The sequence below is a fragment of the Streptomyces sp. XM4193 genome (genome assembly GCF_023072595.1).
Classification (GTDB): Bacteria; Actinomycetota; Actinomycetes; order Streptomycetales; family Streptomycetaceae; genus Streptomyces.
This window is the reverse complement of sequence record NZ_JALLGK010000001.1, coordinates 461372-576714: the sequence shown is the minus strand read 5'-3', so window position 1 is coordinate 576714 and position 115343 is coordinate 461372. Positions and strand designations below refer to the sequence as shown.

At 72.2% G+C, this 115343-nt stretch carries 92 protein-coding genes, 2 tRNA genes and 2 pseudogenes (2 of these 96 running past the window's edge); 52 read left to right on the top strand and 44 right to left on the bottom strand.

All coding sequences use genetic code 11. The features are described from left to right. A protein-coding gene (locus MTQ01_RS02395; RefSeq protein ID WP_247486614.1) for a helix-turn-helix transcriptional regulator crosses the window boundary here: on the top strand, positions 1–567 show its 3' portion. The gene continues 387 nt to the left of window position 1, outside the view; the window shows 567 of its 954 coding nt (coding positions 388–954); its start codon lies beyond the left edge, outside the window; the stop codon is at positions 565–567. A gap of 164 nt (positions 568–731) precedes the next feature. After that, positions 732–929: a DUF397 domain-containing protein gene (locus tag MTQ01_RS02390; RefSeq protein ID WP_247486613.1), complete on the top strand. Its 198-nt coding sequence runs from the start codon at positions 732–734 to the stop codon at positions 927–929. Positions 930–1077: 148 nt separating this feature from the next. Here the strand turns inward: MTQ01_RS02390 and MTQ01_RS02385 are convergent, their stop codons facing one another. After that, positions 1078–1797 carry an alpha/beta fold hydrolase gene (locus MTQ01_RS02385; protein WP_247486612.1) on the bottom strand — a complete coding sequence of 240 codons (720 nt, stop codon included), beginning with the start codon at positions 1795–1797 and terminating at the stop codon, positions 1078–1080. A 259-nt stretch (positions 1798–2056) separates the two neighbouring features. Here MTQ01_RS02385 and MTQ01_RS02380 point away from each other — a divergent pair, with 259 nt between their 5' ends. Further along, a complete protein-coding gene (locus tag MTQ01_RS02380; RefSeq protein WP_247486611.1) occupies positions 2057–2563 on the top strand; it encodes a GNAT family N-acetyltransferase in 507 nt (168 codons plus the stop codon). 137 nt (positions 2564–2700) lie between these two features. Here MTQ01_RS02380 and MTQ01_RS02375 read toward each other — a convergent pair whose 3' ends face one another. The 10 genes from MTQ01_RS02375 to MTQ01_RS02335 all read right to left on the bottom strand — a co-directional run bounded on the left by MTQ01_RS02375 (position 2701) and on the right by MTQ01_RS02335 (position 14073). After that, complete coding sequence (locus MTQ01_RS02375; protein WP_247486610.1) at positions 2701–3177, bottom strand: DoxX family protein; 477 nt, start codon at positions 3175–3177, stop codon at positions 2701–2703. A gap of 376 nt (positions 3178–3553) precedes the next feature. After that, entirely contained in the window at positions 3554–4561 is a 1008-nt protein-coding gene (locus MTQ01_RS02370; protein WP_247486609.1) for a metallopeptidase TldD-related protein, read from the bottom strand. A 3-nt stretch (positions 4562–4564) separates the two neighbouring features. After that, positions 4565–5446 (bottom strand): cupin domain-containing protein, encoded by an 882-nt coding sequence (locus MTQ01_RS02365; protein WP_247486608.1) that lies wholly within the window; start codon positions 5444–5446, stop codon positions 4565–4567. Next, positions 5443–6393 carry a hypothetical protein gene (locus MTQ01_RS02360; protein ID WP_247486607.1) on the bottom strand — a complete coding sequence of 317 codons (951 nt, stop codon included), beginning with the start codon at positions 6391–6393 and terminating at the stop codon, positions 5443–5445. Before MTQ01_RS02360 ends, MTQ01_RS02365 begins: the two co-directional genes overlap by 4 nt. Then, the gene (locus MTQ01_RS02355; protein WP_247486606.1) at positions 6380–7318 is read right to left on the bottom strand and encodes a DUF692 family multinuclear iron-containing protein; all 939 of its coding nucleotides are present in this window, start codon (positions 7316–7318) and stop codon (positions 6380–6382) included. The genes MTQ01_RS02360 and MTQ01_RS02355 overlap by 14 nt, the downstream gene beginning before the upstream one ends. Next, the gene (locus MTQ01_RS02350; RefSeq protein ID WP_247486605.1) at positions 7318–9345 is read right to left on the bottom strand and encodes a radical SAM protein; all 2028 of its coding nucleotides are present in this window, start codon (positions 9343–9345) and stop codon (positions 7318–7320) included. The genes MTQ01_RS02355 and MTQ01_RS02350 overlap by 1 nt, the downstream gene beginning before the upstream one ends. Continuing rightward, entirely contained in the window at positions 9342–10727 is a 1386-nt protein-coding gene (locus MTQ01_RS02345; protein ID WP_247486604.1) for a hypothetical protein, read from the bottom strand. Before MTQ01_RS02345 ends, MTQ01_RS02350 begins: the two co-directional genes overlap by 4 nt. Further along, a complete protein-coding gene (locus MTQ01_RS02340) occupies positions 10711–12297 on the bottom strand; it encodes an MFS transporter (protein WP_247486603.1) in 1587 nt (528 codons plus the stop codon). Before MTQ01_RS02340 ends, MTQ01_RS02345 begins: the two co-directional genes overlap by 17 nt. 245 nt (positions 12298–12542) lie before the next feature. Further along, positions 12543–12674, bottom strand: coding sequence for a hypothetical protein (locus tag MTQ01_RS24815; protein WP_282613124.1), 132 nt, complete (start codon positions 12672–12674; stop codon positions 12543–12545). Between the two features lie 544 nt (positions 12675–13218). Then, positions 13219–14073 carry a carbon-nitrogen family hydrolase gene (locus MTQ01_RS02335; protein ID WP_247487670.1) on the bottom strand — a complete coding sequence of 285 codons (855 nt, stop codon included), beginning with the start codon at positions 14071–14073 and terminating at the stop codon, positions 13219–13221. 155 nt (positions 14074–14228) lie between these two features. On the opposite strand from MTQ01_RS02335, the gene MTQ01_RS02330 reads away from it, so the two are divergent. After that, a complete protein-coding gene (locus MTQ01_RS02330; protein WP_247486602.1) occupies positions 14229–15059 on the top strand; it encodes a maleylpyruvate isomerase family mycothiol-dependent enzyme in 831 nt (276 codons plus the stop codon). A 200-nt stretch (positions 15060–15259) separates the two neighbouring features. Here the strand turns inward: MTQ01_RS02330 and MTQ01_RS02325 are convergent, their stop codons facing one another. From MTQ01_RS02325 to MTQ01_RS02315, 3 genes are all read right to left on the bottom strand, one after another. Then, positions 15260–16570: a nitrate/nitrite transporter gene (locus MTQ01_RS02325; protein ID WP_247486601.1), complete on the bottom strand. Its 1311-nt coding sequence runs from the start codon at positions 16568–16570 to the stop codon at positions 15260–15262. Further along, positions 16567–17337 (bottom strand): GntR family transcriptional regulator, encoded by a 771-nt coding sequence (locus MTQ01_RS02320; protein ID WP_247486600.1) that lies wholly within the window; start codon positions 17335–17337, stop codon positions 16567–16569. The genes MTQ01_RS02325 and MTQ01_RS02320 overlap by 4 nt, the downstream gene beginning before the upstream one ends. Positions 17338–17672: 335 nt before the next feature. Further along, positions 17673–19370, bottom strand: coding sequence for a Stk1 family PASTA domain-containing Ser/Thr kinase (locus MTQ01_RS02315; RefSeq protein WP_247486599.1), 1698 nt, complete (start codon positions 19368–19370; stop codon positions 17673–17675). Positions 19371–19676: 306 nt separating this feature from the next. On the opposite strand from MTQ01_RS02315, the gene MTQ01_RS02310 reads away from it, so the two are divergent. The 4 genes from MTQ01_RS02310 to MTQ01_RS02295 all read left to right on the top strand — a co-directional run bounded on the left by MTQ01_RS02310 (position 19677) and on the right by MTQ01_RS02295 (position 25751). Further along, positions 19677–21260 (top strand): protein kinase, encoded by a 1584-nt coding sequence (locus tag MTQ01_RS02310; RefSeq protein ID WP_247486598.1) that lies wholly within the window; start codon positions 19677–19679, stop codon positions 21258–21260. 566 nt (positions 21261–21826) lie between these two features. Beyond that, positions 21827–23203, top strand: a complete 1377-nt coding sequence (gene pdhA, locus MTQ01_RS02305) for a pyruvate dehydrogenase (acetyl-transferring) E1 component subunit alpha (protein WP_247486597.1) — start codon at positions 21827–21829, stop codon at positions 23201–23203. Between the two features lie 2 nt (positions 23204–23205). Continuing rightward, positions 23206–24195, top strand: a complete 990-nt coding sequence (locus tag MTQ01_RS02300; RefSeq protein WP_247486596.1) for an alpha-ketoacid dehydrogenase subunit beta — start codon at positions 23206–23208, stop codon at positions 24193–24195. A gap of 71 nt (positions 24196–24266) precedes the next feature. Continuing rightward, the gene (locus MTQ01_RS02295) at positions 24267–25751 is read left to right on the top strand and encodes a dihydrolipoamide acetyltransferase family protein (RefSeq protein ID WP_247487667.1); all 1485 of its coding nucleotides are present in this window, start codon (positions 24267–24269) and stop codon (positions 25749–25751) included. Between the two features lie 160 nt (positions 25752–25911). Here the strand turns inward: MTQ01_RS02295 and MTQ01_RS02290 are convergent, their stop codons facing one another. The 3 genes from MTQ01_RS02290 to MTQ01_RS02280 form a co-directional block, all read right to left on the bottom strand. Further along, on the bottom strand, positions 25912–26475 hold the full coding sequence (locus MTQ01_RS02290) for a bacterial proteasome activator family protein (RefSeq protein WP_247486595.1): 564 nt from the start codon (positions 26473–26475) through the stop codon (positions 25912–25914). 123 nt (positions 26476–26598) lie between these two features. After that, on the bottom strand, positions 26599–27204 hold the full coding sequence (locus MTQ01_RS02285; protein WP_247486594.1) for a hypothetical protein: 606 nt from the start codon (positions 27202–27204) through the stop codon (positions 26599–26601). Positions 27205–27597: 393 nt separating this feature from the next. Further along, entirely contained in the window at positions 27598–28575 is a 978-nt protein-coding gene (locus MTQ01_RS02280; protein ID WP_247486593.1) for an NAD(P)H-quinone oxidoreductase, read from the bottom strand. A gap of 750 nt (positions 28576–29325) precedes the next feature. On the opposite strand from MTQ01_RS02280, the gene MTQ01_RS02275 reads away from it, so the two are divergent. Next, the gene (locus tag MTQ01_RS02275; protein ID WP_247486592.1) at positions 29326–30519 is read left to right on the top strand and encodes a glycoside hydrolase family 64 protein; all 1194 of its coding nucleotides are present in this window, start codon (positions 29326–29328) and stop codon (positions 30517–30519) included. Between the two features lie 285 nt (positions 30520–30804). On the opposite strand, the gene MTQ01_RS02270 is transcribed toward MTQ01_RS02275, so the two are convergent. Beyond that, entirely contained in the window at positions 30805–31578 is a 774-nt protein-coding gene (locus MTQ01_RS02270) for a glycosyltransferase family A protein (protein WP_247486591.1), read from the bottom strand. Positions 31579–31711: 133 nt separating this feature from the next. Between MTQ01_RS02270 and MTQ01_RS02265 the strand changes: the two genes are divergently transcribed. Next, positions 31712–32989, top strand: a complete 1278-nt coding sequence (locus MTQ01_RS02265; protein ID WP_247486590.1) for a hypothetical protein — start codon at positions 31712–31714, stop codon at positions 32987–32989. A 103-nt stretch (positions 32990–33092) separates the two neighbouring features. Here MTQ01_RS02265 and MTQ01_RS02260 read toward each other — a convergent pair whose 3' ends face one another. After that, positions 33093–33875, bottom strand: a complete 783-nt coding sequence (locus MTQ01_RS02260) for an AraC family transcriptional regulator (protein WP_247486589.1) — start codon at positions 33873–33875, stop codon at positions 33093–33095. 188 nt (positions 33876–34063) lie between these two features. On the opposite strand from MTQ01_RS02260, the gene MTQ01_RS02255 reads away from it, so the two are divergent. The 7 genes from MTQ01_RS02255 to MTQ01_RS02225 all read left to right on the top strand — a co-directional run bounded on the left by MTQ01_RS02255 (position 34064) and on the right by MTQ01_RS02225 (position 40165). After that, positions 34064–35074, top strand: coding sequence for an ABC transporter substrate-binding protein (locus tag MTQ01_RS02255; protein ID WP_247486588.1), 1011 nt, complete (start codon positions 34064–34066; stop codon positions 35072–35074). Positions 35075–35077: 3 nt separating this feature from the next. After that, on the top strand, positions 35078–35911 hold the full coding sequence (locus MTQ01_RS02250) for a siderophore-interacting protein (RefSeq protein ID WP_247486587.1): 834 nt from the start codon (positions 35078–35080) through the stop codon (positions 35909–35911). A gap of 112 nt (positions 35912–36023) precedes the next feature. Then, positions 36024–36983, top strand: coding sequence for an iron ABC transporter permease (locus tag MTQ01_RS02245; RefSeq protein WP_247487665.1), 960 nt, complete (start codon positions 36024–36026; stop codon positions 36981–36983). Then, complete coding sequence (locus tag MTQ01_RS02240) at positions 36980–38008, top strand: iron chelate uptake ABC transporter family permease subunit (RefSeq protein WP_247486586.1); 1029 nt, start codon at positions 36980–36982, stop codon at positions 38006–38008. The genes MTQ01_RS02245 and MTQ01_RS02240 overlap by 4 nt, the downstream gene beginning before the upstream one ends. After that, complete coding sequence (locus MTQ01_RS02235; protein ID WP_247486585.1) at positions 38005–38781, top strand: ABC transporter ATP-binding protein; 777 nt, start codon at positions 38005–38007, stop codon at positions 38779–38781. The genes MTQ01_RS02240 and MTQ01_RS02235 overlap by 4 nt, the downstream gene beginning before the upstream one ends. A gap of 261 nt (positions 38782–39042) precedes the next feature. Then, positions 39043–39720 carry a flavodoxin family protein gene (locus MTQ01_RS02230; protein WP_247487663.1) on the top strand — a complete coding sequence of 226 codons (678 nt, stop codon included), beginning with the start codon at positions 39043–39045 and terminating at the stop codon, positions 39718–39720. A gap of 88 nt (positions 39721–39808) precedes the next feature. Then, the gene (locus tag MTQ01_RS02225; RefSeq protein WP_247486584.1) at positions 39809–40165 is read left to right on the top strand and encodes a YrhK family protein; all 357 of its coding nucleotides are present in this window, start codon (positions 39809–39811) and stop codon (positions 40163–40165) included. 178 nt (positions 40166–40343) lie between these two features. On the opposite strand, the gene MTQ01_RS02220 is transcribed toward MTQ01_RS02225, so the two are convergent. Beyond that, positions 40344–41210 (bottom strand): lysozyme, encoded by an 867-nt coding sequence (locus tag MTQ01_RS02220; RefSeq protein ID WP_247486583.1) that lies wholly within the window; start codon positions 41208–41210, stop codon positions 40344–40346. A 358-nt stretch (positions 41211–41568) separates the two neighbouring features. After that, the gene (locus MTQ01_RS25080) at positions 41569–42501 is read right to left on the bottom strand and encodes a dienelactone hydrolase family protein (RefSeq protein WP_247486582.1); all 933 of its coding nucleotides are present in this window, start codon (positions 42499–42501) and stop codon (positions 41569–41571) included. A gap of 405 nt (positions 42502–42906) precedes the next feature. Here MTQ01_RS25080 and MTQ01_RS02210 point away from each other — a divergent pair, with 405 nt between their 5' ends. Genes MTQ01_RS02210 through MTQ01_RS02185 form a run of 6 tightly spaced genes read left to right on the top strand, consistent with a single transcriptional unit; the run spans position 42907 to position 48700 of the window. Then, positions 42907–44745: an ATP-binding protein gene (locus MTQ01_RS02210; RefSeq protein ID WP_247486581.1), complete on the top strand. Its 1839-nt coding sequence runs from the start codon at positions 42907–42909 to the stop codon at positions 44743–44745. Between the two features lie 3 nt (positions 44746–44748). Continuing rightward, positions 44749–45192: a roadblock/LC7 domain-containing protein gene (locus tag MTQ01_RS02205; RefSeq protein WP_247486580.1), complete on the top strand. Its 444-nt coding sequence runs from the start codon at positions 44749–44751 to the stop codon at positions 45190–45192. Continuing rightward, positions 45189–45542 carry a DUF742 domain-containing protein gene (locus MTQ01_RS02200; protein ID WP_211041818.1) on the top strand — a complete coding sequence of 118 codons (354 nt, stop codon included), beginning with the start codon at positions 45189–45191 and terminating at the stop codon, positions 45540–45542. Before MTQ01_RS02205 ends, MTQ01_RS02200 begins: the two co-directional genes overlap by 4 nt. Then, positions 45520–46122, top strand: coding sequence for an ATP/GTP-binding protein (locus tag MTQ01_RS02195; RefSeq protein ID WP_247486579.1), 603 nt, complete (start codon positions 45520–45522; stop codon positions 46120–46122). The genes MTQ01_RS02200 and MTQ01_RS02195 overlap by 23 nt, the downstream gene beginning before the upstream one ends. Further along, entirely contained in the window at positions 46119–47453 is a 1335-nt protein-coding gene (locus MTQ01_RS02190) for a cytochrome P450 (protein ID WP_247486578.1), read from the top strand. The genes MTQ01_RS02195 and MTQ01_RS02190 overlap by 4 nt, the downstream gene beginning before the upstream one ends. Beyond that, the gene (locus MTQ01_RS02185) at positions 47390–48700 is read left to right on the top strand and encodes a cytochrome P450 (protein ID WP_308294347.1); all 1311 of its coding nucleotides are present in this window, start codon (positions 47390–47392) and stop codon (positions 48698–48700) included. The genes MTQ01_RS02190 and MTQ01_RS02185 overlap by 64 nt, the downstream gene beginning before the upstream one ends. Before the next feature lie 206 nt (positions 48701–48906). Here MTQ01_RS02185 and MTQ01_RS02180 read toward each other — a convergent pair whose 3' ends face one another. The 5 genes from MTQ01_RS02180 to MTQ01_RS02160 form a co-directional block, all read right to left on the bottom strand. After that, positions 48907–49563 (bottom strand): VTT domain-containing protein, encoded by a 657-nt coding sequence (locus MTQ01_RS02180; RefSeq protein ID WP_247486577.1) that lies wholly within the window; start codon positions 49561–49563, stop codon positions 48907–48909. A gap of 365 nt (positions 49564–49928) precedes the next feature. Then, a complete protein-coding gene (locus tag MTQ01_RS02175; protein ID WP_247486576.1) occupies positions 49929–50534 on the bottom strand; it encodes an SRPBCC domain-containing protein in 606 nt (201 codons plus the stop codon). Beyond that, positions 50531–50875, bottom strand: a complete 345-nt coding sequence (locus tag MTQ01_RS02170; RefSeq protein WP_282613122.1) for a helix-turn-helix transcriptional regulator — start codon at positions 50873–50875, stop codon at positions 50531–50533. The genes MTQ01_RS02175 and MTQ01_RS02170 overlap by 4 nt, the downstream gene beginning before the upstream one ends. Before the next feature lie 98 nt (positions 50876–50973). Then, positions 50974–51699, bottom strand: coding sequence for a siderophore-interacting protein (locus MTQ01_RS25075; RefSeq protein ID WP_247486574.1), 726 nt, complete (start codon positions 51697–51699; stop codon positions 50974–50976). 1019 nt (positions 51700–52718) lie between these two features. Continuing rightward, a complete protein-coding gene (locus tag MTQ01_RS02160) occupies positions 52719–53795 on the bottom strand; it encodes a LuxR C-terminal-related transcriptional regulator (protein ID WP_247486573.1) in 1077 nt (358 codons plus the stop codon). 576 nt (positions 53796–54371) lie between these two features. On the opposite strand from MTQ01_RS02160, the gene MTQ01_RS02155 reads away from it, so the two are divergent. Next, the gene (locus MTQ01_RS02155) at positions 54372–55664 is read left to right on the top strand and encodes a cytochrome P450 (RefSeq protein ID WP_247486572.1); all 1293 of its coding nucleotides are present in this window, start codon (positions 54372–54374) and stop codon (positions 55662–55664) included. Beyond that, positions 55661–57007 (top strand): cytochrome P450, encoded by a 1347-nt coding sequence (locus tag MTQ01_RS02150; RefSeq protein ID WP_374207570.1) that lies wholly within the window; start codon positions 55661–55663, stop codon positions 57005–57007. The genes MTQ01_RS02155 and MTQ01_RS02150 overlap by 4 nt, the downstream gene beginning before the upstream one ends. Positions 57008–57244: 237 nt before the next feature. On the opposite strand, the gene MTQ01_RS02145 is transcribed toward MTQ01_RS02150, so the two are convergent. After that, on the bottom strand, positions 57245–59482 hold the full coding sequence (locus tag MTQ01_RS02145) for a glycosyl hydrolase (protein ID WP_247487657.1): 2238 nt from the start codon (positions 59480–59482) through the stop codon (positions 57245–57247). A 521-nt stretch (positions 59483–60003) separates the two neighbouring features. On the opposite strand from MTQ01_RS02145, the gene MTQ01_RS02140 reads away from it, so the two are divergent. The 7 genes and pseudogenes from MTQ01_RS02140 to MTQ01_RS02115 all read left to right on the top strand — a co-directional run. Beyond that, entirely contained in the window at positions 60004–60273 is a 270-nt protein-coding gene (locus tag MTQ01_RS02140; RefSeq protein ID WP_247486571.1) for a hypothetical protein, read from the top strand. Further along, positions 60270–60848, top strand: coding sequence for a sigma-70 family RNA polymerase sigma factor (locus MTQ01_RS02135; protein ID WP_247486570.1), 579 nt, complete (start codon positions 60270–60272; stop codon positions 60846–60848). The genes MTQ01_RS02140 and MTQ01_RS02135 overlap by 4 nt, the downstream gene beginning before the upstream one ends. After that, positions 60832–61599 carry a hypothetical protein gene (locus MTQ01_RS02130; protein ID WP_247486569.1) on the top strand — a complete coding sequence of 256 codons (768 nt, stop codon included), beginning with the start codon at positions 60832–60834 and terminating at the stop codon, positions 61597–61599. Before MTQ01_RS02135 ends, MTQ01_RS02130 begins: the two co-directional genes overlap by 17 nt. A 151-nt stretch (positions 61600–61750) precedes the next feature. Further along, positions 61751–62521: a hypothetical protein gene (locus MTQ01_RS02125; RefSeq protein ID WP_247486568.1), complete on the top strand. Its 771-nt coding sequence runs from the start codon at positions 61751–61753 to the stop codon at positions 62519–62521. A 573-nt stretch (positions 62522–63094) separates the two neighbouring features. Next, a pseudogene (locus tag MTQ01_RS25215) lies at positions 63095–63583 on the top strand (serine/threonine-protein kinase); the annotation flags it as partial. Between the two features lie 513 nt (positions 63584–64096). Beyond that, positions 64097–64387, top strand: a complete 291-nt coding sequence (locus MTQ01_RS25210) for a hypothetical protein (RefSeq protein WP_374207630.1) — start codon at positions 64097–64099, stop codon at positions 64385–64387. A gap of 22 nt (positions 64388–64409) precedes the next feature. After that, positions 64410–64610: pseudogene (locus MTQ01_RS02115) on the top strand (histidinol phosphatase); the annotation flags it as partial. Positions 64611–64971: 361 nt separating this feature from the next. On the opposite strand, the gene MTQ01_RS02110 reads toward MTQ01_RS02115, so the two are convergent. Next, complete coding sequence (locus tag MTQ01_RS02110) at positions 64972–65793, bottom strand: serine protease (RefSeq protein WP_247486566.1); 822 nt, start codon at positions 65791–65793, stop codon at positions 64972–64974. 941 nt (positions 65794–66734) lie between these two features. Between MTQ01_RS02110 and MTQ01_RS02105 the strand changes: the two genes are divergently transcribed. The 3 genes from MTQ01_RS02105 to MTQ01_RS02095 all read left to right on the top strand — a co-directional run bounded on the left by MTQ01_RS02105 (position 66735) and on the right by MTQ01_RS02095 (position 69386). After that, positions 66735–67541: a thioesterase family protein gene (locus tag MTQ01_RS02105; RefSeq protein ID WP_247486565.1), complete on the top strand. Its 807-nt coding sequence runs from the start codon at positions 66735–66737 to the stop codon at positions 67539–67541. Positions 67542–67819: 278 nt separating this feature from the next. Beyond that, positions 67820–68224: a YkvA family protein gene (locus MTQ01_RS02100; protein ID WP_308294346.1), complete on the top strand. Its 405-nt coding sequence runs from the start codon at positions 67820–67822 to the stop codon at positions 68222–68224. A 370-nt stretch (positions 68225–68594) separates the two neighbouring features. After that, on the top strand, positions 68595–69386 hold the full coding sequence (locus MTQ01_RS02095; RefSeq protein ID WP_247486564.1) for a hypothetical protein: 792 nt from the start codon (positions 68595–68597) through the stop codon (positions 69384–69386). A gap of 141 nt (positions 69387–69527) precedes the next feature. Here the strand turns inward: MTQ01_RS02095 and MTQ01_RS02090 are convergent, their stop codons facing one another. From MTQ01_RS02090 to MTQ01_RS02080, 3 genes are all read right to left on the bottom strand, one after another. Continuing rightward, positions 69528–69932 carry a VOC family protein gene (locus MTQ01_RS02090; protein ID WP_247486563.1) on the bottom strand — a complete coding sequence of 135 codons (405 nt, stop codon included), beginning with the start codon at positions 69930–69932 and terminating at the stop codon, positions 69528–69530. A gap of 378 nt (positions 69933–70310) precedes the next feature. After that, positions 70311–71138, bottom strand: a complete 828-nt coding sequence (locus MTQ01_RS02085; RefSeq protein WP_247486562.1) for an SGNH/GDSL hydrolase family protein — start codon at positions 71136–71138, stop codon at positions 70311–70313. A 348-nt stretch (positions 71139–71486) separates the two neighbouring features. Continuing rightward, the gene (locus tag MTQ01_RS02080) at positions 71487–72776 is read right to left on the bottom strand and encodes an MFS transporter (RefSeq protein WP_247486561.1); all 1290 of its coding nucleotides are present in this window, start codon (positions 72774–72776) and stop codon (positions 71487–71489) included. A gap of 657 nt (positions 72777–73433) precedes the next feature. On the opposite strand from MTQ01_RS02080, the gene MTQ01_RS02075 reads away from it, so the two are divergent. Together MTQ01_RS02075 and MTQ01_RS02070 are read left to right on the top strand one after the other, a co-directional pair. Then, positions 73434–73745 (top strand): hypothetical protein, encoded by a 312-nt coding sequence (locus tag MTQ01_RS02075; protein WP_247486560.1) that lies wholly within the window; start codon positions 73434–73436, stop codon positions 73743–73745. A gap of 34 nt (positions 73746–73779) precedes the next feature. Then, positions 73780–74091: a hypothetical protein gene (locus MTQ01_RS02070; RefSeq protein WP_247486559.1), complete on the top strand. Its 312-nt coding sequence runs from the start codon at positions 73780–73782 to the stop codon at positions 74089–74091. 168 nt (positions 74092–74259) lie between these two features. On the opposite strand, the gene MTQ01_RS25070 is transcribed toward MTQ01_RS02070, so the two are convergent. Next, positions 74260–74901, bottom strand: a complete 642-nt coding sequence (locus MTQ01_RS25070; protein WP_247486558.1) for a helix-turn-helix transcriptional regulator — start codon at positions 74899–74901, stop codon at positions 74260–74262. Between the two features lie 384 nt (positions 74902–75285). Between MTQ01_RS25070 and MTQ01_RS02060 the strand changes: the two genes are divergently transcribed. From MTQ01_RS02060 to MTQ01_RS02045, 4 genes are all read left to right on the top strand, one after another. Further along, positions 75286–76008, top strand: a complete 723-nt coding sequence (locus MTQ01_RS02060) for a hypothetical protein (protein WP_247486557.1) — start codon at positions 75286–75288, stop codon at positions 76006–76008. A gap of 1 nt (position 76009) precedes the next feature. Then, positions 76010–76624: an SdpA family antimicrobial peptide system protein gene (locus MTQ01_RS02055; RefSeq protein WP_247486556.1), complete on the top strand. Its 615-nt coding sequence runs from the start codon at positions 76010–76012 to the stop codon at positions 76622–76624. After that, positions 76621–77790 carry a sporulation-delaying protein SdpB family protein gene (locus tag MTQ01_RS02050; RefSeq protein ID WP_247486555.1) on the top strand — a complete coding sequence of 390 codons (1170 nt, stop codon included), beginning with the start codon at positions 76621–76623 and terminating at the stop codon, positions 77788–77790. The genes MTQ01_RS02055 and MTQ01_RS02050 overlap by 4 nt, the downstream gene beginning before the upstream one ends. Positions 77791–77882: 92 nt before the next feature. Beyond that, a complete protein-coding gene (locus MTQ01_RS02045; protein WP_247486554.1) occupies positions 77883–78476 on the top strand; it encodes an SdpI family protein in 594 nt (197 codons plus the stop codon). 49 nt (positions 78477–78525) lie between these two features. Here the strand turns inward: MTQ01_RS02045 and MTQ01_RS02040 are convergent, their stop codons facing one another. The 5 genes from MTQ01_RS02040 to MTQ01_RS02020 form a co-directional block, all read right to left on the bottom strand. Continuing rightward, positions 78526–79332: a hypothetical protein gene (locus MTQ01_RS02040; RefSeq protein WP_247486553.1), complete on the bottom strand. Its 807-nt coding sequence runs from the start codon at positions 79330–79332 to the stop codon at positions 78526–78528. Next, positions 79325–81202 carry a PrsW family glutamic-type intramembrane protease gene (locus MTQ01_RS24795; protein ID WP_308294345.1) on the bottom strand — a complete coding sequence of 626 codons (1878 nt, stop codon included), beginning with the start codon at positions 81200–81202 and terminating at the stop codon, positions 79325–79327. Before MTQ01_RS24795 ends, MTQ01_RS02040 begins: the two co-directional genes overlap by 8 nt. Positions 81203–81298: 96 nt before the next feature. Then, positions 81299–82030, bottom strand: a complete 732-nt coding sequence (trmB, locus tag MTQ01_RS02030) for a tRNA (guanosine(46)-N7)-methyltransferase TrmB (protein WP_247487652.1) — start codon at positions 82028–82030, stop codon at positions 81299–81301. 395 nt (positions 82031–82425) lie between these two features. After that, positions 82426–84702 (bottom strand): OmpL47-type beta-barrel domain-containing protein, encoded by a 2277-nt coding sequence (locus tag MTQ01_RS02025; RefSeq protein ID WP_374207568.1) that lies wholly within the window; start codon positions 84700–84702, stop codon positions 82426–82428. Further along, the gene (locus MTQ01_RS02020) at positions 84702–87158 is read right to left on the bottom strand and encodes a ThuA domain-containing protein (RefSeq protein WP_247486552.1); all 2457 of its coding nucleotides are present in this window, start codon (positions 87156–87158) and stop codon (positions 84702–84704) included. Before MTQ01_RS02020 ends, MTQ01_RS02025 begins: the two co-directional genes overlap by 1 nt. Before the next feature lie 355 nt (positions 87159–87513). Between MTQ01_RS02020 and MTQ01_RS02015 the strand changes: the two genes are divergently transcribed. Beyond that, complete coding sequence (locus tag MTQ01_RS02015; RefSeq protein WP_247486551.1) at positions 87514–88617, top strand: multicopper oxidase domain-containing protein; 1104 nt, start codon at positions 87514–87516, stop codon at positions 88615–88617. 455 nt (positions 88618–89072) lie between these two features. Here MTQ01_RS02015 and lhgO read toward each other — a convergent pair whose 3' ends face one another. Both lhgO and MTQ01_RS02005 read right to left on the bottom strand, forming a co-directional pair. Then, the gene (gene lhgO, locus MTQ01_RS02010) at positions 89073–90362 is read right to left on the bottom strand and encodes an L-2-hydroxyglutarate oxidase (protein WP_247486550.1); all 1290 of its coding nucleotides are present in this window, start codon (positions 90360–90362) and stop codon (positions 89073–89075) included. 163 nt (positions 90363–90525) lie between these two features. Further along, entirely contained in the window at positions 90526–92121 is a 1596-nt protein-coding gene (locus tag MTQ01_RS02005; protein ID WP_247486549.1) for a sporulation protein, read from the bottom strand. A 1370-nt stretch (positions 92122–93491) separates the two neighbouring features. On the opposite strand from MTQ01_RS02005, the gene MTQ01_RS02000 reads away from it, so the two are divergent. The 5 genes from MTQ01_RS02000 to MTQ01_RS01980 all read left to right on the top strand — a co-directional run bounded on the left by MTQ01_RS02000 (position 93492) and on the right by MTQ01_RS01980 (position 99900). After that, the gene (locus MTQ01_RS02000) at positions 93492–94520 is read left to right on the top strand and encodes a hypothetical protein (protein ID WP_247486548.1); all 1029 of its coding nucleotides are present in this window, start codon (positions 93492–93494) and stop codon (positions 94518–94520) included. 591 nt (positions 94521–95111) lie between these two features. Next, positions 95112–96290 (top strand): Cmx/CmrA family chloramphenicol efflux MFS transporter, encoded by a 1179-nt coding sequence (locus tag MTQ01_RS01995; protein WP_247486547.1) that lies wholly within the window; start codon positions 95112–95114, stop codon positions 96288–96290. Between the two features lie 264 nt (positions 96291–96554). Further along, positions 96555–96872: a hypothetical protein gene (locus MTQ01_RS01990; protein WP_247486546.1), complete on the top strand. Its 318-nt coding sequence runs from the start codon at positions 96555–96557 to the stop codon at positions 96870–96872. Between the two features lie 525 nt (positions 96873–97397). Beyond that, the gene (locus MTQ01_RS01985) at positions 97398–97967 is read left to right on the top strand and encodes a SigE family RNA polymerase sigma factor (protein ID WP_247486545.1); all 570 of its coding nucleotides are present in this window, start codon (positions 97398–97400) and stop codon (positions 97965–97967) included. 280 nt (positions 97968–98247) lie between these two features. Next, positions 98248–99900, top strand: a complete 1653-nt coding sequence (locus MTQ01_RS01980; protein ID WP_247486544.1) for a long-chain fatty acid--CoA ligase — start codon at positions 98248–98250, stop codon at positions 99898–99900. Positions 99901–100382: 482 nt separating this feature from the next. Here the strand turns inward: MTQ01_RS01980 and MTQ01_RS01975 are convergent, their stop codons facing one another. Beyond that, entirely contained in the window at positions 100383–104783 is a 4401-nt protein-coding gene (locus MTQ01_RS01975) for a PAS domain-containing protein (protein ID WP_247486543.1), read from the bottom strand. Positions 104784–105613: 830 nt separating this feature from the next. After that, the gene (locus MTQ01_RS01970) at positions 105614–106105 is read right to left on the bottom strand and encodes an SSI family serine proteinase inhibitor (RefSeq protein WP_247486542.1); all 492 of its coding nucleotides are present in this window, start codon (positions 106103–106105) and stop codon (positions 105614–105616) included. A 229-nt stretch (positions 106106–106334) separates the two neighbouring features. On the opposite strand from MTQ01_RS01970, the gene MTQ01_RS01965 reads away from it, so the two are divergent. Both MTQ01_RS01965 and MTQ01_RS01960 read left to right on the top strand, forming a co-directional pair. Next, positions 106335–106426, top strand: a tRNA-Ser gene (locus MTQ01_RS01965). Between the two features lie 264 nt (positions 106427–106690). After that, positions 106691–106763: transfer RNA gene (locus MTQ01_RS01960), tRNA-Arg, on the top strand. Positions 106764–107153: 390 nt separating this feature from the next. Here the strand turns inward: MTQ01_RS01960 and MTQ01_RS01955 are convergent. Together MTQ01_RS01955 and MTQ01_RS01950 are read right to left on the bottom strand one after the other, a co-directional pair. Next, positions 107154–107510, bottom strand: coding sequence for a hypothetical protein (locus MTQ01_RS01955; protein WP_247486541.1), 357 nt, complete (start codon positions 107508–107510; stop codon positions 107154–107156). A gap of 361 nt (positions 107511–107871) precedes the next feature. Continuing rightward, positions 107872–110256, bottom strand: a complete 2385-nt coding sequence (locus MTQ01_RS01950; protein WP_247486540.1) for a serine/threonine-protein kinase — start codon at positions 110254–110256, stop codon at positions 107872–107874. 681 nt (positions 110257–110937) lie between these two features. Between MTQ01_RS01950 and MTQ01_RS01945 the strand changes: the two genes are divergently transcribed. Beyond that, entirely contained in the window at positions 110938–112212 is a 1275-nt protein-coding gene (locus tag MTQ01_RS01945; protein ID WP_247486539.1) for a hypothetical protein, read from the top strand. A gap of 446 nt (positions 112213–112658) precedes the next feature. Further along, positions 112659–113645, top strand: coding sequence for a peptidoglycan DD-metalloendopeptidase family protein (locus MTQ01_RS01940; RefSeq protein WP_247486538.1), 987 nt, complete (start codon positions 112659–112661; stop codon positions 113643–113645). A 230-nt stretch (positions 113646–113875) separates the two neighbouring features. On the opposite strand, the gene MTQ01_RS01935 is transcribed toward MTQ01_RS01940, so the two are convergent. Beyond that, on the bottom strand, positions 113876–114691 hold the full coding sequence (locus tag MTQ01_RS01935) for a TetR/AcrR family transcriptional regulator (protein WP_247486537.1): 816 nt from the start codon (positions 114689–114691) through the stop codon (positions 113876–113878). A gap of 276 nt (positions 114692–114967) precedes the next feature. Here MTQ01_RS01935 and MTQ01_RS01930 point away from each other — a divergent pair, with 276 nt between their 5' ends. Next, positions 114968–115343, top strand: the 5' portion of a protein-coding gene (locus MTQ01_RS01930) for a Tat pathway signal sequence domain protein (protein ID WP_247486536.1). 284 nt of this gene lie beyond the right edge of the window; 376 of the gene's 660 nt are visible here — the first part of the coding sequence; it begins with the start codon at positions 114968–114970; its stop codon lies off the right edge, out of view.

Genomic DNA, 115343 nt, shown 5'->3' with positions numbered 1-115343 from the left:
CACCGGGGGCGGCTGGTGGAAGTGGCATCGGAGAGCGCGCAGTTCGCCGGATGGATGTACGCGCAGGTGGGTGCACACCGCGATGCAGATCTGTGGCTCGCTGACGCACTCGATCTCGCCGACGAGGCAGGCAACGGAACGCTCGCGGCACAGGCACTCAACTTCCATGGCTATGTGGCGCGGCAGCAGGGCCGCCCGCACGCGATTGCCCGATGGTTCGGGGCCGCAGCGGACACCCCGGGCGCGCACCCGGCGCAGCGCATCGGCGACTACCTGCAAGCTGCCGCAGGATTGGCGGAGTTGGGGCAACGCGATGCGGCACTGCGCACTGCTGCGCGCGCCGAGGCACTGACTGATGCCGCTGCGGCACTCCCACCGCCGGACACCGCCTACTGGCTCACGCCCGCGTTCAACCGCCTGAACATGGGGATCTTCGCCCTCGGCCTGGGGCAGCACGCCGATGCTGCGGACCACCTGCGCGCGGGACTTGACGGCCTGCCCGAAGATCTTCGCAGCGCACCGTGGACCGAAGAACATCGGGCAGCGCTGCAACGGGCGACGGCCTGAGCCCTGTGGCACTGACGCAGAAAGCGCCCCACCTCACCCCGGCAAGGGAGCTCGGCTACGGACGTGCGGAACGCGGAAGGTCTGTACGACAGGCTTCGCGCGGATGCGTTGTCACCCGAGGAGTCCCGGGCCGTCGTTGCCAGGATCATGAAGGAGTACGAACAGTGAGCGAAGCAACCACGTGGATCAAGTCCAGCTACAGCGGGGGCAACGGCGGGCAGTGTGTCGAGTTCAGCCGTGATCTTCTGCCCGCCGGAGTCGTGCCGGTGCGCGACAGCAAGGACACCGAGCGGGAGATGCTTCGCTTCGGGGCAGGCGCGTTCGAGGAATTCGTGAGCGCCGTCAAGGGCGGATCGCTGTAGGCCGTCTTAACGCAGACAGGCCCCGTTTCAGCGTGGATGCTGATACGGGGCCTCTGTGGCGCCGCAGGACGCAGAACCCCCTGAACCAGCGGTGAGGCTGGCGCGTGGACACTGTGGCTGGGCCGGTCGGCATCGTTCCGTCCGGGGCTCAGCTCTTGGCTGCTTCGAGCAGCACCTCCGCCAGCTCGGCGGGCTGTGAATACATCGGCCAGTGGCCGGTGTTGAGCTCGGCGAGTCTCCAGTCGGCGGCCTCCGCGAGGAGGTTGGCGACGGCCGGCATCGGGTCGGGGCCGTCCAGCAGGCACTTCACATAGGTGGCCGGCAGCTCTTCGAGCGGTCGCTCCAGAACCGCGGGCCCGGTGAGGGTGGCGCCGGGGTGCGGCACCGCGTCCGCCATCAGCCGCTCCAGCTGCTCTCCGGACAGGCCCTGGTCGCCGACCATGCCGTCCGGCGCGAAGTCCGCGGCAGAGGGCGGCGGCCAGCACCCGCCGTGGTCGGCGATCGCCGCCTCCACCATCGCCCGGCCGTCCGGCCACGCCGAGACGAAGGACTCGCCGTCCTCCGGAATGTTGGAGTCCACGAGGACGAGGCGCTTGAGCCGGTCACCGATCCGCACGGCGGCCTGACCGACCGGGATGCCCGAGTAGCTGTGACCGACGAGCACCACCTCGCGCAGGCCCAGCCGGTCGACCTCCTCCGTGACGTCCCGGACATGGGTGCGCTGATCGGCGGAGTCGGCCTGCTTCTCGCCCAGCCCGGAGAGCGAGAGCGGGTGCACCCCGTGGTCCTCGGCGCGCAGCCGCGGCACCACCTCGTCCCACGCCGACGCCCCGAGCCACGCCCCTGCGACAAGTACGAAATCCGTCATGGGAACACGCTAGACCTGGCCTCTGACAGTCGCCCTCGGAGTGCCGCAGCCGCAGCTCAGCGGGCCGGCGGTCCACCACCGGGGCGAGGCTCCGAGCCTCGGCTCACGCGCACCCGCGTGCCCGCGTGCCCGCGTGCCCGCGTCGAAGCCCAGCACTCCGGCTCCGGCTCACAGCCACCAGACACCAGGCACCAGGCACCCGAGCCCCGGCTCACAGCCACCAGCCACCAGCCACCAGCCACCAGCCAGAATGGCGCGCATGGTCACCACAGTGCGCACGCTCACCGTCGACGACTGGCCGGTCTGGCGCGAGCTGCGGCTCGCCGCCCTCGCGGAGGCGCCGTACGCCTTCGGTACGACACTCGCCCAGTGGCAGGGCGAGGGCGATCGGCCCGACCGCTGGCGCGCCCGTCTGGCGACGCCGGGCTCGCACCATGTCACCGCGGTCGCCGAGGACGGTGTCCGGGTCGGCATGGCCGCCGGGATGCCGACGGATTCGCCGGGCACGGTGGAGCTGATGTCGCTGTGGGTGGGGCCGCGCGCCCGGGGCACCGGTACCGGTGAACTGCTGATCGCCGAGATCGAACGCTGGTCGCGGCAGCAGGGCGCGCACACACTCAGGTTGGCGGTTCTTCCGGCCAACTCGGCCGCACTGGGCCTGTACCGGAGGGCCGGCTTCGCCAACTCCGGTGTGCGCACACGTCAGTTGGAGGACAGGACGATCGAAGAGCTGGTCATGTCCCGGCAGTTGCTCGGGGCCGACTGAGCGCCGCACGGCGTCTCCGCGCTTCGAGCCACCGCGTGCTCGCCTCACGGCGAAGGCCCGTGTGCCACGCGGATCGGCGTGGCACACGGGCCTTGCGACGTGGGGGCACGGGCCTTGCGGCGCGGTCCCGGCCGGAGTCAGCGGGCGGAACGTGCGCGTTGCAGCACGGAGGTGACCGTCCAGCGACCCGGGCCGAAGACGGCTATCAGGAAGAAGGCCCAGCAGTAGAGCGCGGACAGGTTGCCACCGTTCTCGATCGGGAACAGCCCCTCCGACTGGTGCTCGACGAAGTACGCGTAGGCCATCGAGCCGGAGCAGAGCAGCGCGGCAGGGCGGGTGAAGACACCGGCCAACACCAGGATTCCGCCGCCGAGTTGGATCGCCGCAGCCCACCAGCCCGGCCACTCCGCGACTGCGGGCCCCTGCCCCGAGGCGGGGCCGCCGAGCACGTCGAAGAGGGTGGCGGCACCGTGACAGGCGAAGAGCAGACCGACGACGACCCGGAAGGCGGAGAGCACGTGCGGCTGGAACGGGTCGAGCACACTCGCGATGCGGTCGCGCGACTCGTCGGGGGCTTCGGTGGTCCGCGGGGAGGAGCTGAGCGGTTGTCTCATCGGGGGATCTCCTGAGGATTCAGCGTGACGGGAGCACGCCAGGGACACGACCCTATGACCTGGCCTCGGCCGATGGAACTGAACATAAGAGCCCGTAAATTAAAAGTCTAGACCAATACCGGAAAGATGCCGTGCGCAGGGAATACGCGCCCTCGGAAACCTGCACGGTGAGAACGGGAATGCGCACGCGAGAGCTCATTCCCGCGACTCCGCCGGATGCTCCGACGCAATCAGATTTTCAACTCCCTTTAACATCACGGAAGTTCCACAGTCCACAACCAATGTCGGACTTGGCGCAGCACAACGGGGCACTCCACGCGGAGCACCGAGACCCGCTCAACTGCCACAGAGGGACTGTACTTGACGGAGCGTCAGTTCACAGCCCCGAGCGGCCGACCACTTCGGCCAGGTCCGCCAACGGGCGCAGGACCGCGCGGCGCAGCAGCATCGAGGGGGTGATCAGCGTGGAGCCCACCTCGTGGCCCGCCTTGACGCAGCGATACGGCGAGCTGTGCACCGTCGGATCGTTGCCGACGGCCACCAGCCCGGCGGCGAGCGCCCGTTTGCCCGCGCACACCACCGCGGGCCCGCGCACCTCCCCGGTCACCACCCCGGAACGCACTCGGCGCACCCACAGCAGCTCCACGATCAGCCGGCCCTCCACCGAGAAGCCGCCGATCGGAGTGCCCCACAGCCAGCCGTCACCCATCCAGCGCCGCAGCCCGGCGGGTGCGTACGGTCCGGGGGCGGCCTCCAGCACACTGCACCGGGGCGCGGTCGCCCCGCTGGGACCGCGGGCGTGGCCGGTGCTCGCGCCACCGCTCAGCCAGGCCGTGGAACGACCGGTCAGCAGGCCGGACCAGCGCCCCCGGTCGAGCAGCGTGACGGTACGGGCGCGGGTGCCCTCGTCGTCGCGGCGGTAGCTCCCGGCGAACCGGAGCAGCCCCGGACGGTCCCGTACGGTCAGCGGCGCGGGCGTGAGCCGGTCGCCGAGTCGGCCGGCGGAACGCGGCCGGGTCAGATAGTTGTCGGCCTCGCTGGTGTGGCCGAAGCACTCGTGCACCAGCACTCCCGCCGCCGCGGGCGTGAGGAGCGCCGGACCGTGCAGCGGAGCCTCCAGCGGACGCCGTACGGCCAGCAGCGCCCGGTCGCCGGCCAACCGCGCGGCGGCCAGCGGGACCTGGTCGAGCACATGGCGCGGATCGTGGGCGGCCACGCCCCACTGCGGGACGCGGCCGTGGTCCGGTTCGCCGAGCGAGAGATGGACCTCGTACAGCCCGTCCCGCAGTCGGGAGACGATTCGTGCGCCCTCGCCGAGGCGCGCCCGGGCCTCGGCGAGGGCCGCGTCCAGCTCCGCAGCCGCCTGCGACGTGGCCCTGTCCACCGGTCAGTCGGCGTCGGGTGCGGGCGGTGGGGGCGAGCTGTCCGGTCGGGCGGTCGGCACCGGCGCGCGGTCGCCGCCGTCCCGGTTCCCCGTCTGCCCGAGAACGTCCTCGAAGGCGCGGTGCAGTGCGGCGGACAGCCCGCCGCGGTCGGGGCCGTCCAGCGGAAGAGGCCCCCACCACTCCGGCTCCAGCGAGAGCCTGCGCATCAGCGGGCCCATCCAACTGCCCAGCGCACTGCGGGCGTTGTAGGAGAAGGAGACACTGATCGAGCCCTCCTCCGCCGCGCTCTCCACCCCCTCGTGCGGGGCGAAGAGCGGCAGATACAGCACGTCACCGGGCTCCAGCCGCACCCGGGGCGCCTCGGGCGGCAGCGTCCCCGAGGGCACGAACCCCTTGGCCTCCAGCATCCGGGCGCGCTGCCGGCGCGGGGCGGTGTCGGACGGCAGCCCGACCCGCCAGCTCTTGCTGCCCTGCTGCTGCACCACGAAGTTGTCGCTGTGGTCGAAGTGGCAGCCGATGCCGGCGCCCTGCTCCCTGGTGACCGAGAGGTCGGCGGTGCACTCCTCCCAGCCGAACTCCTCCGCCAACGCCACGCAGGCGGCGGCCAGTTCGGGCATCGCGTGCTGGGCCTGGTTCACGAACAGGACGGTCCGGTCGGGGCTCAGGCGCGCCTCGGCCGCGCCGAGTTCACGCACCGGCAGCCGTTCCACCTCGGCGACGCGCTCCCAGTCCAGGGACGGCGCGAGGAAGTCCGCGCCGCAGCCGCGCCAGACCATCGGACGCCTGCGCCAGACGTGCTCGTAGAAGGCGGCGATGTCCAGCCGCTCGCTCTCCGGCACCGGTGCGGACCAAGTGGCGGCGGACGCCCGGGAGTTGTCGCTCACCGCAGCCCCCAGTTCCGCAGCCGCCGCTCCAGCGCCTCCCGCACCCGCACCGGCAGGGACTCGGCCCTTCCGCCCAGGACCGCGACCAGGCCACCGTAGACCGCGGGGCTCACACCGCCCACCACGCAGCGGCTGTTCCCGGCCAGATATATCGTCGGCCGCAGCTTCCACACCGGCGGCGCGGACGCGTAGTCGCGGAAGATGCAGAGCGTGTCGCCGTGCCGGGCGGCGCCGGGCATCCCCACGTCGAAGGTGGCGTCGGCGCCGGTGGAGACCGTCCGTACGACCGCCTCGGCGGCCTCGTGGAACGCCAGCGGCTCCAGCGAGCCGTGCCTGGTGTGCCGGGGGTGGTCGGCCACCCAGCGGTGGAAGCACTCCGGGAGCGTACGGCCGCGTCCGCGCGGGGAGAACGGCACATCGCGGAACTCCTGGAACGACGGCGAGGCGATGAACTCCTCCGCCACCTCCTTCAGTCCGCCCCCGCCCCGCTCGCGCACCGCCCGCAGCGTGCGCGGGAAGGTGCGGGCCAGGCCCAGCCCCGTACCGGTTCCGCCGGAGGTGACGTCGCTGCGGATGTTGCGGCCGACCTGGACCAGCTCTCGGGTGTCGACGAGGTCGAAGGCGTCCAACAGGTCGGCCTCCAGGCCGAGTTCGGTGCTTCGCGGACCGCCGGTCACGAAGGTCTCCCGGAAGCGGGCGTCGTACAGCAGCCGGTCGAGCACGCGCAGGGTCCGCTCGTGCAGCCCCGCGACGGCCTCGGCCTGCGCACCGTCCGCCGCGGACGCGCTGCCCCCGCCGGCGGCGCCGTTCGGGCCGGCGGCGCCCTCCGCACCCGTCGCGCCGTTCGTGCCTGCCGCACTCTCCGCGCCCGTCGTGCCGTTCGGGCCGTCCGGCGGGCCCGGCTCTTCCGCGGGGTTGCCGGTGGTCGGATCGTCAACTGTGGTCACGGGCGGGCTCCTTCCACTGCCGGACGATCTGGAAGAGCCGCTCCGCGTTCGGGCGGGACTTGGGCACCAGCTCGCCGTCGGCGTCGAACTTGGGATCCTCGTAGGTCACCCCGGTCAGCCGCGGCATCCGGGGCAACAGGTGTTCCAGCAGGGCGAGTTGTTCGTCGAGCAGCACACCGTGGTGCAGATCGCGGAAGCGGCCACCCACGATCTGGCAGCCCGAGAGGTGCACCTCGTGGCAGCGCTCCAGCGGCAGCGCGTCCAGCCCGTCGAACATCCGGTCGCCGGTACGGCCCTTCAGCCACTGGTAGGCGAGGACGTGGCCCACGTCGATGGTGGCCAGCGCGCCGGTCTCGCGCACGACGGTGGCGTAGAACTCGAAGGCGTCCAGGGTGCCCACCAGGAAGCTGCCGCCCTCGGTGAACCCGGGGAACTCCACCGACAGCGGTGCGTCCAGCAACTCGACCCACTCGCCGACCGTGGCCACCGCGCGCCGCAGCCCCTCCTCGGTCAGCACCGGCGGCATCGGATAGGGCAGACTCCGGCCGGCCAGCGACCAGATGCCCAGATCCTCGATGATCCACCGGAACCCGTAGCGCTCGGTCAACGCGTTGGTGAAGTCGGCGACGACCTTCTTCTCGTAGCCCTCGGGGGTGCCGGTGTTGAGCATCGTCTGGTGGAACGCGCGCGGCCGGCCCTCGCCGAAGAGCTCGAAGACTCTGTCGTACGCCCGGTGGTAGCGGACGGGGTCGAGCGGTCCGTAGTCGATCGGCTGGAAGGCGACGAACATGTAGTCGTACTCCGGCGCGTACCGCTCCAGATGAGCGCGGACCCGGTCGGTCGGACGGCCCCCGCCCTCGCGCTCGAAGCCGATGCGTTCGCCCCAGACGAGGTCGAGCCCCAGTCCGAGCCCCAGTCTCTCCATCAGAAGACCTCCGCTTCCTTGCGATCCGTCACCAGCAGGCGTTTGTGGAGCATCCGGTGCAGCCAGTTGCGCTCTCGCCGGCCGACCGCCTCCAGCGCGCCGTCGTCGGTGCACACCACGGCCTGCGGTACGGCTGCCATCCGCGGCCAGGCGATATCGGCCAGTACGCGCCGTCTTCGCACCGTCTCCAGCGCCACCCCCGCCCGCGGCCAGGCCCGCAGCGGACCGTCGGAGTCCGCGGAGGCGGATCGGCCCGGCCCGCCCGCGGGCGATGCGGAGGAGGAAGCGGAGGCGGGCGCGAGGTCGGGCCGGGCGCGGCGCTCGGCGTCCGGCACCGCCTCGACGGTCATCCGCAGCAGCCGCTCCCTGGCCTCCTCCGCCTCGGCGGGGCTGCCGAGCGCGGCGCCGATCCGGCCGGCCGCGAAGGCCAACCCCTCGTTGGTCACCAGGAACTCGTCGTCCGGTGCGACCCAGCGGGAGGCCCACAGATGGCTGCCCGGCTCGGCGACCAGCAACTGCATGGTGTCCAGGCCCATGGTCGCGGCGTTGCGCCGGATGGTCCCCGAGGTGGCGTGGAAGCCCTCGGCCGCGGCGGGGTGGTCGTAGCCGTCCATGAAGGAGAGGTTGGTCGTGATGCCGGCGGCGGTGAGGTTGGCGACCGCCTGCTCGGCCGCGACCGGGTCCTGACCCTTGCGGACGAAGTCGAGCAACTCCCGGTGCGAGGACTCGAATCCGGTGGAGATCTGCACACAGCCGAGCTCGCGCAGCCTCCGGGCGAAGAGCGGATCGGCCAGGATCGGCTCCAGCCGCGCACGCACCCGGAAGGTGAGGTCGACACCGCGCAGTTCCACCTCCTCCATCACCCGGACCAGGTGCCGCAGCCCGGTGTTCTCGTCCGCGACGGCGACGTCCGTGATCCCCAACTCCCCCGCGATAGCGACGAGTTGGTCTGCCGCACGGCCCGGTGCCAGCTGCTGGAAGGCGCGGTCGTCGTGGTAACGGTTGCCGTACGAGCAGAAACTGCACTTGCCCCAGTAGCAGCCCAGAGTGAGCCGGTAGGGGAACTGCCACGCCTCGTTGGCGTACCTCAGCAGGTCGAACTGGCGGAATTCCGGAGCCTGTTGGTCGTTGATGCGGAAGCCGTCCGCGAGGCCGCCCGAAGCGGCGGGCACCTCCTCCACGGGACGGTCGGCGTCCGGCGGCATCACCCTGGCCAGGTACGCCTCGCCGTGCCCGGTGCACCAGTGGTCGACCGCCGCGGCGGCCGGCAGACGGGAGCGCAGCAGCTTGGCCCACATCTGCACCGTGGGCCCGCCGACCATCACCGGCACCGTGACGCCCTGCTCCTTGAGCCGGACGGCGAGCGAGAGCACCGGCACCACCTGGCTGAAGAACGGCACCGTGAACGCCAGCACCTTCGGCCGGTGCTCGTCGATCAGCTCCCGCAGCCGCTGCCCGCACCACCGGGCGGACCAGTGGTGCAGGCTCGCGCGCACCCGCTCCTCCAACTCCCCCAGCGGCAAAGGGTTTTTGACCAGCCAGCCGTCGGCGGCGGCACGCAGGGCCACGTACCGGCCGGTCGCGCGGATCGCCATGGCCTGCACCTCGGGCGCCGTACGGTCCCGGGAGCGGTCGAGCAGCCGCTCGCCGTGGTGGGACCGGTAGCGCTCGCTGACCTGCCGGTAGACGTCCCCCGCTGCCGGTGCCGCGCCGCCGTTCCGGGCAGCGGCGGGCTCGGCGGCACGGGGAGCGCCGTCGGCCTCGGCCGGGTGGGCGGGGACGGTGCCGGACTCGACGGGCCGGGCGGGGGCGGCGCCCGGTTCGGCGTCGGACAGCGCGGAGTCGGCGCCCGGTTCGGCGGGGTCGGCGTCCCTGCGGAGCACCGCCTCGCGGTACTCCAGGTTCAGATCGACGCACCGCACCGCGTACCCCTGGGCACGCCAGGCCGCCGTGAGCTGCGGCAGCGCCAGATAGGGGAACTGCACCGCCTCGCTCACCGGCGGCATCACCAGCAGCACATCCGTCATCGGTCCGACCTCTCCGCCGACTGCCTCGGCACACCGAGCCGCCGGATGCGCCGCAGCGCCTCCTCGGCCTCCTGCGTCAACTCCCGCTCGCCGCCCGCCTCCGCCAGCACCCGCACCGTGCGCCAGACCCCCGCGCGCAGCGGCAACTCCCGTGCCAGCGACGACAGTTCGGCCAGCGCGGGCCGCGGACCGTCGATCCGGGCGGTGGCGCGCGCGGCGAGGATGCGCGCGTGCATCGCCAGGGTGTCCGCCGGGTCGATCGCCACCGCGCGGCGCAGACGGGCGCGAGCGGGCCCGTGGTCGCCGGCCAGGTAGTGCGCGATGCCGGTTCGGTAGGCGAGCCAGCTGGAGCGGTAGCCGTGCGCCGCGGCCCGCTCGTACGCCTCGTGGGCCGCACCCGGATCGTGCGCGGCGGCGGCCAGCCCGCGCAGTGCGATCGCCACGCCCTCGGCGACCCGCTCCTGCGAATCGGTGGTGAACTCCGGCGGTACGACGCCCCGGTGCACGTTCAGCAGCACGTCCTCCGGCCAGGGGGTGGCGGGCAGATAGGAGGACTCCCGGGTGCGCAGCCCCAGCCGTCGGGCGACGTCCCTGCCGACCCGGCGGAACTCGGCGGGCAGAAAACCCGAACGGGTCGACCAGGTCATCGCGGACAGCTCGCCGCCGCACAGCGAGACCAGCTCGGCGAGGTCGTCCACCTCGTGGTCGAGCCGCCCGTGCTCGTCGACCAGCCAGTCCAGATCGATGTCCACCACGACATCGCCGCGCAGATGCCGCCGACGGTGCTCGGCGAGGAGATCGGGCGGGACGACGGTCAGCCGAACCCCGCACAGGGTGACCGACAGACAGCAGGCACGCGCACACGGCGCGGGGTCCACGACCTCCTGCGAGTCGTACGCCTCGTACGCCTCGCGCGGAGTCGCCTCGTACGCCTCGTACGGGTCGGACGGGTCGGACGGGTCGGACGGGTCGGACGGGTCGGACGGGCTGTACGGGGTGCGCGGGGGCGCGTCGGGCGGAGCCGCCGGGCGTACGGCGATCAGCGAGACGGCATCGGTCGCCGTCGACCACCAGCCCGGGTGGGATCGCCAACTGGGCACCCAGACAAGGGACTTCAGACCGCCCGCGATCGCCGCCGCGGTCCAGAAGTCGTCCAGGCCGAACGCTCCGGGCACTCCGCGGACCGGCAGCCGGCGCACCAGCGCGGCCGGGTCCTGCCCCGCCGAGGCCGCCGCCCGCAGCGCCTCGGCGCCACCGGGAGCGAGCGGCTTCAGATCGAGGTGGCGGTCGAAGCAGACGACCGTGCGGTCGTGGTAGATCCGCTGCGGCCACAGCGCCGCGACTTCACCGTGCTCCTCGAAGAGGTCAACCCCTGGCGGCATCCTCGCGCTCCTCCCGCAGTTCGGCGCCGACGGCTGCGTCCGTGCTCCCGGAGCCGCCCGCACCCCGCGCACCGGGCACGGGCTCGGCAGGCACGGCGGCCTCGGGCTCGGCAGCCTCGGGCTCGGCGGCTTCGGACTCGGCGGCTTCGGACTTGAGCGCTTCGGACTCGCCGGGCTTCCGATCGGCGGGCCTCGGGACGGCGTCGCGGGCCGGGTCCGGCGCGAGCGGGCCGGAGGCGAACCGGCGGGCGTCCGCGCCGGCCATCGCCGCGCAGCTCGTCACCACCACCAGGACGCCGGCCCAGAGCATGATGTTCTCGGCGCTGACAAACCTCAGCAGCAGCGCGCCGATCGCCTGGCCCAGCGGCAGCGAGGCGAAGGAGAAGAAGAAGTCGGCGGAGAACGCCCGACCGTGCAGGGATTCGGGGACGTCCCGGCGCAGACCGGCCATCTTCACCACGTCGAACGCCTGTTGACCGACGCCGCCGACCACGAAGGCGGCGATCACCAGGGGCAGGAAGTCGGTCAGGACCAGGGACATCGCGGTGAGCCCGAAGAGCGCCAGCAGCGCCAGCGAGTACAGCCCCCGGCGCGGACCGGTGATCCGGCCGCCGAGCAGTGCGCCCGCCACCGTGCCGGCGGCGAACGCGCCCAGCACCACGGCGTACACGGACGCGCTGTGCCCGCGTTCGATCACCAGCACCGGCAGCGCCACCATCCACGGGCCCACCGCCAGCAACACGTGCACCACGGCGAGGATCTGCATCTGCCGCAGCCAGCGCACCCGCCACAGCGCCGCCAAGCCCCCCACCGCCGTGCGCCACAGCGGCTCGTCCGCGTCGCCGGGTACGTCCCCGTCATCGGACGCCCGCTCGCCGGTGCTCTGCCCGTCGGACTTGCGGTCGCCGGGTCCGTCCGCGTCCGGGGCCGCCGCGTCCGTACGACGGCTCTGTGTCCAGCGGGCTCCGGCCCAGCGCGTCGCGACCGCGGAGACACCGAAGGCGATCGCCGCCGCGACCGCGCCCGCGGACGGGCTGAGCGCCGCCACCAGCCCGGCCGCGATCGACGGACCGGCGATACCGGCGATGTTGCGCATCCCCTCCAACAGGCCGTAGATCGCGGTGACTTCGACTTCCCTCGCGGCCGGATCCGCGCTCTCGTCCGCGACGGGACGCCCGACCGTACGCGGCGCGATCAGCAGCAGCGCCGGTTCGCTCACCGCCTCGCACAGGCCCACGAGCACGGCGACCACCAGCACCAGCGCATCCAGTCGGCCGCCCCAGAACAGGGCGAGCACGAGCAGCGCCACCACCCGCGAGGAGTCGGCCGCCACCGCCGCCGTGACGGGGTTCAGCCGGTCCAGCAGCGCACCGCTGAAGAGCACCACGCCACCGAGCGCGAGGAAGCGGGCGGCGAAGACCGCACCGATCGTCTCGGCGGGAGTGCCCGATTCCGCCGCTGCGACCACCACCAGGATGGGGAACAGCGCGTCCCCGACGAGGGAGACGGCCTGACCGAGACAGAGCGCGCCGAAGCGCCGACGACCGAGCAGTCGCAGATAGATCCTCACGGAATGAGGAGACCTTTCTCGCGGCGACCGCGGTCAACGCGGCACGCGTGGCGGGTGGTTGGCGGAGTGTGTGGAGTACGGAACGGGGCGGAAGGGGTCGGCCGTACGGACCGTCCCGACCGAAGCGGGTCGGTCCGTACGGGCGGCCGGGGCGGGCCGGACCGACGAGCGGCAGGCCGTCGGCCCGGCTCCCGGCATCCGCACGGGACGGGGAGCCGGGCCGACGGATTCGCGAACCGTCCGGCTCAGACGATGTTCTTGAAGCGGAACGCGTGGAATGCGACGCCCTCGTCCAGGTCGTCCGCCTCCAGCACCTCGAGGCTGTCGAGGCTGTCGAGCTCGTCGACGATGTTCTGCTCGTTCGTCGTCTTCTCCATGTTTCCTCCCTCATAAAGGTGGATCCGGTCGAAGAATTCCGGCCGGAATCGCATAGAACCACGCCCCGGACTCACGGAAAAAGAGCGGTCATCCGTTCGAGGAATCGCCGACCCCGGGCGCATTGACGCAGCATCCGCGCCGACAATTCGAACCGACGGCCGAAGAGGGCGGCGAGCTCTTTCCGCCACCGCACACCGGCCCACAGCCCCGCAACGGGCACCTGCAACGCCCGTACGGGAAAGCATCGTTCGACGTCGGGCACCCCTTGTCGCACCGTGCGCCACCGGAGCAACAAAAAACGGTCGGAACCCGACCGGGTCGATGAATTATCCCGTGCCCGACACTCACAATACCCGACACCAACGAAACGTTCGGGCAGAACCGGAAAGAGAAAGATTCACGCCAGTACACGCAGCCGAAAAGGGCGATCGGTACGGCTTTCAAGGAAATTCGTGATACCCGGAGACAGTGCGAGCAGGAGAAATACAGCAGAAGCGCGCGACAGTCGGGGGGCGTTCTCCGGCGGACGTGCGCGGGGGCGCGTCAGCGCAGTACGCGGTCCTTGAGCGCGGGGAACTCCTCGCGGGTACGGGCCAGCGCGGCGAGATCCAGCTCGGCCGTCACGACCTGCTCGCGCGCCCCACCGCCGCCACCCTCGCCGACCCGGCCACCGTCGCCGACCGAGCCGTCGCCCGAGCCGTCGCCGTCCAACTCCTCGGCGACGGCGAGGGTTTCGCCCCAGGGATCGACGATCGCGCTGCGGCCGGCCTGCGGGGCGCCGCCGTTGCTGCCGGCCGTGCCGCAACCCAGGACGTATGCCTGGTTCTCCACCGCGCGGGCGCGCAGCAGCAGCTCCCAGTGGGCCGCACGCTTGGCGGGCCAGCCGGCGGGCACGATCAGGATCTGCGCGCCCGCATCGGTCAGGGATCGGAACAGCTCGGGGAAGCGCAGGTCGTAACAGGTCGCGAGACCCAGCACCGCCCGGCCGGTGTCGACGGTGACCGGCTCGGCGCCGGCGCCCATCAGCGCCGCTTCACCGCGATCGAACCCGAACCGGTGAATCTTGCGGTAGCGACCGACCAACTCACCGGCGGGGCTGAAAACGAGAGAGGTGTTGTAGAGCGTGCCGTCCGCGTCCCGCTCCACCACGGAGCCCGCGTGCAGCCAGACCCCGGCCCGCTCGGCAGCCGCCCCCAGCAGCTCGGCGGTGGGGCCGTCGGCCGCGGACTCGGCCGCCTCGTCGAAGCGATCGAAGGCGAAAGCACCCACCGGCCAGAGTTCCGGAAGGACGACAAGGTCGGATTCGGACTGTTCTTCCACCAGCGAAACAGCCCGCAACCGCCGCGAATTGACCGATTCGTCCGGATTCACGGCGATCTGGAGGAGGGAGGCGCGCACGGTACCACCGTCCATGGTCGAAGGGGGGCGAACGCCTCGTAGGAATACGTCCTACGATCGTCACGCAAAAGCACTTCCGGGTGCCCGACCGCAGACTAACTTGAGAGCACCCACACCGCGAACGAATGATCCGTACCGCAGTCATGAGGGGCCCCGTGACCGAGCATCCGAGTCTTCAACCGTACGTTGACGCCTGGACTCACTCCATCGACGCGATAGCCGAGCTCGTCCAACCGCTCGTGCACAGCGAGTGGAACCGCCGTACCGAATGCCCGGGCTGGTCCGTGCGCGACGTGCTGTCGCACATCATCGGCGTCGAGACCGAGCTGCTGGGCGACCCGCGCCCGATCCACACCCTGCCGCGCGACCTCTACCACGTGACGGACGAGTCGACCCGTCACATGGAGGTCCAGGTCGACGTGCGGCGGCACCACACCGCCGCCGAGATGACCAGCGAGCTGGAGTACACCGTCATCCGCCGCAACCGCCAGCTGCGCAACGAGAAGCGCGCACCCGACGCCAAGGTGCGCTCGGTGCTGCCCGGCGGCGGCGAGATCACCCTGGAGACGCTGCTGCGGCTGCGCGCCTTCGACGTGTGGGTGCACGAGCAGGACATGCGCCGCGCGCTGCGCACCCCCGGCAACCTGGACTCGGCCGCCGCGTACATCGCCCGGGACATCCTGGTGCACGGGCTGCCCAAGGTCGTCGCCAAGCGGGCGGGTGCGCCCAACAACTGCGCGGTCGTCTTCGACGTGCACGGTCCGCTGGAGTTCATGCGCACCGTCCGGGTCGACGCCGAGGGGAACGCCTCGGTCAACAGCAGCCCCTCGCTCGGCCCCGCGGTCACCTTCACCCTGGACTGGGAAACCTATCTGCGGCTCGCCTGCGGCCGGGTGAAGCCGGAAGCGGTGCGGGACCGGGTCAAGATCGAGGGCGACGAGGAGCTGGCCCAGGCGATCCTCGCCAACTTCGCCGTCACCCCGTAGCCCGCCGGCGCGCAGCGCCTCCGCCCCGCAGCCCGTCGGCACGCACAGCCCGTCGGCACACGCAGTCCGTCGGCACGCGCAGCCCGTCGGCACGTGCAGTCCGCACGCACGCATGCCCGCACGCGGCGCGGCCCACCGCACACACGCGGCGCAGCCCGCCGGCCGTCGCCGCCGCGGCCGTCGCCCCGTACCGGCGCCGCTCACGCCGGTACGTGCACCGCCGACACCCGGCTGGCGACCAGCCGTTCGCGCTCGCGCAGCCGCGCGCTGCGCCGCAGCCGCAGTATCTGGCTCAGCCCCAGCGCCTGGAGCAGGAAGACCGAGGCGAAGGCGATCCGGAAGTTGTCCCCGGTCAGGTCGAGCAGCACGCCGACGGCGAGCAGCGTCGTCATGGAGGCGATGAAGCCGCCCATGTTGACGATGCCGGAGGCGGTGCCCTGCCGCTCGGCCGGGTTCGCGGGCCTGGAGTAGTCGAAACCGACCAGGGAGGCGGGCCCGCAGGCCCCCAGCACCAGGCAGAGCGTCACCAGCAGCCAGGTCGGCGCCTGCCCCGGCCAGGCCAGCACCGCTGCCCACAGCAGCGCCGTACTGCCGATCACACCGAGCACGATGGGCGTACGGGCCTCCTGGCGGCGGGCGATGGCCTGGCCGAAGACCAGTCCGATGCCCATGTTGGAGAGCACGATCAGCGTCAGCAGGGTGCCGGCCTCGGCCATCGTCCGGCCCTGCGCCTCGACCAGGAACGGCAGGCCCCACAGCAGCAGGAAGACCATCCCCGGGAACTGCGTGGTGAAGTGCACCCACATGCCCAGCCGGGTGCCCGGCTCCCGCCAGGCAGAGCTGATCTGCCGGCGCACATAGCCGCCGCTGTACGTCACCGGCGGCGGCGCGCAGCCCGGCGGGTGGTCCTTGAGGAAGAGCAGCACCAGCGCCAGCATCACGACTCCGGCCACCGCGCTGCCCGCGAAGGTCGGGGTCCAGCCCACCGCGCTCAGCGTCCTGGCGAGCACGAGGGTGGTCACCAGGTTGCCGGCCATGCCGAAGAGCGCGGCGATCTGCGCCACCAACGGGCCACGCCTGGCCGGGAACCAGCGGGAGCCGAGCCGCAGCACGCTGATGAACGTCATCGCGTCGCCGCAGCCGAGCAGCGCGCGCGAGGCGAGCGCCACCGCGTAGGAGTCGGCGAGCGCGAAGCCGAACTGGCCGACGGTGAACAGCACCACGCCGACCGCCAGCGTCTTCTTCGTCCCCCACCGGTCGACGAGCAGGCCGACGGGTATCTGCATGCCCGCGTAGACGAGCAGCTGGAGGATGGAGAAGGTGGAGAGCGCCGAGGCGTTGATCTCGAACCGCTCGGCGGCCTCGATACCGGCCACGCCCAGGCTGGTGCGGTAGGTGATCGCGACGAAGTAGACCGCGACGCCCAGGCCCCAGACCCAGACCGCCCGCGCGCCGCCGGGCGGGTCGCCGGGCAGCCGAAGCTCCTGGCGCACCGGGTCCTTGCGGCTCATCGCACGCCCTCGTCCCGCAGCAGCCGCTCCACGGAGCCGACATGGCCCTGCACGGCCGCGACCGCGGCCTCGGTGTCGCCGTCCCTGAGCGCCCGCAGGATCTCGGTGTGCTCGGCGATGTTCTTGGCGATGCGTTCGGGATGGGCGTGCATCACGGCCACCCCCATCCGCAACTGCCGGTCGCGCAGCTGGTCGTAGAGCCGGGCCAGGATCTCGTTGCCGGTGGCGCGCACCAGGGTCGCGTGGAAGCACCGGTCGGTGACCGCCACTTCGGCCAGGTCGCCCTCCTCGGCGAGGCGCCGCTGCCGCTCCAGCAGCTCCTCCAGCTCCGCCAGCACGCTCGGCGCCAGCGGTACGGCCCTGCGGGCCGCGTGCACCTCGACCAGCATCCGGGTCTCCACCACGTCGACGATCTCCCGGGCGGAGACCGGCAGTACGAGCGCGCCCTTCTTCGGGTAGAGCTTGAGCAGGCCCTCGACCTCGAGCCGCAGCAGCGCCTCCCGCACCGGGGTGCGGGAGACCCCGACCGCCTCGGCGAGCTCGCCCTCGGTCAGCAACTCCCCGCCCGCGTAACGGCGTTCCAGCACAGCCTGCTTGACGTGTGCGTAGACCCGCTCCGCGGCGGGCTGGGGGCGCGCCGGCGCCGGACGGGCTCCGTCACCGGCACGGGGCGGCTCGGAGGCACCTGCGGCGCCGCGGTCGGAGGAGGGCACGGGCGGGCTCACTGCCGCGGGCACGGCAGAGGTGTCGGACACTGCGGAAGGCATGCACACACCTTAGATACAAGAGCCATACACCCACCGCCGCTTCCAGTATCCGGACATCCGCTCCCGCGACTTCACGGCGGCGGAGGCGCGCCGTACGCCCGGACCCCGCACCCGTACGCCCGTTACGGCTGTTGTGCCTGTTGCGCCACGACGCCCCCGGCAGCCGGCCGTCCGCAGACCGCGGGCGGCACGCATCCGCCCACCCCGCCCCGCAACGCAGCGCCCCCACAACGCAACGCCCCACCGACCCGCCGACCCACCGACCCGCCGACACAACGACCGCGCGCCCGGAGGCCGAGGGGCTCCGGGCGCGCGGTGTCGCGGCGAATCGCGGGTCAGCTGCTGGGCTTGCCCGTGGAGATGGTGATCTTGATCTCGGTCTTCGGGTCGTACGGACCGTTCTTCCGCGGCGACTGGGACATCACGGTGCCCTTGCCGTAGGTGTTCTCGTCCATCTCGGAGTAGTCGGTGTCGAGCTTCCAACCCGCCGCCTCGATGCACGCCTTCACCGAGTCGATGTGCTTGATCTCGAAGTCCGGCATCGTCGGCCGCGGGTCTTCCTTGTCGCGGTCCGAGAAGTAGGGACGGGCGTCGGTGCACTTCTCCGACTCGATGGTCCGAGTCTTGTCCCCCTCCTTGAACTTGCCGGTGGGGTCGTCGTCGTCATCGTCGCCGCCGGAGTCGCCGGTGTCTCCGGTGTCGCCCGTGTCCGTGCCGGGGTCGGTGCCCGGGTCGAGGCCGGCCGAGGCGCTGGAGCCGCCGGAGTCGCCGCCGCTGCTGCCCGCGCTGTCGTCCTCACCGCCGCGGTTGAGCGCGATGATGATGCCGACCGCGGCCACCACGACTATCGCCGTCACCGCGGCGGCGACGATCATGCCCAGGTTCTTGGTCCCGCCGTTGTTCTGGTTGTAGGCGGGCTGGCTGCCGGAGTACGAGGTCACCTGGCCCATCGGCGCGGTGCCGGGCGGCGGCGTGCCGTAACCCTGCTGGCCGTAGGGCGAGGGGGTCGCGTAACCGCCGGGCGGCGGGGTGCTGCTGGGCGGCGGCGGGGTCGTCGCCGAGCCGACGGGCGGGAAGACCGACTGGGCGATGCCCGCGCCGCTCTGCGCCGGCCCGGTGCCGATGATCGTCGGCGTGAGGCCGGAGGCCGCGCCGGAGTGCCGGATGCGGTCGACCTCCTGCTGCATCGCCTCGGCGCTCGGGAAGCGCTCGTTGGGGTTCTTGCGCAGGGCGCGGGCGACCAGGGCGTCGACGGCCGGCGGGATGGAGGCGTTGATGGTCGAGGGCGCGACCGGCTCCTCCTGGACGTGCGCGTACGCGATCGCCAGCGGCGAGTCCGCGTCGAACGGCAGCCGCCCGGTGAGGAGTTCGAAGAGCATGATGCCGACCGTGTAGAGGTCGGAGCGGGCGTCCACGCCGCGGCCGAGCGCCTGCTCGGGCGAGAGGTACTGCGGGGTGCCGACGACCATGCCGGTCTGCGTCATCGAGGTCACGCCGGACTGCATGGCACGGGCGATGCCGAAGTCCATGACCTTCACCACGTTGCGGCGGTTGAGCATCACGTTGCCCGGCTTGATGTCCCGGTGGACCAGGCCCATCTCGTGGCTGGTGTCCAGCGCCGCCAGCACGTCCGAGGTGACCTTCAGCGCGGTGTCGGTCGGCATCGCGCCGAACTGGGCGACATCCTCGTCGAGCCGGCTGCGCAGCGGCGGGCCGTCGACGTACTCCATGACGATGTACGGCACCATCGCGCCGTCGATCTCGTCCTCGCCGGAGTCGAAGACGGCCGCGATGTTGGTGTGGGTGAGCTTGGCGACGGACTGCGCCTCGCGGCGGAACCGCTCGCGGAACGCCGCCTCCCGGCCCAGCTCGCTGTGCAGGGTCTTGACCGCGACCTGGCGGTCCAGCACATTGTCGTGGCCGAGGTGGACGGAAGCCATGCCTCCGGCCCCCAGCAGCCTCCCCAGCTGATAGCGGCCGCCGCCGACACTGCGGCCCTCGAAGTTGGCTGGCTGACCGCCGACGTCGCTCATCTTGACTGCTTCCCCCTCGGCGCCGCAGCCCCCTACGGACCGTTCTCTGCGCATGTACGGTTGCTGTTGATCGGTATGTCCAAGGCCCCCAGTCTGCCCGAGGGGTCTGACGAGTCAAGCCGCGCATCCGGTTCCGTGACCTGCCGCACGCGCATGGTACGTCGCGGCGGTGACAGAGCCGGCGGCCTCGGTCCTGCCAAGCCGTGGACCGAACTTGCCAGCCCTCACCGGAAGCGGGTTGGATGACCCGTTACTCCCCCCACACGCTCGCCCGCGCCCCGCGGGTTCCAACCTCGGCGAGGACTGATGGCACAGACACACTCCGCTTCCGGGCCCGACGGGCCCGACGAGCCGGACGGCGGTGCCGCGGGACACACCGGAAACTGGGGCAACAACGGCCTTGTGGGGGACGGCCGTTACCGCCTGACCAGACGTCTGGGCCGCGGTGGCATGGCCGAGGTGTTCGCCGCCGAGGACGTGCGCCTGGGCCGTACGGTCGCGGTGAAGCTGCTGCGCTCCGACCTCGCCGAGGACCCGGTCTCCAAGGCCCGCTTCACCCGCGAGGCACAGTCGGTCGCCGGGCTCAACCACCACGCCGTGGTGGCGGTCTACGACTCCGGCGAGGACACCGCGGCCGGTCAGACCGTGCCGTACATCGTGATGGAGCTGGTCGAGGGCGGGACCATCAGGGACCTGCTGCTCACCGCCGAATCCCCGCCCGCCGACCAGGCGTTGATCATCGTCTCCGGCGTGCTGGAAGCGCTGGCCTACAGCCACCAGCACGGCATCGTGCACCGGGACATCAAGCCGGCGAACGTCATCATCACCGAGACCGGCGCGGTCAAGGTGATGGACTTCGGCATCGCCCGTGCGCTGCACGGCGCGTCCCAGACGATGACCCAGACCGGCATGGTCATGGGCACTCCGCAGTACCTCTCGCCCGAGCAGGCGCTCGGCAAGACGGTGGACGCCCGTTCGGACCTCTACGCCACCGGCTGCCTCCTCTACGAACTGCTCACCCAGCGCCCGCCGTTCGTCGGCGAGACCCCACTGTCGGTGGTCTACCAGCACGTTCAGGACGACCCGATCCCGCCGTCGCAGCTGATGGAGGACGTACCGCCGGAGCTGGACGGGCTGGTGATGCGTTCGCTGGCCAAGGAGCCGGACGACCGGTTCCAGTCGGCCGAGGAGATGCGCGGGCTCACCCAGTACGCGCTGCGCCAGCTCCAGGAGCAGGGCGGCCACACCGGCGGCCTGTGGAACACCGGCCCGGTGCACGCCGGCGGCACTCCGGCGATGGGCAGTCCGGCCGTGGCGCACGGGGACGCGCCGACCACCGCGCAGCCCCCGATGCTGCTCGGCCGCCCCGACCGCGACGACGGCGGGTACGAGGGCTCCACGCGCGCCGACAGCGGTCGCGGCGGCGGCACCAAGTACGCGCTGATCGCCTTCTTCGCGGTGCTCGCCATCGCGGCGGGCGTCTTCTTCGCCATGAACAACACGGGCGACGGCGGAAGCGGGGGCGGCGGCGAGCCCAGCAAGTCGCCGACGCCGTCGCAGACTTCGGAGGACCCGCCCGAGGACCCGGAGCCCACCGAGGAGGAGACCCCGGAGGACCCGGACACCTGGCAGCCCAAGCCGCCCGAGTCGCCCAGCTTCTCGCCCAGCGACCCCGAGACGTCCGGGGACCCGACGCCCAGCGACTCCCCCACCGACCCGGTCGGCGGCGGCACCATCGACGGCACCGACGGCAGTCCCAGCGAGGGCCAGGACGGCGGCGCGGACGGCGGCGCGGACCAGGGCACCGACCAGGGCACGGACCAGGGGACCGACCAGGGCACGGACCAGGGGACCGATCAGGGCACGGACGTGGGCGCCTCCGGACCGTAGGCCCCGGACCACCGGCTCGACCCCGTGCAACGGAGCCCGGCCCCCGACAGCACACGCTGCCGGGGGCCGGGCTCTCTCTGTCGCGGGTCGCTCCGCCGGCCGCGGGTCGCTCCGCCGGGTGAGCGCGGGCCACTCGCAACAACCCGACAACCGCGGGTGCTCAATTGATCGCAGAGGGCAACAAATGATCGCGCTCTCATGCCATTTCCGGCGATTGACCCGGTTTCCGTCTCACATACTGACCCGTGTTCTGCTCTTCCCGTCGTCCGGGGGCGCAGGTTAACGTGCGTTAGTCCACAGGGCTTGCAAGGCTGTGACCAGTGGTATCCCCGGCCACTGCGACAAGGGCGGAAAACTAGTTGGATTTCCAAGAAAAGTCGCAGGTCAAAGGCGCAAACAGCCACGGGGGAAACTGGGTAACGTGCCTGGGGCGGGCCGTGGTGAATGGACACCTGTCACGCTCGGCACGCTTCGCGCCGCACCCACCCCGTGCGCCGTGGCGGTACCGGGCGAGCCGCACTGGCTCAACCGGAGACCCCGGGGGCCGGACCGACGGAGGAGCACTCGTGACCGTGGAAAGCACTGCCGCGCGCGACGAAGCGCGTCGCAGCAGCGGTAAGCGCACGTCAGCCAAGACCGCGACAACGGCAGCCGCGAGCAAGTCGCCGGCGAAGAAGTCGCCCGCCAGGAGCGCGGCCAAGCCCGCGGCCAAGACCGCCAAGCCCGCGGCCAGGACCGCCAAGAAGTCGGCGGCCAAGACGGCGGCCAAGCCCGCCGCGAAGTCGGCGGCCAGGAGCGCGAAGGCGCCCGCCGCCGGGACGACGACCCGCAACGCCGCGGCGACGGCAGGCGGCCGGCAGGACGAGCCGCAGCTCGTACAGCTGCTGACGCCCGAGGGCGAGCGGCTGACCCACCCCGAGTACGAGATCGACCTCAGCGCCGAGGAACTGCGCGGCCTGTACCGGGACATGGTCCTGACCAGGCGCTTCGACGCGGAGGCCACCAGCCTCCAGCGCCAGGGCGAACTGGGCCTGTGGGCCTCGCTGCTGGGCCAGGAGGCCGCCCAGATCGGCTCCGGCCGCGCGCTGCGCGAGGACGACTACGTCTTCCCCACCTACCGCGAGCACGGCGTCGCCTGGTGCCGCGGCGTCGACCCGGCCAATCTGCTCGGCATGTTCCGCGGTGTGAACAACGGCGGCTGGGACCCGAACACCAACAACTTCCAGCTGTACACGATCGTCATCGGCTCCCAGGCACTGCACGCCACCGGGTACGCGATGGGCGTGGCCAAGGACGGCGCCGACGCGGCCGTCATCGCCTACTTCGGCGACGGCGCCTCCAGCCAGGGCGACGTGGCGGAGGCGTTCACCTTCTCCGCGGTCTACAACGCGCCCGTGGTCTTCTTCTGCCAGAACAACCAGTGGGCGATCTCCGAGCCCACCGAGAAGCAGTCCAGGGTGCCGATCTACCAGCGCGCCCAGGGCTTCGGCTTCCCCGGCGTACGGGTCGACGGCAACGACGTGCTGGCCTGCCTCGCGGTCACCCGCGCCGCGCTCGCGCACGCACGCTCCGGCCAGGGCCCGATGCTGGTCGAGGCGTTCACCTACCGGATGGGCGCCCACACCACCTCCGACGACCCGACCCGCTACCGCGCCGACGACGAGCGCGCCTCCTGGGAGAGCAAGGACCCGATCCTGCGGGTGCGCCGCTACCTGGAGAGCGAGGGCCTGGCGGACGAGGCGTTCTTCAGCGCGCTGGAGGAGGAGAGCGAGCAGCTCGGCCTCTCCGTGCGGGAGAAGATCCGCACCATGCCCGACCCCGACACCATGGCCATCTTCGAGAACATCTACGCCGACGGCCACGCCCTCGTGGACGAGGAGCGCGCCCAGTTCGCCGCGTACATGGCCTCCTTCGAGGACTCCGCACACCAGGAGGTCAACTGACCATGGCTGCCGACACCATCACCAAACTCCCGCTCGCCAAGGCGATCAACGAGTCCCTGCGCAAGGCCATGGAGACCGATTCCAAGGTCCTGGTCATGGGCGAGGACGTCGGCAAGCTCGGCGGCGTCTTCCGCGTCACCGACGGGCTCCAGAAGGACTTCGGCGAGGACCGGGTCATCGACACCCCGCTCGCCGAGTCCGGCATCGTCGGTACGGCGATCGGGCTCGCGCTGCGCGGCTACCGGCCGGTCGTGGAGATCCAGTTCGACGGCTTCGTCTTCCCCGCGTACGACCAGATCGTCACCCAGCTCGCCAAGATGCACGCCCGTGCGCTCGGCAAGGTGAAGCTGCCCGTCGTCATCCGCATCCCCTACGGCGGCGGCATCGGCGCGGTCGAGCACCACAGCGAGTCCCCGGAGGCGCTGTTCACCCACGTCGCGGGGTTGAAGGTCGTCTCGCCGTCGAACTCCTCGGACGCCTACTGGATGATGCAGCAGGCCATCGAGTCCAACGACCCGGTGATCTACTTCGAGCCCAAGCGCCGCTACTGGGACAAGGCCGAGGTCGACACCTCCGCCATCCCGTCGCCGCTGCACCGGGCCAAGGTCGCCCGCACCGGCACCGACCTCACGCTGGCCGCCTACGGCCCGATGGTGAAGACCTGCCTGGAGGCCGCGCAGGCGGCCGAGGAGGAGGGCAAGTCGCTGGAGGTCGTCGACCTGCGCTCGATGTCGCCGATCGACTTCGACACCATCCAGCAGTCGGTGGAGAAGACCCGGCGGCTGGTCGTGGTCCACGAGGCGCCGGTCTTCTTCGGCAGCGGAGCCGAGATCGCCGCCCGGATCACCGAGCGCTGCTTCTACCACCTGGAGGCACCGGTGCTGCGCGTCGGCGGCTTCCACGCCCCGTATCCGCCCGCCAGGCTCGAGGAAGAGTATCTGCCCGGCCTCGACCGCGTGCTCGACTCCGTCGACCGCGCGCTGGCGTACTGAGAGGGCTGAGGAGAGTCGTGAGCGTGACGAGTACACCGACCGGAAACGCCCAGCGCTTCCGCGAGTTCAAGATGCCGGACGTGGGCGAGGGCCTGACCGAGGCGGAGATCCTGTCCTGGCTGGTCAAGCCCGGTGACACGGTGACCGACGGCCAGGTCGTCTGCGAGGTCGAGACGGCCAAGGCCGCCGTGGAGCTGCCCATCCCGTTCAACGGCACGGTCAGCGATCTGCACTTCGGCGAGGGCACCACCGTCGACGTCGGCACGGCGATCATCACCGTCGACACCGACCCGGGCGCCGGGCCCGCCGATGCCCCGCAGGCACCGGCGACGGACGCACCGGTGGCCGAGCCCGCAGACGACGGCGCCGGGGAGGCCGCGCCCGCCAAGCGCGAGCCGGTGCTGGTCGGCTACGGCGTCGCGGCGTCGTCCACCAAGCGCCGTCCGCGCAAGCAGTCCGCGGGTGCGCCGGCAGCCGCGGCACCCGCCGAGCCGGCCGAAGCCTCGGCGCGGGCCGCCCAGCAGGCCGTGCAGGGCGAGCTCAACGGCACCGTCCACACACCCGCCGAGCAGCCCTCGGTGCCCGCGCAGGGCGGCGAGCAGCGCGACGGGGGCAGGCCGCTGGCCAAGCCGCCGGTGCGCAAGCTCGCGAAGGACCTGGGCGTGGACCTGGCGCTGATCGTGCCGACCGGCCCCGACGGCGTCGTCACCCGTGACGACGTGCACGCCGCCGCCTCCGCACCCGCGGGCCGGCCGGCCGCGCAGCCGGCGCCCGCGGCGCAGCCCGCCGAGCAGGGTTCGTCCCGGGCGGCGGCCTCGCAGGCACCGGCGGTCGAGCCGCAGTCGCTCACCTCGATCCGCGAGCGCCGGGTGCCGGTCAAGGGCGTACGGAAGGCGACCGCCGCCGCGATGGTCGGCAGCGCCTTCACCGCGCCGCACGTGACGGAGTTCGTCACCATCGACGTGACGCGGACGATGAAGCTGGTCAAGCGGCTCAAGGAGGACCCGGAGATGGCCGGGCTGCGGGTGAACCCGCTGCTGCTGGTCGCCAAGGCCCTGCTGGTCGCCATCCGCCGCAACCCCGACGTCAACGCGTCCTGGGACGAGGCCAACCAGGAGATCGTCTACAAGGACTACGTCAACCTGGGCATCGCGGCGGCGACCCCGCGCGGTCTGATCGTGCCGAACATCAAGGACGCGCACGCCAAGACGCTGCCGGAGCTGTCCACCGCCCTGAGTGACCTGGTCTCCACCGCCCGCGAGGGCAAGACCTCGCCGGCGGACATGCAGGGCGGGACGGTGACCATCACCAACGTCGGCGTCTTCGGCGTCGACACCGGCACACCGATTCTCAACCCCGGGGAGTCCGCGATCCTCGCCTTCGGCGCGATCAAGGACCAGCCCTGGGTGCACAAGGGAGAGGTCAAGCCCCGCAAGGTCACCACCCTGGCGCTCTCCTTCGACCACCGGCTGGTGGACGGGGAGTTGGGCTCCCGGGTGCTCGCGGACGTCGCGGCGGTGCTGGAGCACCCCAAGCGGCTCATCACCTGGACGTGATCCGCGTCGGCCTCCGGCCGTGACGCACGATAACGCCGTACGGGCGGCTCGCAGCGATCCTGCTGCGGGCCGCCCGTACGGCGTTGTCAGTGCGGGCCGGCGCGGGCCGGCGCGGGCCGGCGCGGGCCGGCTCGTGGCGCTTCCGCTCGGCGCGGTCGGGTCAGAGGTACGGGCCGGAACGCACCGGGCCCTCGACGCCGTCGGCGCCCTCGTGGCCCTCCATCGCGCCCGGCGGCAGCGCGCGCCGCATCTGCTCCAGCTGGGTGCGGGCCGCCATCTGCTGGGCGAACAGCGTCGTCTGGATGCCGTGGAAGAGGCCCTCCAGCCAGCCGACCAACTGCGCCTGTGCGATGCGCAGTTCGGACTCGCTGGGCACCACCTCGTCGGTGAACGGCAGCGAGATGCGCTCCAGCTCGTTGATCAACTCGGGCGCGAGGCCGTCCTCCAGCTCCTTGACCGAGCTGGCGTGGATCTCCTTCAGCCTCGCCCGGCTCGCCTCGTCCAGCGGCGCGGCCTTCACCTCGTCCAGCAACTGCTTGATCATGCTGCCGATTCGCATGACCTTCGCGGGCTGCTCGACCATCTCCGTCACGGGCACCTCGCGGGGCTCGTCCTCCTCGGAGCCCTCGCTCCCGGAGGAGGCGCTGCCGAGGGCCATCCCGTCCGGGCCGACCACCAGGACCTGGGGGTTCTCCTGCGACCGTTCATGCATCGGCTGTGTCATACCCCCATTCTGCACCTTGGCGTCCACGGGTGTTCCCGGATGGTCCCGAAGGCGGGAGCGGCACCGGACACGGGGCGGACCGCCCCGCCCGTACGCGCGCACCGGGCCCGTGCCGGGCGGCGGTCAGGCGTTGCGGCGCAGGCGGTAGCCGAGCGCGGCCAGGCCGAGCCCCAGGGAGGCCAGGCCGGCGCCCAGGGGCAGCACGGGCAGCAGCGGTTCGCCGCCCCGCAGCGCCAGGCTCTCCTCCGCGCGGGTGTCCTCCGCGCCGTCGTTGGAGTCCTCGGCGAAGGCGGGCGTGTCTGCCGTGCTCGGTGCCTCGGGGGCGTGCAGCGCGCCCGGCGGCGGTGCGTCGCCCGCGTCCGCCGGCCGGCCGGAGCGCGTCCGGGGCTCGGACGGCTCCGGGGTGGGTCCGGTCGTCTGCGGTTCGTCGCCGGAGGACGGCGGCGGCGTCGGGGTGCCGGTGCCGTCGCCGCCGGGGGGCAGCTCGCCCTGTTCGTACGTCTCGCCGTCCGGCACCGGGTCGACGGGCGGCGGCGGGGTCAGCCCCGGCGGCACCGCGAACGGGAACTCCGGGACCGGGAAGAACGCGCCGTCACCGGCGTCCGGAGCCCGGGAGGAGGAGGGTGCGCTCGGTGGCGGCCCGGGCGAGGCGGCCTGCGCGGCGGGGCCCGCCACCAGCACCATCGCTCCGGCAACCACTCCGACCGCGTACGCCTTCACCGCAACCATTCCTCCCGCCCGCCTCGCCGCGTCGCACGCGGCACGCGGAACAGCTCGCAACCTCGCTGGACGCTGCGCGGAGCGTCGGCTCTGTTACGAGCGTCACACGACCGGCGACTTCCGGCATCTCGGACACCGGGCCCGACACCTCAGTGAACGAGCGCGCCCGGACGCCGTAACGGGCGTCCGGGCGGCGGGAGTTCACGGCGAGCGCGGCACGGCCCCCGGGCGGCTCGGCGCCGGGCGCGGCACGGGCCCCGGGACCGGGTCCGGTACGGGCCCCGCGGGGACGGCCGGGGAGCCCGCCGCACGCCTGCGCCGCGGGCTCCGCGGTACGCCCGTGCCACCCCGTGCCCGTGCCACCCCGCGCCCGTACGCCCGTGGCTGCGTGCCCGTGCCGGGTCAGCGGCTGAGCAGCACCTTGCCGATGTGGTCGCCGGTCTCCAGGGCTCGGTGTGCCTCGGCCGCCTCCGCCATCGGCAGCAGCCGGTCGATCACCGGCACGACGCGTTCGCTGTCCACCAGCGGCCACACGTGCTCGCGCACGGCGGCGATGATCGCGGCCTTCTCGTCCAGGGGGCGGGCGCGGAGGGTCGTGGCGGTGATCGCGCCGCGCTTGCGCAGCAGGGCGCCGAGGTTCAGCTCGCCCTTCACACCGCCCATCAGACCGATGATCGCCAGCCGACCGTTGACGGCGAGGGCCTCGATGTTCCGCTCCAGGTACTTGGCGCCGATGATGTCGAGGATGACGTCCGCGCCCCTGCCGTCGGTCGCGGCGCGCAGTTCCTCGACGAAGTCCTGCTCGCGGTAATTGATGGTGATGTCCGCGCCCAACTCCGCGCAGCGGGCCAGCTTCGCGGCGCTTCCCGCGGTCACCGCGACGGTGGCGCCGACCGCCTTCGCCAGCTGGATCGCCATGGTGCCGATACCGCTCGATCCGCCGTGCACGAGCAGCGTCTCGCCCGGCCGGAGGTGGGCGACCATGAAGACGTTCGACCACACGGTGGCCACCACCTCGGGCAGCCCCGCGGCGGTGACCAGGTCGACCCCCTCGGGCACCGGGAGCAGTTGACCGGCGGGCACGGCGACCCGCTCGGCGTAGCCGCCGCCGCTCAGCAGCGCGCACACCTCGTCGCCGACGGACCAGCCGGTGACGCCGGGCCCCACCTCGGCCACGGTGCCGGAGCACTCCAGCCCCGGGTAGGGGGAGGTGCCGGGCTGCGGGTCGTAGAAACCCTGACGCTGCAGCAGATCGGCGCGGTTGACGGCGCTGGCCGCGACATCGACCAGCACCTCGCCCTCGCGGAGTTCGGGATCGGGCACCTCGGACCAGACCAGCACCTCGGGGCCGCCGGGTTCGGTAATCGTGATCGCGTACATGCTCCGACGCTACTCCGCGCGCGGCGAGCGGGACGAGCGCGCGGCGCGGCCCGGGCGGCGAGTTCCCCCGCGGCGCCCCGCACGGGAGGCGGGCGCCGCCGTACGGGGAGGCGGGCGCCACCGTACGGGGAGGCGAGCGCCGCCGTACGGGGAGGCGAGCGCCGCCGTACGCGCCGCGGGCGCGAACTCCGCACCGGCCGAGGGGCGTTGGCGTACGGGCGTCACGGGACGGCGGGCACGGCGCGCACGGGACGGCGGACACAGGAACAGCGAACGGCTGTGTTCATCGGCTGAACAGAGCGTGCGGGCTTCTCACTCTGCGTTCACCGCATGAACGGGGTCGTCGCCGGTTGGTTCGCCGCTTGAAGGGAAGGGCGCGCGGCGAAGGCGTACGACCGCGAGCGCGAACGACGGGTGAACGGCGGACCGGTGGACGGATGACACTCCTCGAAGCGGCGGAAATTCGGCACATCACGGCCAATGCGCCCCTTCTGTCGTCGTCGCTGGTGAGAACGGGGTCGAGACGACCAACCACCGGTCAGCTTTCAAGAGTTGTGAGTAATCGGCGTCCCATGGGTTGACGTGACTGGGGGCGGACGTGATTCTGAGAGCGCTCTCACACGGGAGTGCTCTCCGGGCCACCCCTCCGGACCCCCAACTCCGGCGGCCCCGAGGCCTGTTGTGCACACACGGCGCTCGACACCCTCGCGTGCCCCCCACATACAGACCCGCCCCACGAGGAGGAACTGCGTGCGTGCCAAGAAGAAGCTGCTCGCGACACTGGCCGCTGCGGCCGTAGTCGGCGCCGGATTCACCGCGTTCGACACGAGCACCAAGGCGGAGGCCGCTGCGGCCGACACCATCCCGCTGACGTTCAAGAACGACTCGGGCACCGACGAGCAGATCTACATCTACACAATCGGTACCAACCTGGCGACCGGCGAGCAGGGCTACGCCGACGCCGAGGGCAACTTCACCGCATGGCCCGGCGGCGGCAACCCGCCCACCGACGCGCCCGACGCCTCCTTCGAGGGCCCGGCCGCCGGCGAGTCCATGGACATCCAGCTGCCGAAGTTCTCCGGCCGGGTGTACTACTCCTACGGCGAGAAGCTCACCTTCAAGCTCGCCGAGGGCGGCCTCGTGCAGCCCGCCGTCCAGAACCCGGACGACCCGAACGCGGACACCCTGTTCAACTGGACCGAGTACACGCTCAACGACTCCGGCCTGTGGATCAACAGCACCCAGGTCGACATGTTCTCCGCGCCCTACTCGGTCGGCGTCGACGGCTCGGACGGTTCGAGCCAGACCACCGGTGTCCTCAAGCCCGGTGCGTACAAGGAGTTCTTCAACAAGCTGGAGGCCGTCGACGGTTGGGGCGGCCTGGTCAAGAAGCGCGCGGACGGCAGCCCGCTGCGCGCCCTCTCGCCCGGCCACGGCATCGGCATCGGCGACATCCCCGAAGACACGATGTCCGACTACGTCGACCGCGTCTGGGAGAAGTACAAGAGCGACACCCTGACGGTCACCCCGTTCGGGCACGAGCCGGACACCAAGTACTTCGGCAAGGTCAACGGTGACAAGATGGACTTCACCGACGGCTCCGGCGAGGTCGTGACCAGCTTCGAGAAGCCCGACTCGGACAGCATCTTCGGCTGCCACAAGCAGCTGGACGCCCCGAACGACGAGGTGCGCGGCCCGCTCTCCCGCACCCTGTGCGCCGGCTTCCACCGCACCACCCTGCTGACCAACTCCGACCAGCCGGACTCGAGCCCCGACGAGTTCTACAAGGACGAGGTCACCAACGAGTACGCCAAGCTCGTCCACGAGGCGATGGAGGACGGCAAGGCCTACGCCTTCGCCTTCGACGACGTCGCCAACCACGAGTCGCTCGTCCACGACGGCGACCCGCAGAAGGCGTACATCACCCTTCAGCCCTTCGACTGAGCCGACTGAGTCGAGCGACTGATCGGTGGGCCGAAAGGCCCGCACACCCGCACCACCCGGCGGCCCCGGCACCGACCCCACAGGTCGGCACCGGGGCCGTCCGGCGTCCACCCGCGCCCGCGCGGCCGGCCGAGATTCCGGACCGTCCCGGCCCGCGGCCCTCCCACCCGGACGGGCACAGCTGACTCACCCGGGCGGACCCAACTGACCGCGGCGTCACGGACACACGCGACGCGAACGCACACCGGCACCGGCACCGGCACCGGCACCGGCGTACGGGGGCGCTCAACTCCGGGGCGGCGGGGGCGCGTTCCAGCCCGGCTGGGTGAGCAGATGCGAGGCACGCTGTCTGATCAGCGAAATCTGTATCCCCCCCCCAGCGAAATCCGTCCTTCGCCCGGAGGACTGGCCCGGATGTCTGCGGTACCTGAGCGTCGGGGCGTCGACCAGTACGCCGGTGGCCACGGCGGAGGCGGCCATCAGGGTGCCGGTGTCCTCCATGCCCTCCATCGCGGACCATCCGCCCAGCTCCATCAGCAGTGCACGCCGCCACATCACCCCCGCCGGATGCAGCGGTAGCCGGTAACTGCCCGGCGCCGTCGACCAGTTGTCCAGCAGTGCGCCGCGGGCCAGTCGGCCGCTGCGCAACGGCAGTTCGTGGACGCGCAGTTCACCGCCGGGCAGCAGGTCCCGCGCGTGGCCGGCGGCGTAGCCGGAGTCCGGGTGCGAGGTGAGGGCCCGGGAGAGCAGCGCGAGCGCGGTGGGCTCCAACTCGTCGTCGCCGTCGAGGTTCTGGATGACGGCGGCGCTGGAGCGCCCCAGTGCGAGGTTGCGGCTGTTGGCGGGGCCGACGCGGGTGCGATGGGCGGCGATGCGGACCCGTCGGTCGCGGGCGGCACCGCAGTCGGCCAGCGCGGCCCGCACCTCCCGGTGGCCGGGGCCGTCGACCTGGACGAGCCAGTGCCAGTCGCGGTGGGTCTGGGCACGCAGCGACTCCCACGCGGCGGGCAGGTGCTCCGCGCGGGAGTCCTCCACCGCCGTGAGCACGTCGACCCGCATGGTGCACGACACTAGCGGTCACCGCGAAGAGCCGTACGAGTCCCGTACGAGTCCCGCGGGAGTCCCGCGCGCTCCGTCGGAACCTTCGCGAAAACCCCTCCGACCTCGGCCGACGCATGGTAAGTACGAACGTATGGAGGGGAATTCACTCACCGAGCGGCTCAGCCGGATCGACTCGCAGGACTCCCGCGAGCTCGACCGGGTGTGCGAGGAGGTGGCGCACTCGCTGAAGGCTGCCGGGACTCCGCCTCCGTTCAGGCTCACCTCGGCGGACTTCGCCACCGACCCGTTCCTGATCTGCGCGGACCGCTACTGGCGGCTGCGGTTCCTGGAACTGCCGTCGGTGCGCACCGCCGCGGAGTGCGCGCGCTGGCTGTACGAGCACGCCGAGGAGAGCGACGCCTCCGGCCTTCCCTTCCGGGTGGAGATCGAGGAGAAGTGGGCGCTGGGCTACGCCTTCATCACCCGCGACTCGGTCGAGTCGCCGACCGAGATCTCCGAGGCGACCGGCGAACTCCTGGGTTCGCGCGACATCAGCTGCTTCGCGACGCTGTACCAGGCGGGAAAGCTGCGGGCGAACTTCCGCTTCGAGGAGTTGCGCGAGTTCCTGGAGTCCTCGCTGCTCGCGCAGGCGGCCGGCAGCCGCCGCACCGGCCCGCTCTTCACCGCGCTGCGGGCGTTCGCGGCGTACGGCAGCCGGAGGGTGACCGCCGAGCACGCGGCGGACCTGCTGGACCACGCCTGGTACTCGCCGCACCGCACCACGCACACCGTCGACGTGTGTCTGGGCGCCCTGGCCGCGGCGGCGCCCTTCGACGGGCAGGGCCCGCTGCTGCGCGACCGTGCCCAGGAGGCCGCGACGGACCACCCCGAGCACCACATCTTCGTCTACCGGCTCGCCCACGGACTCCGGCTGTGCGGGGAGTTCGACGAGGCGCTCCAGGCGGCCGACCTGGCACTGGCGCTGCTGCCCGCCACGGGTTCGCGCGGCAGCCACCAGCAGTTGCAGGAGCAGTACCTCGGCCTGCGCGAACGCATCCTGGAGGCACGCACCCGAGCGGCCGAGGACGCACGGCAGCTCGCCCGGCTGGAGCGGCTGGACCGCAAGTACCGGGCGGTGGAGGCGAGACTGGACTCCGCCACGTTCGGGCTGCTCGGCATGGTCACGCTGATCATCACCGCCGTCACCTTCGCCCTGGGCAGCTTCCAGTTCGCCGGCGGCAGCGATCTCTCGGTCGGCTCGCGACTGCTGCTCATCTGCGCGCTGGGCGTCGTGATGCTCGCCTTCTCCGGACTGCTGGTCTTCGGCGTCCACCGGCTGCTCCGCTACCGCCGGCCGCCGGGCGAGGAGGACGCCGTGCACGGACCCGGCGACGACGGGGACGACGCCCCCGGCCCCCACCGCACCTGACCGCACCCGACCGCACCCGCGATCCGGCAGCCGACTCCGGTCCGGCCGCACCGCCAAGGGTCCGGCCGCACCGCCAGGGGCCGCGCGGCCGTCCGCGGCGGGATCACCCGGGCGGGCGGCGTCCCGGGGTGTGCCCGAACCGGGCCGCGTACGCCTGGACGAAGGCCGAGGCAGAGGCGTAACCCACGCGGTGCGCCACCGCCCCGACCGGCTCGGTCGCGAGCAGCACTCGTGCCGCGCTCAGTCGCAGCCGGGTGCGCCAGGCGGTGAAGGACATGCCGAACTCCCGCTGGAAGTCCCGCTGGAGCGTCTTCACGCTGGTGTGCAGCCGGGACGCCCACTCCTCCAGCCGGGTCGGATCACCCGGGTCGCGGGTCAACTCCCGGGCGACGGTGCGGGCGTGGCCGCTGCCGACCGCGTGGTGGGCGAGGTATCCCGCTTCGGTGAGGGCGAGCCCGGCGAGGAGGGCGGACCTGATCCGCAGCGCCTCGCGCTCCTCGACGCCGGGCCGCGCGAGTGATTCGACGAGCCGCCCCGCCTCCGGCGAGATCGAGGCGGGTCCGACCGGGTATGCGTCGAGCGCGGGCGGGGCCTGGCGCAGACAGATCCGGTACACGGTCTGGCGGTCGGCGGCCCGCACCTCGTGGTCGACCGCCCGCCGGGACCAGAACGCCTCCTGCGGCCCGACGAACCGCGGGGTGGCGCCCACCAGGGTGGTGAGCATGCCGTCGGGCGACCAGTAGAGCTGGTGCAGGAAGTCCTGCCGGGTGCGGCCGAACTCGAGCACTCCGGCGGAGCGGTACTTCAGGACCATGATCCCGTCGGGCCGTCCGAGCCCGTACCCGAACTCCCGGCACCACACCGGATCTCCGGTGTGGGGTCCCATGACCGACACAGGTTGACCTCTCATCGACATCGCACAAGCAACGGTAAGGCTAACCTAACCTTGTCGCCGAGGAACTGGCGGCCGTTCGCCCGGGCGCGACGCGGCTCACACCGCGCCGCCCCGCACCCGCAGCCGGCGGTGCACCGGGACGGACGCACAACGCACCAAAGCGAACAGGAACCCGTCCCATGCCCTCCCGTCAGCCCCGCCGCCGTCTGCTCGGCGCCCTCGCCGTGCCGCTCGCCCTGCTCGCGGCGACGGCCTGCTCCACCGCGAACTCAGCCGGCCCCGGCGGGTCCTCGGACGGCGCGACACGCACCTTCAAGGCCGACAACGGGAAGGTCGAGATCCCCGAGAAGCCCGAACGGGTCGTCGCCACCGGCTACGCCGTTCCCGCGCTGATCGAGGCCGACGCCTCACTGGTGGGCATCTCCGGCTTCCGCCGCTCGCTGCCGATGATGAGCGCGCAGGACCGCAAGACCTACGACGGGCTGAAGAAGATCGCCGGCGAGACGGCGGCCGAGACCAACTACGAGGCCATCGCCTCGGTGAAGCCGGACCTGATCGTCGTCGGCGTACCGGCGCCGGTGCTCGGCGAATTGGACATGGAGCGGCTGGAGTCGATCGCTCCCGTGGTCGCGGTGGGCCCGACCCTGCCCAACGCCTGGCGCAAGCAGTCCGAGCGCCAGTCCGACGCGGTCGGCCGCACCGAGAACTTCGCCGGGAACCGCACCGCCTACGAGAAGCAGGCCGCCCGGCTGGCCGAGAAGTACGAGAAGGCCCTCGACGGCAAGGACTTCGGCCACCTCGGGGCGTACGCGGAGGGCGGCAAGGGCACCTTCCAGCGCGAGTTCGCCGGTTCCTGGGGCACCAACATCGCCGAGGACGTCGGAGTGCACTACTACGGCGAGGTCCGCAAGAAGCTCGGCGGCTCCCGCGACACCAGCGAGTACCCCGCGATCGAGGAGCTGACCGCCAGCTTCGAGGACGCCGACGCGATCACCTACACCGTCGACCAGCACGGCAGGCCCGCCAAGTCCGTCGAGTACGTCCTGAAATCCACGCTGTGGAAGAACCTGCCGGCGGTGAAGGCGGGCGAGGTCTACCCCCTGCGCCACACCGAGGCCACCACCTACACCCAGGCGAGGAAGACCCTCGACGCCATCGACAAGGCGTTCGCGCCGCTGCTGGAGGACTGAGCGATGGACCGCAGCAACCCGCGCGAGCGCGTGGCCGAGCAGCACCGCACGGGCACCGGTACGGCCCGGGTCCCGTACCCCATCACCATCCGCACCGCTCCGGTCGTGCGCAAGGAGTACGTGACCGAGCGGATGGTCCGACTCACGGTCGGCGGCGAGGAGTTGACCGGCTTCCACTCCTACCAGGCCGACGACCACGTACGCATCGTCCTCCCCGAGCCGGACGGCTCCCTGCGGCTGCCCACGCCCCGCGAGGACCTGATGCTCAACTGGCCGCGCCCGATGCCGCCGACCCGCAAGTACACCGTGCGGCGCTGGGACCCCGCGACGCGCGAGATCGACCTGGACTTCGTGCTGCACCGCGGCGGACTCGCCTCGACCTGGGTGGAGGCGGTCGGGATCGGCGAGGACGTGCACCTCGCCGGGCCGCCCGGTGCGAAGACCTTCCCGCACAACCGCGCGCACTACGTCTTCGCGGTCGACGCCACCGCGCTGCCGGCCGCCGCACGGTGGATCGAGGAGTCCCCGCCGGACGTCTCCGTGCAGCTGGTGGTCGAGACCGACGGCAGCGAGGCCGACGAGGCCGCGCTGCGCGCCTACCCCCTCGCCGCGCGCGACGGCCTGGACGTGCGTTTCTGCGCTCCGCGCGACGGCGCGAGCACACTCGCCGACACCGTGGCGGCGCTGCCGCTGCGCACGATGGACCTCTCCCGTACCTTCCTCTTCGCCGCCGGCGAGGCGGAGTCGCTGCGCGGGCTGCGCGCCTGGAGCAAGGGCCGGCTGGACGCGCTGTTCACCGGGTACTGGAAACGCGGAGTCGCCGGACTTGAGGACTGAACACAGCGACCCGTCCGCACCCGCGTCGAACGCGAAGGAGACCGCCGGCCCCGCTGCCCCGGACGACGGGACGGCCCGCACCACCGAACACCGGCCCGCGACCCATGTCGCGCTGCTCACCGGCGCCGTGCTGCTGCTCGCGCTCGGAGCGGCACTGAGCCTGTGCGTCGGCGCGCAGGGCATCGAGCCCGCGGAGGTCTGGCGCGGGCTGCTCGGCACCGCGGACGGCGAGGCGGGCACCATCGTCCGCGAGGTGCGTGTACCGCGCACGGTGCTCGCCGTCGCCGTCGGCGCCGCCCTCGCCGTGGCCGGCGCGCTGATCCAGACACTCACCCGCAACCCGCTCGCCGAGCCCGGACTCCTCGGCGTCACCGCGGGCGCCGGCTTCGCCATGACTCTCGGCGCGGCCCTCGGCCTCGTCGGCACCGAAGCGGGCGAGCTGGCGCTGGCCGCGACCGGGGCGCTGCTGGCCGCGCTGCTGGTGTTCACCGTGGGACGCACCTCACCGCTGCGGCTGGTACTGACCGGGGTCGCGTTGACGGCCGTGCTCACCGGAGTCTCGGTCGGTCTGCGCGTCACGCTCCCGGACGTCCTGGACTCCTACCGGTTCTGGTCGGTCGGGGCCCTCGCCGGCCGCGAACAGGCCGACCTCGCACCGCTGTTGGTCCTCATCGGCTGCTGTCTGGCCGCCACCGTGCCGCTGGCCGGATCGCTGGGCGCCATCGCGCTCGGCGAGCACGTCGCACACACCCTGGGCGTACGCGTCGCCCGGGTGCGGCTGGCCGTGCTGGCCCTGATCACCCTGCTCACCGGCGCCGCGACGGCCGCGGCCGGACCGATCGTCTTCGTCGGCCTGGTCGTTCCGCATCTGGCACGGCGCGCCGCGGGCGGCTCGGTACGGCTGCTGATCGGCTACACGATGCTGCTCGGGCCGGTGCTGATGCTCCTCGCCGACGTCGGCGCCCGGGTGCTGCTGCCGGTCGGTGAGCTGCCGGTCGCGGTGGTCACCGCGTTCGTCGGCGGGCCCGTGCTGATCTGGGCCGTGCGCAGATACGGGGCGGTGGCGCTGTGAGGCCGCTCGTGCTGCGGGCCGGGCCGGTCTCGGCCCGGGTGGAGACCCGTACGGCCGCCGTCTGCCTGTCGCTGCTGGTCCTCGCGCTCGCCCTCGGCCTCGTCGGGCTGTGCCGCGGCGACACCTGGGACTCGCCCGCGACAGCGCTCACGGGTCTGCTCGGCCACGGCGACTCCGCGCTCGTCGTCCAGCAGTGGCGGCTGCCCAGGGTCGCCGCCGCCCTGGCGTTCGGCGCCGCACTCGGTCTGGCCGGGGCGATCTTCCAGAACCTGACCCGCAACGCTCTGGGCAGCCCGGACATCATCGGCCTGGACGCGGGCGCCTACGGCGGCGCGCTGTTCGCGCTGACCGTACTGGGCGGCACCGCCGGGCAGTTGGCGTTCAGCTCGGTGGCGGGCGGCTTGCTCACGGCCGCCGCGATCTATCTGCTCTCGCTCAAGTCGGGGCTGTCCGGACTGCGTCTGATCGTGATCGGAGTCGCGGTGAACGCGATGCTGATGGCGTTCAACTCCTGGGTCCTGATGTGGATCGACCTCGACGTGGCGCTGGTCGCAGTCGGCTGGAACGCCGGTTCCCTCAACGGACTGGGCTGGTCCGACGTCACCCTGCCGCTGCTGATCATCGCCGCCCTCGCCGCGCTGACCGCCGCCCTCTCGCACACCGTGCACCAGGCGTCGCTGGGCGACGAACTCGCCCTCGCCTCGGGCGTCAACCTCTCCCTCCACCGGGTCCTGATCGTCTTCGCCGGGGTCGCCTGCACGGCCACGGTCACCGCGGTGGCCGGGCCGATCGTCTTCGTCGCCCTCGCCGCGCCGCAGATCGGTCGCCGACTCGCGGGCGCCTCGGGCGTACCGCTGCTGCCGGCCGCGCTCACCGGCGCCGTACTGCTGATCGCCGCCGACCTCACCGCCCAGACCCTGCTGGCCCCCGTGGCACTGCCGGTCGGCGTGGTGACGACCGCCATCGGCGGCTGCTACCTGATCTGGCTGCTCTCCAAGGACCTCAGGAAAGGCCGGACCCCGTGACCGCCCTGCTCACCGCCCGCGAGCTCACCCTCGCCTACGGGCCCCGCACCGTCTCCACCCGCCTCGATCTGGACGTGCCCGACGGCGCGTTCACCGCCATCGTCGGGGCCAACGCCTGCGGAAAGTCGACCCTGTTGAAGGCGCTGGTACGGCTGCTCCGCCCGGCCGGAGGGACCGTCCGGTTCGAGGGCCGATCGGTGCAGGAGCACCGGCCGAAGGCGCTGGCCCGACGGCTGGGCTTCCTGCCGCAGGGCCTGACCGCACCGGAGAACATGGTGGTCCGCCGCCTCGTCGCCCGGGGCCGCTACCCGCACCAGACACCGCTGTCCACCTGGTCGGAGGCGGACGAACGGGCCGTCCGCGACGCCATGGAGGCCGCCGGCGTCACCGAGCTGGCCGACCGCCCGCTGGAGGAACTCTCCGGCGGACAGCGCCAACGCGCCTGGGTCGCCATGGTGTTGGCGCAGGAGACGCCGTACCTGCTGCTCGACGAGCCGACCACCTTCCTCGACATCACGCACCAGTACCAACTGCTCACCCTGCTGGCGAGCCTGCGCGACGAGGGCCGCACGATCGTCGCCGTGCTCCACGACATCAACCAGGCGTGCCGCTTCGCCGACCACCTCATCGCCCTCAAGGACGGGCGCGTCCTCGCCGAGGGCGCACCCGGCGACATCGTCGACGCGGAGCTGATCGAGGAGTGCTTCGACCTGCCCAGCCTCGTCGTCCCCGACCCGCTCACCGGCACCCCCCTGGTGGTCCCCAGACCCTGACCCCGCAGAGCCCGACCCGACCGGCCCGGCCGGACCCCCACCGCGACGTCGAACCCCTCGTCGAGCGGGAGCGGGTCGGGAAGTCGGTGTGGTTCGTGTTCGGTGCCGCGGCGTCGACCTGCCGGGACGGGCAGCGTTTGCGGGGCGTGGGGGCGGGTCGCAGGGTGGGGTGAGGAGAGCGGAGTCCGACTCGTGGAGGCCGGGATCGTGGCGGAGAACGAGGAGACCGGGGCGGCGGTGAGGTTCGACGGGCTGCGGGCGATGTTCGTGAACGCGACCCTCAAGCGCTCCCCCGAGGTCAGCAACACCGGCGGTCTGATCGATCTGAGCGCGGACATCATGCGCCGACACGGGGTGTCGGTGGAGGTGGTGCGGGCGGTCGACCACGACATCGCCACCGGCGTCTGGCCGGACATGACCGAGCACGGCGCGCGCAGCGACGAGTGGCCCTCGCTCTTCCCCCGGGTGCTGGACGCGCACGTGCTGGTGCTGTGCGGTCCGATCTGGCTGGGCGACAACAGCTCGGTGATGAAGCGCTTCATCGAGCGGCTGTACGGCTGCTCCGGCGAGCTGAACGAGCAGGGCCAGTCGATCTTCTACGGACGGGTCGGCGGCTGTCTGATCACCGGCAACGAGGACGGCATCAAGCACTGCGCGATGAACGTGCTCTACAGCCTCCAGCACCTGGGCTACACCGTCCCGCCGCAGGCGGACGCCGGCTGGATCGGCGAGGCGGGACCCGGACCGTCGTATCTGGACCCGGGCTCGGGCGGTCCCGAGAACGACTTCACCAGGCGCAACACCAGCTTCATGACGTACAACCTGCTGCACCTCGCCGCACTTCTGCGCGACGCCGGCGGCGTACCGACCTACGGAAACCGGCGCGACACCTGGGACGCGGGCTGCGCACCCGACCGCGACAACCCCGAACACCGCTGACCCGCGCCCGGCGGCAGCCGCGCGTGGCCCCGACGGGCAGCCGCGGCACCCAGTGCGCCGAGGCCGACCGGCGGCCAGGAGGCACCCGATGACCAACGGCCCCGAGGACGCACGCCCGACGGGCGCGGGCGCGGACCCGAACGCCGTACGGCACCAGGGGCACACGAGCCGGCCCCTGGTGGTGCACATCGGCCGCGAGGAACTGGTGATCGCTCAGCGCTACGCGGTGGCCAGCATCGCCAACGACGTGCTGATCGCCGTCTGGTTCATCATCGGCAGCCTGCTGTTCTTCGGCCCGGACACCGTCACCGCGGGCACCTGGTGCTTTCTGGCCGGCAGTGTCGAGCTGCTGATCCGACCGCTGTTGCGGCTCTCCCGCCAGCTCCATCTGCAACGGCTGCGCGGCGGTCGGCCGGGCCCCGCCGACAGCGCCCAGGACTTCTGACCCCGGCGCCGGCGCACGAGACGGGGCGCACCCGCACCCGCACCCGCACCCGCACCCGCACCCGCACCCGCACCCGCACCCGCCGAATAACGCCCGAGGAACGACCCCGGGGCGGGGCAACGCACGGCGGTGTGCCGCGTGTTGCCCCGCCCCGGGGGGGGGAAGTCCCGGTTCGGGATCAGGTGTTGTTGGCCAGCGCCACCAGGCGGTCGCGGCTGCCGTTGAACTTGTTGCGGTCGACGTTGCCGCTGACGCCCGCGACCCGACCGGAGTCGGTGTACTGCCAGGCCGTCCAGGTCGGGAAGCCGGCCGGGATGGACGGGCTTCCGGTGGTCCAGTGGGCGACCCACAGCGGGGCCTTGCTCGCCATACCGGTCCAGCTGCCGGTGCAGGTGTTCCACCAGTTGGCGGTCGTGTAGATGACGACGTCACGGGTGGTGCGCTGCTTGTACTGGTTGTAGAAGTCGTTGATCCAGGTGCGCATCTGCGAGGTGGACAGGCCGTAGCACATGGCGCCGCTGGGGTTGTTCTCGATGTCGAGAACGCCGGGCAGGGTCTGGTTGTCGCGCGACCAGGCACCGCCGTTGTCCACGAAGAAGTTGGCCTGTGCCGCGCCGCCGGAGGAGTTGGGCCGGGCGAAGTGGTACGCGCCGCGGATCAGCCCGGCCGCGTGCGCCGCCGGGTAGTTGGTGTTGAAGCGCGAGTCCTTGAAGTTGGTGCCCTCGGTGGCCTTCATCCAGGCGAAGTCGATCCCCGCGCCCTTGACCTGGCCCCAGTTGATGGCGCCCTGCCAGTGCGACACGTCGATGCCCTGGACACCGCTGGTGTCGGCGGGGCCGATCGTACGGCTCTTGAGGCCCTCGTTCTCCTGGGCCGTGCCGGCGCCCATGTACGCCTCGCCGGGCTTGATCGTGTCGGCGGGGTTCGCCTGTGCGGCGCTCGCCGTGCCGAGCAGCAGCGCCATGGAGGCGCCGAGCGCCCCCGTGGCGGCGAGGGTGCGGGCGGCGCGCGGGGTGAGGCGTCGGCGCGGGCTCGAAGTGGACATGGGCTACCTCCTGGCGCTGTCTGACAGTGGGGACGTGGTGCGGCGGCGCGTGGTGGGGGGTGCGTTGCCGCGATGCGTGGCACGGATCGCGGTGGTGCCGTTCGCGTCTATCTTTGACATAGACACGCCATCACTAAACCGGCCAGTAGGGAGGATGTGAAGAGCGCTTCGCGGGACCTATGGTCCAGTCCAGTGGAGACTTCGCTGACCTGCGGCGTTCCGCGATCAACACGCGTAACTTTCATGGTGTGTAACGCGCGTAGCGCAGCACGCGCCCCGGCGCGCGAACCAGCGTCGAACGCCGGGCACTTGACTGTCCGTTTACTGAACAGCGGTCAGTCGTCCTGCTGAACAGCGGTCAGTCGTCGCCGGCCCCGCGGTGCGGGCAGCTGTCGCGCGACTCGACCACTTCCGCGTCGTCCGGCTCCGGCGCCGGGCAGAGCGCACCGCGGTGGTCGCTCTCCCCACCGCCGGCCGGCGGCTGCGAGAGAAAGCGCTGCAGCCAGCCGACGACCTGCTCGGTGACGATCCGACTGGGCGTGTTGGTGACGAAGTGATCGCCGCGCAGGGCGAGATAGGCGCGTTCGCGGGCGCCGTCGAGTCCGTCGTGGAGCGGTTCGGCGTGGTCGGAGACCGGGGCGATCTCGTCGCCCTCGCCGCCGATCACCAGAGCGGCGGCCTCGACCCGCGACCAGTCCTCGATCTCGCCCTCGTAATAGGGGGTGAGCGCGACCGCCGCCCGGACCGCGGAGCGTTCGTGCGCCGCGGCGAGCGCGCCGCCACCGCCCATCGAGTGTCCGAGCACCCCCAGGCGCCGGCCGTCCGCCCGGTCCGCGGCCGCGCTGTCCTCGACGATGTGGTCGAGCGCGTCCAGGATCTGGGCGCCGCGCTGGTCCGGACTGTCGTTGACGGTGTCGGTGTTCATGGTGAGGGTGACGAAGCCGTGGGAGGCGAGCACCTCGCCGTACCAGGCGACCATCGACTCGTCCGCGCCCAGACCGGGCGCCGCCGCCACGACGGCGTAACTGCCGCCGCGCGCCGGGTAGTGGAGCGTCCCGCCGCCGAATCCGTGGACGTCCTCGGCGCCCAGCTCCTCGGTGCGCACCTCCAGCGGGCCGTTCTCCGCCGACTCGTCGCGCTCCAACGGCCCGGTGGGCAGCGGACCTCCGGCGGCGCCGCCCGTACCGCCGTCACCGTCGCCGCCGCTCCCGCCGTCGGTGCCGCCGCAGCCACCCACGGTGAGCACCAGCGCCGCCGCAGCCGCTCCGAGGGCCGCGCGGCGCCGTGTCACGCTTCGTCTTCCACCCACGGGGAACCACTCTCCAGGGTTGATCTGTCGGCACCTCCGACGGTACGGAGCACGACCGGGAGGGACAACCAGCGGCCGAAACGAGTCCGTTCATCCGCCGTCAAGCGGCCCGATGGCCAACATTGGCCGGAACACAGCGCTCGGGCGGTAGTGAGGGTGGACGAGGGGGGCGCGCGTGGGTACGAACTCGCTCCACCTCGTTGGTAACTACAGTAGCGAGTGGGCCAGTTGTTGTGGCACCGTGACCGTTTGACGCGTAGTCACCGTCTGTGCTGAGAGCGGCACAGATCACAGGAGGACTACGTCATCACACGTATCGAGGTCCGACGTACGTAGCTAGGGTTGCGGTCTGCCGCCCGCCCCTCCCCCATCCCGAGGATTCGTTAGATGCCTGAACTACCGGATGCGATACCGGAGTTCGCAGCAGCGGGCATGGCGCTCATCGCCCTGTGCGTCGTCCTGCTGCTGATTGGATCGCGGCGGAAGAACGCCGCGCTGCGAACTGAACGCGACAACGCCCGCGCCGCCCACCAGGCTCTGCTGAGCGAACGGGACACGGCGCTCCACGAGCGGGACGCGGCCAGGACCGAAGCGCACCACATAAACTCCGGGCGCACCGCGCTGCTGGAGGAGACGCAGCATCTGATCTCCGAGCGGATGCCCGCACTCCTGACGCACCTCGCGCACCAGCACGTCACGGTGCCGGGCCTGAAGAACCAGCCGTTCGCGGGCACCGAGGTCGAGACGCTGCACGCCTCCGCCCTGGAGCAGCTGAAGAAGGCCGTCGCGTCCGAGCGCGAGCGGGTCGACGAGGCCGCGCAGTCGGTCATGCGCGGTGCCACGACCGTGGTGCAGGCGCAGAGCTACCAGCTGCAGTCCAAGATCGAGTCGATGCAGCACCGGTACGACACACCCGATCTGGCCCAGGACCTGCTGGAGCTCGATCTGCTCAACGAGCAGAACCTGCGCCGCATCCAGGCCACCGGTGTGCTCTGCGGCGCCTCCCCCGGCCTGACCCGTGTCGACTCGCACCTCGGTGACGTGGTCGTCGGCGCCCAGTCACGGGTGCGCGGCTACCACCGCGTCCAGGTGACCAGCCAGCTCGACGCCCCCGTCGCGGTGGTGGCGCGTGCGGTCGAGCCGGTCGCGATCACCGTCTCCGAGCTGCTGGCGAACGCGGTGCACCACTCGCACGGCACCCTGGCCGTGGACGTCAGCCTGCACCAGGCCGAGTCCGGCGCGGTCATCGTCGTCGACGACGCCGGTGTCGGAATGCACGCCGACGAGCTGGAGTTCGCCGCGCGGATGCTGGCCGGCCGGGACGAGCTGCGCCTCTCCGAGCTCGGCGACCCGCCGCGCTCCGGCTTCGCCACCATCGGCCGGCTGGTCCGCCAGTACGGCTTCAGTGTCTCGGTGGACAAGCCCGCGCCGTACGGCGGCGTACGCGCCGTGGTCCTGATCCCCGGTCACCTGCTGACCCTGCTGAACGAGACCGAGCGGCCGATGTCCGCCATGGCTCCGCAGGCACCCGCGGTCACCCACGAGCCGCACCCGTACGCGAGCGAGGCGGCCGTCCCCCAGGCCCACACGCCGCCCGTGGGCACGCCCGAACCGACCGCGTTCCCCGACCGGTTGCCCGCCGCCGCCCCCTGGGAGCGGGAGCCCGATTCCACCCCCGAACCGCCCGTCGCCGCGCCGGAGCCCGCCGCGGACGTCACCGCACCGCACCGCACCGCACCCGAGCCGGAGTCGTACTCCCTGCCCGAGCCGGAGTCGTACTCCGCGCCCGAGCGGGAGTCCTACCCCCTTCCCGAGCGGGACGTGTGGCAGGACATCTCCGACCGGTCGCCGTCCGCCCCGGCGGCTCCGGCCGACGGCACCCGGCCCGGCCCGATACCCGGTTCGGCACCCGAGGGGCCGCGCGCCGCGGAGCTTCCGCTCTCGACACCGCGGTCGCAGGTGCCCCACCCCATGACGTCACCGGAGGACGCGCCCGTCTCGGACGCACCGCCGACCGGCGGCGTCGAGGGCCTGCCGCGCAGACGCAGGCGTCGGCCGCAGGCCGATCCGCAGCCCGGTGAGGCGTGGCGCTCCCCCGAGCCCCTCGCCGCCCCCGAGCCGCACACCTCACCCGAGGACACCCAGTCGGTCTGGAGCGCGTTCCAGGCCGGTACCGAGTCCGGCCGCGCCGCCGCGCACTCCGACGAACCGCAGGAAGGGAGCTGACGAATGACAGCCCACAAGCGCCCTGTCTCCGTGAGGACTCCGATGCCCAAGGACATGTCCTGGGTCCTGGAGCCCCTCCTGGTGTTGCCCGGGGTCGTGCACGCGGTGGTGCTGTCCTCGGACGGCATGGTCCAGGGCGCCTCGCCCGACCTGACCAGAGAGGCCGGTGAGGGCGCGTCGGCGATGATGTCGGCGCTCCAGGGCGCGGGGCGCGCGGTCGCCGCCGCGTTCTCCGGCAACGACGCGGTCAGGCTCCAACAGGTCGTCGTGGACACCGACTCGGGATTCGTATTCGCCGTGCCCGCGGGCCAGAACAGCGTGCTCGCGGTCTTCGCCGATCGGAAGGTCGACATGGGAGTCGTCGCACACCACATGCAGATCCAGGTGGCCACATTGGGCAGGAAGGTCATGCATTCCGAGCCCCGGGACATCGGCTCCGACGCATGAGCGGCCGGGAGGGCCGCAGGCTGGTCCCGGCCTACATGGCCACCGGCGGCCGGGCCCAGCCCAGCCGCAACACCCTGGACCGGCTGACGCTCCTGAGCGCGGCCTCCTCCCGGCTGCCGGACCGACTTCCGCCGGCCGAACGCCAACTGGCCGTGCTGGTCAGGGGAGGAGCGCTCTCGCTCGCCGAAGCGGCGGCGTACCTCAAGCTGCCGGTGAGCGTCGTGCGGGTGCTGGTCGCCGACCTCGTGGACACCGGGTTCCTCAATGCGCGCGCCCCGATTCCGCTGGCCGAACAGCACGACCAGAAGTTCCTAGAAAGGGTGCTCGATGGACTCCGCGCCATCCGTTAACGCCACGTACCTGGACAGCGCCTCGCAGACCTTGGTGAAGGTCCTGGTCGCGGGGCCGTTCGGGGTGGGCAAGACCACGCTCATCGGTGCGCTGTCGGAGACCACCCCGCTGCACACCGAGGAGACGATGACGCAGGCCGGTGCGGCTGTGGACGACCTCGAGGGCGTGCGGGACAAGGACACCACCACGGTCGCCATCGACTTCGGCCGCCGTACGCTCCCGCACGACCTGGTGCTCTACCTCTTCGGCACCCCCGGGCAGCGGCGCTTCAAGCCGCTGTGGGAGGACATCTCCCGAGGCGCGCTCGGTGCGCTCGTGCTGGTCGACACCCGGCGCCTGGGCGACTCCTTCGAGGTCATCGACATGATCGAGGAAGCCGGTCTCCCGTACGCCATAGCCGTCAACACCTTCGACGACGCGCCCAACTACGAACCGCTCGTACTGCGCGACCACCTCGACCTGGCGCCCGACACCCCGTTGATCGCCTGCGACGCCCGGGACCCGCGTTCGGGCATCGACGCGTTGATCGCGCTCGTCTCCCATCTGCTCACCAACTCCGCCATGGACAGCGCCATATGAGCTACCACGCCCTGGAACCCGTACCGCTCTACGGGCCGGACTTCGCCGCCGACCCGCACGCCGTCTACGCCAAACTCCGCCAGGCGGGCCCGGTCGCGAAGGTGGAGATCGCGCCGGGCCTGCCGGCGTTCCTGGTGCTGAGCTACCAGGCGGCGCTGGACCTGCTGCGGGACACCGAGACCTGGTCGAAGAACCCGAGCGTCTGGCAGGAGACCGTCCCCAAGGACTCGCCGATCCTGCCGATGCTCCAGTACCGGCCCAACGTGCTGTTCAACGACGGCGCGGAGCACGCCAGGCTGCGCTCGGTCGTCACCGACAGCTTCTCGCTGATCGAGCCGCACGACCTGCGCCGGCGCACCATCGAGGCGTCCGACATGCTGCTGCGCGACTTCGCGGAGCGCGGCACGGTCGACCTGGTCACCGAGTACGCCCGGCCGCTGCCGCTGGTTCTCTTCAACGCGCTCTTCGGGATGCCCGACCACCACAGCCCGCGCCTGATAAGGACACTGGCCGGGATGATGGAGGCCGCCAGCCCCGAGGAGGCCATCGACGCGGGGACGGAGTTCGAGCAGTACGTGCTCGAACTGGTGACCCTCAAGAGCGAGAAGCGCGGGCCGGACCTGACGAGTTGGTTCATGGACCACCCCGCGGGGCTGAGCCTGGAGGAGGTCATACACCAGATCGTGCTCACCATGGCCGCGGGCCACGAGCCGACGACCAACCTCACCTCCAACGCGCTCTCGCGCATGCTCTCCAACCCGGACTACTACAGCACCCTGTCCGGCGGCGCGCTCACCCCGAGGGACGCCGTCAACGACGTGCTCCGCAACGAGCCGCCGATGGCGAACTACTCCGCGCACTACCCCCGCCACAACGTCCGCTTCCACGGCACCTGGATCCATGCCAACCAGCTCGTCCTGGTGTCGTACGCCGCCGCCAACACCGAGCCGCAGACCGGCGCCGGGCTGCCCGGCGCCGCCGCGCTCGGCGGGCCGCACGAGCCGGCCGGTATGCGCACCGGGGCGGCGCCGAGCGACGGCGGCTCCCATCTGGCGTGGTCGGCCGGTCCGCACGCCTGCCCGGTCAAACAACCCGCCCTGCTGATCGCCATCACCGCGATCGAACGGTTGGCGAATCAACTGTGTGACATCCAACTGACCGTCCCGCGTGCCGAGTTGGAATGGCGCGTAGGTCCGTTCCACCGTGCGCTCGCGCATCTTCCGGCGAGCTTCACACCACTCACACCCGACCAGGCAGGAGTCACTCCATGGACCAGCTCATCACGCACCCGGAGACACGCGACCAGCCCGGCCACGGCGGGACCGGCGTAGCCGGAGGCTCGACATCCGGTCCGGTGGCGATGGACCCGGCAGGGTCCGACGTCCTCGGCGAGGCCGCGCGGCTGCGAGAACAGGGCCCCGCGGTGCAGGTCGAACTCCCCGGCGGGATACCGGTCTGGTACATAACCCGGCACGAGCTGCTGAAGTCGCTGCTCACCGACGACCGCGTCTCCAAGGACCCCTCGCAGCACTGGCCCGCCTGGCGCGAGGGCCAGTACCACGACAGCTGGCTCGTCAACTGGGTCGGTGTGCAGAACATGTTCACCGCGTACGGGACCGACCACCGCAGGCTGCGCAAGCTGATATCCCCGGCGTTCACCGCACGCCGTACGGCCGCCATGCAGCCGCGGGTGGAGCGCATCACCCAGGAGCTGCTGGACGCGATAGACGAGCGGGCCGGCCGGGAGGACCCCGCCGGGGCGGTCGTCGACCTGCGGGCGATGTACGCCCACCCGCTGCCGATGGGCGTCATATGCGAGCTGTTCGGCATACCGATGGAGGACCGGCCGCGGTTCGCACAGCTCGTCGGGCGGATGATGAGCACCACCGTCACCCCCGAGGAAGCCGCCGAGATGCACCAGGAGGTCGCCGTCGTCTTCGGCGGCCTGGCCGAGCACAAGCGGCAGGAGCCGGGCGACGACCTGACGAGCCTGCTCGTCAGCGGCCGGGACGAGGAGGGTTCGCAGCTCACCGAGAGGGAGCTGATCGACACCCTGCTGCTGATCATCGCCGCGGGCCACGAGACCACGGTCAACCTCATCGGCAACGCGGTGCACAATCTTCTGCTCCACCCCGACCAGCTCGAACTGGTCCGCTCCGGCAAGCGCGGCTGGGACGACGTCATCGAGGAGACGCTGCGCTACGCGCCCAGCATCACCAACCTCCCGCTGCGGTTCGCGGTCGAGGACATAGAGGTTCCCGACGGTCCGACCATCGGCGCCGGCGAGGCGATACTGACGACGTACGGCGCCGCGGCCCACGACCCGGCCCAGCACGGTGAGCAGGCGGACCGCTTCGACATCACCCGCCCGACCCCCGAGCACCTGTCCTTCGGCTACGGCGTGCACCACTGCCTGGGTGCTCCGCTGGCGCGGATGGAGGCGCGGCTCGCTCTGCCCGCGCTCTTCGAGCGGTTCCCGGACATGGAGCTGGTGGTGCCGGAGGGCTCCGAGGACCTGGAGAAGGTGGAGTCCTTCATCGCCAACGGCGTGCGGGAGCTGACGGTACGGGTCAAGTAGGCCGCAGCAGCGGCCGTACACCGCGGCGCACCCGGCGCACGGCGCTCGACGGCGGAGCGAACGCGCGCCCCCACCGCGAACCCGACGGCCGGTTCGAACGGACAGCACGGACAGTCCGGGCACGGACGAAGCGACGGCCGCCTCTCGCAGGAGAGGCGGCCGTCGCTTTCTCGGTATTGGGCGGTCGTCCGACCGGCTGTGCCCGCTCAGGGCTCCGGGGAGAGCTCCGGCTCCGCCGCGGGCTTGTTCCGGCGGCTGCGCAGGACCTCGATCACGATCGGCATCACCGAGAGCAGCACGATGCCGATGAGGACCTTCTCGATGTGGTCGCGCACCAGGTCGAACTGGCCGAGCCAGGCTCCCAGCAGGGTGACGCCGGCGCCCCACAGTATGCCGCCGAGCACGTTGAAGAGGACGAAGGTGCGGTACGTCATCTGGCTCACGCCGGCGATGATCGGCGTGAAGGTGCGCACGATCGGCACGAAGCGGGCCAGCACGATCGACTTGGGGCCGTGCTTCTCGAAGAACTCGTGGGCCTTGGTGAGGTTCTCCTGCTTGAAGAAGCGGGAGTCCGGCCGTCGGAACAGCGGCGGCCCGACCTTGCGGCCGAACATGTAGCCGACCTGGTCGCCCGCGATGGCGAAGATGACGATCAACAGGCAGACCAGCCACAGCGGTTGGGTCAGGTACTGCCCGGTGGTGACCAGCAGGCCCGTAGTGAACAGCAGCGAGTCACCGGGCAGGAAGAAGCCGATCAACAGGCCCGATTCCGCGAACACGATCAGAAGAATCCCGATCAGACCGAAGGTCTGGATCAGATATTCCGGATCGAGCCATTCGGGCCCGAGGGCTAGAGAGTTCACGCGTCAGATCCTCACGGGAAACCGCAGTGGAAGGGGGGTCCGCCGCAGTCCGGCGGCCCGAGCCCGCTCGGCGCGGCGACATCCGCCCGCGCGGGTACCCTCCCGATGGTACTGGCAGTGTCGGCCCGGCACCGTGCGCGCACAGGTTCCCCGGCCCTCCGCGGAGGTCCCGACGGACCGCCCGGCGCCGGCCGCGAGACGCCCCGCACCCGCCGTACGCCGCCCCTCCGCACGACTCGCGCACTGGGCGCACGCGGGGGCGCGCGCCGGGCGTCGTCACGGGCCCTCGCGCGGGAGCAGGCGGGCCCGGCGGGCGCGGGCGGCTCGGACGGGCCGCTTCGGCCCGTCCGGCACCGTCGCGCGCGTCACTCGCCGCGGTAGGCCGCCGCTGTGGCGCGGGCCTGGCGGTGCGCCTGCTCGGCGGACGCGCCGGAGGCACGGTGCGCCTCCTCCCAGGCGTCGGCCGCCGCGTCGATGAACGCCGCCTCGTCGGCGTCGGGCCGGTCGGCCTCCGCCCCGACGGCACCCGGTGCGGTGGACAGCTCCGTCGACAGCGCCCGCACCGAGGACTCCCAGCCGATGCCGGTGGCGCCGGGGCCGTAGGCGGCCCAGTGGTCGTTGTCGGGCACCTCGTGCACGAGGGTGAGGACGGTGGCGTCGCCCTCGGGGGTGAGCGTCACCCGCACCAGGCTGCTCTCACCTCCGTACTCCCAGGTGATCCGCAGGGAGTCGGGGCGCTCGCAGCTCTCGACGGTGCCGGTGGTGCCGCTGTCGGTGAGGGTGTAGCGGCCTCCGGGGGCAAGCTCCCCCTCCACCGGTTCGAACCAGCGGGCCAGCCGCTCGGGCGAGGTGATCGCCTCCCGGAGGTCGGCCGGGCGGGTGCGGAAGGTCTTCGAGAGCCGAACCGAGTGTCCGGCGCCGCTCGACGCCACCGTACGGATCACGGAGTTGATCTCTTCGGCAAGGGTCATCGCTGTGGTCTCCTGTGCTCGTCGCGGGGGTGACGTCCCGGCTCGATCTCGGCCTCCAGCGAGGAGAGCGCCGACTCCCACAGGCCGCGGAACCGGTCGAGCCACGCGTCGATCTCGCGCAGCCCGTCGGGGTTCACGGCGTACCACCGCCGAGCGCCCTCGGCCCGGCAGCGCACCAGCCCGGCGTCCCGCAGTACACGCAGATGGCGCGAGGTCGCGGGCTGGCTGATGCCGAACTCCTCCGCGACCGCGGCGGACAACTGCCCAGCCGTGCGCTCTCCTTCGGCGAGCAGCTCCAGAATCCGCCTGCGGGCCGGATCGGCGAGTATCTCCCAAGACATCACACACTCGTTATATAAGCATCAGGTTAAATGAGCAAAGTCGAGCCGTGGGACTCCCGGCACCGCGCAACCGCGGCCGGTCGCCGAAATCCCGCCGATCAGAGTCCGACCTTCCCCGTGGCCCAGTAGGGCTGGGTGTGGATGGTCCGCCGATCCAGGCCGGCCGATTCCCGCAGCACCGCGCGCTGTCGCTGCACCGATCCGCCGTGCCCGGCGAGGTAGACCGCGCTCGGCACCGACTCCCGCATCTCCGGCGCGCTCCGGACGAGCCACTTGTCGAGCGCCTCACCCGGCTCGGCGGTCTCCTCGACCACCACCGCGTCCGGCAGCAGGGCGCGCACATACGCGAGGTCCCTCGCCTCGACCTCGACGGCGACCCGCAGCGCACGGCCCTCGGCGCGCGCCCGGTCGGTGAGCCCGACCATCAGCCCGAGCGTGGTGGAGTCGCCCATGGCCAGCACCGAATCGGGCGAGGTCCAGCGGAAGTTGCGCGCGGAGGCCATGCCGCACAGGACCACCTCGCTGCCGACCTCCAGTCCCTCGACGAAAACCAGTCCGGGAGCACCGGCCGACGGATGGCGGTGGAAGAGGATCGTCGCGCGGCCGGCCTCGGCGTCGACCCGCTCCGGGGTGTAGTGCCGGAAGTCGTTGGCGCTGATGCGGAACGCGGTGACATCGCACGGCGCGAACGGCCGCGTTCTCAACTCCGGCCCCTCGAAGGTGAGTCGGAGCAGACCGGGCGAGGGGTGCTCCACGCCGGTCACCGTGGCGGAGAATCCGCGCCGCTCGCTCAGATTGGCGAAGAACCTGGGAACCCGTGCCACCCGACACTCCTTCGACCGACCGCGACCATCGACGGGAAGAACACCCGCCGAGAAAGTAAGGCAAACCTAACCTCTCGTTCGCCTCCGGGGAAGACCGGGCGCCCGAGGCCGTGCACAGCGAGGCGAGCCGGCGGCGGAGGGAGGCGCCGTACCGGCGGCGGGCGCGCGAGCCGGCGGCCGGCGCAGGGGGTTGCGGCGGGTGCGCGACGCGGGGCGGCGGCCGGGGGGCTCGCACCGGTGAGCGGGCGACGGCGGGGCCGTGCGCAGTGGAAGGCGGCCACAGCCGACCTCGTACGGGTCGTCCTCGACGCCTGCGCGCACCTCTCGTACCACGCCGACTGGTCAAGGCGTACGAGCGTGGCCTGCTGTACCCCTACAGCCGAGCGCCGAGCCTCCACTGCGCACGGACGCGGGCCCGATGCGACAACGTCGGCCCCCAGGACCGCGTGCGGTCCCGGAGGCCGACGTCATCCGCCAGGCCCGGTCTGTCCACGGCTCGGGCGTGAGCCCGGTGGGGGAGCCGTGGCCGGACCCGGCCAGCCTGATGAAAATCCGCGGGGAGGCGGGGCTGGGTCGGGCCGTGTGACGCAGGTTGCTCCACCCTCGAAGCGCCGCGACACGCTTTCGAAGGCGTTGCGTCACCTTGACCGGCGGGGGCACCCGGGGTGAAGACCCGGCCGTTGTCAGAATCTCGCCATGACTGGTATCTGACACTCCGACGGCACCTTGGGTGCGTCCCACCGGGCCCAACTGTGGCTCTGGGTGCATGTCCTGTGCATCCGCCACCTCCGCCCCACCCCGACCGACAGGGCGCGGACGCGGGCCGGGAGGGCACGGGCCCCGTCCGGGGCGGGGCGCCCCGCCACACTACGGGCAGCCGCAAGGGGCGCCGGCCCCCGCACGGCCGGCGGCGGACAGCCGGGGGCAGGGCAGGCGGCAGTTCACGAGAGCACGGGCGGCACAGGCGACACGGGAGCAGGGCAGCACGGGAACAGGGGCACGGCAGCGGGCGGGCCGCGCTAGAGCCAGCCGCGACGGGCGGCCTGCACCCCGAGCTGGAAACGCGTACGGGCGCCCAGCAGTTCCTGGAGCCGCCGCACCCGCCGGTGCACGGTGCGTTCGCTGATCTCCAGCTCCCTGGCGATCGCCTCGTCGGTCGATCCGGCGCTCAGCAGCGCCAGCAGCCGCTGGGTGGTGGGCGTCGGCTCGGTGCCGACCGTCCCTCCGCCGCGGCCGACCGAGGCGCTGATCGGCACCGCGAGGCGCCAGAACGCCTCGAAGAGGTCGATGAGCGCGTCCAGCAGCATCGAGGAGTGCACCAGGAGCGCCATGATGTCGCCGCTCTCCGGGCGCGGTACGGAGATCAGCGCCCGGTCGTCGTCGGCGATCGCCAGCTTCATCGGCACTCCGGGAAAGACTCGCGCCACCTCCCCCGCCTTCACCGCCACCTGGAGCGAGCGCAGCCCCACGTCGGTCTGGAGGAAGTCGGACTCGTAGACGACGTGGTAGCGGACCCCGCGCTGCATACAGGCCAACTGCCAGGGGTTGGGGCCTATTTCCTCGGGCGCCAGCACCGAGCCGCGGTCGAAGCCGCGAATCAGCCCGCGGGCCTGGTCCTGCATGTGGGCGAAGACCCGGACGACCTCGTCGACGTCCTCCAGCACCTCCGCGTAACGGGCGCCCGCACCGGTGTGCGCGCTGTAGAGCTGGGCGAGCAGATCGGCGCTCTCCCTGGCGCGCACCGCCTCCAACTCCCGTTGCGCCGCCCAGCTTTCGAGCGCGAGGCGGGGCGGCAGCGGTCGGGGTGCGCCGTGCTCGTCGAGCCGCACCAGTCCGAGCTCGGCCAACTCGGCCACGGCGTCCCGCCGTTGACCCGACGCGCCGGCCTCCCCGTGGGCGGAGGGGGCGTCCGCCGAGGGGGCGTCCGCCGGAGGGCCGTCCGCCGGAGGGACGCGGTCGGGGTGTGCTCGGTCGGGGGCGTGCAGCAGCTCCCGGTAGAGGTTCTCGGCGTACGGCGTCAGCCCGCGCACCACCGGTTCGGCCGGGGGCTCGGACGGGGGCGGCCGGTGGCCCGACCGCTCCTCGGGTGCGGACATGCGCGCTCTCCTCACCTCCCGCCGGACTCCGGCAGCGGACGCGCGCTGCCGGCTCCCGGGGTCGCGCCGCGGTCCCGGGGTGCGGAATTCCCGTGTTCCTATCACCAACGCGAGCCCGCCGCCATGACGCACACGGCACCCGCCCGAAGATCGCCAGGACCTGCACAGAGCGACCGTTTGAAGCCGTATCAACCAGCTCTGCCCGGCTCGGTGTTGTGCGAATCTGCCCACAAAGGGCAGCTTCTCCATCGGTAACGTCCTAGGCTGTGCACGCATTTGCCCACTCACCGACAACAACCGTCCACATCCAGTGACCATCCTGGCGAGTCCGGCGATGGAACACCCGCGAGGCACGAGGAATGACAGCGCACCACTGCGCCGCACCGCCTCCCGGCGCCGCCCGGTCGCGGCGCCCGGTCCGCCCGCCGCCGACGCACAGCGCGGCGTTCCCGCGACCAACCGCGCCGCCCGCGACCGCCCGCCCGTACGGCTCGTCGAACGGCCACCGCCTCGCGCCACCGCACCCCGCGCCCGTACTCGCACCCCCGCACCCCCGCACCCCGGAGAGACCCCAACGTGACCACGCAGCCCCACGCCCACGGCGCACCGCAGGCACCGCCGCCCGGCTGCCCCGCCCACGCCGGCGGGAACGCGGTGCCGCTCCTCGGCCCCCGCTTCCACACCGACCCCGGCGCGATGTACCGGGACATCCGGCGTGAACACGGGCCGGTGGTACCGGTGCTGCTGCCCGGCGAGGTGCCCGCCTGGCTGGTCATCGGCTACCGCGAGATGTACCAGGTCACCGGCGACCCCGCGCTCTTCCCGCGCGACCCCGGACTCTGGAACCAATGGCCGAACCTGCCCAAGGACTGGCCGCTGCTGCCGATGATCGGCAACCGCCAGCCGTCGATCTACTACACCGTCGGCGACGAGCACCAGCGCCATCTGGACATGGTGCAGGCGGCGATGGAGCGCATCAGCCTGCTGGAGGTCCGCAGGCACTCCGAGCAACTGGCGGACGGTCTGATCGACCGCTTCTGCTCCACCGGGCAGGCGGAGATCATCTCCGCCTTCGCCAAGCCCCTGCCGATCCTGGTCCTCGCCCGCGTCCTCGGCTTCCCCGACACCGACGGGCCCGCGCTGATCAAGGACATGGGTGCGCTCGCCGACGGCGGTGACGACGCGATCGTCGCCCACCAGCACTTCGGCGGTCTGATCAACAAACTCGTCGCGACCAAGCGGGACTTCCCCGGCGCCGACGTCGCCTCGTACATGATCGACCACCCCGCGCACTTCACCGACGAGGAGTACCGCCTCGATCTGATGGCGATCACCGCCGCGGGCTACCTCACGACCGCGGACTGGATCGGCAACTCCGTACGGCTGATGCTCACCGACGACCGTTTCGCCGCCTCCCTCACCGGCGGCCGGAACAGCGTGCACGAGGCGATGAACGAGGTGCTGTGGGAGGACACTCCCACCCAGATCCTCGCCGGCCGCTGGGCCGCCCGCGACGCCTGGCTCGCCGGACAGCACATCGGTGCCGGCGACATGCTGCTGCTCGGTCTCCAGGGCGCCAACTCCGACCCGGAGACGCAGGCGGTGACCGCCACCAGCCACGACGGGCTGCGCAGCGGCAACTTCGCCCATTTCGCGTTCAGCCACGGGGAGTTCCAGTGCCCGTTCCCCGCGCGGGAGATGGCCGAACTCATCGCCAGGACCGGCATCGAGGTGCTGCTCGACCGGCTTCCCGACATCGATCTGGCCGTCGCCCCGCAGACGCTGGCCAGACGACCGTCCCCGTTCCTGCGGGGTCTGAACACACTCCCCGTCCAGTTCTCGCCCACCCCAGCAGTCGGAGGCAGATGATGCGCAGCCAGCCCGTAGCCGAGACCCGTGAGGGCGCCTGCCCGGTGACCGGCGCGTCCCCCGCCCTGCCGGTGAACGACGGGTCCTCCGCCGGGCCGGTGGGCAGCGCGGGATGTCCACTGGCGATCGATCCGATGGTCGAACGGCTGCGCGAGGAGACCGCGTTGCTGCGCGAGGCGGGCCCGCTGGCCCGGATCGAGCTGCTCGGCGTCCCGGCCTGGACCATCACCGACCACGCCCAGGCCCGGCGGCTGCTCACCGACACCCGGCTGGTCAAGGACATCAACGAGTGGACGCTCTTCCGCGAGGGCGTGGTCGGCGACCAGTGGCCGCTGATCGGCATGGTCGACGTCGACCGCTCCATGTTCACCGTGGACGGCGCCGAGCACCGCAGGCTGCGCACCAAGACCGCGCAGGCGATCACGCCCCGCCGGCTGGAGCAGCTGCGCCCCGTCATCGAGGAGATCACCCACCGGCTGCTGGACGACGTCGCCGCACAGGGCGCGGACGGCGGCCCGGTCGACCTCAAGACACACTTCGCGCTGCCGCTGCCGATGTCGGTGGTCAGCCGTCTGATGGGCGTCGATCCGGCGCTGCACCCGCGCCTGCACGTGCTCTACAAGGCGTTCTTCTCCACCGTCACCCCGCAGGACGAACGGCTGGCGGTGATCGCGGAGTTGGACGAGATCTTCACCGGGATGGTGCGCGAGAAGACCGCGGAGCCCGCCGACGACCTCACCAGTGCGCTGATCCTCGCCGACGAGGGCGGTGAGCCGCTGACCGAGGAGGAGGTCGTCGGCAACCTCAAGGCGATGGTCGCGGCCGGGCACGAGACCACCATCTCGCTGATCCTGCACGCAGTACGGGCGCTCTCCGACCATCCGGAGCAGCGGGACGCCGTACTGGCCGGCCAGGTCTCCTGGGACACCGTCATCGAGGAGACGCTGCGCTGGCAGCCGCCCTCCACCCATCTGCTGATGCGCTTCGCCGTGGAGGACATCGAGGTCCCCGGCCGCGACGGCGAACCGGCCGGAACCATCGCCAGGGGCGAGGGCGTGGTGATGTCCTACAGCGCCGTGGGCCGCGACCGGAACCACTTCGGCGAGGACGCCGACTCCTTCAACGTCCGTCGCCCGACGCCGATCCGGCACATCTCCTTCGGCCACGGCCCCCACATCTGCCCGGGCGCCGCGCTCTCCCGGCTGGAGGCGGCGATCGCCCTTCCCGCCCTGTACGAGCGCTTCCCGGCGCTGCGGCTCGCGGTGCCGACGGAGGAGATCCGCAACATGCCGGTCCTCACCCAGAACGACCTGGCCGCCCTCCCCGTCCTGCTGCACGACTGACGCGCCCCGCCCGGGGAGTTCCCCGCACGCGCGCCCGGCAGGTTCCGCCGCACGCCCGCCCGGCAGGTTCCGCCGTACGCGCGCCCGCCGCACGCACGCCGGCGGCCCGCAGCGCGGCCCGGCGCACGGAGAAGCCCCCCGCACCCACCGTCAGGAGTGGGTGCGGGGGGCTTGCCCGCCGTGCGGCGAGGGGTTCCCCGCTGTGCGCCGGGGCGTCCCGCCGCGCGGCGGTGGTTCTCAACCCGCCTCGGTGACCGAGGAGTTGGCCGGAACGGTCAGCTTCTTGCCGTCCGAGAAGGTGACGGTCGACTCGGAGTCACCGTAGTTGTGCGCGGTGTACGTCTTGGAGCCGTCCTTGTTGAACGCCGCCGCCGTCGGGCTGTCCGCCGTGACGGAGGTGTCCGGGGCGCCGGTCGCCGCGAGGGTGTAGATCCAGTGGTACGTCTGGGCCCGCGACATGCCCTCCTCGGGCTCGTACGCTCCGCCGTCGGCGTCGTAGAGCTCCTTGGCCGCGGCCGGGTCGCCGAGCGCCTGGAAGCTCCAGAGGATGTCGCGCCACTCCTCGGCCGGGCCGCCGTTCTCGCGCTCCATCTCGGCGATGTTGCGCTTGATCGCGTCGGGGTTGGCGGCCAGGTGCAGCGAACCGCCGGTCACCGGGAGGACGTTGATGCCGTGGATCTCCTCCGGGTTGGCGGTCCACCAGGTGCTGTACGCGCCGCCGCTGCCCCAGACCATGCCGAGCGTCTCGTGCTCGTAGTTCTCCGGGAAGACCTCCTGGTCGCCGTCGAACCAGTACTGGCGGATCGACTCGGCCTCGGTGGTCAGCATGTACACGCCGAGGTCGCGCAGCTCGGTGTCGCCGGTGGCGGAACCGAAGAGGATCAGGCCCGCGCTCAGGTTGATCGACTCGGAGGAGGACTCCTGGTTGTTGCCCGCCGCGAAGCCCTGGTGGCCGGCGGCCCAGCTGTGGCCCGCGTACACGTCGAAGCCGCGCAGGAACGGGTACTTGGAGTCGTCGCGCTTGGGGCTGGCGGCGTCGCCGATCAGCTCCTTGACCATGCCGCCCCAGGCCGAGTCCTCGGCCCACGCGGAGTCGTACTGGGCGACGATGGCCGCGGCCATCACGTAGTACGAGTAGTGGAAGTGGTGGTCGTTCAGCTCGGCGTCACTGCCGTAGGAGGCGGGGTAGCCGGTGAGGGTCTTCCAGTCCGAGTCGTAGGAGAACTCGGAGGCGCCACCGGCGGTGAACCACTCCTCCAGCCGCTCCTTCATCGCGGCGAGCATCTTGTCGCGCGACTCGGTCTCGCCGGCCTGGTCGGCGATGCCGACCAACTGGCCCAGCTTTCCGAGGGCCTTGCCGGTCCAGTAGGTGTCCTCGGCGCCGTTGAAGGGGTCGTCGGAGTCGGCGACCTCCTTGATGTACTCGACGAGCTTGGCGTTGTCCACGCCGTCGCTCTTGGGCATCGTCGGCAGTACGCCGGTGACGTCCTGCGTGGTGCTGAAGGACCCGCCCTCGTGCACCTTCATCGTGCCGCGCGGGGAGACGTACTCGTAGTCGGTGAGCGCGTCGTCGGCGTGCATCCACTGGTGGCGGTAGAGCGCCTGGATGGTGCCGGTCTCCTCGCCCTCGCGGGCTTCGGTCTCCACCTTGTAGGTGGCCTTCATCTTGCCGCCGGGAGCGTCGTAGTCCCAGTCGACCTCGGAGCCGGTGACGAAGCTGAAGGCGTACTTGCGGAAGTCCGCCAGCGCGTCGGCGTTCGGGAGGAGGGCGACGGAGTAGTAGTCCTTGTCGCCCAGGTCGGCGCTGATGGTGCTGCCGGAGACGTTCCAGTTCGTGCCGCTCGGCGCGAAGAGGCCGTAGCTGTTGCCGCCGATGGTCACGCCGAGCACGTTGCCGTCCTCGGTGAACACCTCGGGGGTGGAGGCGGTCTCGATCTCCGCCGCCCCGCCCTCGGCCTGCGCGTACACGTACGGGCTGCCGTGGCCGATGGTGGCGCGGAAGGTGCGGCTGTCGTCGGCCCAGTACGGGGTGACGGTCCAGTCCGACCAGCCGTCCGCCTTGGTGTCGGGCGAGTTCAGGCCGGCGACTCCGAGAGTCAGGTCGGCCTTGTGCGCGTACTCGTACTGGCGGCCCTCGCCGACGATCGCGGCCTCGGTCGGGTGGCCGACCTCCAGACCGCCGGAGACCGCCTGGTAGGTGGCCGGGTGCGCGTACATCGGCTGCGAGTGCGGCACTTCGGGGTCGCGCTTGAACACCAGCGAGGACCACCAGTCGTTGGTGGGCACGGGCTGGTCGGCGACGCGCTCGGTGACCTGCGGCTTGAGCGGGTTGCCCGCGCTGTCCTCGGGTCCCTTGGTGCCCTCGGGGCGGGTGTCGGAGTAGCTGCCCTGGCCGACGGGTACTTCGGCGGCTGCGTTCGCCGAGCCCGGGAGGAGGCTGACGCCCGCGACGGCCGTCGCGGCGGCGGTCACCATCAGCGCGACGCGGCGCACGGGGCGGGCCCGTCGGGAGCTCTGGCGTGCCGGTCCGTCGCTGCTGGGCGTGCCGGGCGGTTGTGGTCTCACGTGTCGCACCTCATGGCTGTGGGGAGAGGAAACGTCCGTTGGACGGGGGGGTGGAGAGCTCGTGGGGTTCAGGAGGGGGATTTGAGAGCGCTCTCAAGCTCTCAACTTGGTCTGAACCTAGAAGCAGGCAAAATCAGTGTCAATACTTCGCGCAGGGCTCGCGAACTCCCACCGGCACCGGGTATATCCGCCCGGCCATTGCCGCCGAACCGCGCCGCGGGCAACCCGCACCACCGCGTACGCCCCTCGCCGACCGGCCCGAATACGCCGTCAACTGGCCGTGGGTGTACGGTAGTTGTAGCTTCGTACGATATTCCCGCCCACGAATGCACGTTCGCGCCCCGGCGCACGCTGTACTCAGCACGAGGGCAACGAAGCCCTCCGGGGCGGTCACGGGCGCCCCGCCGACAGCGAAGGGGCCCACCGGTCCAGTGAACATCGACCACGCTCACGACGCACCGCTGATCGTGATCTCCGCGCGTGTGTGCACCGGCGACGGACGCCGCCCGGTCCGCCGCGCCCCCGCCGCGGGCGTACGGCTCGGCCCCGCCGAACCCGCCCACGTCGGCCCGTCGGACACCGCCCGCCCGCACCGGGCGGGCCGCGTACGCGACGGTCTCGTACTCGGCGGTCTCGTACGCGCTGGCAGGAAGGCCGCCCACCGGTGGCACACCCGAACCGCACGGGAGGCGGAGCTGTGACCGAGGAGACGTCGCCGGCGAGCGGCGGCCGGACCTCGCGGGCGACGCTGCCCGCCCTGCTGCCCGTGGACTTCCGGGCGTTCCACCAGATGCAGCGACCCGCCTACGTGCGCTGGGCCGAGTACAAGCTGGGCAACCGGACCGACGCCGAGGAGGCCGTCGACCAGGCCTTCGTCGAACTCGCCGAGAACTGGCCCCTCGTGCTCCGCCACGAGAAGCCGGCCGCCTACGCCTGGACGGTCGTCAAGCACCGCACCATCGACGCCGGGCGCGCCGACCGACGCCGCCGGGAGCTCATCGACACGGCCGCCTTCGAGACCGTGGCGCTGCATCAGGCGATCGATCCGCTGGGGCAGTTGGAGGACAGCCTCGCCACCTACGCGGCCATCCGCTCGCTCCCCGAGCGGCAGCACGACGTCATCGTGCACCGCTACTGCCTGGGCCACTCCGTCTCCGAGACGGCCGACATCCTCGGCATCAGCGAGGCCGGGGTCCGCTCGACGGCCCGCTACGCCAAGAAGAACCTGGCACGCGCCCTGCAGCAGGAAGGTGTGACCGATGATCTCGCGGACTGACTGCGTGGAGCGCGCGCTCGCCGACGCCCGGCTGCGCCTCCAGCCGTACTCGCCGACGGAGACGGACACCGCGGAGCTGCGCGTGGCGGCCCGGGTGGCCGACCGGATCCTGAACGGCACGCTGGACTTCGAGGAGTTGATGGCCCACGACCGCGACCGGGACGGCACCCCGCACGCGCCGGACGAGCGCTCCGCCGACGCCCAACTCCGGGACATCTCGGCCGCGTTGGCCGGAGGCGGCGGGACCCAGGCCGCCGAGGGCCTGCGCACCCTGTGCCGGGTCGTGGTCGGACGGGACGGCGCACCGCACGAGTTGCAGTGTTTCCTCGCCCAGCGTCTCCTGGAACCGGACGGCGCCCGGGTGCTGGGCTGCGTACTGCACCTCGCGGGCCGCGACAGCGCGCAGTTCTGGTGGCAGTTCGCGGCCGGTGCGGGCGACTGGATCGCCACGTACTGCCTCCGCCTGCACCATCTGTCGATGGGCGAGACGGTCGAGGCGCGCTTCTGGGCCCGTCAGACCGCCTCGACCGATCTGCTCCGCGAAGCGGTCAACGACTGCGACGGCACGCTGCGAGTGCTCAGCGCCCTGTGCCGCGACCACCCCACCACCACCGCACTGGTCAAAGCCCTGCTCGACTACGTCCCGGACGCGGTCACCTTCGAGGAGGAGTTCGACCTCCCGCTGCCGCACGCCGACTTCGCGGCCCACATAGAGCAGTTGGAGGAGAACCTCCCCGCCCGCGTCGCATAGCCCGCCCACGACGGGGTTGCCGCGACCGCGGCGCCCGGCCGGTCCCGCACCGAGGAACCACCGGCCGGCGGACAACTCCCTGCGTGGCAAGTCCAGTCGGCAGCGAGTGGCGGACCGCTCCCGGTCCCCGAACCGACGGAAGAGAAGCCGCATGACGCCCGAAGACGCGAGGACGACGACCGGACCGGTGGAACCGGGTCCGGACTGGGGGCCGTTGGTGGATCCGCTGCCGGACGAGAGGCTTCGGGTCGCGCTCTTCGCGAACCCCGAGTCCTCGATCCGGATGCCGGCACGCCGCCACCGTCCCCGCCCGTTCGGCGACGCACCGGCGCAGGACGCGACTGCCGAGGGCAAGCCGTGGATCGGGCGGAAGACGCCCCGCGATCCACTGCGCCGCTTCCTGGGCTTCCTGTGGGACCCGTTCATCTTCTTCCTGGGCCGCCCCGCCGCGGCGCTGCTGGACCGGACGGTGGTGCGCGGCGTCCTGAATCCGCTGCGGCGGCTGACCCACCGGCTGCGCGACGGCTCCCCGCTCGCCTCCGGCGGGTCCGCGAGCGCCGCCCACGGACTGCTGTGCGCCCTGAACCCCCGGCCCGACGGCCGCCGGCTCCACCGCAGACTGGAGCTGACCGACCAACGGCTGCGGGTCAGCTACCGGACCCATGTGCACGCCGAGAACGAGTCGACCCCGTACACCGAGCTCGGCTGGTCGATGCCGCTCGCCGACCTCGGACGGGTGCGCCGCCGCAAGTCCCCGGCGGGCGATCCCCGTACCGCCTCCCACTTCGAGTTCGGTTTCACCGACGGGTCCTGGGCCACCCTCACCGTGCGCCGCGAGGCCGACAACCCGCAACTGGCGGAGTTTCTGCGCCTCTTGGAGCATCTGCGCGTTCCCACCGACGATCGCCCCACCCGCACCTGAGCCAACGCCGCCGCCTCGGAGGCGAGTTGACGAGGCGGGCGCGGCGGCAGCGCGGCCGACCGGCGGGGAGAGCTCCCGCACCAAGCCGGGTGGAAGAACCGCCGGCCGCACCAACTCGCCTCCTGTTGCCGTGAGTTGGCCGAACGGCCGACGGGTCCGCCGTTCTGCTTCGGACGGGTGTACCGGCGGGAACGAGCCCTAGAATGACGCCGGTTGACATGAGCTGTGGCGCGGGGGCGCCGCAGCCGGAATACGGGGGCGACCGGGTGCAGTCGGAATGGACAGGCACGGGGGCGGTACGGCCGGGCGATCGGATCGGACCGTACGTCGTGCTGGCGGAGTTGGCGAGCGGCGGCATGGGCCGGGTGTACCTGGCCCGCTCCCCCGGCGGACGCACCGTCGCGGTGAAGACCCTCCTCGCGATCGCCGACGACGCGACGGTGGCGGCCGACGACCGGCGGCGGTTCGCCCGCGAGGTGGCGCTCGCCCAGCGCGTGCGCGGCGTGTACACCGCCGGGGTGGTGGACGCGGACCCCGAGGCACGGGTGCCCTGGATGGCGAACCGAGTACGTACCGGCCCCCTCCCTGCGCGAACTGGTCGCGGCGCAGGGGCCGTTGCCCCCTGCGGGGCTGATGTGGACGGCCGCGGGGATGGTGGAGGCGCTGGTGAGCATCCACGCCGCGGGCCTGGTCCACCGGGACGTCAAACCGTCGAACGTACTGCTGCCCGACGACGGCCCGAGGCTGATCGACTTCGGCATCTCGCAGGCCGCGGACGTCACCCGAACCGGTGCGGCGCTCGGCACGATCGCCTTCGCCGCGCCCGAGCAGGCCCGCGGTGAGCCCACCACCACCGCCTCGGACATCTTCTCCCTCGGCGCCACCCTCTTCCACCTCGCCACCGGGCGCAGCCCGTACCGAGACATGGGCAGCGGCACCGCGATGGAGCAACTGGTGCGCGCGGCCGAGGGCGATCTCGAACTCTCCGCCCTGCCCGGAGAGTTGGACGAGTTGATCCGCCCCGCCCTGTCGCTGGACCCTGCCGCACGACCCACGACGCAGGAGCTGCTGTCCCTGATCGCGCCCGCGCTCGCCGAACGCCCCCGGGCCAGCGGCGCCTCCGACTGGCTGCCGGCCGGCTGGTCCGAAGCGATCGAGTCGCACCGCCGACGCCGGATCGAGGAGGCCGACGCGGCCCGGCGCCGCATCGACCCGGAAGCCGCCACCGAGCGGACTCCGCCGCACTCCGCGACCCGGAACCTGCCGCCCTTCCCACCCGCTCCGCCGCACAGTTTCACCAGCGGCGGACGGCGGCGCCGGGGCCCGGTCGGGCTCTGGATCGCCGCTGCGGCCGTGGCGGTGTCGCTGATCGGCGGCGGTTTGGCCGTCCGCCTGCTCACCGGGGACGACGGGGGCGGGGGCGACAAGTCGCCGGAGCCGGTGCGCCAGGACCTTCGGTTCACTCTGGTGGAACAGAGCAACGAGGGCGAGTGCGCGGACGAACTCCCGCCGCCCACCTTCCAGTTGGCGGACCCGAGGACCTGCTACCAGGTCTCCACCCGCACCGCGGACCGGATGAGCGTGACGCAACTCGAAGAGGTCGAGGCGGCGTTGGACTCGAACGTGGGCGGCTGGGTGATCCGGATGACCTTCCGGGACGAGGACGCCCAGCGGTTCGCCGAGTTGAGCGGACGCGCGGCCGAACGTTCCGCCCCGCAGAACCAGCTCGCCGTCGTCCTTGGCGACCGGCTCGTCAGCGCACCCTCCATCGCCCAGCGCATCGACGGCGGCGCGGTGGAGATCTCCGGCAACTTCACCTCCGAGGAGGCCAAGTCCCTCGCCCGCGAGCTCGGCGCCCGGGACTGACCGCGGCCAACTGCCCGGCGAGGCGCTGCACGACCTCAACCTGGCCGCGTACTACTGCGACCGGCTGTACGTGCTGCACGAGGGCCGGATCGCTGCACAGGGCACCCCCGCGGAGGTGCTGACCGCGGAACTGCTGGCGGAGGTGTACGAGGTGGAGAGCGAGATCGGCACCCACCCGCGGACCGGCGCACCACAGGTGACCTTCCTGCCGCCGACACGATGAACTCCGCCGCCCGCGCAGCCGGCCGGGACCGGGCACGCGGATGACGCGGGCGCGCGGGTGGCCGGGTGGCCGGGTGGCGGGTGGCGGGCAGGCCGAACTCGGGGCGCGCGTCGGCCGGTTCGCCGTCCACAGGCAGTGGACATCTTTCAGCGCTTGCGCAAGCCGCCCCTGTGGACACAACTCTGTGGAACACGGCTCGGACCGGTCGACACGCACAGGGTTCGACACGTACGGGGTCGGCGCGTACGGGGCCGACGCGTACGGGGTCGGCGCGTACGGGGCCGACGCGTACGGGGTCGGCGCGTACGCGGTGGAGGCCGAGCCGGTGGGAGCGTACGAGGCCGAGGGACGCCGTGCCCGTTCAGCGCGCGGCGGCGTCCGCGCGGTCCAGCAGCTTCCGGCCCTGACGCTCGGGGAACGGCCGGGCCAGCACCTCGCCGTCGCCGCTGCCGACGGACATCACCCCGACCAGCCGCCCCGTTCCCCGTTCGGAGTCCAGATCGCGCAGCCAGGGACCGCCGCTCGCGCCCTGGGTCAGCTCGTCGCAACCGGTGAGCAGCAGGCCGCCGACGTTGGCGGTGTGCGCGGTCGCCTCGGTCAACACCTCCACCTCGCCGGCACAACTGGCAAGCGGAGCACGGCCGTTGGTCGGGTTGACCGGGTAGCCCAGCGGCACCACCTCGCCCTCCCGGCCGATCGGCTCGAAGTCCAGTGTGTTCGCGCCGTAGGTGTCCTTGATGCTGCGGCCGTCGCGCTTCTCGACCGTCACGAACGCGTAGTCGTGCGGGAGTATCTCGGCGAGCGTCCGTTCGGCGTCCCAGCCCGACGGGGTGTGGAACGCCAGCACCCGCCAGCCCTCGTCGAGCGCCTGCTGCGGTCCGACCCGGTCGTACTCGGGCGCGAACCACGCCCGCACCGGTTCCCGCGGACTGTCCGGTGCGGTGACGCAGTGGGCCGCGGTCGCCACCACGCTGCCGCTGGGCGAGTCCACTATCGCGCCGGAGCAGGCGCCGTACTGCCCGTCCCCCAGCTCGGTGACCAGTTTGCCGACCGTCGCCACCGTGCCGCCGCCGTGGGCGGTGCGTCCCCGCGCCGCGGTCGCCTCCGCGGTCTCCACCAGCGCGGCGCGCGGTCCGGACGCCACCAGCAGTCCCATGGCGGTGACGCTCGCGAGAACCGCCACCACCGCCCGCCCCCGCCAACCGGCACCCTGTGGGCCGCGCAACCCCCGCGACCGCCGCACCCCCCGCTCCCCGTCCGTCCCGTTCCCGCCCCGCTCCCCGCCCGTCCCCCGCCGCTCCGGCGCCCCGCCCGTCTCCCACAGCTCCGGCACCCCGCTCGTCTCCCACGACTCCGGCGCCCCGCCCGTCTCCCCCGACCGGCCTGCGCAGATCCCGTGCGCCCCGCGTATCTCCTGCGTCCCTCCCGCCCTCTGCGGCCCCCGCAGCTGGTCCGTCTCCCGGGCGGCGGATGCGTCCCCCGTTCCCGGTATCCGCACCGGCCCAGTGACCATGCCGCGGGCCGACGTCCTCGCCGACCGTGCCCCGATGCCCAGTCGCGCGCGTATGCCCCGGAGGATGCCGGGGCGGACGCGCGGAGGTATCCCGGATGCTCCCTGCGAGCGCGTGTCTGGCTGCATTGCTCCACGCTCGGCTCCCGCGCCGCCGCCGGCCACCGGCGGCCGACCGACCGGGTGTACGCCACGCTGCGTGCCCGCCCGCCACTCCCGGCGACCGGGCGCATACACCGGACGACGAACCGGGACGACGAACCCGGACGACGAACGCGGACGACGAACGCGGACGACAGGCGCCCCGCCGCGGGCCGCCCCCGCCGCGGACCCGAGGGCGCGCGGGACGTCCCAGCGCGCGCCGCAGCCCCGCTCCCGCCCGGCTGTGTCGTCCCTCACGACGGCGCCCCGGCCGGGTACGGCTGCGCCTACCATCCGGAGGGACGGGCGACAGCCGCCGAGGCACCGCGCACCGCAACCCGACCCACGACCCGCCACATCCGCGCCGGCACCCGCACCGCCCGGCACCCGTACCGCCCGCCGCCCGCCGCCCGCCGTCGGAGCCGCCGCCGCGACAGGCGCCCGAACCGCAACTCGACGAGGAGAGTGCCCCGTTGACCCCCACCACCGCACCCGGCAGCTACTACGAGCGCGTCGGTGAGCTGCGGTTCAAACCGACCGCGCACGCGGGCGGTGCCTGGGCCGACGACGAACAGCACTTCAGCCCGGTGGGCGGTCTGATCGCCCACGCGATCGAGCAGCACCTCGCCGCCTCCCGCCCGGACAGCGGCCTCGCGGTGGCGCGCATCAGCTACGACATCCTCGGCCGCATCGCGCTCGACGAGTGCGAGATCACCGTGGAAACCGTCCGCCCCGGCCGCACCATCGAGCTGCTCGAAGCCGTGCTCAGCATCGGGGGCCGGGCCGTGACCAGGGCCCGCGCCTGGCTGCTGACCTCGCTCGACACCTCCGCGGTCGCCGACACCTCCGTGGAACGCCTCGGCGCGCCCGAGGAGTTCGAGTCCTGGCCGATGGACGAGCTGTGGCCGGGCGGATACATCGGCTCGGTCGAGGTCCGCCGTCGCGCGGGCGCCGTGCCGGGCCGGTCGGCCGCCTGGATCCGCACCCCGCTCGACCTGGTGGCGGGCGAACCGAGCGGCGCACTGGCGTCGTACCTCGCGCTGGTGGACACCGCGAACGGCATCGCGGTGCGCCAGTCGCCCCGAGAGTGGATGTTCCCGAACACCGATCTGACCGTCCACCTGCACCGGCAGCCGAGCGGGGGCTGGACCGGACTGGACACCTCGGTCAGCTTCGGGCCCGGCGGCCACGGCGTCACCAGCACCGTGCTGCACGATGTGCACGGCCCGGTCGGCACAGCGGCGCAGATCCTCACCGTCCGCCCGCTGCCCGGCAGTTGAGCCCCGGCCGCTCGTCGGGCCACTCGTCCGACAGTCCGTCGGGCGGCTCGTCGGGCGTGAACGGCGCGGATGCGGGCAACCGAACCGTACGCGTCGGCCGCGCGGAGCGGCGCAGTCGTCCCGTCGCCCGGCCGGTCCGGGTGACCGGAGCCGCGTCCGCCCGTACGGAGCCGGGCGCGGACGTACGCTGACGGCGGATGCCGGGGCCCTCGCGGACCGGCGAGTACCGTACGTCCGGGCCCGGGCGAGGCCGTGGTTCCGACCGGGGAGGAGAGAGCATGAGCGGCGAGATGTGGACGTTCGTCGGTGTCGCCGGCGTGGCCGTGGTGGTCACCGTCGTCGCCGTGATCGTGCTCTTCGCACGGCTTCTGCGCGCGCGCAGGATGCTCAGCGACGCCGGCATCCCGCTGAGCAACAAGCTCACCTTCTGGGGCGCGATCGCCTATGTGATCTCCCCGGTCGACCTGCTCCCCGACCCGATTCTGCTGGACGACATCGGGGTGCTGCTGCTCGCGCTGCGAAGTCTGCACGGCGCCGCGGAGGCGGCGGGCCTCACCGGCGGCCGGGAGCCGGGCGACGGCAAGCGTTCCGGCGAGGGCAAGCGCTCGGGCGGCGGGACGTCCTCCGGCGGCACCGGGGCCTCCGGATCCGCCAAGTCGCTGCGTTCCGGGCGCCGTTCCTGACTCTTCGGGCGCCCCGGACGGCTGCGGTTTCCGCCCGCCCGCCGCGTTACCGACTTCCCGCAGGACTGCGGCGTCGGCCGCCCCCACTCCCTCCCGATAGCATGCTCACGCCAATCCGAGCACGCGCATCGAGGCGCGAGAACGTCGTTTCCGGGGGACGCCGATGAGCAACGCGTACGGACCACCACCCGGCCACTTCGGCCCTCCCGGCGGTCCTCCGGGCCCACCACCGGGACCGCCGCCCGGACCTCCCGGACCTCCCGGACCTCCCGGCGTCGGCCACTTCGGCCCGCCCGGCCCACCCGGGCCTCCCGGACCGCCGATGCCGCCCGGGGGTCCGTACCGTCCGCCCGGCAACAGCAGCAGCACCGTGGCCGCAATGGTCTGCGGCGGTCTGGTGCTCGCCCTGCTCGCGGTCTTGGGAATCGGCTTCGTCGCGGGCTGGTTCGACGACGACAAGGACAAGAACGACGACCGCGCCTCCTCCGAAGCCGCCGCGGACGGCGAATCCGAACGGCGCGGACGCGACCCCGGCTCCGGCGGCTCCGGCGACAGCCCCGGCGCGGACGCGGACGACAGTACGGGCTCCGGCGGCTCGGCCGGCAGCGGCGCGGACCGTCCCGCGCCCGACCCGTCCGCCTCGGCCTTCCAGCGGGTCAAGGCGGGCAGCTGCCTCACGGTGTACGACACCGGCCGCGGCGGCAGCGGCTCCGTTGTCTGGAGCAGTGACACACCGCCCGCCGCGGTCGACTGCTCCAGCACCGACGCGCTGATGCACGTCTCGCGCGTCACCAGCAGCGCGAGCAGCTGTGCGACCGGCACCGACAAGGCGTGGTGGTCCTACAACGGCACCGACGGCTCCAGCACGGTCCTCTGCCTGACCCGGCAGTACCACAAGAACTACTGCCTGCTCGGCACCCAAAACGGTTCCGGGCGCTCCGCCACCGTCCGGCTCGGCCAGCTGACCGCCGTCGACTGCAAGGCGAAGACGGTGCCGAAGCCGTACAACCAGGTCATGCACATCACCGGCGTCTACCGCGCCGACGCGGGCACCAACGCCAACAACTGCGTACGTGCGCAGGGCGACCAGACCCTCTACTACGCGTGGAAGGTCAACGAGGGCAAGACGCTTCTCTGCACGATGATCTACCGAGGCAGCTGACCCCGCCCGGGCCCGGCGCCCTGACCAGGAACAGGGCGCCGACGCGGGGTGAAGTCCCGCCCGTGGGACGGGACTTCACCCCCGGGCTCGACCGCGTCGACGGGCGCACCGTGCGGATTCCCGCCCGGTGCGCCCGCACTGCTAGCGGCGCGGTTCGCCCTGCGGCCAACCTCCGTAGGGGACCGTGATCAGCTCCATGTAGTGACCGGACGGATCGGCGAAGTACACACCGCGCCCGCCGTCGTTGTGGTTGATCTCGCCCGGGTGCTGCTTGCGCGGATCGGCCCAGTGCTCGATCCCGCGCTCCCCGATCAGCGCGTACGCCGCCTCGAACTCCGCGTCCGAGACGAGGAAGGCGTAGTGCTGCGGCGTGATGTCCGCCTCGGGGACGGTGGCGAAGTCCAGCGTGACGTGATTGCTCAACTGCACCGCGAGGAACGGGCCGAACTCGACCGGGGCGGTGAGCCCCAGCAACTCCACGAAGAACTCGGCGGACTCCCGGCGGTCCCGGGAATGAACGATCGTGTGGTTCAACTCAACTGGCAAGGGATGCCTCCAACGGGCAACTCCCGACACCTCCATGCCTCGCCCGGTCGGCGACCGACACGCGATGTCCCCACCATGCTAGACCGCCGTCGGCGCACGACGCCGGTGAGTTTCGGCCCCGCCCCGGCCCGGGCGCTCCGTACGCGCGGCCCGGCGCTCCGTTCGTGCGGCCCGGCGCTCCGTACGCGCGGCCCGTACGCGGCGTGGGGCCGGCGAGCGTGTGTCGCTCGCCGGCCCCACGGCCTCATTGCGATGGTTCAGCACCTCAGCGCTTCAACGCTTCAGCGCTCCCGTGCTTCTGCGCTCCGCGCCGGCGGAGCAGTGCGCACGCCAGGCGTGCACGGTACGCGCGGTCTCCCGCGGTGGTGCTGCCGGTGATCAGCCCAGGGCGGCGCGGACCGCCGGGAGGTAGCCCTCACGGTGACCGGCCGGGTTGGGGTGGTAGGACTCGTTCAGCTTGTCCCACTCCAGGCTGGTGACCCACTCGGTGCCGCCCGAGCACAGGGTGTGCGGGTCGAACGCCGCGCGGGGGTCGATGTAGCTGAAACCCGCGGCCTCGGCACGACCGGAGATCACCGTCGCCAGGGTGTCGGCGGCGCTGTTGAGCGCGGCGCGCTCGGTGTCGCTCAGGCCGAGGATGCCGCAGTCGCCACCGATGGTGTAGAGCCGCGGGTAACCGACCACGACCACCTTGGCGTTGGGCGCGGCGCTCTTGATGCCGGCGTACGTCTGGTCCAGCGCGGCCGGAAGGGCGTTGGTGGCTGCGGCCTTGGCCGCCTCGACGCCCGCCAGGCAGTCCGCGTCGTCGAGCGTGAGGATGCAGTTCTTGAGCACCTCGACGAAGCCGACGTCGTTGCCACCGGCCTGGACGGAGACCTTGGTGGTGTCGGCGGTCAGCTGCGGCACCTGCGTCGCGAGCAGCTCCGTGGCGGTGGCGCCGGAGCAGGAGGCCTCGACGAAGTTCATCGAGGGGTTCTCGGCCGCGTACAGCCGGGAGTAGGTCAGCGGACCGCGTCGGCACTCGTCGTCCGGGTTGTCGTACTCACGGGTGCCGGGGGCGGTCGCGTAGGAGTCGCCGAGCGCCACGTACTTCTCCGCGACTGCGGGGGCGGGCTCGCCGGCGACCGCTGCGGGAGCCGTCAGAAGCCCCGCGGCGACGGCTGTCAGGGCCGCGGCGGCGACGAGCATCTTTCTTGGAGAACGCATCGAGTTCCCGTTCATTGAGGGGGGTTGGGAAGAAGAGCATCCAAGAGATAGCAGGCGTACGGGAGTTGCACAGGGGAAGCGGTGAAAAATACGTACTCCCGTTCGCGTTTCGTCGTCGGAATGCCGCGCTCCGGTGTCCCGCACGCACAGTTCTCCGCCGTACACCCCTTTTGTGTTGGCGTCACCACCGACCGGGAGGACGCCGTCGCGCACCGCGGACCGGCGGAGAATCCGCCCGCACCGGCGCCGCACCCGTTCCGACTGCGACCGCTCGCCGGACGGGCATCGGACGGGCATCGGACGGGCATCGGCCGGACGCCGGACGGGCATCGGGCGGGCGGTGCCGGTCTACGAGTTCGGGTGGGTGCCCTGCAGCACCTTCACCCAGCGCCCGTTCAGGAGAGAAGGAACGCTGAGGACCAGCGCCACTGCGGGAACCGCGGCATAGAAGAGGAACCCGGTGTCGGGCCCGAGCGCCTCGATCAGCCGGCCGAGGAGGAAGTAGCCGCAGGCGATCAGCAACGATTCGACGAAGGTGATGATGGAGAGCAGGCTGGACCGGAAGCGTGAGGGAACGCTGCGGTTGAACATGTCGTCGACGACGACGGCCGTCAGGTCCGGCGCGCCCACCGCGACGAGGAAGACGACCACGGTCAGCCACGCCACCCCGGCCCCGCTCAACGCCAGCGACAGCATGAGCACGACCAGCGTGGCGGGCACCAACACCCTCATCCCCAGGCGTTGTTCGGCGCGGTCGGCCAGCAGCGGCGCGAACCCGCCGATCAGGAAGGCGACGGACACGACCACACTGATCAGGAACGTGGGGAGGCCCTGGCTGTCGAGCCCCTCCTGGACGAAGATGAAGTACGGCGTCATGGTGGCGTGCATCAGCCCGGAGACCAGCACCAACGACGCCAGTCGGGGAGTGAGGCTGCGCAGCACCTCCCGCTTTCCCGACTGCGGACCGTCCGAGGGCTTGTTCTCATCGTCCTCCGCCGCCGCGTCGAGGTCGGCGACGTCCTTGCCGCGGATCTCCTCCACCCCGGCGGTCAGGAAGACGAGGGACACCAGCAGGCACCCGGCGGCGGGCAGATAGACCAGCTGCCACGACACCTCCTGCAACGAGCCGCCCAGCGCGATGGCAAGCGCCATGGCCACCGAACCGGCCGTCACGTACCGGGCCTTGATCCTGACGTAGTGGTCCTCCAGTCCTCGGCGGCGCAGAGTGTCGTACAGCAGGGCCGTATCGGTGCCGGAGACGAAGGCCATGCCGACGCCGTAGAGGAAGAAGATCCCGACGAAGGTCGGGTAGCCCGAGAACGTCACTTCCGCGATCAGGCACAGCGAGGTCATCAGCTGACCGGTCACGATGCTGGCACGGCGGCCCATCCTGTCGGCGAGGAACCCTGTCGGCACCTCCGCCACCGCGCTCACGAGGTACAACAGGGCCTGCAGCAGCGCCACTTGACCGGCCGAGAAGCCCAGGTGGAACAGGTAGAGGACGAAGACACCCCGCTGGAACAGGGAGTTGGAGAAGACCGCGTAGCAGTAGAACGGAAGGGTCAGGCCCCGTGGGGGTCTCTGACGCTCCGGCTCCACCTGCCGGCCCGGGCTCACGGGGCTCGATGCAGTGGTCACGCTGAGACAAACCCTCTTCTGTCAGACCGACGCGAGGCTCACGCAGGTCAGGAGTACCGTGGGCCCGCCGTCGCCGGCCGGCACCGTACGCACGGGGCTCGGGCCAACTCCCCGAGTCAGGCGCGGCGTTCCGGCCCCGCCGAGGCCGCTGACCAGCGTGCTGTCGTGCGGGGAGACGGCCGAGAGCGCGACACCACCGCCTCGCGGTTGGGCTCCGCCCAGAAGTCTGTCACCGGTTTCCACCTCGGTGAGACGTCTGCCATGGGCCATCTGGAGATCGGACGTCGGACGCAGCGGGTCTCAGGGCCGTTCCGGTACCTGCGGGCGGGGAAGGCACGCCGCCCGCGGATGAGGGGCAAAAAGGAAACCCGCCTCGGTTTCACCGGCCCGACAACTCGGTTTCATGGGCCCGATAAAAGGCTTCACATCGGCGCCCTTCCGGCCGGCCCGGAAACCTGCTGTAGTAGTGCCGCTTCGGCGGGAGTTCCGTCTCGCGCGAATCGGCGCAACAAGGACTGATCCGACCGGGCGAAGCAACCGGAAACCGTCAGCTTCCCCCGGCGGACAAGAACTTTCGACGCCTCCCGGAAACGCGATGAATCCGTTGCACCATTCACCGACATTCACCAGCATCACCTGTTCCTGGAGGTCGTATTCGTGAAGAGGGCGATCGTCACCACCTGTGCGCTGGCCCTGGGGGCGGTGGCACTCAGCGCGCCCACCGCACAGGCCGACCCCACGGTCCCGGACCACGCGGTCATCACCTGCGAAAGCGCCAGCATGTACACCAACTACGACAGTGCGAACGGGCCGGTCGGCCTCAAGCGCACTCTCGGCAAGGGAAACAAGGTGGGCCACACACGGGGCGCACACCCGGTGTACAACGGCTGGGCGGCGATATTCGACTTCGGCCCCAATGACTGGGGATTTGTCCGTGTCGAATGCCTCGGCGGTTTCGGTTCCTGGTGACCCCGGAAGAATCTCCGAAACGGAAGGATGACCGATGAAGCGAAATGCGTTGCTCGCCACCGGTGCGCTTGCGTCCTCGCTGGTAATGGGAGTCACCCTCCTGACCACTCCGGCGACGGCGGCCACTGCACCCGAAGGACTTTCGGTGGGTGCGACCGCCGAACGCAAGACGGTCTGCGCCGAGGACCTGGCGGTCCGGGCCACCGCACCCCACGGCGCCTGGATCGGAACGCTCAGGAAGGGCCAGACCTTCCGCGTCGAGGAGCCCGGCGGCAACTGGGTCTACGGCTTCGCCTACGGCGACATCAACCGCCGCGGCTGGGTCCAGAACGGCTGGTTCTGCTGAACCCCCGGCCCTGACACCGCTGTTGCATGCCGCCCGGCAGGGCACGATCGCGGCGTGCTCGGGATCGGCGCGCGCCCGGTCCTCGGCCCCGGTGTCACGCATCCGGTGGGCCGCGAACAACTCCGCTGTTCGCGGCCCACCGGTCGTACGCGGGCGGGGCGCGTCCGGTCAGACGGTCGCCGCCCTCGACTCCCAGAGACAGCGCGCGGCCTGCAAGCGGTTGCGCACGCCCATCTTGCGGTAGACGGCGCGCAGATGGTCCTTCACGGTGTCGTCGCAGATGTGGAGCCGACGGGCGACATCCCGGTTGGGCATGCCGTCCGCCGCGAGCTCCAGCACCTCGCGTTCGCGACACGTCAACGCCTGTAACCGGAGCGTCCGTTGACGTGCCTGCTCACCCCGCACCGGTCGCAGCCATCTGTCCGCCACGCTCGCCGCGTAGTACGGCGAGAGCGCGGTCTCGCCCGCAGCCGCGAAGCCGACCGCCCAGCGCAGATGAGCCGCGGCCTCCCCCGCCCGGACCGCGCCGGCGGCGCCACCGGTGAGGAGCGAGAGCGGGCATTCCTGCTCGCTCACCACCAACACCGGTGCGGTGCCCCGCAGTTCACTCACGAGCGCAAGCGTCGCGTCCCGGTCGCCGCCGTGCGGCTCGTACGCGACGACGACGTCGCCGCCGTCTCCGTCGCGTACGCCCGGCACTCGGACGACCGCCTCCCCCAACTGCGGCGCGGGCTCCGCCCCGACGCCCGCGCGGGTCAGCGCCGTGTGCAACTCGTCGGCGGAGGACGGGTGTTCACTCTCACAGCTCACGTTGATTCCCCCCTGGCGCCGACACTGCTCACCGCAGGGGCCGGCACCCGATCACGATTGCCTGTACGCCCCACACAGACTCCGGCGACCGCGCCGACAGTTCCGGGGCGCGGTCAACAGCTCTGTTACACGGGCCGGTTCGCCCGGTATCCGGTCAATGGCCCGGCTCGGGCCCCCCGGTTCGGGGATGGTGACGTCCGCCCGCCCCGGACCAGACTTCGAAGGTGCCCCCTCCGTGCTGAACGCCGGGAGGGGCACAGGTCAAGTCAGACCGAGCCGTCCCGGGCCACGGGGCGGTGGGGTGCGGTCGCCTCGGGGGAGGCGCACGCCCGTCCCGGACACAGGAGGGGCCGCACCGTCGTGCGAGGAGAGGAAACGGGGAAGATGCGGAACTTCCGTATGGCGGCCGTCGCGGCTGTGACCGCCATGGCCGTCACAGCGCTCGGCGCCTGTTCGTCGGACAGCGGTTCCGACGACGCGAAGGGCGGATCGAGCAGCGACAGCGCGTCGAGCGGCAAGGGCGACGGCGGCGACCGGGGCAAGGAACGCCCGGACGACGAGGTCGGCAACAAGCACGGGGAGGGGGAGAGCCCGGTCTCGAACAAGCGGGCCGAGGAACTGCTGCTCGGTGTCTTCTTCGCCGAGGGCCCGGTGGCCGATGAGCTCGGGCTGAAACTCACCCCGGAGGGGGTGACGAAGGCCGAGTACTCCAGCGCAGCCAGAGCGACCGTCGCGCACGCGAGGAAGACGGACCCGAAGGCGCTCGACAAGGTCGCCGCGGATCTGACCAGCGGCGACGTCATCACAGTGCGGAAGGCCGTGGAGACCGGCTCCCGGCACATGCGCACCGCGGTGCAGTCCGGCGACGTCGAACCGGTCGGCGACGACATCAGCCCGCGCTGCGGCGTCGGTCCGGTGTGCGTCGTCGCCGCGGTCGCGCTGTCCGTCGCCGCCGCGCAGAACTCGGTGGGAGTCACCACGGTCGCCGTCGCCACCCAGGCCATCGTCTGGAAGACGGGTCTGTGGGCCAGCCAGGCGCCGAACACCACTTCGGATCTCGAGGTGGAACAGGGCGTGAAGGAACTCAGCAAGGCACTGGCCGCCTGAGATGAGTGAGGACGCCACCCCTGAGCGGGTTCCGGAAGTCACCGCGGCGGCGCGACGCACCTTCACCTACGGCGGTGCGGTGTGCGGCACGCTGGTGCTGGCCCTGACGATGCTGCACCTGCCGTCCACCGCGGTCGTCTCCACGGACACCCGGATGAAGGCGGACCCCGTCCGGCATCTGACCGCCCAGGGGTGGTCGTTCTTCACCCGGACTCCGCGCGAGCACGAGAACGCCGTCTTCGGCCACCGGGACGGCAGTTGGGAACGGCTCTCGTACCGGCCGTACACCCGTGCCGACACCTGGTTCGGGCTGGACCGGTCCACCCGCACCGAGGACTACGAGATCGGCGCGCTGAACAAGGCCGCCGACGGTGACTGGCGCGAGTGCCGTGAGGCCGAGCCGGCGGACTGCCTGGAGCAGCAGGAGCCCCGTCCCGAGCCCGGCGCCCGGGCAAGGATCAGCGCCGAGAACCCCAGGTTCTGCGGCACGGTCGCGCTCACCCGCCAGGAACCGGTGCCCTGGGCCTGGGCCTCCGACGTCTCCGCCATCCCCGCCGAATACCAGATCCTGGACGTGTCATGCGAGAAGATCGCGCGCAGCGACAAGAAGGAATGACCGGTACGGCCGTCGACCGGGCCCGCGCGGTCCGTACGCGGTGGCACGCCTGGCGGGACGACCGGATTCGCTCCATGCTCCGCCACTCCGTCCACAACCGGGTCACCGGCCTGGCCCGTACGCTCCTGGCGCTCTCCACCGCCGCCACCCTCCTGTTCACTCCGCCCGAGCATCTGATGTACGTGGGGCCGGAGCGCACCAGCGGCCGGCTGTGCGGCGGGTTCAACGGGGACATCGGCCTGTTCTGCCTCGCTCCCGCGGACCGGATGGAGTGGGCGCGATGGCTGGCCGTCGCGGTGCTGCTGGTCGTCGCCTCCGGTTGGAGACCGCGCTGGACGGCGATTCCGCACTGGTGGATCTCCTTCAGCGTCTTCGCCACCAGCAACGTGATGGAGGGCGGGGACCAGGTCGCCGCGATCACGACGCTGCTGCTCGTGCCCATCTGTCTCACCGACCCGCGCCGGCTGCACTGGGATCGTTCGACCGCACCCGCCCGGTCGGCGGCGGCCCACGCGGTCGGGGCGATCACGGCCCATCTGGCACTCCGGCTGATCTGGGCACAGGCGTGCGTCATCTATCTCCAGGCGAGCGTCTCCAAGCTCGGCGGCGACGAATGGCGTGACGGAACCACGGTCTGGTACTGGGCGACCAGCGGTTCGTTCGGCGTGCCCGGGGCCCTCGACGGGCCGGTGAGCCGGCTGTTCGCCCAGGGCTGGGCGGTCGCGGGCGCCACCTGGGGCACGCTGGTCGTCGAGTTCGCGCTCGCCTGGTGCCTGGCGGCAGGCAGGTTCCCGCGCCGCGTCGGGCTGGTCTGCGGACTGGCGCTGCACGCCTCCATCGCCGTACTGCTCGGGCTGCCCGCCTTCTCCCTGATCATGGGGGCGCTGCTGCTCCTCTACCTGGTGCGCCCGGAGGACACCCCCACCGCCCGCCCCGGCACGAGCGCGGACGCGGACGCGGACGCGGACGCGGACGCGGGCACGGGCACGGGCACCAGCGCGGGTACGGACGCGGGCACGAGCGCGGGTACGGGCGCGGACGCGCGGATCGCTGCGGAGGACGGTGGGCCCGTGCCGAGCGCCGGCGTCCGACCGTCCGGCGCGGACGTTTCCGGGACCTCAAGCGGGTACGAGCCCCTCACCACGCACACCGGCCGCCCCGGCTGACGGCCACGGAGCACCGGGCGCCTGGCACCTGGCACCTGGCGCTCCGTCGACACACTCACCGACCCGGCAGAGACCAACGAAGAGGTACACATATGCACGGCCACTCCGCAGTCACTCTCGCGGCCTCCGACGAGATGACGGGCGGCACCGCGCTGTTGATGGCGCTCGCCCTCGGCGTCGGCGGACTGCTCGTCATCGGCACCGGGCTGCTGCCGCAGCGCGGACTGCTCGGCAAGAACGCCTTCCTCGGCCTGCGCACCCGGCGCTCCATGGCGAGCGACGAGAACTGGGAGACCGTGCACCGAGTCGCGGCTCCCTGGCTGGTGGCGGGAGGGCTGCTCACCACGGGTGCGGGCGTCTCCGCGTTCTTCGTCTCCACCGAGTCCCAGCACAGCGCCATCACCATCACGGCGGTGTGCACCATGCTCGTGCTGCTGGGCGTCGGTTCGCTGCTCGGCCATCGAGCGCTCGGACCGGGCGACGGCCCGCACCCCGGCGTACGGCACCGCGCGGTGCTCGGCTACTGGCTATCGACGGTGGTGACCACCGTCGTCGCACTCACCCTCGCCGGCATCACCACGGAGAGCACCCCGGGTGCCGTCGCTCTGTGGTGCGCGATCGGCCTGGCGGTCGAAGCGGCCGTCTTCGCCCCCCAGTACCTCCGGGCCCGCCGATCCGCGGACTGAGCGCCGGAGTTCCGGCACGGTGCGTTCCGGCGCGGTCTCGGGCGGGCGCTCAGGCGGGGTCTCGGTGCGGCGGGTCGGGGGTGAAGCGGTCGAAGTCCGGCCGCTCCACCAACAGGCCCTCGCGTTCCAGGAGTTGGGTGGCACCGTTCGCGAACTCCGGTGTCTCGGACGCGCGTCGGAGCCAGCCGCGCGGAGTCGGATCGCTGCCGCACAGCCCGCGCAGTGCCGCGGATTCCGTCAACAGCTGGGTGAGCAGGGCGTGTTGGTCGGTCGTCGGACGCAGGCTGCCGTCGGGCCGGCCGAGCAGGCCGCGGGCGTTGACGTAGAGGTACGCCCCCTCCGGAGCCGGGCGGCTGCCGTCGGGCCGGGCGACGGGCACCGCCCCGAAGGGCAGGAACACCCGCCGGTAGTTGGGCACTTCGGTGGAGTCCACGAGCGCGAGCTGGTCCGGGTCCAGCCAGGTGAGCAGCAGCGAACCGCGGACCCCCGGTTCGAGGAAGGGCGAGGCAGCCACATAACCGACCCGGCTCACGTGGCCGGAGAGCCCGACCGCCAGCCCCTGCGCCAGGACCGGTTCCATCGGAACCGTGCGGGAGACCCCGGAGGCACGAGCGAGCTTGTGACTCAGCTGCGCCGGCGAACCGTTGGAACCCACGGCCAGCACCGGCACCCGCCCGGCCGCCACCGGGTACGAGGGGTCCAGCCGGTGCAGCAGCTCCCCGTCGAGCAGCGTCGGGGAGGTCACCGGCCGGCCGGGATAGCAGAGCGGCTCCAGCAGCGGCACGGGACCGAAGTCGCGTACGTGCACGGTTCCGGGAGGCGTCAACCGCCCCTCGGCGACGGCTCGTTCACTCACCGGGACGCTCCTTCGGGTACGGCGGCGGGGACCCCTGCGGCCGGACCGGCGGGGACTGGTCCGGCGGGGGCGGCGCGTACGGCCGGGGCGGAGGCCCCTGCGGCGCGTGCGGCGGTCGCTGCGGAGGGTGCGGAGGCGGACCGACGTGGGGAGGCGGACCGACGTACGGAGGCGGACCCGCGTGCGGAGGCGGACCCGCGTACGGAGGCGGACCCGCGTACGGAGGCGGACCGGCGTGCGGAGGCGGCGACTGCCACCCGTCGGCGACGTGAGGCGCCTGCCCCCACGAACCGGACGGGCCGACCGGACCCTGCGGACCCGGCGGACCCTGCGGACCCCACGAACCCTGCGGACCCGGCGGACCCGACGGACCCGGCGGGTGCGTGCCGGGACTGTTCGGCGGCGCGTACTGCGGGCCGTACGGCGGCGGGTACGACGAGCCGTACTGCGGGCCGTACGGGCGGGGGTGGGGCTGGGGCGGCGGCCAGGCGCCGGGGCCCGGGTGGGGCGCGTAGTAGAGCGGGCGCGGCTGGGAGGCCCTGGTCGTGTACGGGCTGCCCAACGGCCGCTGCTCCAGCAGCCGTTCGAGCAGCGCGGCCTCGCGCTCGGTGAACTCCTCGACCGCGATCAGCGCCGCACGCGAACGAAGCAGCGCCAGCGCCGTCGCGGTGTTCTGGTACTCCTCGACGATTCTCGCCGCGGCGCTGCCGCGTTCGCGGCGGGCCACGTCACGGGCCGCCCAGCGCGTGCTCATCGAACCGAGCCCGTACGCCTCCTGCGGGGTGAGCCAGCCCTGGGCCGCGTAGTGCGGCAGCACCGAACGCACCGTGCGCAGCAGCTTGTTGCGCTGTCGCACGGAGAGCCAGATCAGCCCGCCGCAGAGCGGAGCCATCAGCAGGGCGTACGCGGTCAGGAAGAGGAAACCGTTCAGCGAGGCGGTGCCGTTCCACAGCGCGTGCAGGCCGATCGCGCCGAGCAGTCCGAGCAACGGGTAGAGCACGCGCGGCAGTCGGCGGTCGGCGGCGCGGGTGGCGGCGAGACCGAAGCCGAGCCCGGCCATGATGGTGAAGAGCGGGTGGGCGAACGGCGACATCAGGATGCGCACGAAGAAGGTGGTCGCCGTCGCGGAGACGGTGTCGACGCCGTACTCCTGGTCCTCTCCGTAGGCGCTGCCGATGTAGAGGATGTTCTCGGTGAAGGCGAAGCCGGTGGCGACGACCCCGGCGACGACGATTCCCGACAGCAGGCCGGTGAACTGGCGCGGGCGGTGCAGGAAGAGCAGCAGTATGGCCGCGACCTTGGCCAGCTCCTCGGTGATCGGGGCGACGAACACAGCCCCGACGAAGTCCGCGTCGGTGTCGGGGCTGGTGATGACGGTGTTGGTCAGCCACTCGGTGGCGAAGGTGTTCGCCACCACCGCGACCAGGGTGGCCGTGCAGGCGCCCCAGGCGAAGGCAAAGGCCAGGCTCCGCCAGGGAGTCGGCTCGACCCGGTCCAGCCAGCGGAACCCGGTGATCAGCAGCGGCACCGGGACCACGGCGAGCAGCAGCCCGATCAGGAAGCCCTCGGTGCCGGTCTCGGCGCGCACGATGAGCAGGATCGCCAGCCCGCACACGGCGAGCGCGCCGCCGATCGCCGCGGCGCGCACCCGGCGGTTGTACCACCAGGCCGTCCAGCGACCGCGGCCCGCGGCCCGGTCCGGTGCGGAGGAGTCCGGCGGCTCGTCGGGCGGGCCGTCGGGCGGACCGGCCGGAGCGTGCGCGGGCAGTGGTGTCGGCGCCGCGGCGTCGGCCGCAGCGGCGTGCGGGAAACCGGGCGCTGCGGAGGACGTGGAGGAGCGCTCCCCCGGCAGTGCTGAGTCGTCGCGCACGTGATCGACCCTAAAGGAACGCGCCGTTCACGGCACCAGGGTCTCCGCCCGCGCTTCGGCGGGCTCGCCGCGTCGGTACGCCACCGCGGCCGGGCGCTACGGGCGGCGGCGGAAGAGCAGGTCGTGCACCGTGTGGCCCTTCCGGATGCCCTGCCCCTCGAAGCGGGTCTGCGGACGGTGCTCGGGACGGTCCGCGAAACCGCCGTCCTCCTGGGTGTTCTCGAAGTCGGGGTGTGCGCTCAGCACTTCGAGCATCTGCTCGGCGTACGGCTCCCAGTCGGTCGCGCAGTGCAGTACGGCGCCGGGCGCGAGCCGGGTGGCGGCGAGGTCGAGGAACGGGGTCTGTACCAGCCGGCGCTTGTTGTGCCGCTTCTTGGGCCAGGGGTCGGGGAAGTAGATCCGCAGCCCGGACAGGCTGCGCTCCGGCAGCATCTCGCGCAGCAGGATCAGCGCGTCCCCGTTGGCCACCCGTACGTTGGTCAGGCCCTGGAGGTCGGCGAGCCGCAGCAGGTTGCCCTGCCCGGGGGTGTGCACGTCCACGGCGAGCAGCCCGGTCTCCCGGTCGGCGGCGGCCATCTGCACGGTGGCCTCGCCCATCCCGAATCCGATCTCCAGCACGACCGGGGAGCCGGCGGGGAGGGTGGCGAAGAGCTCGTCGAGGTCGAGCACCCGCGAGCCGTCGATGTCGAAGCCCCAGGTCGGCCAGAGCCGCAGCAGCGCCTCTCCCTGGGCCTTGGTCACCCGGCTGCGGCGCGGCTCGAAGGTACGGATCGGACGCAGCCGTCCGGCGGCGGGGTTGGCGGCGGGCCCGGCACCGGGCTCGAACATCGGGGAAGCGGAGTTCTCGGACACAGTCACCGGATTCTACGGGCCGCGCTCGGGCGGTGTGCCGTGGACGTGCGTCTGTGCCGGCGACCCCTCGGCGAGCCCGCGCTGCACGCCTCCACGGCCCCGGATCCAACGGCCGGAATCACCGGACCACGCCCACCGGTCCGTATCCAACGGTCCGTATCCACCGGACAGCATCCACAGGCCGGTATCCACAGGACGCAACCCACAGGCCGTCATCCACAGGCCGTCCCAAGGGCCGCCCAAAGGCCGCCCACGGACCCGTCCACGGACCCGTTCCGGCACACGCACCGGGGACGCGACGGCGCTGCCCGCCGCCTCCGGTGCGGAGACGACGGGCAGCGCGGGATTCCTGCCTCGGGTCGGGCTGCCGGCTACAGCGGCTTGACCCGGATGTCGCGGTAGGAGATCACATCGGTCGTGCCGTGCACCTGGAGTCCGAGGTACCCCGAGGCGTACCGGCGACCGTCGGTGCCGGGGTCGTCGTCCCTGGCGGGGACGAAGCTCTGACCACCGCTGTTCTGGAACTCGTTGATCAGTTCGCCGTTGCGGTAGATCTCGTACTTCTGGTTCACCACCCGGACCTCGTAGTCGTTCCAGGTGCCCTTCGGCGTGACGCCCGAGCCGGCGAGGCCGACGCGGTCGAAGCCGTAGACCGAACCGGTCTTGTACATGTCGCCGGTCGGGCTGTCGTTGATCTGGATCTCGTGCCCGTACTTGATCGCGACCCACTCGGGCCGCTCCTCCTCCGGGTGGTCGTGGGGCTTGGGGAAGCGGACGAACGCACCGGCGTTGGCGTGGCCGTCGGCGGGGGCGTCGTCGCGCCACTGGAACTTCAGCGAGAAGTCGTCATAGCGGCGCTCGGTGAACCAGAGCATTCCCATGCCCTCGGTCTCCGTGCTGCTGGTGATCGACCCCTCCTCCTCGTTCAGGATGAACTCGCCGCCGCCGACCTGCTCCCACGGCGCGAGGGACTCCTCGGTGCCGTCGAAGATCTTGCGGTAGCCGTCGGTGTTGCCCGGCGTGCCGATCCCGGAGTCCTTGGCCGCCTTGCTGATGGCGTCGTGCTCGCGCTGGTCGATCACCTTCTCCTTCAGCAGCTTGTCCAGCGCCTCCTTCACGTGCTTGAGGAAGAGGGCCTGGGAGGACCAGTCCTTCTCGTCCTCGATCCGCTCGTTGATCCGGCACCGGTTGTCGGTGATGCGGTTGGGGATGCCGGTGTCGATCTCGCCGACGAAGACCGTGCCCCGCTCGTCGAACTCGGCGCAGTTGGGCGCGGGTACGCCGCCGCCGCGCGCGATGGTGAACGAGACGCTCTTGGCCTCCGAGGTGTTGCCCGCCTCGTCGGTCGCCCGGTACGCCACGGTGTGACGGCCGATGCGGTCGACGATGACCGGGTCCTTGTACTCCAGGTACGGGCCGGAGTCGAGCGAGTACTCGGTCTTGGCGACGCCCGACTCCTCGTCCTTCGCGGTGAGGTTCACCGTCGCGCTGGAGAGGTAGGCGCCGCTGGAGTTCTTCTCGCCCTCCACCTTCGCGGTCACCTCGGGCGGGGTGGTGTCCTCGGCCGGCGGCTCGACGATCGTGAACGACTCGCTGGCCTCCTCGGACTGGTTGCCCGCCTTGTCGGTCGCGCGGTAGCGCACCTTGTGGTCGCCCACCTCGTGGACCATCACCGGTGCCTCGTACCGCTGCCACTCGCCGTCGTCACCGAGCGCGTACTCGATGGTGTTGACGCCGGAGCCCTCGTCGGAGGCGGTGACCGTCACCGTCGCCATGCCGAGGTAGTTGCCGTCCTCGTCCTTCTCACCGCTGACGGTGGCCGAGGTCTCGGGCGCCTCGGTGTCGTCGGTGGGCGGCGAGACGACCTTGAGCTTCTCGCTTCCTTCCTCCGAGACGTTGCCGGCCTTGTCGGTGGCGCGGTGGCGCACGACGTGGTCGCCGATCTCGTCGATCACGAACGGGTCGGTGTACGGCTGCCATTCGCCGTCCTCGCCGAGCGCGTACTCCACCTTCTCCACGCCGGAGCCCTCGTCCGTCGCGTTGAGGGTGACGGTCGCGGAGCCGACGTAGTCGCCGGCCTCGTTCTGGGTGCCGTCGACCTTGGCCGTGACCTCGGGCGGGGTGGTGTCCTCGCCGCCGCCGTCCTCGGTGACCTCCAGCGTGCCCTGCATCTGCCCGTGGCCGGGGATCGTGCAGTAGTAGCGGTACGTGCCGGGGGTCAGGGTGACCGTGGCCGTGTGCTTGCCGCCGTTGGAGTCGCTGGGGTTGGCGAGGATGTTGAGCGAGACGTCGTTGTTGTAGTCGGAGTTGGAGGTGTCGAAGGTGAGGGTGTGCGGCATGTTTGTGGTGTTGCCGGTCGCCTCACTGTTCTCGAAGACGATCTCCGTCTCGCCCGCGACCGCGGTCGTCGGAGCCGTCTTGTAGTCGGTGACGCTGTCGTCCGCGGTCCAGGTCAGCGTCTGGAGCGCGGCCGGGCCGCCACCCTTCGGCGCGGACGGCTGCTTGGCCGCCATCGCCGCCGAGGGCACCAGTCCGACGAGCATCAGCACGGCGGCCGCCAGGGCCGTCCACAGGTGGAATCGGGGCAGCGGGCGCCGTCGCCGGCCCGCGCTGCCGGTACGTCTGGTCCGGATGCTGGGTGGACGCATCAGTCCCCCTTCCTGACGAGGTCGCCGGCGGCCGGAGTCGGCGCGCCGCCGGTGTAGGTGATCCGCCACAGCGCGGACTCCTTGTCCGAGGTGAAGAAGCCGCGGCCGTAGTCCAGGACGTACAGCGACCCGTCGGGCGCGAACTTCCAGTCCATGAGGTTGCGGATCTTGCCGTCACCGACCGGGACGATCTTCTTCAACGACTCGGCGTGCACGGGCAGTCCGCCCTTGCCGACGGTCTTGGGGTCGGTGACCACCGCGTGCCGCGGCTGGTCGGAGTCGTAGAGGTCTCCGACGAACCACTTGCCGTCCCAGTAGGCCGGCCACTTGTCGCCGCTGTTGCTGTCGGAGTCGAAGCGGTAGACCGGTCCGTTCATCGCGGCCTGGCCGCCGCCCTTGAGCCAGGGCAGCAGGAACTTCTGCTCGTCCATGTCGTAGGAGGGGACGCCGTTCTCGTCGCGCGGGAAGTCGGGGCCACCACCCTGCGGGGAGTACCAGATCGTGTTGCCGGTGACGGGCGGCAGGTTGACGAGCCCGTCGTTGTTGGGCGACTCGTTCTTCGGGGCGTCGCAGTCGTACCAGTCGCCGGGCTTCTCCGGATCGTCGGCGGCGCGGTCGCGGTAGGGCTGGTTGTTGCCCATGCAGAACGGCCAGCCGTGGTTGCCCGGCTCGGTGATCGCGGCGAAGGTGTCGTACTTGGCCGGACCCCAGGTGGTGCTCGGCTCCGGGGCGTCCGGGCCGACCCAACCGGCGTACAGCGTGTCGGTCTTGGGGTCGACGGAGATCCGGGAGGGGTTGCGCACGCCCATCACGTAGATCTCGCCCCGGGTCTTGCCGCCGCCCTCGTCGGCCTCCTCACCCGTGAAGAGGTTGCCCTCCGGGAGGGTGTACGTGCCGTCCTGCTCGGGGTGGATGCGCAGGATCTTGCCGTTGAGGTTGTTGGTGTTGCCGGAGGTGCGGCGGGCGTCGGCGAAGGAGACGCCCTTGTAGTTCGGCTCCGGGTTGTTGCCCGAGTAACCGTCGCTGAACTGCGAGGAGTTGGTGTCGCCGGTCGCGATGTAGAGGTTGTCGTCGGAGTCCCAGGCCATGCCGCCGCCGGCGTGGCAGCAGCTGTGGATCTGCACGTCCCAGTCGAGCAGGACCTTCTCCGAGGAGAGGTCGAGCTTGTTGGTCCGCGGGTCGACGGTGAAGCGCGAGACGCGGCGTTCGCCGATGCGCTTGTCGCGGTCGATCTCCGAGTGCGGCGTGTAGTGGAGGTAGATCCAGTTGTTGGAGGCGAAGCGGGGGTCGAGCGCGATGCCGAGCAACCCCTCCTCGTTCTTGGTGAGTTCGTCGCCGCCGCCCTTGTTGCCGAAGACGGTGACCGAACCGGCGAGGGAGACCTTCTCCTCCTTCGGGTCCCAGATGTGGATCTCGCCCTGGCCCTTGCCGACCTCCGGGTCCTCCCAGTCGGTCACCACGGGGGCGTCGGCTGCGGCGCCGCCGCGGCCGATGTAGAAGATCCGGCCGTCGGGAGCGGTGGCGAGACCGTGCGGCTCACCGATCTGGTCGTGCTCGCCGGGCTTGTTGGGCTGGGTCAGCCGCTTGGCCTCGTAGTTGGCGTTGACGGTGGCCTGGCAGTCGCCGCGGGCGATCCGCGTCGTCCACATCAGCGCGCCGCGCAGGTGGGTGCGGAAGTCGGCCTCGGAGTAGCTGGACTCGGTGCCGCCCATGGCGGTGTAGAACGAGCGCCCGCCCTCGTAGTCCTGGCACCAGGAGATCGGGTGGTCGGCGCCGTTGGCGTTCTCACCCGGCTTGTAGCTGTTCTCGCGGACCCGGGCGACGGTGTGCACCTCGCCGGAGGGGTTCTCCTTCCAGTTCAGCCACTTGTCGGACCGCTTCCACTCCAGCGGGAGCTCGGCGGTGGCCGGGTGGTTGCGGTCGCCGACCTCGACGGTGGCGGTCTGCGCGCTGGTGGCCGAGCCCTCGGGACGGGCGCCGATCAGCTCGCCGAACCAGTCGGAGTAGGGCTCGGTGCGGGCCGCGTCGTGGATGCCGAGGAAGCCGCCGCCGGCCTCCATGTACGCCTCCAGCCCCAACTCCTGCTCGCCGTCGAGGACATCGCCGCCACCGGTGAGGAAGACCACGGCGTTGTAGGTGCCCAGGCGGTCCTCGTCGGTGAAGACGGAGGCGTCGTCGGTGGCCTCGATCCGGAAGCGCTCCATCGCCGGGCCGGAGAGCCCGATCTTCTCGATGGCCTCGATCCCGGCGTTGACGACCGGGGACTCCTCGCTGTCCGAGCCGTGGAAGACCAGGACCGCAACATCGTCGCCGCCGGGGGGAGTTGGCAGCGACATCGTTGTCAGCCGCGAGTCCGGGGGCGGGCCCGCGTTCGCGGGCGAGCCGAGCACGCCGGTGAGCAGCGCCCCGGACAGCAGCGTCGCCGCCCAGGCTCTGACTTTGGTGCTCGACCGCATACGAGGTCGGAAGCCCGCTGAGGTGCTGGTACGTGGTCTGGGTCGTGCTCGGTCCGTGCTTCTCGCCAACCGCCAAGCCGCGCTTGGCCGTTGTCGTGGTGTCAGCCGCATTCGGTCACCCACTCCTGGTTCGCTCACGTGCGTCAGCGCGGACGAAGCTAGACCGCTTTTGCTCACTCGCCAAGAGGTATGACCGCAATTCAACGAACTTTGTCCTTACTATGGATAAACGAAGATCCTCTCGCTACGTTGTCGTCGATCCGTGGGGCGGCATGGCCCCGCCAATCTCGTGACAGCTGTCGCCCACGAGGCCAGAGGGGCGTCAACCGTGCGACGTACAACGGGAGTTCGACGGATGGGCACAGACCAGGGGCAGACCGGGGCGAACAAGTTCGGCAGGCGCGGCTTCAACCGGCGCTTCCTCTTCGGAAGCGCGGCGGCGGCCATCGGTGTGACATCGATGTCGGCCGCGGCGCCCCCGCCGAAGGCCGTGACCGCGGCCAAGGGAAAAGTCGCCAGGGCCAAGAACGAGACCCGCCGAATGAGCCTGTACATCGAGAAGTTGGACGACGGGCAGATGGGCTACGGCCTGGAGAAGGGCAAGGCGTCCATCCCCGGCCCGCTGATCGAGCTGGTCGAGGGCGACACCCTCCACATCGAGGTCGAGAACACCATGGACGTCGCGGCGAGCCTGCACGTCCACGGCGTCGACTACGAGATCACCAGCGACGGCACCCGGATGAACAACAGCCACATCGAACCGGGCGAGAAGCGCACCTACACCTGGCGCACCCACAAGCCGGGCGAGCGCGCGGACGGAACCTGGCGCGAGGGCAGCGCCGGCTACTGGAACTACCACGACCACGTCGTCGGCACCGACCACGGCACCGGCGGCATCCGCAACGGCCTCTACGGCCCGCTCGTCGTCCGCCGCGAGGGCGATCCGCTGCCCGACAAGACCTTCACCGTCGTCTTCAACGACATGCTCACCAACAACAAGAAGCAGGCCCCCGACTTCGAGGCGACCGTCGGCGAGCGGCTGGAGATCGTCTCCATCACGCACAGCGAGCTCTACCACACCTTCCATGTTCACGGTCACCGCTGGGCCGACAACCGCACCGGCATCCTGAACGGGCCCGACGACCCCAGCCGCATCATCGACACCAAGATCTGCGGGCCGGCCGAGTCCTTCGGCTTCCAGATCCTCGCCGGCGAAGGCGTCGGCGCGGGGGCGTGGATGTACCACTGCCACGTGCAGAGCCACTCCGACATGGGGATGGCGGGACATCTGCTGATCGCCAAGGAGGACGGCACGATCCCGGGCTGGGACCCGGACAACCCCGACCACCCGCACGGCGCCGGCGCGAAGAAGGAACAGGGCGGCACGGACAAGGCGTCGTCGGACAAGGCAACCGGCGGGTCCTCGGACGACGGCGGACACGCGCACATGCACCACTGAGCCCCGCGCCCGGACGCCCGCGGGACGGACACCGGCGGACGGGCGGGCGTAGGCGGCACGGGCGGGCGTCGCCGGAACGGGCCGCGGGTGCCGTGCGTACCAGAACGGGCCGTGCGACCCGGAACGGGCCGTGCGTACCGCCCGCGCGTCGCGGCGGCCCGGGCGGACAGCGGGCGGGACGCTCGGGGCGGCGCCTCCGGGCGGCGCCTCGGGGCGGCCTCGGGACGCCCGCCGGCCGGTGCGTCGTACCGCGCGCACGACCGGAAGCCGGGCCGGACGCGGGTCAACACACCCACGGGCCGGGGGCGTTGACCCCGGCCCGTGGAGTCCGGCCCGTGACGCCCGCGCGGTGACATCTGCCCCGTGGCTCCCGACGCGTGGCTCCCGCCGCGAGCCGCCCGCGTGGCTCCCGACCCGACGCGAGCCTGCTCACGGTCGGCGTGGTCGGCGTCGGGTCACAGCTGCGCGAGCGCCCGCTCGGCGACCGCCCGCCCGATCGGCAGCGAGGCGGTCGCCGCGGGCGAGGGGGCGTTGAGCACATGCACGGTGTGCGGACCCTCCTCGATGAGGAAGTCGTCCACCAGCGTCCCGTCCCGCAGCACCGCCTGTGCCCGCACCCCGGCGGGAGCGGGCCGCAGATCCGCCTCGGTCACCTCGGGCAGCAGCCTGCGCACCGCTTCGGTGAACGCCCGCCGCGACAGCGAACGTCTCAACTCCCCCGCGCCGTACCGCCAGTGCCGCCGGGCAAGCCGCCACATGCCGGGCCAGCGCAGGCTCTCCGCGAGGTCGGACGCGCTCGCCGTGCGCCGGTCGTACCCCTCGCGGGCCAGTGCGGGCACGGCGTTCGGCCCGAGGTGCACCCGGCCGTCGATGCCGCGGGTGAGGTGCACACCGAGGAAGGGGAACGCGGGGTCCGGCACCGGGTAGACCAGCCCGCGCACCAGCTCCGCCCGCTCCTCGCTCAGATGGTGGTACTCGCCGCGGAACGGCACGATCCGCGCGCTCGGCTCGTCCCCGGCGAGGGCGGCGATCCGGTCGCAGCTCAGCCCCGCGCAGTTCACCAGGGCGCGGCCGCGCAGCACCGCGCCGGCGCCGTCGTCCTTCCCGCCGGGCGGGGCCGTGCGCACCGCGACCCCGACACCCTCGCGGCGGTCGATCTCCCGCACCTCGGCCCCGTACCGGATCCGGGCGCCGCCGGCTCCGGCAGACCGCGCCAACTCCTCTGCCACCGCGCCGAAGTCGCAGATGCCGGTGGAGGCCACCTCGATGGCCGCGAGCCCGGTGACGTGCGGCTCCCGCTCGCGTATCTGCGCGGGCCCGAGCTCCCGCACCGGGATGCCGTTCTCCCGGCCGCGCTGGGCGAGCGCGTGCAGCCGGGGCAGCTCGGCGCGGTCGGTCGCCACGACGAGCTTGCCGGTGACCTCGTGCGGGATGCCGCGCTCCGCGCAGAACCCGACCATCTCCCGCGCGCCGCGCACCGCGAACCGCGCCTTGAGCGAGCCGGGACGGTAGTAGACCCCGCTGTGGATCACTCCGCTGTTGCGACCGGTCTGGTGCCGGGCGGGGCCGGCCTCCTTCTCCAGCACCGTCACCCGCAGCCCGGGCCGCGCCCGGACCAGGGCGTACGCCGTGGCCAGCCCGACGATGCCGGCGCCGACCACCAGCACATCCGCGTCGTACGCGGACGCGGGCCGCCCGGCAGCCCCGGCACTCGCCGGAACGCCGCTCCGTGCTTCTGCGCTCATCCGTCCTGCCGCCACACGTCCATCATGGCCGCCGCCACTGACATCGACTCCGTCGCCCCCGCACGCCCGCCCCCGCACGCCGTCCCGCCGCGCCCGTCCCGCGGGCCGGCGAGTCCGGGGCTCGACAGGCGCGGGGTCGGCGAGTCCGGGGTCGGCCGGCGGGTCAGGCCGAGGTGGCCAGCAGTGGGCGGGCCTGCTCGCGCAACTCCATCACCTGCGGGTTGTCGCCGTAGGGCTCCAGCCGCTGAAGCAGATCGCGCACGTACTCCCTGGTCCGGGCGGACGAGATCTTTCCGGCCACCTCCAGCGCACGCGCACCCGCCGCGCACGCCGCGTCCAGATCGCCGGACTCCAGCTCCGCCACCGCCGACACCACCAGCCGCAGCCCGTGGGAACGCACGTACTCCTCCGTCGGCCGGGAGAGCGCCTGCTGGGTGAAGCGCAGCATCTGGCGCGGCGCCTTCAGATCGCGGTAGCACTCGGCCGCGTCGGCGGCCAGCCGGTCGTAGGAGTAGAAGTCCAGCCAGGGCGGGTCCGGGTCGCCGGGACGGGCGCGCTCCAGCCAGCTCTCCGCGGCCGACAGCGCGGCGCCGCAGGAACCCGCGTCGTCCGCTCTGGCATGGGCGCGTGCTTCCACCAGATGGAAGAAGCTCCGCACCCGGGCCGAGGCCACGCGGCGGTTGCGCTCGATCGCCGCCTGCGCCAGGTCCACGCCCTCGTCGGCGAATCCGCGGTAGGTCGCCTGGAGCGACATGGAGGCGAGCACGTAACCGCCGAGCGGCACGTCGGCCGCCGCCCGGGACAGACGCAGCGCCTGGATGTAGTACCGCTGGGCGGCCTCCTGCTGGCCGGTGTCGAAGGCCATCCAGCCGGCCAGCCTGGTGAGTTCGGCGGAGGCGCCGAAGAGCCCGCGGCCGACCTCGTCGCTGTAGGCGCCGAGCAGCAGCGGGGTGGCGTCCACCCGGAGGCACTCGGGCACCATCGACGAACGCCAGTCGCCACCGCCGTACTTGGAGTCCCAGCGCCTGGCCTCCTGGGCCGCCTCGCGGAGCTTGGCCACATCGCTGTGCCCCACCCGGAGCGTGCCGCGCTCCGCGCTCCGGCGACGCTCGCGACCCCCTCGGGGGTACGGCGCGTTCTCGCCGTTCTGCGAGGGCGGGCCGCCGTTCTGCGCACCGCGGGGGGCGGGCACGTCCGCCTCGGGGCCGTCCGCGCTCGGCGTCCTCGCCGCCGGACCGGAGTCCTCCGCGCCCTGCTTCGGCTCCTCGCGCGCCACCGAGCTGTCGACCGGGCTGATCAACCAGCGCGAGGTCGGCGTCGCGTAGGCGCTCACCGAGAACGAGCCGGCCAGCGACTGCCACACACCGCCGCTGCTGCTGCGCCGCCCGGCGAGGTCGAGACGGTAGAGGTCGGTCGCCGAACGCACGGCCTCCCCCACGTCGCGCGGGAAGCCCAGGCCGATCTCCGGCGCCGGGTCGGCGTCGGCCAGGCCGATCTCGTGCAGCGGCACGGGCCGGCCCAGCTTGCTGCCGATGGCGGCGGCGATCAGATGGGGAGCCGCTCCCTGCGGCACCATCCCCTTCGACACCCACCGCGCCACGGACGTCTTGTCGTAGCGGAGAGTCAGCCCGCGCTGAGCTCCCAAATCGTTGACACGCCGGGCGAGTCCGGCGTTGCTGATACCCGCGAGGGCGAGGACGGCACCGAGCTTCTCGTTCGGCCCGCGCTTCTCATGCGGCCCGCGTGGCTCCCTGGACATGCGCACCCCTGACACACACCGACGGCCGCCCCGCAGCGTCCTTTGGAAAATGCTCGGGGCATTCGTGAACTCAGCGTAGTTCGCCGGATCCCGACCGTTAAGGGGCTGGTCGTCGGTTGGCGGGATTCATGCCCGTACGCATGTGCGGAGCGGAGGTGTCGGCGGTGGCCCCGCGCGTCACGCTCATATCGCCTGCGCCGTAAGGGAGTTGGCAGCTCGGCGACGGTTTCCGGCCTGCTCGCCACCGGTGGGTGCGGCGGGGTGTGCGCCCCCGGCACCGGCGTGCAGCCGTGTGCACCGGCGCTGGACGGATGTGCACCCAGCGTGTGGCCGTGCGCCTGCCCGTGCGCTCTGTTTCGGCTGGACAGGAGGGGCTTCGATGGTTGTGCGTGGGTCAGCCCGTCGCGTGGCACGGCGGGCTGGGGGAAATGCCACTGCCCCACATCCCCGCGGGCAGTGGACAGGGTCCGGGAGGTGGCTGTGCCTCCCGGACTTTGCAGGGGCCCACGCGGACGACCACGAGTCGGAGTGCCGCCGCGACCCGGCCTGCGTACCGTCACCGCAGGTCAACCGACTGCCCGGCGGGGCAGTCGCGGAGCGGCCACCGGCCCGCGGCCGTCGCCGGGCGCCCCCTGCGGCGCCCGCTCCGAGGGGCGCGCCGAGTCGTACGGGGCGGGGGGCGACTCGGCCTGCCCCGCGGTGCGCCCCGCACAGAGCCCGGTCCGCGTACGGACGTGAAGACGCCCTGTACCGTCCTTACGCGGACCGTTCAACTCCCGTCGGGGCAGGGGCGGACGGCCCTGCCCAGCGCCTCTTCGTCACCCTGCGTCGCAGGGGGCGCGAACGCCCCGGACGTCCCCCCGCCGAGTCGAACTTGTCCATGCAACTTGGCTGAATATCACTGTTTGATCGTGGGTCACATTCCGGTCATCCCGCGCCCTCCGCCCCGTGCGGCCCGGACGCCGAACGTCCCGCCCCTCCGGGCAGACCGGGGCAGCAGCGCCCGACCCGGCGCCCGCGACCCCCGCGTGCCCGGCGCGGGAGCCCGTGACCGACCAGGCCCGTCCGCCCCTCCGCAGCCCGGGGTTCGCACGTGCCGCCGAACGAATCGCGCGGGTGGCGGTGTTGACGGCGCGCGGCCGAAGGCACCGCCCCGCGACGACGCCGACGGAAGGCGGAGCTGCCGGAAGGCGGAGCTGCCGGTCGACGACCGGTCGCGCGGTGAACACTCCGGGCGCCGGTGAACGCGCTGGCGCCGGTGAACGCGCGGACGCCGAGAGGGAAGTGGAAGCGGCCCTTCCCCGATTCGGGGCGCATGCAACGATGGTTGGCCGCTTGGATGACGACAAGTTGATTGAGTCGGTGCGTTTATGAGTTTCCAGCAACCGCCGCCCAACGGCCCCAACGGGCCTCACGGCGGCCCGCCCCAGGGCCCACCGCAGGGCCCACCCCCCGGCCAGCCGGGTCAGTCGGGGTACGGCGGCCAGCCGGGTCAGCCGGGGTACGGGCAGCAACCGCCGCCCGCGCAGGGGCAGTTCGGCGGTCCGCCGCAGGGCGCTCCGTACGGCGCGCAGCCTCCCTCGCCGTACGCCAGCCAGCCCGGCGGCGCCGGCGGACAGTACGGCCAACCCGGCCAACCCGGCCAACCCGGCCAACCCGGCCAGCCCGGCCAGCCCGGCCAGCCGGGACCGTACGGCGCGTACGGGCAGCCCGGGCAGGTGCCGCCGCCACCGCCGGGCGGCGGGGGCAAGGGCAGAACGATCGGCATCGTCGCCGCCGCGGTGCTGGCGCTCGCACTCGTCGTCGGCGGTGTCTTCTTCGTCGTCAGCGGCGACGACGGTGACGGCAAGGACGGCGACACCGCCAAGGGCGGCAGCAGCGCAGACAACGACCGGGGCGGCGACTCCGACGACAAGGGCGGCGCCGACCAGGGCGGCGACCCGCTCTCGTACGGCCTGACCAAGCCGGGTTCGCTGCTGGACGGCCGGTACAAGCACTCCGACACCCCGCGGCAGGACGGCGGTCCGGCCAACCCGCAGCTCGCCGACGACGGTAAGACCGTCGCCGCGACCTACGAGGACTCGGACGAGATCGAGCTCGCGTTCGTCGGCGTCGAGGGCCGGATCAAGGACGTCGAGGGCAGCGTGGACACCCTTGCCTCGTCCCTGTCCCAGTACGGCGCCGCCAAAGAGCAGTCCCCGGACGGCTTCGACGGCGACGCCATGAAGTGCGGTCGCGGCGGCGACTCCGACAGCACGGCGACCTACTGCGTCTGGGGCGACGCCGGGACGCTCGTACTGGTCGTGTGGGAGGACAAGAGCGGCTCGGAGGCACCCTCGGTGGCGGAGTTCGCCGACACCACGGTGAAGGTGCGCCAGGAGATCCGGGTCAAGAAGTGACCCGCCGCGGCGGGCACGTTCGCCGTGCCCGCCGGTCGCACACCCGCCCGGCCGCCCACCGACCCGCCGCGCGCCCTCCCGACCGCGCGTCCACCGGACCTCCCGGCCGCCGGCCCTCCCGACCGAGCGGAGAAAACGGGCTGCCGGGCGTACGGGGGCTCGGGTAGCGTGCGGCACATGTCGAGCCCCGAGTCGGACAGAGCGGGGGCTTTCGGTCACGCCGTCAGCCCCCAGCACCCCTGAGCCCCGAGCCACCGGTCCCGGCCACCGGCCCCGGCGACCGGCCCGAGCCACCGGCCCCTCGGCTCAACGCCCGGGCCCCGCACGGCCGTTGAGCCGGGGACGCGGCGACCGGCAGGCGTCGGCGACCGCACGGACCGTACCCGCGTCCGCGCGTCGCCGCGGACGTCCGCGCGTCGCCACGGACGTCCGCGCCGCAGAAGGCGCGCCGGCCGTCGGGCCCGCTCCGCGAGGCTGCCCTCGCCGCACTGCGCGGCGAGTCGGCCCGCTCGTGTGCACGGACTGACAGCGGTGACGAGAAGACCCCCCTCTCTCCCGTCTTCCCGTGTCTCGTACACCTCGGAGCACTCGATGCCGCTTCCGCTCCATCTCCTCGCCGTGGCCGTCTTCGCCATGGGCACCTCGGAGTTCATGCTCGCCGGCCTGCTGCCGGACATCGCCGCCGATCTCGGCACCACCGTCGGCAGCGCCGGCGCACTCACCTCGGCCTTCGCGGTCGGCATGCTTCTCGGCGCACCGCTGGTCGCCGCACTCGCCCGCAACTGGCCGCGCCGAGCCTGCCTGTTCGGCTTCACCCTCCTCTTCGCCGTCGTGCACGTCGTGGGCGCGCTCACCTCCGACTTCGCCGTACTGCTCGCCACCCGGGTGATCGCCGCGCTGGCGAACGCCGGGTTCCTCGCGGTCGCGCTCACCACCGCCACGGGCCTGGTCGCCCCCGACCGCAAGGGCCGGGCGCTCGCCGTGCTGCTCTCCGGTACGACCGCGGCGACCGTCGCCGGCGTGCCCGGCGGAGCGGCACTGGGCGCCTGGATCGACTGGCGGGCGCCGTTCTGGGCGGTCGCGCTGCTCTGCCTCCCCGCGGCGCTCGGCATCCTGCGGGGCGTCCCGGCCTCGAACGCACGTGAACGCGGCGGCCACCGGCCCGAGTTGGGCGCGGAGCTGGCGGTGCTGCGCCGGGGCCGGCCCGTACTGGTGATGCTGCTCGGCGCGGTGGTGAACGCGGCGACGTTCGGCAGCTTCACCTTCCTCGCCCCCGTCGTGACCGACACCGCGGACCTGGGCGAACCGTGGGTCCCGGTCGTTCTGGTGCTCTTCGGCGCCGGCTCCTTTCTCGGCGTCAACGTCGCCGGGCGGTACTCCGACCGACGCCCGTGGCAGCTCTTCGCCGTCGCCGGTCCGCTGCTGGTGGTCGGCTGGTCGGCCCTGGCGGTGCTCGCCGACCGTCCCGCCGCCCTCTGCGTCCTGGTCCTCGCGCTCGGCGCGCTCTCCTTCGCGCTCGGCAGTACGTTGATCGCCCGGGTCCTCCACGAGGCCGCGGACGCGCCGACCATGGCCGGCTCCTACGCCACCGTCGCGCTCAACGCGGGCGCCGCCGCGGGCCCTCTCCTCGCCGCCGCGACGCTCCGCACGGAGGCCGGGGGCCCGGGACCGATGTGGCTGAGCGCCGCGCTGGTGGCGCTCGCGTCCCTCACCGCACTCGCCTTCCGTCCGCTGCTCACCGCCGAGCCCGCACCCGCGGCCCCGCACTGAACCCGCCCGCACCCGGCGGGAGTTCGGCCACCGCGCGGCAGCGCCCTGCACCACCCGCCACTGCCCGCCCCCGCACCGGCGGGTGGGAACGTACGCGCAGGTTTGGCGACGGATCGTCATACCTGAGAGCGAATCAGGACAACACGGCGATTGCCGGTGCGGGCGGCGGGCAGCTTGGTGGCGCGACGTCGCACCACCCGCCGGGGAGGCGGGCCGAACGGCCAACCTCCCCGCGGATCAGCCGAGTTGTTCTGGAGGACCCCTATGGCACGTACCCGTACCGCCCGTGTGATCGCCGCGGTGGCCGCAGTGCCGCTGGCCGCGGCGATGTTCACAGGAGTGGCGCACGCCGACAACGGCGCCATCGCGGCGGACGACTCCCAGGCCACCGTCGTCAGCACCTCCGGCAGCGGACTCGGTGACGACAGCGCGGGCAACGCCATCACCAACCAGCAGCTCGCCACCGCTCCCGGTGCCGTCAACGCCGCCAATAACCAGGCCAACAGCGCCAATGTGAGCGGCCCGGGCGTCACGGTCATCGACCAGGACAACACCACCATCGTGTTCAGTCCGCTCTGGTGAGTCGAGCGGCGTCCGCCCCCGGGGCGGCGGACGCCGGGGAAGGGTCACACCGGGTGGCCGCGTCCAGCAGGACGCGGCCACCCGGTCGCGTTCCCGGCCCGGGGCACAGCCGCGTTCCCGACCCGCCGCACTCCCGCCCGCCCCGCCCGGGGCGGGCCCGCGCGTCACCCGCCGCGTCCGTCCGGTCGCAGTCGGCAGCCGTCGTCCGGTACGCTCCCCGACGGCGCCCGGTCGGCCGCAACTCGGCCGCGACGGCCCCGCAACGCCGATCGCCGGAGTCCGGCGCGTACAGCGTCCGCAGTTCCCGTGCGCCCCACCCGCCACGGCAGCACCAAGGCGCGCGGGCCGCCCCGGCGGCCCGGCCGACCGGCAACCCTGATACGCCCCTGACGAGCCCTGACTTCGGTATTGGTGCTTATCCCCCTGAGGGAGGTGGGAGGGGTACACGTCGTACAACCTGAGGCGGAGACCGTTCGGGACTTCCGGGCGATCCCCTGGTGGGGGCCCCGCTCCTAGGTTGAGTGCATGACCACGCCTGGGACTTCCGCCACCGTGACGCCCCTCGTGACGCCGCTGACGTTCACCACGTATGTGCAGGCGCGCGGACCGGTGCTGCTGCGTACCGCGCGTTCGCTCACCTCCAATCCGAGCGATGCCGAGGACCTTCTCCAGACGGCGCTGACCAAGACCTACCTCGCCTGGGAGCGCATCGAGGACCACCGCGCCCTGGACGGCTACGTCCGCCGCGCCCTGCTCAACACCCGTACCTCGCAGTGGCGCAAGCGCCGCGTCGAGGAGTACGTGTGCGACGAGCTTCCCGAGCCCGAGCCGCTGCCCGGCCCCGACCCCGCCGAGCAGCAGGCCGTGCGCGACGCCCTGTGGCGCGCGGTGCTGAAGCTGCCCGCCCGGCAGCGGGCGATGGTGGTGCTGCGGTACTACGAGGACCTGAGCGAGGCGCAGACCGCCGAGGTGCTGGGCGTCTCGATCGGCACGGTCAAGAGCGCCGTCTCGCGGGCGCTGGCCAAGCTCCGCAACGACGCCCAGTTGGACGCCGCCACCTCCACCACGGCCCCCGAGACCGTCGAAGCCGCCTGAACCCCGGCTTCCCCCGCGCCACCCGCAAGCCACGGCAGCCACCACAGCCACTGCGGTGCGACCGCCCGGCGGGGCTGCGCGACGCCCGGCACCGGGCCGCCGAGGGTGCGCGCCGGGCCTCCGGTTGTGCCCGACCACGTGACATACCGCCTGGTCGGTGGCAGGCTGCCCGCCACGGGCAGCGTGTCGTGCGGGCATCGCGGCGAGTCGCCGGGCCGCTCGTGACGGGCGCTGCGCCGGTGAGTGCGCGCGACTCGACAGGACGCCCGGGAGGCCCCACGTGCTGAGCACGATGCAGGACGTACCACTGAACGTGAGCCGGATCCTCGCCCATGGCGAGCGGGTGCACGCCGACGCGGAGATCATCACCTGGACCGGCGGCGGGGAACCGCACCGCCGCACCTTCGCCGAGACCGGCGCACGCGCCGCACAGCTCGCCCACGCACTGCGCGAGCGACTCGGCGTGAGCGAGGGCGACCGCGTCGGCACCCTGATGTGGAACAACGCCGAGCACGTCGAGGCGTATCTCGCCATCCCCTCCATGGGCGCCGTGCTGCACACCCTCAACCTCCGCCTGCCGCCGGAGCAGTTGGTCTGGATCGTCGGGCACGCGGCCGACCGGGTCGTCCTGGTCAACGGCACGCTGCTGCCGCTGCTGGCCCCGCTGCTGCCCAGGCTCCCGAGCGTCGAGCACGTCGTCGTGGTCGGCGAGGGCGACCGGCTCGCGCTGGACAGCGCGACCGTCGAGGTGCACGACTACGAGGAGCTGCTGGCCGAGCAGCCGACCCGTTACGAGTGGCCGGAGATCGACGAGCGCGCGGGCGCGGCCCTCTGCTACACCTCGGGTACGACAGGCGACCCCAAGGGCGTGCTTTTCAGCCACCGTTCGATCTATCTGCACGCGATGCACGTCAACAGCGCGGAGGCGTTCGGCCTCGGCAGCGGCGACCTCGCGCTGCCGGTGGTGCCGATGTTCCACGTCAACGCCTGGGGACTGCCGCACGCCTGCTTCATGTCCGGCGCCGGCATGCTGATGACCGACCGATTCCTCCAGCCCGGCCCGATCGCCGAGATGATCGAGAAGGTGCGTCCCACGCTGGCCGCTGCGGTCCCGACGATCTGGCAGGGTCTGCTCGCCGAACTCGACGCCACGCAGCGGGACGTCTCCTCCCTCGGCCGGGTCGTCATCGGCGGCTCCGCCTGCCCGCCCAGCCTGATGCGCGCCTTCAAGGAGCAGTACGACATCACCGTCGTCCACGCCTGGGGCATGACCGAGACCTCCCCGCTGGGCACCGTCTCGCACGCGCCGCCGGGCGTCGGCGAGGAGGAGGCGTGGGAGTACCGGTTCACCCAGGGCCGCCTGCCCGCATCCGTCGAGGTCCGGCTCGCCTCCCCGGACGGCACCTTCGCCCCCTGGGACGGCCGGACCGCCGGTGAGCTGGAGGTACGAGGCCCCTGGATCGCCGCGGCCTACTACGGCGGCGCCGGATCGACCGAACCGCTGCGCCCGCTCGACAAGTTCAGCGAGGACGGCTGGCTGCGCACCGGCGACGTCGGCACGATCTCGCCGAACGGCTATCTGACGCTGACCGACCGCGCCAAGGACGTCATCAAGTCCGGCGGCGAGTGGATCTCCTCCGTGGAGCTGGAGAACCACCTCATGGCACACCCCGCCGTCGCCGAGGCGGCCGTGGTCGCGGTGCCGGACGAGAAGTGGGGAGAGCGCCCGCTCGCCACGGTGGTGCTCGCCGAGGGCCGGGAGGCGACCTACCAGGAGCTGCGCGAACACCTCGCGGAGCGGATCGCGCGCTGGCAGGTGCCCGAGCGCTGGACGGTCATCCCGGCCGTGCCGAAGACGAGCGTGGGCAAGTTCGACAAGAAGGTGCTGCGCGCCCAGTACGCCGACGGCGCGCTGGACGTCACCACCCTGTAGCCGCCGCGACGCTGCCGCTGCCGCCCGCCCCGGACGCCGAGCCGATCGGTGTCCGGGGCGGGCGCGTTCACGCCCTGCCCGCCGTCCGCCCGTCCCGTCGCCGACGTGCCCGCCGCTGCCCTGCCCGCCGCCGTACCCGCCGCCGCCCATCCCGCTGCCGCCGTACCCGCCGTCGCTGCGGCACCGCCGGGGTCGCGTCGTGCCGCCGCCGTTGTGCCACCGGCATGCGCCAACGGCGACCTGTGACCGGTCCCGTACGGCGCTCGCGGCTCTCGCGTCGCACGCGTCACGCACCGCGTACGACGGACTCACCCGGCAGGCGCCGGCGCGCGGGGCGAGCCCGGCACGTACGCGGCTCGTACCGGGCCCCACACGCGGGTCGTGCGCGGCTCGCGCCGTCGGCGCCCACCGTCGGCGCCACCCGCGACGCCCACTGTCGGCGCCACCCGCGACGCCCGCCGTCGGTGGTGGCGGCGGCGGGGTCAGCCGGTGCCGATCTTGGCGAGCAGGTCCACGAGTTGGCTCTGCACCTCGACGCTGGTCGAGCGCTCGGCCAGGAACAGCACCGTCTCGCCCGCCGCCAGTCCGGCCAGCTGCTCGCGGTCCATCCCCGCCGAGGTGTAGACGACGAACGGCGTGCGGTTCAACAGGCCGTTGACCCGCAGCCAGTCGATCACCCCGGCCCGGCGGCGACGGATCTGCGCAAGGTCCATCACCACCAGATTCGGCCTGATCTGAGCCGCGACCTCGACCGCCTGACCGTCCGACGGTGCGTGTGCGACCTGCATCCCGCGCCGCTCCAGCGTCGCGGCGAACGCCTGGGCGATGACCGGTTCGCCCTCCACCAGCAGTACCCGCGGCGGGTGCTGCTCGCTGTCGCGCGGGGCCAGTGCCTTGAGCAGCACGGCCGGATCCGCGCCGTACGCGGCTTCCCTGGTCGCCTGCCCCAGCCCGGCGGTCACCAGCACCGGCACCTCGGCGGCCACCGCCGCCTGCCGCAGCGACTGCAGGGCGGTACGGGTGATGGGCCCGGTGAGCGGGTCGACGAAGAGCGCGGCGGGGTACGCGGCGATCTGCGCGTCCACCTCCTCGCGGGAGTGCACCAGCACGGGCCGGTACCCGCGGTCGGTGAGCGCCTGCTGGGTGGTGACGTCCGGCTCCGGCCAGACGAGCAGCCGGCGCGGGTTGTCGAGCGGCTCCGGCGGCAGCTCGTCGTCCACGTCGATCGGGCGCAGCGGCATCGTCATCGCGGGGTCGGCGACCGCGGCGGCGCCGTTCGGCCCGTCCAGCGGCTCGGGCCCCTCGGCGGCCTCCGCGTCCGGTGCGGTGACGGTGAACTGCCGCGCCGCGTCCGGCCGTCCGCTCATGCTGCCCAACTGCCGGGAGGTGTGCCCGGCGGGCAGCGGCTGCGCGTCGGAACCCGGAGGACCGGCCTGCCCCTGCGACAACTGTCCGGCGGGCGGCGCCGGCTGCGGCTGCTGCGGCGCCGGCGGCAACTCGTAACGGCTCCCCTGCCGGCCCGACTGCTGCGGGCCGCCGGGCTGTTGGCCGCCGGGCTGTTGGCCGCCGGGCTGTTGGCCGCCGGGCTGCTGCGGCGCGACGGGCTGTTGGCCGCCGGGCTGCCGCCCCGCCGGCTGCCGGCGGGGCGGCTGGAGCGCACGACGGGGGTCCCCGGCCGGTGTCGCCGGTGCCGTCCCCGCGCGGTCGTCCTGCTGCGGCGGCGCCGCGAGCTTGCGCCGCCTCCCCGTACCGCCCGGGGGCGTGTGCTGGGGCAGCGGATGCTGACCGGACGGCTGCGGCTGCTGAGGCTGTACGGGCGGCTGCTGCCCGGGCTGCTGGAACTGCTCGGGCTGCGGTTGACCGGAAGGCTGCGGCTCGGTCGGCTGCGGCCGGGCCGGGGCGGGCGGCTGCGGGGCGCTGTCGGGCATCGCTCCCGGCGGCGTCTCCGGTCGCAGCGCGGACTCGGGCCCGTGGCCCGGCTGTTGGGCCTGCTCGGCCGCCCGTGCCTCGACGTGGGCCTGCACCTGCGCCGCGTACGGACGTCCCTGCCCGAGTGTGCGCACGCTCACCGCACTGGGGTCGGCCGTCTGCGGCGCGCCCGGCATCGGCAGCGGCTTGGGATGGGGCTGCTCGCTCGACGGGGGCACTGCCCCGCCCAGGATCGGACTGCGCGCGACGACCGTGTGACCGGCGGCACGGGGGTCCATGTCCTCGGGCCGCATCGGCTGCTCGGCCTCGCCGGCCGCCGGCTGCTCCGGAGAAACCGGCTGCTCGGGAGAGCCCACCTGCTCCGGAGAAACCGCCTGCTCCGGCAGTACGGCCTGCTCCGGCGGTACGGGCTGTTCCTCGGCGGCCGGGCTCGGCTTGCGCCGCCTGCCCGTCGGGCGCTGGGGCTGCGCGGGGTACTCGCCCGACGCGGACTCCCCGTACCCGAGCGCCTGTTGGCCGCCCTCGGAACCGTCCGTGCGGTCCGCCGCGGCGGGCGGCAGCGCGAACGGCGAACGGCCGGCCGGTGCGCCCTGCTGCTCGCCGCCGCCCTCGGGGGCGGGCTTCGCCCGCCGGCCCCGTCGTCCGGTGCCGGGCTGGACCTGCTGCGGGATCTGCGCGTCGGCGCCCCAGGCGTTCGGTACCGCCACCGGAGCGTCCTGCGCCTCGGCGGCCTCCTGAGCCTCCTGCGCCGCCCGAGCCTCCTGCTCGGCCTGAGCAGCCTGAGCGGTCTGAGCCGTCTGAGCCGTCTGAGCCGCCGGCGGTTCGAAGCCGGCCGACTGCGGCTGCACAGGCTGTGGATAGCCGCCCGGCAGTGGAGCCTGACCGGGCTGCGACTGCCCGGGACGTGCGAACTCGCTCTGCGCGGGCTCGGACGCGGGCTCGGACTGCACCGGCTCGGAAGGCGCCGACTCGCCCGTGCCGCGCCCGTCGACGGGGCGCAGCGTCCGCCGGGAACGCCGGCCGGCGGGCGTCGCCGGCACCGGCTCGCCCTCCGTGCGCGGCCCGGGAACCTCTCCGCTGCCGAGCTCTCTCCCGTCGCCGAACTCCGCCTGCGCGCCCTGCTGAGCGGCCACCGGCCCGCCCAACTGCCCCGGGCCCGCCGACTGCTGGTGCTCGACCTCCCCGGCCTGCGCCTGCGGGCCGGGCCCGCCGCTGCCCGGAGGCAGTGCGAGACCGCCCGAGGACTGCGGTGCCCGGTCGCGACCCGCCGGCAGCGCCAGCGCCTCCGGCGTCCCGCGCGCGGGACGGGCGGGCCTGGGCATCACGGTCGTCCCGTTGCCGAACGCCATGCTGCCCGTGCCCTGGGTCGGCTCGCCCTGCGGCTCCGGTCCGGGCGCGGGCAGTGCGCCACGGGCGGGACGCTGCGGCGGGCTCGCCACCGGCTCGTCGCTCACGTCGCCGAGCGGCACTTCGAGTACGTACGCGCTTCCGCCGCCCGGGACTTCGTGCGTCTGGAGCACGCCCCCGTGCCGGGCGACCACGCCGCGCGCGATCGGCAGATGCACCGGGTTGCCGCCGCTGTGCGGGCCGCGCACCTCGATCCGTACGACCGATTCCTTGGTCGCCTCCTCGCCGCGCCCGCTGCCGCCGCGCTTGGCGGCGGCGACGACGATCGTCGAGTCCTGCGGGCCTCCGGCGACCGTGGAGTTGCCGGTGACGTCGACGCCGGCGACGTCCGCGACCAGATGCGCGATCGCCAGCGCCAGCCGGTCGGGGTCCACCACGGCCTGTATCGGCGGTGCGTGCACCGCGAACTGCGCGCGGCCCGGGCCGATCAGCTCGACGGCGCTCTCCACGCCGCCGGCGATCACCGCGTCCAGCGAGACCTGCTTGCGGTCGAGCTTCTCGCGGCCCGAGTCCAGCCGCTGGTACTGCACGACGTTGTCGATCAGGGTGGTCATCCGCGCGTAGCCGGCGGAGAGGTGGTGCAGGATCTGGTTGGCCTCGGGCCACAGCTGACCGGCGGGGTCCGCGGCCAGACCGGCCAGCTCCCCGCGCAGCTCCTCCAGCGGTCCGCGCAACGCCTCGTCGACGACCGACAGCAGCTGCGCGTGCCGCGCCTCCAGCGCGTCCGTGGCCCGGCGGTCGGTGAACGTCAGCACCGCGCCGACGAGTTGATCACCGTCGCGGACGGGGGCGGTGGTCATGTCCACCGGCACCCGCTCGCCCTTCTTGGACCACAGCACCTGGCCGCGCACCCGGTGCTTGCGGCTGGAGCGCAGCGTGTCCGCCAGCGGCGTCTCCTCGTACGGCTGCGGCGTACCGTCCGCGCGGGTGTGGTGCACCAGCGGGTGCAGCGCCTGGCCGCCGAGATCGCTGGCCCGGTAGCCGAGGATCTGCGCGGCGGCCGGGTTCACCAGGACGACGCGGCCCTCGGTGTCGGTGCCCACCACGCCCTCGGCGGCGGCGCGCAGGATCATCTCCGTCTGCCGCTGCTGCCGGGCCAGTTCGGCCTCGGTGTCCAGGGTGCCGCTGAGGTCGCGCACGACGAGCATCAGCAGCTCGTTGCCGCCGTACCCGCCGTGATCGGCGTACGCGGCCTCGAAGGACGACTCGTAGGTGGTGCGTCCGTCCTCGAGGTTGGCGCTGGTCACCTCAACCGGGAACTCACTGCCGTCGGTGCGCCGCGCGACCATCCGGGTCGGCGGCTGACGCTCCTCGATGCGGTCGTCGGGGCGACGCATGGACCCCGGGATGCGCTTGGAGTCGAACGCGGGCACGAGATCGAGCAGACCGCGACCGATCAGCGCCGTACCGGGTGTCTCGAAGACATCGAGGGCGATGCTGTTGGCGTTGACGACCGTGCCGTTGGCGTTGACGAGCAACAGCGCATCGGGCAGGGCGTCGAGTATGGCGGCGAGGCGAGCAGCGCCTCGGGATGGCCTGCTGCTCACGACGGCGTTCCTCCTTGCTGACCACGTGGTACCCGGCCAGTCTGCCTCTACCCCGGGCTCATCACCAGAGTGGAGTCTACGGGCAGCGCTTGTCCCGGGGACGGCAGATGCGTACCAGTACCGGTGACACCGGGGAGGAAGCAGCCGCACGCACCCAGGCCGGACATTTGGCCACGGTCGTTCCGCGAACAGTTGCGGAATGTCTGATTCCGCAACTGCGTTTCCTTGTCGAGCTGTTGTCGGTCCACGGAGTCCGGCACCTGCCGCACCACCCCCGACCGGCCGTTTCCGGACGCCCGGCGGGCGCCGGCGGGCACCCGCCCGAGCCGGTCGGCGCGCGACGTTCGGCGCGCGCCCGGAGCGGCGCGACGAGCACCGGATCCCCGTGACGGTGCCGTGGCGGCCGACACCTGTCCGGCCGCCACGGCACCGCGGCGATCACCTGCCCGAAGCGCGGACACCTACTCTCGTGACGCCCGTTACTCCCGACCCCTCCACTCCCCGACCCCGTCACCCACACCGGCCGCCCCTCCAGCGCCAGCCCGCCCGCGACGTGTGCGCCGCCACGACGTGCGCCGCCACGCCCGTACCCCGCGTACGCACGCGCCCCGGGTACGCACGTGCCCTGCGTACGCACGTGCCCTGCGCTCGCCCGTACCGCGTGCAGGCCCGCACCTCCGTGCGCCGAACGCAACCGTCGGGCGGGCCCACGCAGTTGGCCCGCCCGACCCGGCTGCCCGGGATCGCCCGCCGTCAGCCGTCCGCCGTCCGCCCCGAAGGTCTCCGGATGTCGCCGAAAGCCTCCGGAGGGGCTCCGCGATGGCGTGCGATCAGCGGGCGTCGGCACCGATCAGCGGCAGCGCCGGCGTCAGGGTGTCCCAACGCGCGATCTCACAGCCGTTGGTGCGCTCGAAGTCGGCCGACACCTCGCGGCCCGCCCAGGTCCCGGTCACCCGCGCCGTCTGCGGTCCGCCGTAACGCTGGGTGCACACGGCGTCCTTGGAGACCGGCTCCCACGGGCTCTTCGGCCCACGCACCGCCTGGTCCACCGCAGCGCACGCCCGGGACGCCGACGGGTGGTTGCCCGCCGCACGACCGGCCGGACCGCACCTCAGCTCGTACCGCTCGGTCCTGGCCTCCGCGTCCTCCTGGTAGACCACGGTCAGCGTGCCCGCGGTCGGCAGTGCGCCACCCGCCTTCTCGATCTGCCCGTGGGGCGACGGGCAGGCCAGTGCGGAGCCCGCGACAGCGGACAGCGCGGCGGTCACGGTCACGACGGTGGCGATACGGCGCAGCATGAGGACTCCCGGTTTCAGCGTCACGGGGTACGTGGTTCGTACCCCCACCACCTACTAACGCTGCTTCCCTCCGCCCGTTGCGCAACTTGTCCGCCGCCACGCCGGTGCCGACGTACACGCAGGTGGGGGCCGGCGTACGCACGTACGAAGGCTTTTGCCCGCCGCGCTCGTCGGCGGGTAGTGTGTACCGCGATTGGTCACCGGGTCACGCCCTGTGCCATCATCTGTCCACGCCTCGCCTAGCGGGGCGTGTGGAGGCTTCGCCTAGTCTGGTCTATGGCGCCGCACTGCTAATGCGGTTTCGGGGTAACCCCCTGATCGAGGGTTCAAATCCCTCAGCCTCCGCTCGATCTCACCGATCACCGAAGCCCCGGTACGCATGTGCCGGGGCTTTCGCGTGCGTCCGGCCCCGCGTACGTCCGGACTCGCCCCGCACCGTCGGGCGACGGAGTGCGCGGACGAGGCGCGCGACCGCTTCCCGCCGCCCCTCGGGAGCCCGTTTCCGCAGCTCAGCACTGGTGAGACAAACGGATTTCGCCTCGCGGCGCAGGTCATGTAATGTTGTCCACGCAACGCCGACCGGCCGCCCAGACGGCCAGGGAAGCACAAGCGCTCGTAGCTTAACGGATAGAGCATCTGACTACGGATCAGAAGGTTGCAGGTTCGAATCCTGCCGAGCGCGCACAGGTCAAAGCCCCCTCGGGATCATCCCGGAGGGGGCTTTTTCGTGCCTGCAAGCAGGAAAGTACAGCAACCGCGTCAGCCACTACCGCCCACGGCGGCGGCAGCTTGCCGGCCGCGTCGCGCACTTCCTTCTCGCTCGCCTCGTGGCGGGCCGTCACTGACTGAGGCTCAGGCGGGCCCGTCGCGGAGGCTGTACATCAGAGGACGGGAGCGGCCGGCGGGCCCGCCCCCTTGCGTGCCCGCCGGGGCGGGGAACTGCGGGCGGGTGCCGGGCGCGGGCAACGGAGACGTCCCCTGACCAAGTTGCCTGACCAGGAGACGTTCTCGCTGTTCTCAGGGCGGAGGCGGTGGGATGTGTGGACCCACGGTGACATCGCTGCCACGGTTCTCAAAGTTGCTCTCTGTGCGTTGAGCGGCGCTCGAAGCCAAGGACGTCGTACAGCCAGCGGTCGAAGTAGCGTGCCTCGGCTTCTTGATCACCCTCGACGGTCAGCCACTCACGGGCAGCGGTGACCATATGGGCCTCGGCCTGATGCGCTTCCGCAGGATGCAGCTCGACCCAGTCGGTCAGCTCACCCCAGATGAGCGCGAGCCAGTTGCCGGCTTCATCGCCGTCGTCGACCGGGTGACCGCCACTGACGAGACCCAAGATCTCCAATGCCGGTTCGTACGGAGACGCGTCACTTCTCAAAATGGCCTCTGCGTACGCTCTCACCGCCACGCGGAAGGCGTCAGAGTCACCCATGAGGAAGAGAGTGGGCGACGCAGTCCGCGTGCCCCGGGCGTCCTGGTGATGGCGCTGCGCCCGAGGATCTCCATGATCGTTCACGCGTCGACTCCCGGCGCGAGCAACAGCGAGACGCAGGCGCGCCTGAGGTCGTGCACGCGTACGCGCCGCACCCGCGGGCCCTGGATTCCGCCCCGTGGAGGCAGTGGTGCGGCGGCGAACAACTTCGCGAGCGGTTCGGACGGTTGAGGGATCGACCGAGTTGCCGTCGCGGCCCGGGGCGGTGCCGCCGCTGCTCGGCCTCACGATGCGGTCGAAGGCCGTCCGCAGCGAGTCGAGCGACGGCCCGAGCGTCAAGTACCAGCAAAAACACGGCAGTTCACCGTGACCCGGGCCGTTGCAGCGCACCGGCCGACAAGTTGACCACAGCAAGTTGCTCCTGGCCGCCGGCAAGGGCTGTTCTCCCCTTCTTGTCCTCGGAAGGAGACCCGCTCGACAGGGAACTGCTCTCTGCGTTTGTGCCGGGCGGGGGGCAGCGCCGATCGTCCAGATCAGGGACGCGCGGCCGGGGCGAGCCCATCAGCCGTTCCAGATTGGCGTCGTAGAGCTTTCTCCACGCCTCGCCTTCTTCCTCCTCCATGATGGAGCGGAGGGCATCGCACACTTCTCCCTTGAGCGCCTTGTCCTCCTTTCGGACCGCCACACCGTATTCCTCCTTGCCGTCGATGTTGTCATTCAGTCGACGGACCTTCTCAGGTTCGTCGTCCTCGAAGCCAGCGAGGATGACGTCGTCGGAGGCGACCGCATAGACGTTGCTTTTGGGGTCGAGCACCTCCTCCCGACATTTGTCGTAAGTGGCGGGTAGCGGATCCATCAAATTGAAATTCTCCGCCTCAAGACTTTTCACGTAGGTCGAGGATTTGGCGGTACACACCGCCAGCCCCCTTGAGATCAGGTCCGTGTAATCCTCGATGTCGTATTGAGAGTTCTTCTTGACGAGGAAGTTTCGACCGGCAGTGTAGTAGGGGCCGGCGAAGTCCACATCGTCTTTTTCCATGCGATCCTTGGTGATGCTGTAAGTGGCAATGACCAGGTCCACCGTCGAGCGGAGTGCGGCGGCGCGATTCAGTGTCGTGACATTAACGAAGACGATGTCCTTCGCTTCGAAGCCCATATGCTTGCCGATTGCAATGGCGAGGCCAGGCTCGAACCCCGTGTGCTCCCCTGAATCTTCGTTGTACTCGCTCAGCCCTGGCTGCAACCGCTTGACCCCGATGCGCAGCTCCTTCTTCTTCTCCCTCCAAGGCTTCTCGGGCTCGTCCTGGCCCTTTCCCTCGTCGTCGGCGGCGGCATCCTCGGCACCGTCCCGGCCGTCGGACTGGCCCAGGTTGGAGACGACCCAGCCGGTCGCGGCGAGCAGTACACCGGCGAGTGCGATCGCTGCGATTCGCAGCCCTCGTCGACTGCCGTTCGGCGGTGTGGGAGGCGCGGCGTCGGGAGCAGCCGCGCCGGCTCCCGGGGGAGGCGGCGATGACGCGGGGGCCGGAGTGGCCGGTGTCGCGGCCGGGGGTCGCGCCTCGGCCCGGGACGGTTCCGTCGGCTCCACCGATTCCGCTGGTTCGGGTGTCTCGGCGGGTGCGCTGTCCGGCTCGGCGGGCAGCGAACGCGGATTCGTGGCCGGTTGCTCGCGGTGGGCGTCGGGCGCTGCGGGGGTGATGCTCATCGGCAGCGGGGAGGGGCCGGGGGCGCCGAGGACCTCGCGCAGCAGCAGCTGCGCCGCCGACGCGTCCAGGCGCCGGTCCGGGTCCGGGTCCAGCAGCCCCCGGATGACCGGCGCGAGGGGTCCGGCATAGCGGTAGGGCGGGTCCGGGTTCTCCCTGACGGAGGTCTGCACCTCCCACTCCGAACGGCCCGCGAACGGCCGTTGCCCCTCGACGGCTTCGTACAGCGTGACGCCCAGCGCCCACAGGTCGGAGACGCGGGTGTGGCCGGTGGAGGCGGCGGTGTAGAGCTCGGGCGCGAGGTACGGAGGGGTGCCGATGACGTGGTTTCCCGTCACCTGTGACGCGCCGTCGAAGGTGGCGATGCCGAAGTCCACCAGGATCACCTGGCCGGTGTCCCCGATGAGGATGTTGGCCGGTTTGACGTCCCGGTGGACGACCGAGGCGCCGTGCACCGCGCACAGCCCGTTGAGGACCTGGAGACCGATCTTCGCCACCCTCGGCACGGCGAGAGTCTCCTCCGCGGCCAACACGTCGGCGAGAGACCGCATTTCGACCAGCTTCATGACGATCCAGACCTGGTCGGCGGTCTCGACCTGGTCGTGCACCGTCACCACGTTCCGGTGGTCGATCCTGGCGATCGCCTCCGCCTCGCGACGTGCCCGGTGCACCGCCGCCGAGCGCGTGGTCGCGGTCACCGCGCTCGGGTGGAGGAGTCCCTTGATCGCCACGAAGCGGCGCAGCCGCCGGTCGTAGGCGCGCCAGACCTGCCCCATGCCGCCCCGGCCGATGACCGACAGCAGCTCGTAACGGTCGTCGATGACCGCGGGAGGGGCGGGCGGACGGTCCTCCGGCGGTTCCGCGGAGCCGCGCGGGGGCAGCCCGGAGTCCGGTCCGCTCCGCGAATCCGGCGCAGTGGTCGCCGCGGGGTCCGGCGCCCCGGCGTCCGGGAGGCCATCGGCCGGGAACCCGTCGGCCGGAACCCGGCCGTCCGACCCGCTGCCGTACTCGCGCCAACCGTCGAAGCGGTCATCGCCCTGCATTCGTCCCCACCCCACTTCCCGGAGCGGGCAGCCCTCAAACCCCCGCGTACCGTTCTCCTCGCGTTCGGGCGGCGTCTCCGCCGTCGCGGCGGGTACGCCTCGAACGCCTCGTCGCCGGACCATGCCGACCGGACGCCCCGTCAGGCCCGTTCACCGAACCGGCCGGTGCTCTTCCCCGCTCCCCCAACTCCCGTGGACCGTCGGCCTGATGACGGCGAGCTCACCCTACGCCGCGAGTTCGTCACCCGTCCCGAACGCCGCACTCCTTCCGGGTACCCCGAGCCGCCGCCGAGGATGTGGAAGTCGTGACACCGGGTCGGGTCGGACACCGATCGGCTCCGCCCTCGCACCGACGGAGCAGGGGGCTTGCGTGCGCGGTGACGGAGACGGCGGCGTGCGCGTACCGCGGCAGGGACGACGGCGGGCGCACATGGCGACGGAGACGACGGCGGGCGCATACGTGGACGGGGACGACCGCTTGAGCGCGACGGCCGGGCGGTGGTGCGTTCGGCGGTCCGGCGGTGGTCGGCGGTGGCCCGGTGAGGTCGCGGCTCATGCACGGGTTCGTGCCGTGGCCACCTGGCCAGGTGTGTCTGCGGTGTGGACGTTCGTGGCGAACGCCGGGCGGTATGTGGCGATCTGCGAGTTTGGTGCTTCGCCGGTCGGCTACTGTCGGCGCGCATGAGTGAAGGCCACGTGTCCCGCCGGACCCTGCTGGGGCTGGCCGCTGTCGCCGGTACCGCCACGCTGGCGGGTTGCGCGGAAGGCGGCGGCAAGGAAGACCCGCCGAGCAAACCGTCCTCCGAACCGGGCAGAGCCTGGGACCACCTCCACCTCGCCGAGGACTGGGGCGGCGAGTACGTCTCGCTCGCCGCCACCGACCGCGACAACGTCTGGGCGCTGGGCGTACACGGGCTCTCCTCCGACGAACCGGCGGGCACGCGTCTGTTCCTGGACCACTGGGACGGCAGAAAGTGGCGGGAGCACGAACTCCCGGACGAACTGCCTTCGGGCGAAGGGCACTTCGGGCTGACCGCGGCCGGTCGGGGCGACGGCGTGTGGCTCGTCGCCCGGTCGAAGGAGGGCGAGCTGCACGCCCACCGGTGGGACGGCGACGCCTGGCGGACGCTGCCCCGGACCGCCCCGGCCAAGCCGGCCGGCCCCGACTTCTCCGGCACGGACATCCCGCTGGTCGCGGCGGAGCCGGACCTGCTGTGGCTGGTGCTCGACGGCGAGGTCCGGCACTGGTCCGGCTCGGGCTGGCAGGCCCCCGCGCTGACGTTCACCGCCACCGATCTGGCCGTGCTCCCCTCGTCCGACGGCGGCACCCCGAAGGTGTGGGCGGTGGGGCGGACGGCGACCGAGTGCGAGGACGGCGAGTGTTATCCCCAGCCCGCGAGCGCACGCTGGGGCGACGGCGGATGGAGCCCCGTCGAGATGCCCGCGTACCGCTTCCCCGACCCGGTACCGCCCGAGGCGAGCGCCGGTCTGGACGCGGTCGTCGCGGACGACGACCGGCTGTGGGCACTGGGACGGCACGACTTCAACCACGGCGAGGTGGAGGACGAGCCCGAGGCGGAGACGATCCTCCTGACAGGGGACGGAACGGGCTGGTCCAAGAGCAGACTGCCCCGTCTGAACCGCGCCGTCTCCACCGCGACGACCGTCGCCGACGGTCACGGCGGCCTGCTCCTGGACCACGGGCGCCACCTCACCGCGGACGGCAAGCTCCACCGCGTCGCCTGGCCGCCCGAGGTGCCCGGACCCGGCGAAGGCGGCTCCCCCTCCCCCGGCGGACGTCGCGGCAAGCAGCAGATGAACTGGAACGTCGCCTGCCGGGTGCCCGGCACCGCCAAGATCCTGGCCGCGGGAGCGGTCCTGGCGCCGAACGACAGCGACGGCACAACTCCCAGGCGCGCGACGGTCGTTCAGCTGGAGCTGCCGGACGGGGAGTGACCCCCGCCAGCTCTGCCAGCCCCGCCAGCCGCGGCGGGCGCGGCGGGCGCGGCGGGCGCGCACCTGCCCGCTTGCATGTGACGGGCCGGTGTTCGCCTGCGTCAGGCCGGACGGATGGATGACCGGAGGGCGGAAGGGCCCAACTGACGCCCGACAGGCCGGACTTCGACCGGTCGGCACTCGGAGCGGCGGAACGTGCGGGTGGGCGACGACCGTCGCGGCGGCGACGCCAGCAGTGGCGGTAACGGTCAATGGCACGGTCAGCGGTACTTAAATGCGCTTCTGTCGCCGATTGGCGGTGCAGAAAGGGGACTTGGGGGTAGCGAGCATCCCGAGGAGCGCGAAGCGCGGGGTCGACGCGCGTAGCACGCTGCCCAACTCCCCGTTCACAGCGCGTACTTCGTTCCCACCGCCCCAAGAGCCCGCGTCAGCACAGGAGTCGGACCATGTGTGAACACCACGGAGAGCCCACGGACATCCAGCCCGAGGCCGAGCCTCCCGGACGCAGCTCGTCCGGGCGTCGCCTGTCCAGACGCGGATTGTTGGCGGGCGCCGGCGCCGGGCTGGGCCTCGCCCTGGTCGGGGCACCCCGCCTGGCACAGGCGGCAAGCACACTGTCGATGAACGGCGCCTGGTGCGATCCGGCCCGCGGTTCCTTCCCCAACGGCGGGCACTTCGGCGCCCCCAGGGGCAACGCCAAGCACGCCGGGCAGGACATCTCCAACCCCGTGGGCACCGCGTTGTACGCGGCTGCCGCGGGCACCGTGATCCGGCGCGGCGTGGGCGTGCTGCCCGGCCGCACCGGCAACGGCATCGTGATCGACCACGGTGGTGGCACGTACACCTACTACGGCCATCTGAACTCGTTCTCGGTCTCACAGGGCGCCAAGGTCGTCGCGGGCCGTCCCATCGGCACGATGGGGGCGACCGGCAACGTCACCGGCCCCCACCTGCACTTCGAGACCCACACCGGCGGGCTGGGCGCGGTGGTCGACCCGGTGCCGTTCATGAGTGCGCGCGGGGTGGACCTGCGCGGCGGCTGGTGCCGGCTCAACCCCGGTGCCTCCGGTCAACGGGTGCGCGCGGTCCAGTCGTTGATGAACCAGCGCGGTGCCGGGCTGGTGGTCGACGGCGCCTACGGGAAGGTTTCCAGCGACGCGGTGAAGGCGTTCCAGAAGAGCAAGGGCCTGGTGGCGGACGGCCAGGTCGGCCCGCTCACCTGGCCGGTACTCGTGTACACCCTGCGGCAGGGCGCGAAGGGCGACCATGTGAAGGGCCTGCAGGCCGTGCTGAACAAGCGCGGCGCGGGGCTGGTGGTCGACGGCGAGTTCGGCGGTGTGAGCACCACGGCGGTTCGCACCTTCCAGGGCGCCAACCGATTGGTGGTCGACGGCGAGGCCGGGCCGCTCACCTGGCAGGCACTCGTCGCCTGAGCCCCGAGTACGACCCTCGCCCCTCGGCTGCGGCACCGCCGCGACCGAGGGGCGAGGCGCTGACGGGCGAGGCGCTGACGGGCGAGTGGGACGGGCACACGGAACCGGTGCCGTGCAGTTGCCCCCGAGCCCCACCGAGCCCCGAGCCAGACCCTGCCCTGCCGAAAGGGGTTTCCGAGAGTTTCCGCAACCCGTGCACCGGTTGTGGACAACTCCGTTCCCCGCCGCGGCTACCGGAGGAACCCGGGTGTCCCCCGGCGGCGGAGGTAGTCGGCCGTCTCCGTCGGGCCGAGGTGGGGCACCAGTACGCAGTAGCTCAACTGCCCCAGTTGACCGGGTAGTTGGTCGGTCCGGCCGGCAGCGACGTATTCGTGGACCGTGCTGTAGACCCCGCCGACGACCGCCGACCGCAGCTGTACGGCGTCGACCGGCGGCGGTGGCACGGGCGCTTGGTGGAAGAACCGGTGGAACCGGCGCAGCAGTCGCGCACGCGCCGTACGGGCCGCCGGCCCCGCGGCGTCGATCTCCACGATGGCCATCGTCGCGAAGACCGGCACCTGGGCGAGTACGTCGAGCAGCGCGGCGAGTGCGGCGCATATCCCGTCCTGCCAGGGCGCGTCACCACCGCCGCCGGTGCCGCCGGCCGTCGCGCCGTCACCCGTGGTGCCGTCGCGACGGCCGGCGGCTTCGGAGGCGTCGTCGTAGGCGGCGCTCATGTGTCTCAGCAGCAGGTCGGTGCCGTGGCGGTAGGCGGCGAGGAAGGCGTCCTCCTTGCCGGGGAAGAGCTCGTAGAACACCGGTCGGGTGACACCTGCCGCCCGGCAGATGTCGGTGACCCGGGCCCCCTCGTAACCCTTGGCCGCGACGGTGTGGACGAGGCCGTCGTAGAGGCGGTCGCGCTGGGTCGCGGCGACGGACTCGGGCGCCAGTCCGCTGGGCCCGCGTTTGATCGCCCGAGCGGGGTCGCGCCCCGGCCTGGCACCCGGCACGAGCACACAACCGCCGGTCTGCGGCTGCTCGTTGCGGTCCTCTCGGTCGGCAGTCATTTCTTGCGCTCCCCCTTGACGGCGCTCCCACCCCGGGTTACAAACCTCAGGAGTTCTTTACTCCCGGGCAACATCCCGATGTGCGTCCGGTGACTCCCTCAAGCCGGCCACCGCTCCTGACAGTCAAGACCGGTTCGCCCCCGACGGCCAGCCTCCGGCCGGAATCCGCGGGGACGCGACTGCGGGACCCTCCAGTACGGCGCCACCCTGTGCGACCTTCGACGGTCAGCCTCCGTCGGAGACCCAGCCTCGGCACCCCCAACGAGAGGTCATGTCATGCGCAGATCAACCGCACTCCGTTCCGCGGCACTCAGCGTCGGCGTCGCCGCCGCGCTCTTCGCCTCGACGGGCTCCGCAACCGCCCTGGACGGAAACGTCCTGACCAACGACAGCGCGGGCGGGACGGCGGTGGCGGTCGGCGACGTCCTCTCCGCCGGTCTCGCGGAGGGCACCAACGCGACGTTCTTCGACAGCGCGGACGGCAGCACCGGCGTCACCTGTGCGACTTCCGGGTTCAAAGCCACCATCGGGGACAACCCCACCGCCCCCGGCACCGCCACCGGCTCCCTCGACTCGCTGACGCTGACCGACTGCACCGCCAACATCCTCGGCGTCACCAGCGTCGCCATCACCGTCGACAACCTGCCGTACA

Bases quoted from the DNA above. Each gene is read 5' to 3' on its own strand.
- MTQ01_RS02385 (WP_247486612.1), bottom strand. From the start codon at position 1,797: ATGACGGATTTCGTACTTGTCGCAGGGGCGTGGCTCGGGGCGTCGGCG.
- MTQ01_RS02380 (WP_247486611.1), top strand. From the start codon at position 2,057: ATGGTCACCACAGTGCGCACGCTCACCGTCGACGACTGGCCGGTCTGG.
- MTQ01_RS02375 (WP_247486610.1), bottom strand. From the start codon at position 3,177: ATGAGACAACCGCTCAGCTCCTCCCCGCGGACCACCGAAGCCCCCGAC.
- MTQ01_RS02355 (WP_247486606.1), bottom strand. From the start codon at position 7,318: ATGGAGAGACTGGGGCTCGGACTGGGGCTCGACCTCGTCTGGGGCGAA.
- MTQ01_RS02350 (WP_247486605.1), bottom strand. From the start codon at position 9,345: ATGACGGATGTGCTGCTGGTGATGCCGCCGGTGAGCGAGGCGGTGCAG.
- MTQ01_RS02345 (WP_247486604.1), bottom strand. From the start codon at position 10,727: ATGCCGCCAGGGGTTGACCTCTTCGAGGAGCACGGTGAAGTCGCGGCG.
- MTQ01_RS24815 (WP_282613124.1), bottom strand. From the start codon at position 12,674: ATGGAGAAGACGACGAACGAGCAGAACATCGTCGACGAGCTCGACAGC.
- MTQ01_RS02325 (WP_247486601.1), bottom strand. From the start codon at position 16,570: ATGAGCCGCAAGGACCCGGTGCGCCAGGAGCTTCGGCTGCCCGGCGAC.
- MTQ01_RS02320 (WP_247486600.1), bottom strand. From the start codon at position 17,337: ATGCCTTCCGCAGTGTCCGACACCTCTGCCGTGCCCGCGGCAGTGAGC.
- MTQ01_RS02315 (WP_247486599.1), bottom strand. From the start codon at position 19,370: ATGAGCGACGTCGGCGGTCAGCCAGCCAACTTCGAGGGCCGCAGTGTC.
- MTQ01_RS02310 (WP_247486598.1), top strand. From the start codon at position 19,677: ATGGCACAGACACACTCCGCTTCCGGGCCCGACGGGCCCGACGAGCCG.
- MTQ01_RS02300 (WP_247486596.1), top strand. From the start codon at position 23,206: ATGGCTGCCGACACCATCACCAAACTCCCGCTCGCCAAGGCGATCAAC.
- MTQ01_RS02295 (WP_247487667.1), top strand. From the start codon at position 24,267: ATGCCGGACGTGGGCGAGGGCCTGACCGAGGCGGAGATCCTGTCCTGG.
- MTQ01_RS02290 (WP_247486595.1), bottom strand. From the start codon at position 26,475: ATGACACAGCCGATGCATGAACGGTCGCAGGAGAACCCCCAGGTCCTG.
- MTQ01_RS02285 (WP_247486594.1), bottom strand. From the start codon at position 27,204: ATGGTTGCGGTGAAGGCGTACGCGGTCGGAGTGGTTGCCGGAGCGATG.
- MTQ01_RS02280 (WP_247486593.1), bottom strand. From the start codon at position 28,575: ATGTACGCGATCACGATTACCGAACCCGGCGGCCCCGAGGTGCTGGTC.
- MTQ01_RS02270 (WP_247486591.1), bottom strand. From the start codon at position 31,578: ATGCGGGTCGACGTGCTCACGGCGGTGGAGGACTCCCGCGCGGAGCAC.
- MTQ01_RS02265 (WP_247486590.1), top strand. From the start codon at position 31,712: ATGGAGGGGAATTCACTCACCGAGCGGCTCAGCCGGATCGACTCGCAG.
- MTQ01_RS02260 (WP_247486589.1), bottom strand. From the start codon at position 33,875: ATGGGACCCCACACCGGAGATCCGGTGTGGTGCCGGGAGTTCGGGTAC.
- MTQ01_RS02255 (WP_247486588.1), top strand. From the start codon at position 34,064: ATGCCCTCCCGTCAGCCCCGCCGCCGTCTGCTCGGCGCCCTCGCCGTG.
- MTQ01_RS02250 (WP_247486587.1), top strand. From the start codon at position 35,078: ATGGACCGCAGCAACCCGCGCGAGCGCGTGGCCGAGCAGCACCGCACG.
- MTQ01_RS02230 (WP_247487663.1), top strand. From the start codon at position 39,043: ATGTTCGTGAACGCGACCCTCAAGCGCTCCCCCGAGGTCAGCAACACC.
- MTQ01_RS02225 (WP_247486584.1), top strand. From the start codon at position 39,809: ATGACCAACGGCCCCGAGGACGCACGCCCGACGGGCGCGGGCGCGGAC.
- MTQ01_RS02220 (WP_247486583.1), bottom strand. From the start codon at position 41,210: ATGTCCACTTCGAGCCCGCGCCGACGCCTCACCCCGCGCGCCGCCCGC.
- MTQ01_RS02210 (WP_247486581.1), top strand. From the start codon at position 42,907: ATGCCTGAACTACCGGATGCGATACCGGAGTTCGCAGCAGCGGGCATG.
- MTQ01_RS02205 (WP_247486580.1), top strand. From the start codon at position 44,749: ATGACAGCCCACAAGCGCCCTGTCTCCGTGAGGACTCCGATGCCCAAG.
- MTQ01_RS02200 (WP_211041818.1), top strand. From the start codon at position 45,189: ATGAGCGGCCGGGAGGGCCGCAGGCTGGTCCCGGCCTACATGGCCACC.
- MTQ01_RS02195 (WP_247486579.1), top strand. From the start codon at position 45,520: ATGGACTCCGCGCCATCCGTTAACGCCACGTACCTGGACAGCGCCTCG.
- MTQ01_RS02190 (WP_247486578.1), top strand. From the start codon at position 46,119: ATGAGCTACCACGCCCTGGAACCCGTACCGCTCTACGGGCCGGACTTC.
- MTQ01_RS02185 (WP_308294347.1), top strand. From the start codon at position 47,390: ATGGACCAGCTCATCACGCACCCGGAGACACGCGACCAGCCCGGCCAC.
- MTQ01_RS02175 (WP_247486576.1), bottom strand. From the start codon at position 50,534: ATGACCCTTGCCGAAGAGATCAACTCCGTGATCCGTACGGTGGCGTCG.
- MTQ01_RS02170 (WP_282613122.1), bottom strand. From the start codon at position 50,875: ATGTCTTGGGAGATACTCGCCGATCCGGCCCGCAGGCGGATTCTGGAG.
- MTQ01_RS02160 (WP_247486573.1), bottom strand. From the start codon at position 53,795: ATGTCCGCACCCGAGGAGCGGTCGGGCCACCGGCCGCCCCCGTCCGAG.
- MTQ01_RS02150 (WP_374207570.1), top strand. From the start codon at position 55,661: ATGATGCGCAGCCAGCCCGTAGCCGAGACCCGTGAGGGCGCCTGCCCG.
- MTQ01_RS02145 (WP_247487657.1), bottom strand. From the start codon at position 59,482: ATGGTGACCGCCGCCGCGACGGCCGTCGCGGGCGTCAGCCTCCTCCCG.
- MTQ01_RS02130 (WP_247486569.1), top strand. From the start codon at position 60,832: ATGATCTCGCGGACTGACTGCGTGGAGCGCGCGCTCGCCGACGCCCGG.
- MTQ01_RS02125 (WP_247486568.1), top strand. From the start codon at position 61,751: ATGACGCCCGAAGACGCGAGGACGACGACCGGACCGGTGGAACCGGGT.
- MTQ01_RS25210 (WP_374207630.1), top strand. From the start codon at position 64,097: ATGAGCGTGACGCAACTCGAAGAGGTCGAGGCGGCGTTGGACTCGAAC.
- MTQ01_RS02100 (WP_308294346.1), top strand. From the start codon at position 67,820: ATGAGCGGCGAGATGTGGACGTTCGTCGGTGTCGCCGGCGTGGCCGTG.
- MTQ01_RS02085 (WP_247486562.1), bottom strand. From the start codon at position 71,138: ATGCGTTCTCCAAGAAAGATGCTCGTCGCCGCCGCGGCCCTGACAGCC.
- MTQ01_RS02070 (WP_247486559.1), top strand. From the start codon at position 73,780: ATGAAGCGAAATGCGTTGCTCGCCACCGGTGCGCTTGCGTCCTCGCTG.
- MTQ01_RS02060 (WP_247486557.1), top strand. From the start codon at position 75,286: ATGCGGAACTTCCGTATGGCGGCCGTCGCGGCTGTGACCGCCATGGCC.
- MTQ01_RS02055 (WP_247486556.1), top strand. From the start codon at position 76,010: ATGAGTGAGGACGCCACCCCTGAGCGGGTTCCGGAAGTCACCGCGGCG.
- MTQ01_RS02050 (WP_247486555.1), top strand. From the start codon at position 76,621: ATGACCGGTACGGCCGTCGACCGGGCCCGCGCGGTCCGTACGCGGTGG.
- MTQ01_RS02045 (WP_247486554.1), top strand. From the start codon at position 77,883: ATGCACGGCCACTCCGCAGTCACTCTCGCGGCCTCCGACGAGATGACG.
- trmB (WP_247487652.1), bottom strand. From the start codon at position 82,030: ATGTTCGAGCCCGGTGCCGGGCCCGCCGCCAACCCCGCCGCCGGACGG.
- MTQ01_RS02025 (WP_374207568.1), bottom strand. From the start codon at position 84,702: ATGCGTCCACCCAGCATCCGGACCAGACGTACCGGCAGCGCGGGCCGG.
- MTQ01_RS02020 (WP_247486552.1), bottom strand. From the start codon at position 87,158: ATGCGGTCGAGCACCAAAGTCAGAGCCTGGGCGGCGACGCTGCTGTCC.
- MTQ01_RS02015 (WP_247486551.1), top strand. From the start codon at position 87,514: ATGGGCACAGACCAGGGGCAGACCGGGGCGAACAAGTTCGGCAGGCGC.
- lhgO (WP_247486550.1), bottom strand. From the start codon at position 90,362: ATGAGCGCAGAAGCACGGAGCGGCGTTCCGGCGAGTGCCGGGGCTGCC.
- MTQ01_RS02005 (WP_247486549.1), bottom strand. From the start codon at position 92,121: ATGTCCAGGGAGCCACGCGGGCCGCATGAGAAGCGCGGGCCGAACGAG.
- MTQ01_RS02000 (WP_247486548.1), top strand. From the start codon at position 93,492: ATGAGTTTCCAGCAACCGCCGCCCAACGGCCCCAACGGGCCTCACGGC.
- MTQ01_RS01995 (WP_247486547.1), top strand. From the start codon at position 95,112: ATGCCGCTTCCGCTCCATCTCCTCGCCGTGGCCGTCTTCGCCATGGGC.
- MTQ01_RS01990 (WP_247486546.1), top strand. From the start codon at position 96,555: ATGGCACGTACCCGTACCGCCCGTGTGATCGCCGCGGTGGCCGCAGTG.
- MTQ01_RS01985 (WP_247486545.1), top strand. From the start codon at position 97,398: ATGACCACGCCTGGGACTTCCGCCACCGTGACGCCCCTCGTGACGCCG.
- MTQ01_RS01955 (WP_247486541.1), bottom strand. From the start codon at position 107,510: ATGGGTGACTCTGACGCCTTCCGCGTGGCGGTGAGAGCGTACGCAGAG.
- MTQ01_RS01950 (WP_247486540.1), bottom strand. From the start codon at position 110,256: ATGCAGGGCGATGACCGCTTCGACGGTTGGCGCGAGTACGGCAGCGGG.
- MTQ01_RS01945 (WP_247486539.1), top strand. From the start codon at position 110,938: ATGAGTGAAGGCCACGTGTCCCGCCGGACCCTGCTGGGGCTGGCCGCT.
- MTQ01_RS01940 (WP_247486538.1), top strand. From the start codon at position 112,659: ATGTGTGAACACCACGGAGAGCCCACGGACATCCAGCCCGAGGCCGAG.
- MTQ01_RS01935 (WP_247486537.1), bottom strand. From the start codon at position 114,691: ATGACTGCCGACCGAGAGGACCGCAACGAGCAGCCGCAGACCGGCGGT.